The organism is Pinisolibacter sp., from assembly GCF_036782435.1.
In the GTDB taxonomy this organism is placed as follows: Bacteria; Pseudomonadota; Alphaproteobacteria; order Rhizobiales; family Ancalomicrobiaceae; genus CALBKH01.
Window position 1 is genome coordinate 1 of record NZ_DAIPZB010000010.1, and the last position, 110,440, is coordinate 110,440.

Here is a 110,440-nt window from a genome sequence, read left to right on the forward strand (position 1 = left end):
TTTGCAGCACGGTCCCGAGCGGACCAGAGCAGGAACGGATTCTGGTTATGAACGGAGACAAACCGGGGGCAAGGTCACCGGGTATAAAATTCGCAATCCTAATTGACAATGATGGTTGCGACTGCCGCGCTCTCAAGCAGGAACTAGTGGATATATGCCGAGATAACGGGCGTCCGGACACACTCGTACGCATCGTATGTCAAGAATTGGAATCTTGGTACCTAGGTGCTCCACAGGCGCTAGCCGAGGCGTTCGCGCGGAGAGAGATCTTAGCCGCTTTAACAGCCAAGAAATTTCGAAACCCCGATTCGATACCCAAACCAAGTCAGGAGTTGGTTCGGCGAATCCCTGAATTTCAGAAAGTATCCGGTGCTAGACGAATAGCCGAGCACATTCATGGTCGGGCGAATTTCTCTGCGAGTTTCGCCGCGCTTGTAGAAGGTATTCGGAGATCTATGCCCGTGGACAACTAAGCCTAATCGGCCCGATTCGGTTCCCTTTCCCCTCTCGATCCGCTAGCTTCCGGCCGACCGACCCCCGCGCCATCCCCGAGACCAGATCCATGACCGATGCCCGTCCCAAACTCGTGCTGGCCTCCGCCTCGCCGCGCCGCTTGGGACTGTTGCAGCAGGTCGGCATCGATCCCGATCACCTGCATCCGACCGACGTCGACGAGACCCCGCTCAAGGCCGAGTTGCCGCGCCAGCTGGCGCTGCGTCTGGCCAAGGACAAGGCGGAAGCGGCTCTCGCCTGGTCGAAGCGCGAACCCGAGTGGGCCGGCGCCTGGATCCTCGCCGCCGACACCGTCGTCGCCGTCGGCCGCCGCATCCTGCCCAAGGCCGAGACCGTCGACGACGCCGAGAGCTGCCTGCGCCTCCTCTCCGGCCGCTCCCATCGGGTGTGGACCGGTATCGGCCTCGTCACCCCGGCCGGCGCGATCAAGGTCCGCCTCGTCGAGACCCGCCTGCGCTTCAAGCGCCTGTCGTCGGCCGAGATCGCGGCTTACGTCGCCTCCGACGAGTGGCGCGGCAAGGCCGGCGGTTACGCCATCCAAGGCATCGCCGGCGGCTTCGTCGTCAAGCTCGTCGGCTCCTACCCGGCCGTCGTCGGCCTGCCGCTGGCCGAGACCCTCGGCATGTTGGAAGGCTCCGGCTATCCGGTGCGCGCCGGCTGGTCCGCCCCCCTCGTGCCGGTCGCCTGACATGGCGAGCCGCCAGCGCCCCGAACCGCACCCCGAGACCGAGGGCGCCGTCGCCCCGGTGAAGCCCTGTCCGATCTGCGGAAAGCCGGCGACGCTCGAGGCGCGCCCCTTCTGTTCGCCGCGCTGCCGCGAGGTCGACCTGCACCGCTGGCTGACCGGCGCCTACGCCGTCCCCGTCGTCGAAGAGGACGGCGGCGAGGAGAGCGGCGAGGCGTGAGTCTCCGCGTCCGGAGGCGTTCGCCGTGCACGCCCTCGGCACGCCGGCTCGCGTGGGAGTCGCCCGCCGACCGAAGCCCGCGTCGCCGGCGGCCTGTGGCACCGCCCCCTCCCGCCGCGCCGCGGAAATTTCACCGCCTCTCGCCCCCGATCGCACCACCGAGGCTGTCGCCGGTCCGAATCCGTGAACCCCGGCACGGGCTTGTGGGCCGAGCACGGTTTCCGTCGCCGGATCGCGAAACCCCTCTGGACAGCCCCGATCTCACCGACTATAAACCCGCCACCTTCGGGAAACGGGCTCGCGCCCGCGTCTCCCGCCCGGTCGCCTGGGTAGCTCAGTTGGTAGAGCAGCGGATTGAAAATCCGCGTGTCGGCGGTTCAAATCCGTCCCCAGGCACCACTTCCCTCCCCCGAAATCGTGGCGACGACGACCGCACACTTCCGCTTCCGCGCGGACGATTCGGCGCGAGATCCCTCCGCCATGTCGACCGGCGTTCGCACCGTCGCACCCGGCTCATGCAATTCGGTGGGTCCGAATTCCATGAGCGGCACGGCCCGGCCGGCCGACGCCCGGTCGGGCACGCCTTCACTCGTCGCCGTCGGTCAGATGCAGCACCACGTCGAGCAGGATCTCGGCGCCGAGACCGATCTCTTCGCGGTCGGTGTGTTCGCGGACGTTGTGGCTGAGCCCGTCGCGGCTCGGTACGAAGATCATGCCGGTGGGGCAATCCGGCGCGAACATCTGGGCGTCGTGACCGGCGCCGGACGGCATACGTTTCACGCTCGCGCCGTGCCGACGCGCCGTCGCTTCGACCAGATCGACGATCGCCGGATCGAACTCCACCGGCGCGAAGCGCGCCAGCCGCCGGCTGGTCACGGTCGCGCCCTCGGCCCGCGCCGCTTCCGTGATCGCCGCCGCCGCCAGCTGCTCCGCCTCGACGAGCCTCGCCTCGTCGGTGTTGCGCAGATCGACGGTGAAAACCGCCTTGCGCGGCACGACGTTGACCAACCCCGGCTCCAGCCGCAGCGCCCCGACGGTGGCCACCTGAGCGCCGCCGAGCCGTTCGGCGATCTCGCGCACCGCAGTGATCACTCGCGCCGCCACCACCCCGGCGTCGCAGCGCATCGCCATCGGCGTGGTGCCGGCGTGGTTGGAGACGCCGGAGACCGTCACTTCGGTCCAGGAGATGCCCTGCACGCCGGTCACCGCGCCGATCGCGAAGCTCTCGCGCTCCAACACCGGACCCTGTTCGATGTGCAGTTCGAGATAGGCGTGCGGCGTCAGGCTCAGCGGTGGAGCGTCCCCGGCGAAACCGATCGCCGCGAGTTCGTCGGCCACGGTCTTGCCGTCGATGCCGACGGTGGCGAGCGCCGCGTCGAGATCGAGCGCCCCCTGATGGACGGCGCTGCCCATCATGTCCGGGGCGAAGCGAGCACCCTCCTCGTTGGTGAAGAAGGCGACGGTGAGCGGCCGACGGGTGACGTGGCCGGCATCGTTCAGCGCCGCGACCACCTCGAGCCCGGCGAGCACGCCGAGATTGCCGTCGTAGAGGCCGCCGGTCGCCACCGTGTCGATGTGCGAGCCGATCATCACCGGCGCCCCGTCGACGCGGCCGGCTCGGACGCCGCGGACGTTGCCGATGCGGTCGACCGAGATCTCGAGCCCGAGCGCCTTCATCCAGTCGACGACCAGCCGCCGCCCCTCGCCGTCCGCCGGGGTGAGCGCCAGACGGCAGACACCGCCGCCGGGCAGCGCGCCGATACGGCCGAGGGCCTCGATCCGGCCCATCAGCCGGGAAAGGTCGATTCGCGGTCTCGGTCCGTTCATCCGCATCTCCCGCCGACCGAAGCCGGCGAACGGCCGACCAGTCGCTCCCACAACACCGGATCGGTCGCCCCTTCGGTGCCGAACACCAGGACGCGAGCCTCCAGCCCGAGCTTCAGCGCCGCGCGCGCCGCCGCGTCGCCGGCGACCGCCATCAGAGCCGCCAGCCCGGCCACCGCCGATTCGCCCGCCACCAGCGGCGCGTCGCCGAAGCGACCCTCGGCGAGCAGGCGCATGCCGTCGATCGCCGCGTCGTCGGCGAGACCGACGACCGCATCGGCGAGCGGCTCGAGGACCGTCCAGGCGAGGCCCGAGACCTCGCCACAGGCGAGCCCCGCCATCATCGTGTCGAGGTCGCCTTCCACCGCCACCGGATGGCCGGCGCGGATCGATTCCAGCCAGCAGGCCGACTTCAGCGGATCGGCGAGCACGATCTCCGGCCGCGCCGTACCGAAGCGGCGGACGAAATGCGCCGCGACCGCCGCCGCCATGCCGCCGACCCCGGTCTGCAGGAAGAGATGCGTCGGCAGCTCCGCCTCCGGCCACTGGTCCAGGGCTTCGGCCGCCATCAGCTCGTAGCCCTGCATGACGTCCTTGGGGATGTCGGTGTAGCCCTCGTAGGAGGTGTCGGAGACGACGATCCAGCCCTCGCGCGTCGCGGCCGCCTGGGCCTCGCGGACGCTGTCGTCGTAGTTGCCGGTCGAGCGCACGACGCGGGCGCCATAGCGCTCGATCTCGGCCTTGCGCCCCTCGCTGACACCGGCGTGGATGAAGATGACGCAAGGACAGCCGAAAGTCCGCGCCCCCCAGGCGACGGAACGACCATGGTTGCCGTCGGTGGCACAGGTGACGGTGAGGGTGCCGGCATGGGCGGCGAAGGCGGCGCGGTCGTTCGGATCGATGCCCTTCGCCGCGGCGGTGCGCAGAAGCACCTTCCACACCGCATAGGCGCCGCCGAGCGCCTTGAAACTGCCGAGACCGAAGCGCGAGGCCTCGTCCTTGTAGTGGAGCGCCGCGATGCCGGCGGCCCGCGCCACGCCGGGAAGCGCGACGAGCGGCGTCGGCCGATAGCCCGGCCAGGCGGTGATCGTCGCCCGCGCCTCGGCGAAGGCGGCGTCGGAGAGGACGGCGTCCTGCGCCGCGGTCCAGGCTCCCGGTCCGGCGGCCGGGTTCGGGGTGAGGACGAAATCGCGATCGCTCGACAAGACGGTCTCCGTGACTGACGGCGCGGCGATGCACGCCATGTCCGTCATACGGGAAGTCGAGCGAAAGGTCCTCCCCCGCGTCGCCGCCGCGCGACCCCCGTACTGCGCCTCACACCGCGTCGGGCGTCTCACAACGTCTCACAACGGCAGTTTCTTGATCGCCGAAACGGCGCACATGACACCGCGCAGTTCGGCGAGGCCCTTGAGCCGGCCGACCGCGGTGTAACCCGGGTGCGAGCCGCGCCCGACATCGTCCATCAACTCGTGGCCGTGGTCGGGACGCATCGGGATGCGCCAGTTCTCCTCGCCGCCCGCTTTGCGCCGCCCCTGCTCCTCGAGCAGAGCGGAGACCAGATCGACCATGTCGGTGTCGCCGCCGAGGTGATCGGCCTCCATGAACGACCCGTCCGGCTCCTTGGCGACGTTCCTGAGATGGGTGAAGTGGATGCGTCGGGCGAAGCGCCGGGCGATCGCCGGCACGTCGTTCTGCGCCCCCGCCCCGAGCGAGCCGGCGCACAGCGTCAGGCCGTTCGCCGGCGACGGCACGGCGTTCAGGATGAAGTCGATGTCCTCGGCCGACGAGACGATGCGCGGCAGGCCCATGAGGTTGCGCGGCGGGTCGTCCGGATGGATCGCCATGCGGATGCCGACCTCCTCCGCCGTCGGGATGATCTCCTCGAGGAAGCGGACGAGATTGGCCCTGAGTTTCGCCCGATCGATGCCGTCGTAGCGGGCGAGCTGAGCGCGCAGCTGCGGAATGTCGTAACGGTCGTAGGCGCCCGGCAGACCGGCCATGATGTTGGCGAGAAGTCCGGCGCGGTCTTCTTCGGTCGTGGTGTCGAACCAGGCGCGCGCCTTCGCCATCAGCTCCGGCCCGTGCTCTTCGGCGGCACCCGGACGCTCCAGCATGAAGACGTCGAAGGCGGCGAACTCGTGGGCGTTGAAGCGCAACGACGTGGCGCCGCCGGCTATGCGATGGTGCAGTTCCGTCCGCGTCCAGTCGAGCACCGGCATGAAGTTGTAGCAGATGGTGTGAACCCCGGCCTCGGCGAGGTTGCGCATCGAGATCCGGTAGTTCTCGAAGAGCTCGGTCAGATCGCCCTCGGCGAGCTTGATCCGCTCGTGGACGGGCAGGCTCTCCACCACGCTCCATCTGAGGCCGAGCGACGGATCGGCGGTGATCAACCGTTTGCGCTCCTCGATCGCCTCGCGGCTCCACACCACCCCGTAGGGGATCTCGTGCAGCGCCGTGACCACGCCGGTCGCGCCGGCCTGGGTGATGTGGGAAAGCGGAACGGTGTCGTTCGGACCGAACCAACGCCACGTCTGTTCCATGGGAATCTCCTGTCGGATTCGCGAGGGCGTCGCCGCCGCTCGGGGGTCTCGGCGCCGGTCGGGATCGGCGCGATCAACGGTAGAAGAGGCTCGGCAGCCACAGCGAGATCGCCGGGACGTACGAGACGAGAAACAGCACCAGGATGTTGCAGATCAGGAAGGGCACGATCGCTCGGCTGATCTTCCCCATGTCGATCTTGGCGATGTTGGCGGCGACGAACAGGCACACGCCGACCGGCGGCGTGGTCAGCCCGATCATCAGATTGAGAACGGCGAAGATGGCGAAGTGGATCGGATCGATGCCGACCTTCACCGCCACCGCCAAGAGCGGCGGGAACAGGATGATCAGCGCCGCGATCGTTTCCATGAAGGTGCCGACGATCAGCAGCAAGATGTTGATCAGGAGGATGATCAGATACTTGTTGGTCGTCACCGAAAGCATCGCCGAGGCGATGGTCTGCGGGATCTGCTCGGAGGTGAGGATCCAGCCGAAGACGTTGGCGAGCCCGACCAGCAGGACGAGCGCCCCCGAGCCGATGGCGCTCTCCACCAGGATGCGCGGCAGGTCGGCGAGGCGGAAGCCCTTGTAGATGAACAGGCCGACGACGAAGGCGTAGAGCGCCGCGACCACCGAGGCTTCCGTCGGGGTGAAGACGCCGCCGACGATGCCGTAGAGGATGATCACCGTCATCAGGATCGCCCAGACGGCGGCCTTGGAGGTGGCGAAGACGTGGGCGAGGCCCAGCCATGTGCCCTTCGGGTAGCCGCGCCGATGCGACAGGATCGCCACGGTGATCATCATGCCGACGCCGAGCAGCAGCCCCGGCAGCGCCCCGGCGAGGAACATCTTGCCGACCGACAGCCCGGTCAGCGTACCGACGATGATCATCGGCACGCTCGGCGGGATGATCGGCCCGACCGTCGAGGCCGCCGCCGTCACCGCCGCGGCGAAGGGGGCGTCGTAGCCCGACTTCTTCATCGCCGGGATCATCACCGCGCCGATCGAGGCGGTCTCGGCGACCGCGGTGCCGGAGATGCCGGCGAAGATCATCGAGCCGATGACGTTGGCGAGCGCCAATCCGCCGCGCACGTGGCCGACCACCGAATTGCCGAAGCGGACGATCTGATCGGTGATGCCGCCGCCGTTCATCAGATTGCCGGCGAGCACGAAGCCGGGGATGCACAGCAGCACGAAACTGTCCATGCCGGCGAACATGTACTGGGGAACCACCGCCAGCCCGATGTCGGCGAGCCACAGATAGACGACCGACGAGAGCCCGAGGGCGATGCCGATCGGCGCGCCGAGGATCAGGCAGAGAGCGAAGACGCCGAAGAGCGCGCCGATCAGCATCAGGCGACCTCCCCGTGCCCGGCCGGCGCGGTCTCCGGCGCGAAACCGAGGAGCCGCGCGACCGAGAAGAAGGCCAGCGACACCGGGATGGTCAGCGTCACGACGTAGACGACGACCATCGGCACATCGAGCGAGCGCGCCCGCTCGCCGATCGATCCGGCGACGTAGTCCCAGGCGCCGGGCAGGATGGCGAGACAGAAGACGAGAACCGCGACGTCGACGATCCTCGCGACGAGGTGGCGAAGCTTCTCCGGCAGCGGCGCGACGAACATGTCGACCGCGACCAGCTCACCGCGGAAGAGGGCGATGCCGCAGCAGAAGGCGACGAGATGGACGAGCGCGAACCGCGCCACCTCCTCCGTCCAGGCCGGCGAGGGAAAACCGGGCAGCCGGCCCAGAATCTGGATCGCGACAACCGTGATCAACACCAGGAAGCTCACCAGCGTGCCGACCCTACAGACGGCGAGCGCTGCCGCAACCAGGACGCCGAATGTCCGTCTCATCGATCGAACCTCGTGGAGATGGGAAGACCCGAGCGGGCGGCGACACCGCCACCGCCCGCTCACCTCGTCACTTGGTGGCGAGGATCTCCTGATAGAGCGGCTTGATCTCGGCGGCGAGTGCCGCATCGACCGCCGCCTGCGCCTTGGCCGCGAAGGCCGCCTTGTCCGCCTCGACGAAGGTCATGCCCTTGGCCTTGAGCTCGGCCTCGAGCTTGGTCTCGTCGGCGAGGAACAGGCCGCGCTCGTAGTCGTGCGCCACTTTCGCCGCCTCGCGGATCGCCTTCTGGTGTTCCGCCGGCAGCTTGGCGAGCTTCTTGGAGCCGCCGACCAGATAGATCCAGCTGATCACGTGATCGGTGCGGTTCACGTATTTCTGCACTTCGAAGAAGCTCGCCGACTTGATCAGCGCCAGCGGGTTCTCCTGACCTTCGATGGTGCCGTTCTGCAGCGAAGTGAACACCTCGGAGAAGGCCATCGGCGTCGGCTTGGCGCCGAGCGCTTCCCACACCTTGACGAACAGCGGCACGTTGGGAACGCGCAACTTCATCCCGTTCAGCTCCTCCGGCTTGGCGATCGGCCGATTGGAGGTGAGTTCGCGCGGGCCACGGGCGAAATAGGTGAGCGGTACGAGACCGGTCTTCTCGTCGATCGAGGCGGCGATCTTGGCGCCGACCGGACCGTCGACGACCTTGTCGAGATGGGCGATGTCCCGGATCGCATAGGGCACCGCGAGAAGCGCCGCCGCCGGCGCCCAGTTCTGCAGCGATTCACCGGTGATGGTGAAGTCGACGGTGCCGAGCTGGATACCCTTGATCAGGTCGGTCTCCTTGCCGAGCTGCTCGTTGGGGAACACCTTGACCTCGATCGCCCCCTTGGTGCGGGCGGCGACCTCTTCGGCGAACTTGAGCGACGCCTTGTGCCAGACGTTCTCCTCGTTGCCGAGGTGGCCGAGCTTCAGCACGGTCGCCGACTGGGCGATCGCCGGGCGCGCCAGCCCGCCGACGGTAAGCGCCGCACCGGCACCCAGGAGACCGGCGCCGAAGCCGCGCCGCGAGATCCGAGGGGTATTCGTCATCTGGTCGTCCTCCATGGATCCACCCGGTTCCGACCGCCGCCCTCCGGCGAAACGGCCCGTCCGAGTTCGGATTTGTTCATTCACCGGCGGGTCGTGTCACCCCGTGTTCCCGTCCGCGAGGCCGATCTCCATCTCGATCGCCCACTCCGAATGCTTCTCGATCGGCGCGACGTCGTCACACCCTCCCGCTCCGCGAAGGTCCGCACGATCGGCCGACCTTCGAGACCAGCATCTGTCGACTAGTCGACCAGTATATTGGTAGCATCGCGATGGCGCCCCCGCAAGGCACGGCGGCCTCGGCGAACGCGCCGGAATCGCGCTTCTGCGCGCCGTCCGGACACCGGAGCACGGTGATTCGCCCGCGGGTCGCATCCCGCCGTTTCGCCGCCGGGCGTCCGCGCGCATCGGTAGCATTCCGGAATACCGACTGCTCCCCCTTACGGTTCCGCTCCCGCGGGCCTATGTAGAACGGGTAGAGCCCGCATCTCCGCCGCTCGCCGGCCGCGAACGACGGAAACGCGGGATTGAGACGGGCCATAAGCCATGTCCACGGACCCGAACGTTCCTTCGTCGCCGGCCCGGCACGCCGAAACCGAGCGGTCGTCCGGCGCGCCGCCGGCCGCCGAGGGTCGCGTCGCCGCGATCCGCGGTGCGGTGGTCGACGTGACCTTTCCCGAGGGCGACCTCCCCGCCGTCGAAGAAGCGTTGCGCATCGCCGACGGAGACGGTCGCTCGGTGATCGCCGAAGTCCAGGCCCATCGCGACGCCGATACGGTGCGCGCCATCGCGCTCGCTGCCACCGCCGGTTTCCGCCGTGGCGACCCGGTCACCCGCCTCGGCCGACCCATCGAAGTGCCGGTCGGCGACGCCGTTCTCGGCCGCCTCGTCGACGTCACCGGCCGCATCGGCGACGGCGGCCCGCCGCTCCCCGACGACGTGCCGCGCCGCGCCATCCATCGCGCCCCGCCGCCGCTCGCCGACCAGCGCGGCATTTCCGACCTCTTCGCCACCGGCATCAAGGTCCTCGACCTCCTCACCCCGATCGCCCAGGGCGGCAAGGCGGCGATGTTCGGCGGCGCCGGCGTCGGCAAGACCGTGCTGGTGATGGAACTCATCCACGCCATGGTCGCCGGTTATCAGGGCATCTCGGTCTTCGCCGGCATCGGCGAGCGGTCCCGGGAAGGCCACGAGATGCTGCTCGACATGCGTGGTTCCGGCGTCATCGAGAACACCATCCTGGTCTACGGCCAGATGAACGAGCCGCCCGGCGCCCGCTGGCGGGTGCCGCTGACGGCGCTGACCATCGCCGAACATTTCCGCGACGAACGCCGGCGCAACGTCCTCCTCCTGATGGACAACGTCTTCCGCTTCGTCCAGGCCGGCTCGGAGGTCTCCGGCCTCCTCGGCCGCCTGCCGTCGCGCGTCGGCTACCAGCCGACACTGGCCGACGAGGTGGCGGCGCTGCAGGAGCGCATCGCCTCGGTCGGCGGCGCCTCGGTCACCGCCATCGAGGCGGTCTACGTGCCGGCCGACGACTTCACCGATCCGGCGGTGACCACCATCGCCGGCCACGTCGATTCCATGGTGGTGCTGTCGCGCGCCATGGCGGCGGAGGGCATGTATCCGGCGGTCGATCCGATCGCCTCCTCGTCGATCCTGCTCGACCCGCTGATCGTCGGCGACGAGCACGCCCGCGTCGCCACCGAGGTGCGCCGCACGATCGAGCACTATCGCGAGCTCCAGGACGTCATCGCCCTGCTCGGCCTCGAGGAACTCGGCGCCGACGACCGCCGCATCGTCGGCCGCGCCCGCCGCCTGCAACGTTTCCTCACCCAGCCCTTCGCCGTCACCGAGGCCTTCACCGGCGTCGCCGGCCGCTCGGTGCCGGTCGCCGCCACCATCGCCGGCTGCCGAGCGATCCTCGCCGGCGACTGCGACGACTGGCAGGAGAGTTCGCTCTACATGGTCGGTGACCTCGAAGAGGCCCGCGCCAAGGAAACGGCGGCACGCGGCGGTCGATCGACGGGAGGCGTACCATGACACGGGCGCTCCGCCTCGTCGTCACCACCCCTGACTGCCTGCTCGTCGAAGCGGACGGCGTCGCCGCGGTCCGCGCCGAGGACGAGAGCGGCTCCTTCGGCATCCTGCCCGGCCACACCGATCTCTTGACCGTGCTCACCGCCTCGGTGCTGCGCTGGCGCCTCGACGACGGCGCCACCCGCTACTGCGTCGTCCACGGCGGCACGATGACCGTATCCGGTGGCGACCGCGTCGCCGTCGCCTGCCGCCAGGGCGAACTCGGCGACGATCTCGCCGCGCTCGAGGCCCGCGTCCACGCCCGCCGCGGCGCCGAGACCGATGCCGACCGCCGCGCCCGGGTCGAGCAGATGCGCCTCCACACCCTCGCGGTGCGCCAGCTGCTGCGCTGGCTGCGCCCGGGCTCGGCGGTTCCCGCCGCCTTCGGCGACGGTGACGGCGAAGCGGAGATGGGAGGTGCGCCATGACGCCCGCCGATCTCGACCGCACCCCCGACCCCGCCGAAGACGACCCGCTGGCCACCGCCGCCCGGCGCGCCGCCACCCGCGACGAGGAGGGCCGCCGTGTCGCGGAGCCGTCGCTCGGGTCGCGCCTCGCCCAGATCGGCGTCCTCGGCTGGGCGATCGTCGTACCGGCGCTGATCGGCGCCTTCGCCGGCCGCTGGCTCGACCGCCGCTTCGGCACCGGCATCTTCTTCTCCGCTCCGGCGATCATGCTCGGCGCGGCGATCGGCTTCCACACCGCCTGGAAATGGATGCATCGCAGCCGGGGAGACATCCGATGACCACCGTCACCACGCTCGGCTCTCCGCTGCTGCTCGCCGCCGCCTTCGCCGCCGGCCTCGCCCTCGGGCTCCTCCACTTCGCCTCGCTGCGCCGTATCGCCGACGTCTTCGCCGCCGGCGCCGCCGGTCGCGCACTGGCGCTGCAGGCGACACGCTGGGTGGTGCTCGTCGCGGTACTGATCCTCTTCGCGCGCCAGGGCGCGCTGCCCCTGCTGCTGACCGCCCTCGGCCTCTTCGTCGCCCGCGCCGTGGTGCTGCGTCGCAAGGAGGCTTCGTCATGACCGGCTCACCGCTCGTCTCCGAACCGCTCTTCCATCTCGGCCCGGTGCCGATCACCGCCGCGGTCGCGACCACCTGGGCGATCATGGCGGCGCTGATCCTCGGCGCGGTGCTCCTCACCCGCCGGCTGACCCTCCTGCCATCGCGGGCCCAGAGCATGCTCGAACTGCTGGTCGGCGCCGTCGACGATCAGATCCGCGACACGCTCGGCGCCGATCCCGCCCCCTACCGGCCGCTGATCGGCGGCATCTTCGTCTTCGTCCTCACCGCCAACTGGTCGTCGCTCGTCCCCGGCGTCGAACCGCCGACGGCGAAGCTCGAGACCGACGCCGCCCTCGCCCTCGTCGTCTTCGCCGCGACCATCTTCTACGGCGTCCGCAGCCGCGGTCTCTTCGGCTGGATGAAGACCTTCGCCGAGCCGAGTTGGGTGATGATCCCGCTCAATCTGGTCGAACAGATCACCCGCACCTTCTCGCTCGTCGTCCGCCTCTTCGGCAACGTCATGAGCGGCGTCTTCGTCGTCGGCATCGTGTTGAGCCTCGCCGGCCTGCTGGTGCCGATCCCCTTGATGGCGCTCGATCTCCTCACCGGCGCAGTCCAAGCCTACATCTTCGCCGTGCTCGCCACCATCTTCATCGGCGCCGCCGTCGGCGAATCCGTACCGCCGACCGCCGGCCCCGACCGCAAGGAGCCCACCCCGTCATGAACATCGTCGAGATCGTGTCCATTCTCGCCGCCGCTCTCGCCGTCTCCTTCGGCGCCATCGGTCCGGCGCTCGCCGAGGGCCGGGCCGTCGCCGCGGCGATGGAGGCCATCGCCCGTCAACCCGAGGCCGCCGGGACGCTGTCGCGCACCCTGTTCGTCGGCCTCGCGATGATCGAGACCATGGCGATCTACTGTCTGGTGATCGCCCTGCTGCTGCTCTTCGCCAACCCTTTCGTGAAGTGATCGCGCCATGCGCATCGACTGGTGGACGCTCGGCCTGCAGACGATCAACGTCTTGGTCCTCGTCTGGATCCTCGGCCGCGTCTTCTTCCGTCCGGTCGCCGACATCGTCGCAGCGCGGCGCGCCGAGGCGGCGAAGATCCTCGACGAAGCGAACGCCGCCCGCGCCGCCGCCGTGACCGCCCGTGCCGAGGCCGAGGCCGAAGTCGCCCGTCGCGCGAGCGACCGTGATCGCGCCGTCGCCGCCGCCACCGCCGAGGCCGAGGCCGCCAAAGCCGCGCTCCTCGCCGCGGCCCGCGCCGAGGCCGACCGCGTCCGCGTCGCGGCGCGCGACGACATCCGCCGCCTCGTCGCCACCGAGACCGCCCGCGCCGAAGCGCGCGCCGGCGGCCTCGCGGTCGACATCGCCGCCCGCCTGATGACCCGCCTACCGAAAGAGGCGCAGGTCGCCGGCTTCGTCGCCGGTCTCGCCGAGGCGGTGGCGACGCTGCCCGAAGCGACCCGCGCCGCGCTCGGCACCGGCGCGCCGCTGGCCCTGAAGGCACCGCGCCCGCTCGACGACGACGAACGTGCCACCATCGCCGCCGCCCTCGCCGAGGTTCTCGGACGGCCGGCCGAGATCACCGTCACCGTCGATCCGGCGCTCCTCGCCGGGCTCGAACTCGAGATGCCCCACGCGGTGGTGCGCAACAGCCTCGCCGCCGACCTCGAACGCATCGAAGCGGAGCTCGCTCGTCATGACGTCTCCTGACGCGATGCCCCCCGAGGCGATGTCCCCCGACGTCGCCCGTCCCGACGACGAGGCCTGGCTGAAGCGCGGCCGCGCCGCCCTCGCCCGCGCCGATCTGGCGCCGCGCGCCGCCTCGATCGGCCGGGTCGAGACCATCGCCGACGGCATCGCCCGGGTCTCCGGCCTGCCGGAGGTGCGGCTCGACGAACTCCTCACCTTCCAGGGCGGCCGCACCGGCTTCGCCCTCGGCCTCGACGCGCATGCCATCGACGCCGTCCTCCTCGACGACCCGGTCGGCGTCGAGGCCGGCTCGCGCGTCGACGGCACCGGCGAAGTGGTGCGCGTCCCCGTCGGCTCCGGCCTCCTCGGCCGCGTCGTCGACCCGCTCGGTCGCCCCCTCGACGGTGGCCCGCCGATCGTCGCCGAGGCACATCTGCCGGTCGAACGCCCCGCCCCGGCGATCATCGATCGCGATCTCGTCGGCGAGCCCCTGGAGACCGGCCTGATGGTGGTCGACGCGCTCTTCGCCATCGGTCGCGGCCAGCGCGAACTGATCATCGGCGACCGCGCCACCGGCAAGACCGCCATCGCCGTCGACGCCATCGTCCGCCAGAAAGCGACCGACGTGATCTCCGTCTACATCGCCGTCGGCCAGCGCGCCCGCGCCGTCGAACGGGTGATCGAGGCGGTGCGCGAACACGGCGCGCCGGAGCGCTGCATCTTCGTCGTCGCCTCCGCCGCCGCCCCCGCCGGCCTGCAGTGGATCGCCCCCTTCGCCGGCTTCACCATGGCGGAGTGGTTCCGCGACCGCGGCGGCCACGCCCTGGTGGTGGTCGACGACCTCACCCGCCATGCCGCCGTCCACCGCTCGCTGGCGCTGCTCACCCGCGAGCCGCCCGGCCGCGAGGCCTATCCCGGCGACGTCTTCTACGTCCACGCCCGCCTGCTCGAACGCGCCGCCAAGCTCTCCGCGCACCTGGGCGGCGGCTCGCTCACCGCGCTGCCCATCGCCGAGACCGACGCCGGCAATCTCTCCGCCTACATTCCGACCAACCTGATCTCGATCACCGACGGCCAGATCGTCCTCGATACCCGCCTGTTCGCCGCCGACCACCGCCCGGCGGTCGACGTCGGCCTGTCTGTCTCCCGCGTCGGCGGCAAGGCCCAGGCGCCGGCGCTGCACGCCGTCTCCGGCCGTATCCGCCTCGACTACGCCCAGTTCCTCGAACTGGAGATGTTCACCCGCTTCGGCGGTCTCTCCGACACCCGGGTTCGCGCCCAGATGGCGCGCGGCGCCCGCATCCGCGCCCTTCTCGCCCAACCGCGCTTCTCGGCCCTGCGCCGCGTCGATCAGGTGGCGCTCCTCGCGGCGCTTACCGCCGGCGCGCTCGACGACCTGGCGATCGATCGCCTCACCACGTTGCGCGCCCGTCTGCCGGCCCGACTCGACGCCACCCTCCCCGCCGTCGTCGAGGCCGTCGGCCACGACGGCCGGATCGACGAGGACGATCGGGCCGCGCTGGTGCGGGCCGTCGCCGGCCTCGCCGCGACGCTCGTCCCCGAGTGTGAGCCGCCATGACCGACCGGCTCGCCGACATCGAGACGCGGATCGCCACCACTCGACAGCTGTCGCAGGTGGTCGGCGCCATCCGCTCGATCGCCGCGGCACGGGCCCGCGCCTCGCGCGCCCGTCTCGGGGCGGTGCGCGCCCATGCCGACATCCTCGGCGAGGCGATCGGACGGGCGCTGGCCGTCCTGCCGGCCGGCGAGGCGCCCACCGCGACGAACGGCGCTCGCCACGGCCACGTCGTCGTCGCCTTCTGCGCCGAACAGGGCTTCGCCGGCGGCTTCTCCGGCGCCGTCCTCGACGCCGCCGCCCACACCACCAGCCCGCCCGGCTGGCGCCGCGACCTCTTCGTCGTCGGCGACCGCGGCGTCCTCGCAGCCCAGGAGCGGGGGCTCACCGTCGCCTGGTCGACGGCGATGATCCTCCACGACGATCAGGCGACGCTGCTCGCCGAACGCATCGCCGACGCCCTCTATCGCCGGCTGAACGACGGCTCGATCGCCCGCGTCACCATCGTCCACGCGGTCCCCGACGGCGCCTCCGGTCCGGCGGTGGCGGTGCGCCGGCTGCTGCCCTTCGACTACGGCCGTTTCCCGCCGCGCACCGATGCGGTGGCGCCGCTGACCACCCTTCCACCGCCCTTGCTGCTCGCCCGCCTCGCCGAGGAACACGTCTTCGCCGAACTGTGCGAGACGGTGGTGCTGTCGCACGCCGCGGAGAACGACGCACGCGTCCGGGCGATGACCGCCGCCAAAGAGAAGGTCTCCGACACCCTCGACGAGTTGCGCGCGACCGCCCGCCGGCTGCGCCAGGAGGCGATCACCGGCGAGATCGTCGAACTCGCCACCAGCGCCCTGCGCGGCGGCTGATACCGAGCGGATGAAGTTCCGACCTGTTCGGAACGTCATCCGCGAAGGCAAGCCCGAACGGGCGTCGGCCGGTCGGGCCGCAACCCACGAAATTCGGACGAGTCCGAATTTCGTGAACTCGGTAGGAGCAGTCGTCGCGGAGGGTGCCGGTTCACCGTCGCGCCTCGGCGCGATCCCGCATCGCCGCCACCGCGGCGCGCAGCGCCGGATCGAGCGACTTGTCGCGCCGCATCACCAGACCCAGACGCCGTTCGAGCCGTGGCGCCAGCGGCCGCACCGCCACCCGGCCGGTGACGTCGCCCCCGAGCGCCAGCGCCGGCAGGATCGCCGCGCCGAGCCCGGCGGCGACCAACTCGCGAATCGTCTCGACCGAGGAGAGCTCCATCACCGGCTTGGCGACGATGCCGGCGGCGGCGAACCAGTCGTCGATGATCGCCCGGGTCCGTCCGCGCGATTCGTAGAGGATCAGCGGCAGGCGGGCGAGCGCCGCCGGCTCGATCGGCCCCGCGGGCGGCCGCTCCGCCGCCGGCAACACCGCCAGCATCTCGTCGCCCATCAGCTCTTCCACCTCGAGCGCCCGCCCAGAAGCGGGCAGCGTCACCAGCGCCACGTCGATGGTGTTGGCCTCGACCGCGGCGACGATGTCGCGGGTGTCGCCGGTGCGCACGATGATCTCGAGCCCCGGCATCGCGGCGCGCAACCGCCCGAGCGGCCCGGGCAGAAAATGGATGCAGGCGGTCGCTCCGGTGCCGATCACCACCCGCCCGGCGTCGCCGTTGCGGTGCGGCCTCACCGACGCGATCGCCGCCGCATGCGCCGCCTTCAGCCCGGCGACGTGAACGAGGAGTTCGCGCCCCGCCGCGGTCGGCCGCACCCGCCGCCCGGCGCGCTCGAGCAGCCGCACCCCGAGCTCACGCTCGAGCTGCTTCACCTTGAGGCTCATCGCCGACTGGCTGACGCCGTGCGCTTCCGCCGCCCGCGAGAAACTCGCCTGTTCGGCCACTTCGGCGAAGGCGAAGAGGCGATCGAGATCGGCTTCGATCATCTATGACTATTCCTTCTGCATCGCAGAACCTGCATGAGCTTGATCGATGGCACGAACGAGCGCAACAAGATCCACGGACGCGGTCCGCGCGTCGCCTCGCCCGGAACCCGCACCGCCGACATGTCCGATCCGACCACCGCCCTCCTCCGCTCCCCCACCCCGGCCGACATCCCCGCCATCCGCGCCATCTACGCCGACGCGGTGCTGAACGGCTGCGCCTCGTTCGAACTCGACCCGCCCGACGAGGCGGAGATGGCGGCGCGCATGGCCAAGGTCGCCGAGGCGGGGCTGCCCTGGTTCGTCGCCGGGGTCGACGGCCGCGTCCTCGGCTACGCCTATGCCGGCATCTACCGGCCGCGCCCGGCCTATCGCTTCACGGTGGAGAATTCGGTCTACGTCGATCCCGCCGCCAAGGGCCGCGGCCTCGGCCGGATGCTGCTCGCCGCGCTGATCGAGACGACGACGGCGCTCGGCTATCGGCAGATGCTCGCCGTCATCGGCGACAGCGGCAACGCCGCCTCGATCGGCCTCCACGCCGCCCTCGGCTTCGCCCACGCCGGCCTGCTGCCCTCGGTCGGTTGGAAACACGGCCGCTGGCTCGACAGCGTGCTGATGCAGCGCCCCCTCGGCGACGGCGACACGACGCCGCCGGTCGATCGGCCATGATCGCCGGCCGGGTCGTCGCCGCGCTCTCCGCCTCGCAGTTGATCGGCTGGGGCGCCACCTTCTATGTCGTCGGCGTCTTCGGCGATCGCATCGTCGCCGACACCGGGTGGTCGCGCAGCCTGGTCCACGCCGGCTTCTCCCTCGCCCTCCTGGTGATGGGCTTCGCCTCGCCGGCGATCGGCCGAGCGATCGACCGCGCCGGTGGGCGCAACGTCATGGTCGCCGGCTCGCTCGCCTCGACCCTCGGCCTCCTCGCCCTCGCCACCGCCCACCATCTCGTCCACTGGTTCGCCGCCTGGGTGGTGCTCGGCGTCGCCATGCGCATGACGCTCTACGACGCCTGTTTCGCCGCGCTCGTCCGCATCGATCCGGCGACCGCCCGCCGCGCCATCACCACCGTGACGCTCTCCGGCGGCCTCGCATCGACCGTCTTCTGGTTCATCGGCGAGGCGCTGGCCGATCGCCTCGGCTGGCGCGGCGCGACCGTCGTCTTCGCCGGCTTCACCTTCCTGACCCTGCCGCTGCATCTGGCGATCCCGAAGGTCGGCGCGCCCGACGCCGCGCCGGCGGGCGGCATCCCGCCCCGTCCGCTCGCGCCGCCGCTGGCGACGACGCCGGAAGAGGCCCGCGCCGCCGCCATCCTCTTCGGCATCGTCGCGGTCGCCACCAGCGTCCTCGCCTCGGCACTCGCCGCCCACCTCATTCCGTTGATGGTCGCCCTCGGCATGGCGGTGCCGGTGGCGGTGACCGTGTCGAGCCTGCGCGGCGTCGGCCAGTCCGCCGCGCGCCTCGCCGAATTCGCCTCCGGCGGGCGGACGCACCCGCTCGACCTGACGCTCTTCGCCTGCCTCCTGCTGCCGGCGACGCTGGCCTTCGCCCCCTTCGCCGGCATCAGCACCGCCGCCGCTCTGGTCTTCTCGATCGGCGGCGGCTGCGGCAACGGTGTCGTCACCATCGCCCGCGGCGCTGTTCCCCTGGTGCTCTTCGAACCACGCGTCTACGGCACCGTCACCGGCCGGATCGGCGCCCCCGCCTTCTGGTTCTCGGCGCTCGCCCCCTTCGCCGTCGCCCTGGTCCTCGACCACGGCGGCCCCATGGCGGCGCTCGTCGCCCTGGCCGTTCCGGCCATCGCCGCGGCCCTCGCCGCGTTCGCCCTGCGCCGCCGCTTCCGGCCCGCCGCGATCGCCTGATCATGCGCCATCCAGTGCCGATGAATGCGCCATCTGCTCGAGAAGTGAGCACAAAATTGTCCACCGATTGAGCATTTTCGCGCATACGCGAAAGACTTGGTTTCGAATGCGTAAAAGCATTGCTCGCTGATCAAGGCTTCAGCAGAATTGGCACGTGGGTTGCTGACGAACTCGCCAATTCGCTCATCTTTTCTGCATTCCCGGGGGTCCGCATGAAACTCGTCGTCGCCGTCATCAAGCCGTTCAAACTCGACGAGGTGCGCGATGCGCTGACCTCGCTCGAGATCCACGGCATGACCATCACCGAAGTGAAGGGCTACGGCCGCCAGAAGGGTCACGCCGAGATCTATCGCGGCGCCGAATACGTCGTGAGCTTCATTCCCAAGGTCCGCATCGAAGTGGTGGTCGGCGACGACCTCGTCGATGCGACCGTCGAGGCGATCCGCCGCTCCGCTCACACCGGCCAGATCGGCGACGGCAAGATCTTCGTCCTGCCGGTCGAACAGGCCATGCGAATCCGCACTTCGGAGAGCGGCGAAGCCGCGCTCTGACACCGCACCGCGAGTCGTTCGGCTCGCTCGTTCGTCGGCAACTCACACTCATCGGTATCGACCATGTCTTCCCGTTTCGCGTCCCTCGTCGGGGCGACGCTCCTCCTCTGCCTCGGCGCCGGCTCCGCCAAGGCCGCCGACGGCTCGCCGATCGACGCCGCCGACACCGGCTTCATGATCGCCGCCACCGCCCTCGTCCTGATGATGACCCTGCCGGGTCTGGCGCTGTTCTATGCCGGCATGGTGCGCAAGAAGAACCTGCTCGCCACCATGGCCCAGTCGGTCGCCGCCACCGCGGTGGTGTCGATCCTGTGGTACGTGCTCGGCTATTCGCTCGCCTTCACCGGCGACGGCGCGGTCATCGGCTCCGCCGCCCGTCTCTTCGGCGCCGGCATCGGCCTCGACACGGTGAGCCCCTTCGCCAAGACCATCCCCGAGATGCTCTTCCTCGCCTATCAGATGACCTTCGCCGTCATCACCGTGGCGCTGGTCGGCGGCTCGGTCGCCGACCGCATGAGCTTCGCCGCCTTCCTGATCTTCTCGGTGATCTGGCTGTTCCTGGTCTACGTCCCCTCCGCCCACTGGGTGTGGGGTGGCGGCTTCCTCGGGGCGATGGGCGTCATCGACTTCGCCGGCGGCACCGTCGTCCACATCAACGCCGGCGTCGCCGGTCTGGTCGCGGCGCTGGTCGTCGGCAACCGCATGGGCTTCGGCCGCGAGAACCTCGCGCCCTTCGACCTGACCATGGCGGTCACCGGCACCGGCCTCCTGTGGGTCGGCTGGTTCGGCTTCAACGGCGGCTCGGCGCTCGGCGCCGGCTCGCGCGCCGTCTACGCCATCATGGCCACCCACCTCTCGGCCTCCGCCGGCGCCATCGCCTGGACGGCGATGGAATGGTGGCAGCGTGGCAAGCCCTCGGTGCTCGGCATGATCTCCGGCGCCATCGCCGGCCTCGGCATGATCACGCCGGCGTCGGGCTACGTCGAACCCTGGTCCGGCCTCGTCATCGGCCTCGTCGGCGGCGTCGTCTGCTACTGGTGCTGCACCGAGCTCAAGCATCTCCTGAACTACGACGACAGCCTCGACGTCTTCGGCGTCCACGGCGTCGGCGGCCTGATCGGCACGCTGCTCGCCGGCGTCTTCGCCTCCTCGGCGATCACCGGCGACACCGCCGTCTCCGGCCTCATCGAGGGCAACCTGCGCCAGTTCGCCCTGCAGGCCCTCGGCGTCGCCGTGGTCACCGCGTGGTGCGTCGCCGGCACCTGGATCGCGCTCAAGGTGACGGGCCTCTTCACCGCCCTGCGCGTCGCCCCCGATCAGGAACGCGAAGGCCTCGACCTCGCCCTCCACGGCGAGACGCTGCACACCTGAGGCGAAATCCGAACGATCCGTTCGAGTTTTCGATTCCGCCCGCCGAAATCACCCCGTCCGCACGACGGTGATTTCGGCGGACGGATCCGCCGGGCCGCTCATCCGGCACGTCGGTCGGTGGTCCGCCTCCGGCCGACCGGCATCAACCCGATCTTCAGATCGATCGGTTAGACAGACCGCGTGTCCCCGCCTGCCCGGCGGGGCAGGCGGGATCTCGCGATGTTCGTGTTCTTCCACCAGAACGACGTGACCGACGCCCAGGGCGGCATCGAACGCTACGTCGACACGCTCGTCGCCGCCGCCGGCGACGACGCGCGGCTCATCTCGGAGGAACCGGCGCGCCCGGCCGCGAACCGGATCGGGCTGCGCCTGCCGAAATTGCCGGGACCGAAGTGGATCCCCTTCGCCCTCGCGGTGGTGGCGAACGTCCGCCGCATCCGCGCCGCGCTCGCGAACGAACCGAAGCGGGTGCTCGAGTTCTCGCGCCCCGAATACGTCGCCTTCGCCTGGATGTTCCCCGGCGCCAAGGTCTTCACCATCCACGGCACCGGTCCGGGCAAGGGGGAACGGGCGAAGCGCCTCGTCCACGATCTCGCCTGCTGGTTCCTGCCTCTGGTGGCCGATCGGGTGCAAGTGGTCGGCCGCGACGACTCGGGCCTCTCGGCCGGCGTCGTCGCCCGCCTCGGCCCCCGCCTCGCCCACATCGACGCCTGGTACGACGACGTCTTCACCCCGCGCCCGTTGCCGGCGATGGGAAAAACGGTCGTCTTCTATGCCGGCCGCATCGTCGAACAGAAGAACCCGAAGCTGCTCTTCGAGATCATCCGCGAGGGCAGCCGCCGTCACGGCGACGAGATCGAATTCCGCTACTTCGGCGGCGACACCGAACGCATCGCCGAGGCCGGCCTCGCCGACCTCGTCACCATGTCCGGCCTCCTCGACGCCCGCGGCCTCGCCGCGGCGATCGCCGACTGCCACATGGGACTGATGTGCTCGCACTTCGGCGAGGGCTCGCCCTTCATCGTCGTCGAGACGCTCGCCTGTGGCCGCCCCTATGTGCTCTCGAAGCTGCCGACCCTCGTCGGCGCCTATGCCGGCAATCCCGGCGTCCGCTTCGCCGAGGACCTGACCGCCGAGGCCTTCCTCGCCGCGATCGACCGGCTCGCCGCCGATCTCGCCGCGGGTCTCTCGCCCGAGGCGATCGCGTCGTCGGTCGGCACCCGCGCCAGGCCGGTCGCCACACGAGCCCTTCTCGGCGAGCTCGCGGCGCTCGCCCGCTGAACGCGCCGCCGGCTCACCCCGCCACGATGTCCTTGCGGCCGAAGCGACGCAGCGCCCGGCCGAGCCGCATCTCGTCCTCGCGCAACTTCGCCAGGGTTTCGGCGGTGAAGCGGATGTGCTCACCCGCCGCCGCCTCGGCCCGGTCGGGATCGCCGGCAAGCACCGCTTCCGCGGTGGCGACGTGCTGGGTGAGGAGAATGTCGCGCACCCCCGGGGTCACATAGAGCCGGCGGCGATTGTAGAAGACGTCGCCGCGCAGCAGTTCGGAGAAGGCGCGCATGACGTGCAGCACCACGAGATTGTGGCTCGCCTCGTAGATCAGCATGTGCAGATCCGCGTCGGCCTCCGCTTCGGCCGTCGGATCGTCGACGCCGTGGGCCGCCTTCATCCGCTCGAGACAGGCGGTGATCGCCTGTTTGTCGAGATCGGTGGCGCGCTCGGCGGCGAGCCGCGCCGCCGCGCCCTCGACCAGCTTGCGATACTCGAGATAGTCGACGATCACCTGCTCGTTCGACTGCATCAAGGTGGCGAGCGGCTCGGTCAGTGGCGCCATGAAATGAGCGACGTAGGTTCCGCCGCGGGTGGTGCGCAGCAGTTTGCGCGCCTCGAGCTTGTCGAGCGCCTCGCGCAACGACGGCCGCGACACCTCGAGCTTCTCCGAGAGCTCGCGTTCCGACGCCAGACGTTCGCCGGGCCGGAGTGTCCCCTCGAGGATGAGCTGTTCGATGTGCTCGGCGATGGCGTCCGCCAATTTCGGGTTTCGCACCGGTTCCACGGCCTGCCCTCCGACCTCCCACGTCCCTCCACGCGCCATCCGGTCCATCTTGCGCGGACATCTCGTTCGGCGATGACGTTCGGCGCCATCGTATGACCCCGCGGCCGGCTTGGTAAGATGAAAAGACCACCGATGGGCGCTTTCCCCCATCCGCTCGTGACGCAGCTCCTCACCCAACGTCATGACGCCACCGATCGGACGAAAGTCGCGACACCTCTCTACTGGTATCCTTCCGGTAGATTAGTCGAATTGTAATGATTCCGAGTCGATCATATCGAAGTTGATCCATCGGAATACGCGATCCACCGGAGTTCGACGTCGAGACCGACGATGTTTCGACGAGAATTCGGCCGCCGAACGCGGGCGACGACACGGGATCCGAGTGGGAACCGGAATGAACGACGAGCGGCGCAGGTCCTACGTGATACGGGTGGTGGCGGCCTATGCGCTGTTCGCCTCGCTGTGGATCTACGCCTCCGACACCGTCCTCGCGCAGATCGCCGACCACGAACTGCTGATGGAGATCTCGGTCTTCAAGGGGCTGCTGTTCGTCGTGACGACGGCGGCGCTGCTGGTCGTGGCGCTTCTGCGCATGCCGGAACGCGAGGAGACCAGAACCCTCGCCCGCTCCACCGGCTCGATGGCGCCGTCGCTCGCCTTGGCGGCGGCCGTCGCGGCGGTGCTGACCATCGCCCATTTCGCCTATCGGGCCCAATCCACGACGATCCAGAAGGACGCCATCCAGAAGCTCGAGGCGCTCGCCCGTCTCGAGGTCGACGCCATCAGCCGCTGGATCGAGGACCGCCGCAGCAACGCCGAGGTGACGGCTCGCGACCCGGCCCGCCGGCAGGTTCTGGAACGCTGGGTCGACACCCGCAACTCCGATGATGCCGAAGTCCTCGAGGAAGCGCTCGTGGCGCTGCGCAGCGGTCACGAACTCCACGGCGTCGCGCTGGTCGACGCCCGCGGCAGACTGCTGCTCGGCGACGAGGAGGCCCGTTCCGACACCGACGAATATCGCAGCGCCGTCGCCCGCGCCGGCACCGGCACCCGAGTGACCCTGCTCGATCTCCATCGCCGCCCCGACGGCACCGTCCACATGGCCTGGCTCGCCCCCATCTTCGACCGAGAGATGCGGCGGGGCGACCCTCTCGCCATCCTCGTCGTCGACGTCGACGCCGCAACCTGGCTCTATCCCTATCTGGCGTCGTGGCCGCTACCGAGCCGCACCGGCGAGAACGCCATGGTCCGGCGCGACGGCGACAAGGTCCTGTCGCTCGCCGACACCCGCTTCGCCCGGAGCGGACCGCTGACCCGCCGCCTGTCGCTCGATCGCCTCGACCAACCGATCGTGCGCCACATCCTTTTCGGCGAAACCTCCGCCGCCGGCGTCGACTATCGCGGCGAACGCGTCCTCGCCGCCATGGCGACCATCCCTTCGACCGGTTGGGTGCTCGTCGCCAAGATGGACGAGGCCGAAGCTCTCGCCGACCTCCAGGGGTTGGCCTTCGGCACCGGTCTGTCGATTCTCCTGGCACTCGCCGCCGGTCTCGGCATCGCCATCCTGTCGTGGCAGCGCCAGCGCCTCGACGCGGCCTACCGCGAGATCGACCAGCGCCATCGCGCTCAGGCGGCCGAGCAGCGCTTCCGCTCCACCTTCGAACAGGCCGCCGTCGGTATCGCCCACGTCACCCTCGACGGCGACTGGATCCGCCACAACAGGCGCCTCGCCGAGATCGCCGGTTACGACGACGCCGAACTCGTCGCGGTGCCGATCGTCGAGATCCTCCATCCCGACGAACGCCGGCCCGTGGCGCGCGCCTTGCGCCGTCTCGTCGCCGGTGAGAACCAGGTCGTCGCCGCCGAGCGCCGCATCCGTCACCGCGACGGCTCCGTCGTCTGGGTGGCGATCACCGCGTCGCTGGTCCGCGACACGCCCGAGTCCGACCCCTACGTGATCGCCGTGGTCGAGGACGTCTCGGCCCGCCACGCCACCGAAGACGCGCTCAGGGAGAGCGAGGAACGCTTCGACCTCGCCATGCGCGGTTCGGCCGAAGGGCTGTGGGACTGGAACATCGCCACCGGCGCGGTCTACCGCTCGCCCCGTTGCCGCGAGATCCTCGGCTACGGCGCCGAAACCTCGGGCGAAGAGCGCGAGGGTTGGTTGGCGTGGCAGCATCGCATCCATCCCGACGACGCCGCGGCCACCACGACCCACCTGCGCGACATCGTCTCGGGTGATACCGACACCATCGCCGTCGACTACCGTCTGCACATGCCACAGGGTGACTACCGCCACCTGCTGACCCGCGGCTTCGTCGTCCGCGACGCCTCCGGCCACGCCGTCCGCATGGTCGGCACCCATTCCGACATCACCGATCGCAAACGCCAGGAAGCCGACCTGCGCCGCGCCGCGGCGGTCTTCACCAACACCCAGGAAGGCGTGGTCATCACCGACGCCACCGGTCACGTGATCGACGTCAACCCGGCCTTCACCACCATCACCGGCTGGAGCCGAGACGAGATCGTCGGCGACAACCTGCGCGTCCTGCGCTCCGGTCGCCACGACAGGGCGTTCTACGCCGAGATGTGGAGGACGATCGATCGCGTCGGCCACTGGCAGGGCGAGATCTGGAACAAGCGCAAGACCGGCGAGATCTTCCCCGAGTGGCTGACGATCTCGAGCGTGCGCGACGAAGCCGGACGGATCGTCAACTACCTCGGCACCTTCGTCGACATCGGCCCGCTGAAGCAGTCCGAAGCCCGCCTCGCCCATCTCGCCCACCACGACCCGCTGACCGATCTGCCGAACCGCATCCTTCTCCTCGACGTGCTCGACCATGCCATCGAGGAAGCCCTGCACGCTTCGAAAGTCGGCGCCGTGCTGTTCCTCGACCTCGATCGGTTCAAGAACGTCAACGACAGCCTCGGTCACGCCGCCGGCGACGAGCTGCTGTGGCTGGTGTCGCGGCGTCTGCGCGAGGTGCTGCCCGATCACGCCATGCTCGCTCGCCTCGGCGGCGACGAGTTCGTCGGCATGGTGCGCGACATCGGCGGGCGCGACCCGGCCGCCGAACTCGCCCTCCGCCTGATCGAACGGCTGAACCAGCCCTTCGTGCTCGCCGACGGCCAGGAGATCTTCATCTCCACCTCGATCGGCATCTCCCTCTTCCCCACCGACGGGGTCGTCGCCACCGAGCTGATCCAGCATGCCGACACCGCCCTCTACGAAGCCAAGGGCGCCGGACGCGCCACCCACCGCTTCTACGAGGAGGTGTTGACCGCCGCCGCCGCACTGCGCCTCGAGACCGAAGCGGGTCTGCGCCGCGCGCTGGAGCGCGACGAATTCGAGCTCCACTACCAGCCGCAGGTCACCACCGCCGACGGGCGCGTGCGCGGCGTCGAGGCGCTGATTCGTTGGCGCGATCCGATCAGCGGCCTGATCCCGCCCGACAACTTCATCCCGATCGCCGAAGAAAGCGGCCTGATCATCGCCATCGGCGAATGGGTGCTGCGGACCGCCTGCCGGCAGATGCGCGAATGGCTCGACGCCGACATCGGGATCGAGACCATCGCCGTCAACCTCAGCCCGCGCGAGTTCCAACGCGCCGACGTGCCACGCCGGATCGCCGACGTCCTCGCCGAAACCGGCGTGCCGGCGCATTGCCTGGAGATCGAGATCACCGAAGGCGCGCTGATGGACCAGGGCGCCGAGGCGGAACGCCGCCTCTCCGCGCTGCGCGCCCTGGGCGTGCGCCTGTCGATCGACGATTTCGGCACCGGCTGGTCGTCACTCGCCTATCTGCGTCGCCTGCCCATCGACAAGCTCAAGATCGATCGCAGCTTCGTCGCCGACATGCCCGACGATCCGACCTCGGTGGAGATCGCCTCGGCGATCATCTCGCTCGCCCGCAACCTCAAGCTCGAGGTCCTGGCCGAGGGCGTCGAGACGCGCGCTCAGTTCGACGAGTTGGTGCGGCTCGGCTGCGATCTGGTCCAGGGCTGGTTCTTCTCCCGGCCGCTGCCCGCCGCCGACCTGCCCCTGCTCCTCGGCCGCCCCGGCGAACGCCGGGCCGAGTCCGGCCGGCCGAAGGACCTTCGCCGGCGCAGCAGCTGACCTTCGCCGCGACCCCGCCGCCGCGTCACGCCGGACAGTGGCCGACGCCGCGATTTTGGTGTTAGCTCGTCGCCGGCCGGTTCGCCGTGACCGGCCGGTGAGGGAGACCGATACAGCATGACCTTGACCAAGGTACTCGTCGCTCAGGGGGGCGGGCCGACCGCCGTCATCAACCAGTCGCTCGTCGGAGCGGTTCTCGAGGCTCGCAAGTTCCAGAACGTCGAACTGGTCTACGGCGCCTATCACGGTGTCCGCGGCATCGTCGACGAGGAGTTCCTGGACCTCACCCAGGAGACCAGCCACAACCTCGAGATGGTCGGCCATACGCCCTCATCCGGCCTCGGATCGACCCGTGACAAGCCCGATCTGAAGTACTGCCAGGAGATCTTCAAGGTCCTGCGCGCCCACCAGATCAGCCAGTTCTACTACATCGGCGGCAACGACTCGTCCGACACGGTGCGCATCGTCTCCGAGGAGGCGAAGAAGGCGGATTACGACCTGCGCTGCATCCACATCCCCAAGACCATCGACAACGATCTGATGGTCAACGACCACACCCCCGGCTTCCCCTCCGCCGCCCGCTTCGTCGCGCAGGCCTTCATGGGCGCCAACCTCGACAACGCCGCCCTGCCCGGCGTCTACGTCGCCGTGGTCATGGGCCGTCACGCCGGCTTCCTCACCGCCGCCTCGGCGTTGGGCAAGAAGTTCCCCGACGACGGACCGCACCTCATCTACATCCCCGAGCGCCCCTTCATCGTCGACAGGTTCCTCGCCGACGTGAAGGCGACCTACGAGAAGTACGGCCGCTGCATCGTCGCCGTGTCGGAGGGCATCCACGACGAGAACGGCGTGCCGATCATGACCACGCTGATGAAGCAGGTCGAACACGACGCCCACGGCAACGTCCAGCTCTCCGGCACCGGCGCGCTCGCCGACCTGCTGTGCGAGGAGGTCAAGAACAAGCTCGAGATCAAGCGCGTCCGCGGCGACACCTTCGGCTACCTGCAGCGCTCCTTCATCGGCTGCGTCTCCGACGTCGACCAGCGCGAGGCGCGCGAGGTGGGTGAGAAGGCGGTGCAGTTCGCCATGTGGGGCAAGGCCGACGGCTCGGTCACCATCCATCGCACCGGCTTCTATTCGGTCGACTACCAGCTCACCCCGCTCGAAGCGGTCGCCGGCAAGACCCGCACCATGCCGGACGAGTTCATCGCGCCGTCCGGCAACGACATCACCGACGCCTTCCGCCTCTATCTGCGCCCGCTGCTCGGCTCCGGCATGCCCGACGCCTACCGGCTGCGCCTCAACCGCGTGCCGAAGATCCTCAACGGCAGCTGACACCATCGGTCATCGACGATGACCGATGGTATTCCTGGCGTGAATTTCTCATGCCTCTGATGCGAATGAGAAATTCGCGTGTCTTCAGAGGCCGGGCGCGTCGGCGCCTTCGGCCTCCGGTATGAGCCGGCGACGCCCCCGAAAGACGAAGAGAGGCGGCGGACCACCGGTCCGCCGCCTCTCGCGCATTCGTGTCACCGTCGAGCGACGGATGGACGTCCGGTCTCACTGACCCTTGACGATCGGCCCACCGCGGCGGGTCCAGTCGATCATCGCGCCGGAATAGTCGGCGATGTCGTCGCGGCCGACAGACGGCAACGCCTGGGCGAGCCGGCCGGTGCGGTTGCCGGAGCGGCACATGATCACCACGGTCTTTTCGCCACGCTTGGGCAGGGCCGCCGGCGTCAGCTTCGACAGCGGCAGGTTGATGGCGCCGGGGACGTGGCCGGCGACGAACTCGTCGGGCTCGCGGATGTCGACCAGCACGATCGACTGCTTGGCGAGACCCTCGACGACCTGCTCGTAGGTGACGGTCTGGGCGGACCACGCCGAACCGGCGGAAACGGCGAGGGCGAACGAGGCGGCGGCGATGCTGCGAAGTCTCATCGGGCGATCTCCGGGGACGCTTCGGGGGCGTCGGAACGGGGACTACGGGCGGAAGGGTGACTTCATATCAGGCTTTCCGCATGTGTTCAGCTCCCATCGTCGCGACTCACGCGCTGTTGATGGATGCGACGCAGCATTGACATTGCGATGCAACAGAGTCACCGATGAGAACCCGTCGCGCCTCGGTTCCCCTCCGTCGCGGCGACGGAGGTCTCTCGTCGGGGTGGCGGCCCCGCTTCGTGTCGGACGTCCGCACCACCGGCGACGTTCGACGGCCCGAACCGGCGGAGGATGTCATGATCGGCGTTTCCGACATCGAATCCTGGGATGACGACGTCCGCGCCGGTGCGATCGCCGATCTGCGCCGCGCCGGATGGGATCGCGCCGCCCGCGGCGACGCCCCGACACCGCGGGCGCGCCGCCTGCTCGCCCGCTTCCGCGTCGGCGAGCCGTTGACCACGCGCGAACTCGCGGATCTGCGCGGCGTTCTCGTCGGCACCTGATCCCCTCCCCGCTCCGCATCGCGAGCGCATCTCCCCTGTCCGACCGCCGCCGCGTGGTCGGAAAGCTTGACCACGGCCTCTCCCCCGAGGAAAGTGACACCCGCTTCACGACCACGACCCGTCGCCGGACGGGCGTGACCAGACCTCGAAGACGAGGCATCGGGAGGACGGGAATGGATTCGCTCGACGCGCCGCCGGGGACCGACGACGGCGCCGTATCGACCATCCGCCTCGATGGCGTCCGCATCGCGTTCCGCCTCGAAGGCGGCTCCACCTACGAAGCCGTAGCCGAAACCTCGATCGAGGTGGCCGAGAACGAGTTCGTGGCGATCGTCGGCCCCACCGGCTGCGGCAAGTCGACCCTGCTCAACGCCGTCGCCGGCCTGCTGAAGCCGGCCGCCGGCTCGGTCACCGTCTTCGGCCGGCCACTCGTCGGCCTGTGCCGCGAGGCCGGCTACCTCTTCCAGCAGGACGCGGTGATGCCGTGGAAGACGGCGCTCGACAATGTCGCCCTCGGCCTCGAGGTCGCCGGTCGGCCGCGTGAGGCGGCGCTCGACGAGGCGCGCGCCTGGCTCGCCAAGGTCGGCCTCGCCCGTTTCGCCGATCGCTATCCCCATCAGCTCTCCGGCGGTCAGAGGAAGCGCGTCGGCCTCGCCCAGGTGCTGATCCGCCATCCCAAGATCCTGTTGATGGACGAGCCCTTCGGTCCGCTCGACGCCCAGACCCGCCAGATCATGGGCAATCTGCTGCTCGACCTGTGGGCCGCCGACCGCAAGGCCGTGCTCTTCGTCACCCACGATCTCGAGGAGGCGATCGCGCTCTCCGACCGCGTGCTGATCATGTCGGCCGGCCCGCACGCTCGCATCATCGGCGATCACCGCATCGATCTCGCCCGTCCCCGCGACACCTCCGACATCCGCCTCGACCCGCGCTTCCACGAGCTGCACCGGGCGATCTGGGGCCAGTTGAAGGCCGAGGTGATCAAGACCTACGGGGAGACGACCCCATGAGCCGCACCAAGCTCCTCTTCCTCCAGGTCATGGTCGGCGTCGTCCTCGTCGCCCTGTGGTGGATCGGTTCCAACGTGAAGATCTTCGGCGTGCTGCTGTTGCCGCCGTTCTTCTTCTCGACGCCCGGCGAGGTCTTCGCCCGAGTGGTGCGCCTCTTCGCCACCGGCGTGATCTGGAAGCATCTGTGGGTGACGCTGCTCGAGACGGCGCTGGCCTTCGCCATCGGCGCTCTCGGCGGCATCCTCTTCGGCTTCTGGTTCGCCCGCAAACCCAACGTCGCCGCGGTCTTCGACCCCTACCTGAAGATGATCAACGCCCTGCCGCGCGTCGTCCTGGCGCCGATCTTCATGCTGTGGCTCGGCCTCGGCATCTGGTCGAAGGTGGCGCTCGGGGTGACGCTGGTGTTCTTCATCGTCTTCTTCAACGTCTATCAGGGCGTGAAGGAGGTGAGCCCGGTGGTGCTGGCCAACGCGCGGCTGATGGGCCTCAACGAGCGGCAGCTGTTCCGCCACGTCTATTGGCCCTCGGCGCTCTCCTGGATGTTCTCCTCGCTCCACACCTCGGTCGGCTTCGCGCTGGTCGGTGCGGTGGTCGGCGAATATCTCGGCTCCTCCGCCGGCCTCGGCTACCTCATCCACCAGGCCGAAGGCGTCTTCGACATCGCCGGGGTCTTCGCCGGCATGTTCGTCCTCGCCGCCTTCGTCCTGATCATCGACTGGGGGGTGAGCCACATCGAGGATCGCCTGCTGGTGTGGCGACCCCGGAACTCGTTGAACGACGCCTGACGCCTTCGAAGGGCATCGGCGAGAAATCCATGAAACCGGTCCATCGATGCGACCGGACGACCACAGGGAGAATGCGCGATGAAGCGTCTGATCGGACTGGTTGCGGCGGGCCTCGCCGTCCTCGGCGTGGCGGGAACGGCCGTGGCCGCGCCCCCGGAGAAGCCCAAGCTGGAGATCGGTGTCGGCGGCAAGCCGCTGCTCTACTATCTGCCGCTGACGCTCGCCGAACGCCTCGGCTACTTCAAAGACGAAGGCCTCGACGTCACCGTCAACGACTTCGGTGGCGGCTCCAAGGCGCTCCAGGCGCTGATCGGCGGCTCGGTCGATGCCGTCACCGGCGCCTACGAACACACCATCCGCATGCAGCAGAAGGGCCAGGACATCGCCGCGGTGATCGAACTCGGCCGCTTCCCCGGCATCGTACTCGCCGTCGCCACCGCCAAGGCCGACAAGGTCGCGTCGGTCGCCGACCTGAAGGGCATGAAGATCGGCGTCACCGCGCCGGGCTCCTCGACCCACCTGACCGTCACCTATCAGATGATCAAGGCCGGCCTCGCGGCCGACGACGCCTCCTTCATCGGCGTCGGCGGCGGCGCTTCCGCCGTGGCGGCGCTGGAGAACGGCAACGTCGACGCCATCTCCCACCTCGATCCGGTGATCTCCAAGCTCGAGGCCGACGGCGCCGCCAAGGTGCTGGTCGACACCCGCACCGAAGCCGGCACCCGCGCCGTCTTCGGCGGCACCAACCCGGCCGCCGTGCTCTACCTGAAGCGCGACTTCATCAAGGCCAACCCGAGCACCGTCCAGGCGCTCACCAACGCCTTCTACCGGACGCTGAAGTGGATCGAGAAGGCTTCGCCCGAAGAGATCGCCGCCAAGGTGCCGGAAGAGTACATGCTCGGCGACAAGGCCCTCTACCTGAAGGCGCTCAAGGCCTCGATCCCGACCTATTCGCAGAACGGCCTGATCCCGCCGGAAGGCATGGACTCGACCATGAAGTTCCTGCAGACGACCGAGCCGAGCTTCAAGGACGCCAAGATCGACGTCTCCGCCTCCTTCGACCCGACCTTCGTCAAGAAGTCGGCCGCGACGGTGAAGTGATACCGAACGGATGAAGTTCCGACCTGTTCGGTACTTCATCCGCGAAGGCGAGCCCGAACGGGCGTCGGCCGGCCGGGCCGTGACGCTCATGAAATTCGGACTCACCGAATTTCATGAGCCCGGTATGACATCGGCCGGGCGGCGGGATGGGAACGGTCGCAGCCGCTCCACCTCGCCGCCCGCGCCTTGCCGACGCGCGAATGTGGAGAGGACGGCATTCCCACTTTGCGTTCGCCGCGATCCGCGTTATACGCAGCTTCGTCCACCGGCGCTCCGCGCCGATCGACCCGGCACCCGTAGCTCAGCTGGATAGAGTGCTGCCCTCCGAAGGCGGATGTCAAGTCCGGCAATGTGAACGAGTGAGTAAAAAAGTAGAAGTAAAACAGTAACTTGCGGGCTTCGATTTTTGGGGTTAACACTCGCTCGAAAACCGCGTAAGCACTGCGTAAGCAGTAGGCACCCATAGCTCAGCTGGATAGAGCGCCACCCTCCGAAGGTGGAGGCCTCAGGTTCGAATCCTGATGGGTGCGCCATTCTCCCCTAATCGTTGATTGCTGGTTCTTCGAAACGGGCAGAGAATCTCCCGTGCTGCGGCGGATGGCGAGAATGTCAGCGGGAAATTCACCAGCGAACGATAATCCCTTTCTCGCAAGCTAGTCTCTACGGTGAAGGTGACATCGGCCAAGGTGCCTAGGTCAAGCACCTGCTCCATAGTTTTATCGGGGCGGAGCCGCAGACTTCCTGAGCGAACAGGACCAATCGACTAGCTGTGTGCGAACATGCTCGGGACGAAAGCCAAGTCCGATGAGGCGGCCGGTCAGCCGGGGCAACAGTGGCGACCGGGCAATCAGGCGCATGAAGAGAGGAGGCTTCGGACTTCGTGCGCTGTCTGCCTCACCCGCACGCTTTCGGCTGCGCATCATCAGTTGTAGTTTTTGGGTCGCTCTGGTTGGAAAGGCGCGTCGGCGCTGCACGGCCTCCAGCAAGCGCGTTTTCATTCGTCCTTCGCGCAAGGCTTCAGCCAGTAGGTTGGCCGTCGCTATAGCGTCCTGAATAGCGAGGTTCACACCAACGCCGCCAATCAGCGACATGGCGTGTGCGGCATCCCCGATAAACAACAGGCCGGGTTTCCACCACGTCTTCAGGCGGTCGATCCGAACGCTCAGCAGATGCACGTCATCCCAAGAGCGGATCTCCTTGAAGCGGTCCGCAGGCAAAGGTGCGACCTCAGCGATCCTTGCGCGAAGCGCACCAATTCCGCCGTCCTTCAGCGCGTCGACGGTCCCCTTGGTGATGACGTAGCCGCACTGCCAGTAGTCGCCTCGGTCGATCAGAACCAGCCCCTGTCGCGGGCCGGCATGGCTCATCGCTTGCTGGGGATCGCCGGCCTTTTTCGAGACCTTCATCCATAGAATATCTGTGGCCGTGCCAAAGCTCTGAAACTCAAGTCCCGCAGCCTTGCGGGTGGCGGAATTGCGTCCGTCGGCACCGATTACGAGATCGGCATCAAGAACCAGATTGCGGTCGCTCTGGCGAGCATTCACGCCGACAACTCGACCTGCTTCCCAACGGAGCGACGTTATCTCGGTCGACATCAGCAAGCGGAAGCGCGGAAATCCCGCTGCCTTCCGTGCCAGAAAATTCAGGAAATCCCATTGGGGCATGAACGCGATGAACTTGGCGCGCGTCGGCAGTTTGGAGAAGTCTGCGATCGTGACCTTGCGTCCTTCGATCTCAGCGTGGAGCTGATAGGCTTTCTGATGGGGAAGCGTGAGAAGTTCGTCGAGATAGCCAAGCTCGTGCATTGCTTCGAGTGTCGAAGGATGGATGGTATCTCCACGAAAATCGCGCAGGAAGTCCTGGTGCTTCTCGATGACCGTTACGTCGACCCCGGATCGGGCCAGAAGGAGTCCGAGCATCAGGCCGGCCGGTCCCGCCCCCACGACGACGCAGCTCTGGCTCCTTTCCAGATTGGAATAAAGGTATCTCAACTCCATACCTCCTGTCGTTTCGAGGCTAGTGGAGGGGCTTATCCGCATGATCTGTCGCCGTGCTGCAGCAATAGGGCGCGTCGTCCCCATCGCTCTCGCCTTCGGCGACCCGCTTGATCACCTTTTCAAGGTCTTCCAGTTGAGCGATCTTCTCCTCGACGGAAGCGAGCTGCTGTTTTGCGATACGGAGTGCCTCGGGCGAACGCGAGGCCGAGACGTCGGCTAGATGAAGCAGATCCCTGATCGCATCGATGTCAAACCCGAGATCCCGCGCCCGGCGAATGAACAGTAATCGTTTGACCGCATCATGATCGTAGCGTCTCTGATTGCCCTTGTTTCGCAAGCCCTCGGGCAAGAGACCGATCTGCTCGTAATAGCGGATCGTTGGAATCTTGACCCCCGTGATCTGGGAGAGTTTGCCGATGCCCAGGTCCATGGCTGTTGTCCTTTCTGAAGGGTGGTGCCAGTTCATGAATGGGTTTTCCGAGCGCGATGTTCGCCGTTGCTACGATTGGTTCCGGCCGGGCAAAGCCGCCCGTCAAGTTTGACGGACGGCTTCTTCGACGGGAGGGATCAGTAGCTCTCGGCTGGTATCAGGGGGCGTGAAGACGTGCCGTCGTCACGTTCGTCGTCGTTCGACTTCGCCCCCTTGAAGCGCAAGAGCCGGAGCGCATTCAGCGTCACGATCGCGGTGGCGCCGGTATCGGCGAGGACTGCGATCCAGAGGCCGGTGATCCCTAGGACGCTGGTAACGAGAAACAGGCCCTTCAGCGCCAAAGCGAAGACGACGTTCTGATGGATGTTGGCCATTGTCGCACGGGACAGCGCCACAAGATGGGCAACATCCGTCACTCGGCTCTTCAGCAGGGCGGCGTCCGCCGTCTCGATTGCCACGTCGGTTCCGCCGCCCATGGCGATCCCGACATCGGCGGTTGCGAGCGCAGGGGCATCGTTGATTCCATCACCGACCATAGCCACCTTGGTCGTTCGTTTCATCTCGTTCACGAGATCGAGCTTGTCCTGCGGCAGAAGCTCGGCGCTCCATTCGATACCAAGACCCTTGGCGATCGCCTGAGCGGTGCGCCGATTGTCGCCGGTCAGCATCACGGAACGAACGCCCATCGCTTTGAGCCGGGCAATCCCCTCGGGCGCGTCTCGCCGCGGTTCGTCGCGCAAGGCGATCAGGCCGATTGCTTCCCGCGTCCCCTCATCAAAGAGGACGGCAACGGTGTTGCCGCGATCTTCGAGCCCTTCGATTGCGCTCTGCTCGTGCTTACCGATCACTACCACGTTCGCGGCATGGCTCGGGGAGCCGACGGCAAGGCGGCGCCCGACGACCGTGGCATGGACTGCCTTCCCGGCCGTCGCAGAGGCGTCCTGCGCCGGAGGGACCGCTATGCCGGAAGCCTCTGCTCGGTTGATGATCGCCTTGGCAAGCGGATGGCTGGAACCCGTCTCGACCGCTGCCGCCAATGCGATGACGTCCTTCTCCTCGTTCTTGCCGAAGGCCACCGTTTCGGTGACGCGCGGCTTGCCCTCAGTAAGCGTCCCTGTCTTGTCGAAGGCGATAGCATTCACCTTGCCGATGGTTTCGAGGGCGTTGCCGCCCTTGATCAGCAGGCCGCGGCGGGTGCCGACGGCAAGGCCCGAGGCGATCGCCGCAGGCGTCGAGAGAACGAGCGCGCAGGGACATGCGATCAGCAAGAGCGCGAGGCCGCGATAGATCCAGGTGTCCCAATCGCCGCCCATCGCCAGTGGCGGCACGATGACGATCAGCGCAGCGATCAGCATCACGGCCGGGGTATAGTAGCGGCTGAAATTCTCGATGAAACGTGCGGTAGGAGCCTTGGCGGACTGAGCCTGCTCGACGAGCTGGATGATGCGCGAGATCGTGTTGTCGGCAGCGGCCTTTTCGACGCGAACCTTGAGAACGCCATCGACATTGATGGACCCAGCATAAATGCTCTCGCCCTTGGCTTTGGCGCGCGGGACCGATTCTCCGGTGATGGGCGATTCGTCGAGGCTGGAAGTGCCTTGGACGATCTGTCCGTCGGCCGGCACTCGGTCGCCGGGCCGCACAAGAACAAGGTCGTTCACGCGCAAGGAAGTCGCCGGGACGCTGCGCTGAGCGCCGCTGGGATCAAGCAGAATTGCGGTCTTTGGCACCAGCGACGCAAGGGCCTTTATGCCAGCGCGAGCGCGTCCGGCTGCAACGCTTTCAAGCAACTCGCCGACCGCGAACAGGAACACCACCGCAGCCGCCTCTTCGGCCTCGCCGATCACCAAGGCGCCGATCGCGGCCACGCTCATCAGTGTCTCAATCGAGAATGGCGACCCTGACGTCGCGAGAGCAAACGCCTTGCGGGCGAACGGCAGGACGCCTGCGACGACGGCGAGTGCAAAGATCCACTCTGCATAGAGGGGGATAAACTGGGCGATGAGGTAGGCCGAGCCCATCAGCAGACCGAGGCCGATGACGTGCTTGCCCTTGCGAGTCTGCCACCAGCGTTGATTGCGCATGGCTGGCGCGGGCGCAACGTCCACGGCGACGTCGGACGAAGACGAAAGTTCGCGTGTGTTGGATACCCCGAAGCCGAGGCTCTTGATGGTCCTTTCGATGTCGGCAACCTTGGTGCCCGAGCCGGGAACCAAGTTGAGTTCAAGCATTTCGGTCGTGAAGTTCACGCGAATGTCGGAAACATCGGGCATTCTTGCAAGTGCGACTTCGATCTTGCCGACGCAACTCGCGCAATCCATGCCCTCGACCCGCATCGAGACATTGGGCGGAGATGTCGGATCTGTGCGCGAGACCGGCGTTTGCGCGAGCTGACCATGATCGTGGCCACCGCAGTCGCTGTGATCATGATGATGCGCATGGTGGTGATCGTGCCCATGATCATGCTCACCGGAGCAGCCGCTGTGGTCATGCCCGCTGTGCGCTTCGGAATGCCGGGCGGGCGTCGATGGAATGACGGCGGGCGGTAGCTCGGTCACATCGAAGCCGAGCGCGCGGATCTTCCTGGCGATGTCGTTCGACGTCGTTGTGCTGGCCGTATCGCGGGAAAGCTGCAGCGTCTCGGTGGCAAAATTGACGGTAACGTCAGTGATGCCTCCCAGACGGTTCAGTGCAGTCTCGATCTTGCCGACGCAACTTGCGCAATCCATGCCCTCGACGCGAAAGCCCAAGCGCTCACCGCCGCTAGGTGCTGAAAGTCCCGTTGTCATTCCGATCTCCTTTCTCACCACGCGGTGGGCGCGTGCGCAGGCCCCGCATGGCCACGAAAGGAGTCAATACCACGATTGAACAACTATTCAAGCGTATGTTGATAGTATCGGCTTTCGCGGTTTCAGATCACTCCTCGGCGTGATCCTCGGAGATGTGCGTCGCCATGTCGTGGAGAACCTGACGGACATGCTCGTCGGCGATCTCGTAAAAGATCTGCTTGGCCTGGCGCTCGCCCTTGACGAGACGGGCACCGCGCAGCAGGCGCAGATGATGGCTGACCAGGGATAGGGACAGGTCGATTTTCTCCGCGATCTCGCCGACCGAAATCGGACCGGGCATGCAGCTCAGGAGGATTTTCAGCCGTGAAGGATCGCCGAGAAGCCGGAAGGTTTCCGCCAGGATCGTCACCTCGTTCTGCGAGAGCGAGGAATGGTCGAGGTGGCTGCGTGTCTCTGTTGCGCTCGGGGTTGCGGCCTCGGCCTGCTTTTCGACCCGTAGTTTCGGTTTACCGGCAGTCATCAGCGATTTTCACCTGTGTCTTGAGGCGGTTCACGCCCGTTTGATGGCAACGTGTCGGCCACGTCGATTTGTCTCGTCCAATCTACCGGAAGGCTGCGCGATCTCAATGCGCAACAGGCCCGATACTTCCCGATCAGCGAGTCGGAGCGATCGTAGCCGGCACCACGTCAGTCTTCATCTGCTGATGTCGTCCTGCGCTTCGGAAATTTCGACCCCGGAGCAAGAACAGCCTTGACTTTACAAGCGCTGGAAGCCGCACGCTGACGGCAATCCACTCTTCCGGGAGGCCGTTTGACGGTCTGCCGGAAGCCAATCCACGTCTAAAGCAAGAAGGGCAAGGACATGCCAGAAGCCAACACGCCACACATCCTCATCTATACGACGCCGACCTGCCCGGACTGCCATGCACTCAAGCGTTGGCTGGCCCAGCAGGGTCTCGCCTATGAGGAGCGTGACCTGACCGACCCCAAGATCGCCGAGGAGGCAAAGGCACGCACGGGTGTCAGGGTCGCTCCTATTACAATCGTAGGGTCGGAAGTTTTCTACGGAACCTTCCCAAGCCAGAAGCCGGGACTCGTCAAGGCTCTAGGTTTGACCGGGAGTGCATGATGACGACCAGGTTCGTTGATATTCGGCAGGCACGGGTCAGTCTGGAGGTCCAGGAGGGACAAACCATCCTCGACGCAGCACTTGCCGCAGGCATACCTTATCCCCACGGCTGCCGTTCCGGCCGCTGCGGCTCGTGCAAGTCACGTCTGATCGAGGGCGAGGTGGAACTGCTCCAGCATTCTCGCTTCGCCCTCAGCGAGGAAGAGAAGGCCGACGGCCTGATCCTGGCATGCCGCGCGGTGCCGCAGACCGATGCGGCTGTCGCCTGGCTTGGCAGCGATGACGATGATGCGGTTGAGGCTCCTCGACGGGTGGAGGCCATCGTGTCCGGCCTCGATGACCTTACCCACGACATCAAACTGGTGCGAATCTCGCCTGTGGATGGCTCCCCGTTGCTCTTCACGGCCGGACAGTATGCCCAGGTCGGATTCGATGGTGTGCCCGCGCGCAGCTACTCCATGGCCAATCGTCACGGCGACGACAGCCTCGAATTTCACATTCGCAAGGTTCCGGGCGGCGTCACCTCGCAGCACGTCCATGAGGCACTGAAGGCCGGTGACAAGCTGACGCTCGAATTTCCACTAGGCTCCTCCTATCTGCGCCAGCATCATTCCGGCCCGATCCTGTGCATCGCCGGCGGTTCCGGTCTGGCGCCGATCAAGTCGATCGTGGAAACAGCCCTTGCGCACGGCATGAAGCAGCCGATCCATGTCTACTTCGGCGCACGCGGCGCGCGTGATCTCTATCTCGTCGAGCATTTCGAGACCCTGGCGGACCGCCACAACAATCTCAGCTTTACGGCTGTCTTGTCCGATACACAGGTAGCCCCCCATCGGCACGGGTTCGTGACCGACGCGGTGGCCGAGGATCTCGCGGACTTCGACGGGTGGAAAGCCTATGTCGCAGGCCCGCCCCCGATGGTTGATGCGGCGATGGCAATGGCATTTGCGCGCGGGCTGCGACCCGAGGACATGCACGCCGACGTTTTCTTCACGCCCGAAGGGCAGGAAGGCTAGTCGCCTCGTTCAATGAAATCAGGCGAGAGCCTGCGCTGCGAGGAATCGCGGCGCAGGCTTTTTTCATTCATTTCAGGCGGATATGCTGAGCTCGGTCATCATGCCGGTCTGGAGATGCGGCATATGATGGCAGTGCAGCATCCAGCGCGCCGCCTCTCCGGCGTCGAGCGCGACGGTCACCATGGCCATCGGAGGAACATAAACGGTGTCGCGCCGTGCCCCATCGAAGCGCTTGCCGTTGATGTCCACGACCTGGAAGACATGGCCGTGCAGATGCATCGGATGCCCCATCATCGACATATTGTGAAACATGATCTCGACCCGCTCGCCCGTCTTTGCAAGGAGGGGCTTGTGATCTCCCCAGACCTTGCCGTCGATGGTCCAGACATAGGGCTGCATCGAGCCGCCCAGCATAACCATGTGGCTGCGCTGTGGCGCACGCGAGGGAAGGCCGTCCGAGGCGCGCAGCTTCAGCTCTTGCGACAGGTCGATGTCGAACGCAGGCGCATCCGCTTCGCCAAGCGCCGGGATCTTCTCAATGGTCGCGCCGGGCGTGGCGAGGATCAACCCCGTGCGCTCCTTCGACCCCTCGCGCGACGCAAGCACGGGCCACGCCCCTTCACCGGCAAGCTCCAGATCCAGATCGAGGCGTTGGCCCATGGCGATACCGAAACGACTGCCTTCGAGGCCCGCGATGGCATGGCCGTCGACTGCCACGAGTCTCGCAGACAGCCCACCCGTATCGATCCAGAAAACAGTGGCCGAGGCGCCGTTGATCACCCGCAGCTTTACCCGTCCGCCCTTCTCGACCATGATGATCTCCGGGTCGGACAAGGTGCGGTCGTTGGTCAGGTAGGCGTCCCAATTGTAGTCATTCAGATCCATGGCCATGCCCTGCATCGAGGACATATCCATCTGCATGCCTGAATGGTCCATCGAGGCGCCGGGGGCGGCGTGGCCTCCCATGGCGCTCATATCGTGGCCGCCGCCGTGCCCGCCGGTGATCTCCTGCATGACCTCTTCGGGCGCCTTGAACGAGAAGTCATGGAGAAACATCACGACTTCCTGGCGGTCGGCCGCCACGTCTTCGGCGCTGCGCACGATCAGCGGCGCGGCGAGCAGGTTCATCTCCTGGAGCGGGATGTGCGCGTGCATCCAGTATGTGCCGGGGAGCGGCTCGTAGTCATAGGAGCGCGTTTCGTCGGGTTGCAGCATCGGCTGTGGCAGATCCGGGACGCCATCCTGCTCGTTGGGCGGGATCTGGCCATGCCAATGGATGAGGGTCGGAACATCCAGGCGATTGGTAAGACTGGCGCGAAAGCGTTGGCCTGGATTGAGAACCAATCCCTGTCCACTCGGGCCTTCCAAGCCGAAGACTGTGGCGGCGCGTCCATTGACGTCCAGCACCCGTGTCGCGGCGCTGAGCGATATGGCGTTTTGCGCCATGGCAAAGCGCGGTAGAGCTGCTGTGGACAACGTGGCAGCGCTTGCGGCAAGAAAGCCGCGTCGTGAAATAAGTGTCATTTTCGGTCTCCTGGGAGAACTATGCTCCCTCTGAGTTCAGATCGGCGTGCGCTTATGCAGCCACTGGTTTTCAGCGAGACTGGGATTGGGAGGGCGTTCATTCCGTTCGGGGCTGAGACCGGCGAGGTTCGTCGTCTCCGGTAGTGCCCAACGCGCCGAGGTAGGCTGAATCGCATTTCCGGGCTGGTCAGACACGAACCAAGAGCCCATGCCAGAGCATACGAAGTAGCAGAAGCCATCGCTTCCGGAACAGATTCGATCTTCCTGACATGCCTCGGGAGAGGAGTATGCGGTGCGATGCGGCGCTTCGTGTTTTGAGGCGATCGTTTGGGAGACGGTGGCCATGCGGGCGCCGTGCGCCGGCACAGCCAACGCCACCGTGACGAAGGAGAAGATCATCAGCACTGCGATGAACAGACGACGCATCGGCGTCAAAACTCCTTGTCAGACAACATTCCGCGCATCCTTGGCTGGATGAATCTTATATGTCGCAACCGCCGCCGCGCATCATTGCTGACGCACCGCGGCGGTTCCTACATATCAAAATCACTGGCCGCGCGCGGCGAGCCATTCCCGCATCATAGCGATCTCACCTTCTTGGGCCGAGATCACCTCCTCGGCGAGTTTGCGGACCTCGGGGTCAGTGCCGTATTGCAGCACGATCCGCGCCATGTCGATCGCGCCCTGGTGGTGCGGGATCATGCCGCGCATGAAGTCGATGTCGGCGTCGCCGGTGAAGTCGACTGTCATGTCGGCGTGCATACGGTTATTGGCTTCGATGTAAGCCTGCGTGGATGGGTTGTCGGAGGCCGGCATCGAATGCCCCGGCATGTCGTGGCCTTGCATGGTGGTATCCGTGTTCAGTTGGCTTTGTGCGATGGCGAGGCCGGCGCTGATGGCGAGTGCGCCGCCAATGAAAATCGGGGTCAGCTTGTGCATGATCTTGCTCCTGTTCACTTCACGGTCGCCGGATAGCCAGCCTCTTCGAGAACCTGCCGAAGGGCTGCCGGGGTTGCGGTCGTCTCGACCTTGACCATCCGCTGGGCGGGGTTGGTATCGATCTTGGCGGTCGGATCGACCGACTGGATCGCCTTGGTGACGGACTTGGCGCAACCGCCGCAGGTCATGCCTTCGATCTTGAGTTCCATGAGCTTTCTCCTTTGGGTTCGGTTCTCATGGTCCTCAAGTTGGGGTTTCCAACGATGGTAAGGTCAAGAGGAAACGAAAAGGAATTTTTACCCTTGACCTTCCCATCGTTGGAAGGAGCATATCAGTGTCCGAACTCGAATTCTGACTTAGAAAGGAGGCGGCAATGGATGCCCCTGTTCGAGCTGCGGACAAGATGAATGCAGCAATTTCCCTGCCTATCGAGGGCATGACCTGCGCATCCTGCGTCGGCCGTGTCGAGAGAGCCCTGAAGGCCGTCCCCGGCGTCGCCAACGCGGTCGTCAATCTGGCGACCGAGAAGGCCAGCATCACGACGAACGACACGGTTGATCGCATAGCGCTCGTCAAGGCGGTCGAAAATGCTGGCTATGAAGTGCCGGCCAGCTTCAGTGCGCCGAAAGCTGCCCTCCTTGAAGTGCCGATCGAAGGCATGACCTGCGCTTCTTGTGTGGGGCGGGTGGAAAAGGCCCTCAAGGCCATCCCCGGCGTTGCCAATGCCGTGGTCAACCTCGCTACCGAGAAAGCCAGCATCACGACGAGCGGCCCGGTGGACCGAGCGGTCGTCGTGAAGGCCGTGGAGGACGCAGGCTACGCGGTTTCGGCAAGTTTCACCGCGCCGGCGGCGGCTTCGCTTGAGGTCGCGATCGAGGGCATGACCTGCGCCTCCTGCGTGGGACGTGTCGAAAAGGCGCTCAAGGCCGTGCCGGGCGTCACCAACGCCGTCGTCAACCTCGCCACCGAGAAGGCCACCGTCCAGGGAACCGCCGATGCTGCGGCCATCGTCGCGGCAATCGCGAACGCGGGCTACGAGGCCAAGGTGATCGCGGCGGCGACCGGGGCGGGCCAGGCCGAGGTCGATGACCGCGCCGAGAAGAAGGAAGCCGAACGCCGTGAGCTGACCCGCGATTTCACCATCGCGGCGGTTCTGACCGCGCCGGTCTTCATCCTGGAGATGGGGTCGCACCTCATTCCGGGCGCGCACGACATGATCGCCGCGACCATCGGCATGCAGAACAGTTGGTATCTTCAGTTCGTGCTGACGACGCTGGTGCTGTTCGTGCCCGGCATCCGCTTCTACGACAAGGGCCTCCCGGCGCTCTGGCGGCTGGCTCCCGACATGAACTCGCTGGTCGCCGTCGGCTCGCTGGCCGCCTACCTCTATTCGCTGGTGGCGACCTTCGCGCCGGGCTTCCTGCCCGCTGGGACGGTGAACGTCTATTATGAAGCCGCCGCGGTTATCGTCACCCTGATCCTGCTCGGCCGGTTGCTCGAGGCCCGCGCCAAGGGGCGCACTTCGGAAGCGATCAAGCGGCTGGTCGGACTTCAGGCCAAGACCGCGCGTGTCCGCCGCGACGGCAAGACGGTCGATCTGCCGATCGATTCGGTGCTGTCCGGCGACATCGTGGAGGTCCGCCCCGGCGACCGTATCCCGGTCGATGGTGAAGTCATCGAGGGCGAAAGCTATGTCGACGAGTCGATGATCACCGGCGAACCGATCCCGGTGTCCAAGACGAGCGGCAGCGAGGTCGTGGCCGGAACCGTGAACCAGAAGGGCGCCTTCGCGATCCGGGCCACGGCGGTCGGCGGCAACACGGTGCTGTCGCAGATCATCCGCATGGTCGAGGAAGCACAAGGGTCGAAGCTGCCGATCCAGGCGCTGGTCGACAAGGTGACGATGTATTTCGTGCCGGCGGTCTTCGCCGTCGCCGCCCTCACCTTCGCTGCATGGCTCTATTTCGGCCCGTCGCCTGCGTTGACCTTCGCGCTGGTCAATGCCGTCGCCGTGCTGATCATCGCCTGCCCCTGCGCCATGGGTCTGGCAACGCCGACCTCGATCATGGTCGGCACCGGCCGGGGCGCGGAGCTGGGCGTGCTGTTCCGCAAGGGTGAAGCGTTGCAACTGCTGAAGGATGCCAAGGTGGTGGCCGTCGACAAGACCGGCACGCTGACCGAAGGCAAGCCGGCGCTGACCGACCTCGAACTGGCCGCCGGCTTCGACCGGACGACGGTGCTGGGCCTGGTCGCAGCCGTCGAAGCCAAGTCGGAACACCCGATTGCCCGCGCCATCGTGGATGCGGCCGAGGCGGAAGGCATTGCACTGCCCGCCGTGTCGGACTTCGAGTCGGTGACCGGCTTCGGCGTGAAGGCCGTGGTCGACGGCAAGCGCATCGAGATCGGCGCGGATCGCTACATGGTCGAGCTTGGCCATGACGTGGCGGGCTTCGCCCAGGTTGCCGAACGTCTGGGCAACGAGGGCAAGTCGCCGCTCTATGCGGCGATCGACGGCAAGCTGGCGACGATCATCGCCGTGGCCGACCCGATCAAGGAGACGACGCCGGCGGCGATCAAGGCGCTGCACGACCTCGGCCTGAAGGTCGCGATGATCACCGGCGACAACAAGCGCACGGCCAAGGCCATCGCGGCTCGCCTGGGCATCGACGAGGTGGTGGCGGAGGTGCTGCCGGACGGCAAGGTCGACTCGATCCGCCGGCTCAAGGCCGAGCATGGCAAGGTCGCCTTCGTCGGCGACGGCATCAACGACGCTCCGGCGCTGGCCGAGGCGGATGTGGGTCTCGCCATCGGCACGGGCACGGACATCGCCATCGAGGCGGCGGACGTGGTGCTGATGTCGGGCAGCCTGACCGGGGTGCCGAACGCCATCGCGCTGTCCAAGGCGACGATCGGCAATATCCGGCAGAACCTGTTCTGGGCCTTCGCCTACAACACGGCCCTGATCCCGGTCGCCGCGGGTGCGCTCTATCCGGCCTACGGCATCCTCTTGTCGCCGGTCTTTGCCGCCGGCGCCATGGCCCTGTCGAGCGTCTTCGTCCTCGGCAATGCGCTCCGGCTCAAGACCTTCAAGGTCCAGGGCTGATGAAACCAGACAGCCGATCCTATATTTAGGGTCGGCTGTCCTTACATATGGGAGATTGTTCATGAACATCGGACAGGCAGCAAAGGCATCGGGCGTTTCGGCCAAGATGATCCGCTACTACGAGCAGACAGGTCTCATCCCGGCTGCTGATCGGAAGGACTCCGGCTACCGCGATTATTCGGCTACCGATGTCCACATGCTGCGCTTCATCCGCCGCGCGCGCGACCTCGGTTTTTCGGTGGCCGAGATCGGCGACCTGCTCAACCTCTGGCGCGACGAGACGCGACAGAGCGCAGAAGTGAAGCGCTTGGCGCAGGGCCATATCGACGCGCTGGAGAGGAAGATCGCGGATATGCAGGACATGGCCCACACGCTCACCATGCTGGTGAACGCCTGCCAAGGGGATCATCGGCCGCATTGCCCGATCCTACAGCGCCTTGAGACCGATCAGGACGATGAAGATCTTTCGATCCGGCCTCGGTCCGGCGCGGTCAATCGCTCGCTGCAATAACCGCATGCCCAAGCAGCCTTTCGGCTGCGAGGGCGCAGAGCGAGGACCTGACCCGGTGCGTCCCCGCCAAAATGGCGGGGACATTGCGTTTCAGGCTTGCGGTTTGCGTGCCGCTTGCCAGAGCAACGGCACGAGGATCAAGGCGACCGGCGGAAACAATAGCCAGTTGATTGCCGCCCAGCCCGAGTTGTGCAGGACGCTGCCTGCCAGAAACGAGACGGCGGCGGTCGTGCCGAAGACCATGAAGTCGTTTGCGCCCTGCGCCTTGGCGCGCTCGCCCGGCGTATGGCAGTCTGTGACCATCGCCGTCGCTCCGATGAAGCTGAAATTCCAGCCGATGCCCATGATGGCCAGAGACCCCCAGAAATTGATTAGCTCAAGCCCGGCCAGCGCGACGATGGCCGAGACGGCGATGAGCAGCATCCCCGCCGCCGTCACACGCTCCTTGCCGAAGCGTGTCATGAGGCGGCCGGTGACGAAGCTCGGCGCGAACATCGCCAGTAGATGCCACTGGATTCCGAGTGCTGCGCTGTCGACCGAATGGCCGGTATTGACCATCGCGATCGGTGCGGCCGTCATGACGAAAGCCATGAGGCCGTAGGAGACGACGCCGGCCGCGACGGCAAGCATGTAGCGGGGCATCATCAGGATCTGGATCAGGGAACGGCCGGAGCTTTCCGACGCGGATTGCGAAGCGGATTGCGGCGTGCGCAGCATCAACAGAATCGGGATCGACAACAACGGAAGCGCCGCCTGGCTGAGGAAGCTGCCGACATAGGGGGTGCCGGGGAAGGAATCGCGTGTCCAGATGACGAGCTGCGGACCGATTACAGCCGCGATCAGCCCACCGACCATCACCCAGGAGATTGCTCGTGCCTTCAAAGCGCCTTCGGCAGCATCGGCGGCAGCGAAGCGATAGCTTTGGACGTAGGAACCGTAGAGACCGGCGGTAAAGCAGCCGACGCAGAACAGTAGGAACGACGATACGAAGATGCCAAACGCCGCGATGAGTCCCGCTGCGAGGCCGAACAACGCGCCGAACAGATAACCGCCACGGCGCCCCCAGGCGCGCATGACGAAGGCGGCGGGCAGCGTGCCGATTGCGAGGCCGAGACCGAAGAGACTGACCGGCAGCGTCACCCATGCGGGGTTGTCGGCAAGCTGCTGGCCGACCAGGCCGCCGAGCGACATGACGATCGGCGCGCTCGATCCTCCGAGCGCCTGCGCGGCAGTAAGGACGGTGATGTTGCGCCGGACAGTTACCGTATCGTCCATTGGACCTCCCACGATTATTTGCTTCGACGTTGACATGCCGGCAAAACTCTTGGGTTTTGCGGGAACCAAACTTTTGCTCTAACGTATATATACCCATACCGGGTAGGGGTAGCTGGATGTGCAACAAAAATTCCAAGCAGATCATCGCGTCGCTCAACCGGATCGCCGGGCAGGTTCGCGGTGTCGGCCAGATGGTCGAGGACGAGCGATACTGCATCGACATTCTCAACCAGATCCACGCGGTTAAAGCCGCGCTCTCCAAGGTGGAGAACCAGGTGTTGCGATCGCATGCCGCCTGCTGCGTCGAGGAGGCGATCGCATCGGGCGATGCAGACCTTCAGCGCGCCAAGTTCAATGAACTGGTGGAGGTGTTCGCGAAAGCGAAACTTTAGATCGAAGGGATCAGACTATGGCGACCCATGCAGCCAAACGCGCCGAACTTCATAGAATGGTGATGGAAAACCATACCTGCCCCTACGGGTTGAAAGCGCTCGATCTGCTCAAGCGGGAAGGCTACGAGGTCGACGATCACCATCTGACGACCCGCGCGGAGACGGACGCCTTCAAGGCAAAGCATGATGTTCAATCGACGCCGCAGACCTTCATAGGCGGCAAGCGGATCGGCGGTTACGATGATCTCGTCCGGTTCTTCGGCGGCAAGGTCGAGGACAAGGATGCCGTTACCTACAAGCCGGTGATCGCGCTGTTCGCGATGGCTGCCCTAATGGCTTTGGCCGCGAGTTGGGCGGCGTTCGGGAACCTCGCGACGGTCCAAGCCGCCGAATGGCTCATCGCCATCGCGATGTGCCTTCTTGCCCTTCAGAAACTGAAGGACGTGGAAGGCTTCGCGACCATGTTCCTGAACTACGACCTTCTGGCGCAGCGATGGGTCCGATATGCCTACATCTATCCCTTCGCGGAGGCGCTCGCCGGCGTCCTGATGATCTCCGGTGCCCTGATGTGGGTGTCGATCCCCGTCGCGCTGTTCATCGGCGGCATCGGCGCGGTCTCGGTGTTCAAGGCGGTCTATATCGACAGGCGCGAGCTGAAATGCGCCTGCGTCGGTGGCGACAGCAACGTGCCGCTCGGCTTCGTGTCGCTCACCGAGAACCTCATGATGATCGGCATGGCGGTCTGGATGATCTTCAAGCCGATGGGCATTGGACACTGACAACCGCGAAAGGACGATCAAATGGCGAGCGACCACACGGCTCATGGCGGGCATTCGGGGAATAGCCACGGCTCCCATGGCCGTCCCTATCTGATGTTCTGGATCAACATGATCCTCGGCCTCATCGTGATGTATGTCGTGATGTTTTCGATGATCGACGGCTGGGGCGACTTCCGGAACAATCTGAACATGCTTTACATGGCGATAACCATGTGGGCGCCGATGGGCATCTTCATGCTGGCGACGATGCCGGGCATGTTTCCGAACCGCAGCGTGAATATTGTCCTCTATGTGCTTTTTGTCGTCCTTACCCTGGGATCATTTTGGGCGACTCGATCCCAAGCCATGATCGATGACCGCCAGTTTATCGACTCGATGATTCCGCATCACTCGGGAGCCATCTTGATGTGCAGAGAGGCCAACCTGTCGGACGCCGAGCTTCTGGCGTTGTGTGAAGAGATTGAGGTCGCCCAGCGTCGCGAGATCGAGCAAATGCAGGCGATTGCTGGCCGGCTGAACGATTAGTCGGGGCTTGGTTCGCATGCGGTGGCAACCTGCATGCGGGGAGATAAGGGAAGCGGAGGCTTACTATGGTTCACGACCATAACCATCATCAAGGCGCCGCCCATGCCCATAACAAGGGGCACGGTGGCGGATCGGGCCATCACACCGCGACTGCGGAGGCAAGCGATACTGTGAAGGACCCCGTTTGTGGGATGTCCGTGGACCCCACAACGGCTAAGCACCGAGCCCAATACCAGGGCGCGACGTATTATTTCTGCTCCGAGAACTGCCAGACCAAGTTCATGGCCGATCCGGGCAAATATGTTGGACCATCGGAACCGACCCAGGCAGCGGTAGTGCCGGAGGGCACGATCTTTACCTGTCCGATGCACCCCCAGATCCGTCAGGTCGGTCCAGGATCATGCCCGATCTGCGGGATGGCGCTGGAACCCGAAATGCCGACGGCCGAAACCGGACCCAGTGCGGAACTGGTCAACATGACTCGACGGTTCTGGGTGGGTGCCGCCCTTTCTGTTCCGGTGGTCTTCCTTGGGATGGGCAGCGAACTTTTCGGCCTGCATCGTTACATTCCTGGCCAGATCAACAACTGGCTGCAACTCATACTGGCGACGCCGGTGGTGCTGTGGGCAGGCTGGCCGTTCTTTCAGCGCGGCTGGGCGTCCGTGGTGAACCGATCGCTCAATATGTTCACGCTCATCGCGATGGGCGTAGGCGTTGCCTGGATTTACTCCGTGGTGGCAACGCTCGCCCCCGACCTGTTCCCGGAAACGGCGCGGATGATGGGAGACACCGTTGCGGTTTACTTCGAGGCGGCCGCGGTGATCACGGTGCTGGCGCTGCTCGGCCAAGTGCTGGAGCTACGCGCGCGCGAACAGACCTCGGGCGCGATACGCGCGCTTCTTGACCTGGCTCCGAAGACAGCCCGACGTATCCGGCCAGATGGCACCGACGAGGAGGTGGCGGTCGAGCATATTGCCGTCGGCGACAAGCTTCGTGTTCGCATGGGCGAGAAAGTTCCGGTGGACGGGACGGTGCTGGAGGGGCGTTCGGCCGTCGATGAATCGATGATTACCGGCGAATCGATGCCGGTCACGAAAGAGCCGGGTGCAAAGCTCATCGCAGGGACCATCAATCAATCTGGCGCTCTGGTCATGGATGCGGCTCGCATTGGTCGCGATACCATGCTTTCGCAGATCGTCCAGATGGTGGCGCAGGCGCAGCGGTCCCGCGCCCCGATCCAGCGCTTAGCAGACCAGGTGTCCGGCTGGTTCGTTCCACTGGTCATCGTTATCGCCTTGATCGCTTTTGTGGCCTGGACCCTTTTTGGCCCGGAACCCCGGTTGAGTTACGGCCTGATTGCGGCTGTTTCTGTTCTCATCATCGCCTGCCCATGCGCCCTTGGCCTTGCAACGCCGATGTCGATCATGGTTGGCGTCGGCAAAGGCGCCAATCTCGGATTGCTGATCAAGAACGCCGAGGCGCTCGAAAGGCTGGAGAAGATCGATACCCTCGTGGTCGACAAGACCGGCACGCTTACGGAGGGGAAACCGGCCGTCACGGCCATCGTTCCGGTCGATGGGCGGAGCGAGACGGAACTTCTTCAAGCCGCGGCGAGCCTTGAACGTGCGAGCGAACATCCGATTGCACAGGCTATTGTCCGTGCCGCGGTGGAGAAGCAGCTCGCACTGTCGGAACCCTCGGACGTCGACTCTCCTGTCGGTCGGGGAGTCTTGGGAACCGTCGCCGGTCAGCGCGTGCTGATCGGTAGCGCCAAGTTTTTGGAGCTGGAAGGCGTTCAGCCGGGCGCAGCGGCGATCGAGGCGGACGTCATTCGCTCACGCGGGGCCACCGCCGTCTTGGTCGCCATCGACGGCCGGCCCGTCGGCGCCATCGGCGTGGCCGATCCCATACGATCCACTACGCCGGCAGCGCTGGAAGCCCTCCGAAAGGACGGCATCCGCGTGGTCATGATGACTGGTGACAATAAGCTCACGGCTCAGGCGGTGGCAAAAGAGCTGGGCATCGCCGATGTGGAGGCCGAGGTGCTTCCAGAACGCAAGAGCGAGGTTGTTACACGTCTTCGCAAGGAAGGCCGTATCGTCGCCATGGCGGGCGATGGGGTGAATGACGCCCCAGCGCTTGCGGCTGCCGATGTCGGCATAGCGATGGGCGGAGGAACGGATGTCGCCATGGAATCCGCGGGAGTCACGCTGCTAGGCGGTGACCTATTGGGGATCGTGAAGGCGCGTCGCCTGTCGGGAGCGACAATGCGCAATATCCGGCAGAACCTGTTCTTCGCATTCTTCTACAACTCGGCAGGCGTGCCGGTGGCGGCCGGGTTACTGTATCCCGTGATGGGGCTGCTGTTGTCACCGGCGCTTGCCGCACTGGCCATGGCGCTCTCTTCGGTCAGCGTCATTGCCAACGCTTTGCGATTGAGAACTACCAAGATCGACATTTAGTGTCACAGGCCAGCGAAGGGCTGCTCAAGAACGAGGACCGATGATGTCGCGTTTTGGGTCGCCTTCCCTTTCCTCACGCGCATGCGAGAGCATGTCGAGCAGAACGTCACCGACATGCCTGTCGGTGACCTCGTAGAACATTTGCTTCGAGTGGCGAACACGGGTCACCAGGCGCGCGCCACGAAGAAGACGCAGGTGATGGCTGACGAGCGACTGCGAAAGCTCCAGCGCCTCGGAAATATCGGTCACGGATTTCGGACCGTCTTCGCAGTGCAGGAGAATCTTCAGCCTGCTGGGATCACCCAGCAGGCGGAAGGTTTCAGCGAGAAAGTTCAACTCTTGGGACGAAGGGGCTTCTGCGATATTCATGTCGAACCTTCCCGATCAACTGAGTGAACCATCAGGCGCGACCGATCAGTGCGAATGACCCGCATGGGATAGCGCCGCGGTGTTCGGCTCCTCCAAGGTGCAACTGGCTACTCCGTCCCAGTCGATGCCGATCGTCGGGTGTTCGATTTTGAACTTCGTTTTCAGTTCGGCCTCGACCTGTTTCATGACGCTGCGAACATCGACGCCTTCCATCGGCTGCACCTGAAGCGTCGCCAGCACACGACCGGAGGTCAGCGACCAGACATGGATATGGTTGACGCTCTGGATACCAGGAACAGTCTTGAGAAGATGCTCGGAGATCTTGTCGGCGCCGGCGTTGTCAGGTGCGCCTTCGAGCAGGATATGCAGAGTGTTCTTGAGCAGGCTCCATGCACTGCGCAGGATCAGCAGAGACACGAATACCGACAGGATGGGGTCGATAGGAGTCCAACCCGTATACCAGATGACGACAGCGGCGACGATCGCACCCACCGAGCCGAGCAGGTCGCCCATGACGTGCAGGACAGCGCCCTTGACGTTGACGTGTTCGGAATCTCCGCGCGTCAGATACCAAAGCACGAAGAGGTTCACGAGCATGCCGATGATGGCTACGACGAACATCGAACCAGCGAGGACCGGCTGGGGCTCCTGGAACCGTTCGATAGCCTCATAGACGATAAAGCCGACGATGCCGAACAACGTAAGAGCGTTGACCAGGCCGGCGATCACCTCGAAGCGGGCATAGCCGAAGGTGCGCTGGCCGTCCGCGGCCCGCCGACCGAGGCGGAAGGCGACATAGGCGAGGCCGAGCGCGATTGCGTCGGTCAGCATGTGGCCGGCATCGGCAAGCAGCGCGAGCGAGCCCGAGATCACGCCGCCGACGGCCTCCACGATCATGAAGGTGAAGATGATGAAAAAGGAAATGAGGATTTTGCGCTCGTTGTCCTTCGTGACTGTCGGGACATGCGAGTGGTCATGATCGTGATCGTGACCATGATCGTGGCCGCCGCCGTGGTTATGGTCGTGCTTGGAGTGGTCGTGACCGTCATGGTCGCTGTGGGAGTGTGATGAGTTTGCCATTGCTCGTTTCCGGTTGCATCAAGTCAACACTTGAATAGTTGTTCACGTGTATGCTTGTCAACCAGCCGTGCGAATTTTTTTGCCATCTGCCCGAAGCCTCTAGGACCGACGGGTCGTGACGGCGCACAGGGCAATGCCGACGCCTTCGACGTTGAAGATCTGGCTGATCCTAGAAATCAAAATGGGCAGCCCGAGGACTGCCCATTTTGACACTGCAATGAACCGGGGGACACCTACGGGAGCAGCTTGACGCTCATGATCAGTGGGCAGGAGGTAGCATCAGGCGGCTGCCGGGGCGCCTTCGGCCGGATAGCCCGCCTCGGTGAGAACGGCACGCAGGTCCGCCTCGGTCGCGGATGATTCAACACGGACCTCACGCTTGGGCGGATCAGTCTCGATCTTCGCGGCGGCATCGACGATTTGCAGCGCCTTGGTTACCGACTTGGCGCAACCGCCGCATGTCATGTTGGGAACGGTGAAGAGATACATGGAGGGCTCCTTGATTTGAGTCCTCTGGAAAATGGGGCTTTCCACCGTTGGAAGGTCAAGGGGCAAAATTCAGAAAACTTTCTGCTTGACCTTGCCACCGTTGTAAGCCGCAAGCATCCGTCATGCCACGACCGCAATCCTCAAGCGCCACGGGCTCGTTTTGAGACTTCGGCATCTTGACCTGGCGGTGGCATCGCCTCTCTCGATTATCTTCCTCTTTCATACAAATATTGAACAGTTGTTTATGTGTTCAAATGTTGTATGATCTGGCTATGACCCGCTACGCGCGATACGTCTCGTCATCGCGTGAATGCTCGACAATCGGAGAGGGACAGTTGGCTTGCCTATGGTCCGAGAGCATATGATCCGGACGGCGGCCCTCGGATGAAGGAGACCGCCAAGTTCCCTGACTCCATCGAGCTTCGTCACCTTCGCTACTTCATAGCCGCTGCCGAACATGGCAGCTTCCGAAAGGCAGGGAGTTCGTTAGGACTATCGCAATCGGCAATCAGCCGTTGCATCGCCGATCTCGAAGACAGGATGGGCGCGTCCCTTTTTCACCGGCACGCATGGGGCGTGTCGCAGACCTTTGCGGGGCAGCGTTTCCTTCATCGCGCGCGTCGGGCTATCAAGACGATAGACGAAGGCGCTCACGAAGTTGCCGCCGCAGGACGATCCGAGCAGGGACGAGTGCGGATCGGCATCTATTCGTCCATCGCTTCGGGCTTTTTGACAAAGCTGCTGGCAAGCTATGGTCGGTCTCATAAAGACGTCAGGATCGAACTGATCGACGGCGATCCTGCCGAACACGTCGCGGCCATCCGCCAGTTCCGCCTCGACGTCGCCTTCCTGACCGGCGACCGGGAATGGCCTGGATGCGACCGGGCGCCTCTGTGGTCCGAGCGGGTTTTCGTTGTGCTGCCCGATCTCCACCCCCTGGCGGCTTTGGACGAGGTGATGTGGGGAGATCTCGCCGATGAGCCCTTCATCGTCAGCGAAGCCGCGCCGGGCCAGGAGATCCATGACCATCTGGTGCGGGAGTTGGCGGACCTCGGCCGGCATCCCGAGATCCAGGTTCAATCGGTCGGTCGGGATAACCTGCTGCCGCTGGTGGCGATCGGCCAGGGTCTGACGCTAGTGAGCGAGGCCATGACGGTGGCCGCGCTTCCAGGCATCACATACCGACCCATCGCCGCCGAGGTGCTTCCATTTTCGGCGGTCTGGTCCCCGGCGAACGACAATCCCGCGTTCCGCAGGTTGCTCTCCATGGCAAAGGCGGCGTCTGCCAAGGCTATGAGGCTCAAGCAAGCGGCTTCGCAGATTGGGGCGAGCGACGTGCTTTTGCGAAGCCGCGATCTGTCGCAATAAATCGCTCCAGCATCGGCACAATGAGCCTGACGGGATCGGCGACGGGCTGGCCGCTCTCGCGGGCCAGCACCTCGGCATAGGCGACCAGATCGCGGTGAAGCGGCGCGGGCAGCTCCACCGTCACCTTGACGGGCTTGTCGTCGGGCAGCGGGCCGAGTCTCAGCTTGGTCATGATCAACCTCCTGCCGGCTCGAATACAAGGTCGCGGGTCACGATGATCCTGACCGGGAAGCCCGGCCGGATGGTCAGCGTGGGGGCAACCTGCAACTGACGTTGCACGATCTGTTGGCCCGCCTGATTGACGGTATCCTGTGCGCCGTCGCGGATGGCCCGGATAAGCCGGTCCTCGTCGCTGGTCGCCAGCTCCGCGCCGACCGCGAGCAGCGTGGAGAGGCCAGCCGCTTTCATCAGATCCCACCAGTGGTAGTCGATCCCGTCCTCAAGGCCGGCATAGCCGCTGGCGTCCGCGCCCGGCAGGCGCTCAAGCACGATGGAGCGTCCGCCCGGCAGGATCAGGCGATTCCACACCAAGAGCACCCTGCGCTGGCCGAAGGTCACGCCATCATCATATTGGCCGATGATGCGCGTTCCCTGCGGGATCAGGAGCAGCGAGCCGGTGGGGCTGTCATAGACGTTCTCCGTCACCTGTGCGGTGATCTGGCCCGGAAGGTCGGAACGGATGCCGGTGATGAGCGCGGCCGGGATCACGGCTCCGGCTTGAAGGATGTAGGGCGAGGCCGGCGGTGCGACGCGATCCGGAGCGACGGTCTGCCGGTCCACCGGCCCGTTGAGGAAAGCGGTATGGCGATTCTGGCCCGCCGTTCCGTCCGGTTGTCCTGTGAGCCCAGCCAGTCCGGGCATGGCTGTTCCGGCCGGACCTCCCGTGCGTGGGCCTGACTGGAAAAATACGTTGCTCAACCGTGCGGCTTCTTCTTCCGCGAGGCGGCGTTGCTCCTCGGGATCGACGGCAGGGGTTGTGATGGCAGGCGGAACGATCGGCTGTCCCCGATTTTGTGCATCGAGGATTGGCCGGCCAAGGTCGCCCGGCAATGCCGGCCCCAGGATCGGGCCAGTATAATCGCGCGGGAGACCGGCGAGGCCATCCGCAGTGGGACGGTTCTCGGTTGAGTAGAGTTCGCCTCCTCCCGGCCCCGCCTCGCGGGTCTGGAGCGCATAGATCAGCGCTCCCCCGACGCCGAGAAGCGCGGCGGCGCCGACGCCTGCCAGCACCTTGCGGGACAAGCGGGTGACGCGGGGCGGCTCGGCGCGCAACCGCATGGGCGCGGCGGTGTTGGTATCGCTCATGAAGGCGATCCTCCCGTGGTCGCGTCGGCCGACTGGGTAGCGGCCTGTCTCTGCTCGATACGGACGATTCTGACCACCTGCTGGCGGTCACCGCTGCCAAGGCGCAGTTCCGCCGCGCCGAACAGCCTGTCGACGATCAGGACATTTTGGTGGATGCGCGAATTGACGATCTGCGGTTCGCCGTCGGAACCGAGAACGAACAGGGGCGGCATCTCGCCCTGCACGATGCCGCGTGGGAAGACGACATAGACGCGCCTGCCGTCATCGAAGACGGAGACTGGACGCCATGGCGGGCTGTCGCCTTGCAGCTGCAAGGCGTAGCGATAGTTCCGCGCGGCCTCGGCCGGGATGACGGGGACCGACGGCGCGGTCGCTCGGCTGCCCGGCGGCGGTGCCGGATACGCCCATGCCACGGCAGGCATATAGAGCGCTTCGCGGGCGCGAAGTTCGATCATGTAGATGCGCCGGTCGGTGGTGATGACGAGGTTGGTCGAGATGTCCGGCCGGGTTGGCTTCACCAGCACATGCACTCGGCGCGTCGGACCGCTTCCGCTCTCTGTGTCGCCGATCACCCACCTGGCCGTGTCGCCGGCGGCGATCGGTCCCGCGCCGGTCAGGTTCTCGCCCGGCTCCAGCGCGATGGTGGTGATCTGTCCGACGGCGGCATAGACTTGGTAGAGCGCACCTTCCGACCAGGGATAGATCTGTATGGCATTGTAATAGCCTTCGCGACGCGGCTCGACACGGGCGGCGGCATTGGCGTTCTCAACGCGGCCGGTGGCCGTGCCGGCAGCCTCGCCGCCCCGCGCCACATTCCAGGTGGGCGGCACATGCAGCGGCCTTGGGCGTGCATCGGTGATGGGAGCCTGCGCGGACGGAAGAGGCGGGACATCGGCGTCGTAGCTGAATTGCGGTGTCCGGTTGGTGGCGCAGCCAGCGAGCATGGTCGCGGCAAGCAACAAAGCCGGAAAACCGAGTTTACGGAAAACCGGAAAAGCGGGTTCACTCAAAGACGTGCGGATCATTGACTCATCTCCCGCGACCAGTTGATTGCGTTGACATAGATTCCCAAGGGATTGGCGCGCAGGCGCTCGGCGTCACGCGGCGGCTGGATGACGATGGTGAGGATCGCGGTCCATCGCTCGGTGGTGGAGAGCTGGCCGTTTTCGTAGTGGCGTTCGGTCCAGGCTACGCGGAAACTGTCCGGGGACGCCCGGATGATGCTCGACACCTCGACGGCGACCTGCTGGCGGCCGACGCGCGTGAACGGGTCGTTGGCGCGGGCGTAGTCGTTGAGCGCCACGGCGCCGCGATCCGTGGTCCAGTCATAGGCCCTGAGCCAGTTCTGACGGACAATGATCGGGTCAGCCGGAAGCGAGCGGACCTGTTCGATGAAGCGGCCGAGATGGAATGCGATCTGCGGATCGGTCGGCCGATAATCGGCGGTAGCGGGGGCAACGGTCTGCGCCTGGCCGAGATTGTCGACTTGAACGACCCAGGGCACGACGGTTCCGCGCGCAGATTGCCAGACAAGAGCGCCGGCGAACCCGACCGAGAGGATCAGCGAACCGAACGCCATGTAGCGCCAGTTCCTCGCCTGCACGCGGGCCGAGCCGATGCGGTCGTCCCAGACTTGCGCGGCGCGCTGATAGGGCGTTTCGGGTTCCGGCACCTTGCCGTAATGGGTCGTCGGTCGTTTGAAGGTGTTCATGTGCGGTCACTTTCGGAAAGGCTGACTGAGGAGCCGCCACCGTGGCTGTCGCCGGACCGGACGGCATGGGCGGCAGCGGTGACGCCGTGGCTCATCGCCCGGCTGCGGCGCATCTGCTGCGCCCAGGCCGGTGGACCATCAGCGGCTGAAGGAGGTGATTGCTCGGGCGACGGGGCGCCCCCGACCGTGCCCATGGACGAACTGCCGCCGGACGCCGCAAATCCGGCCCTTGCGCCATCGGAATAGCTGGACTTCATGCTGTCGGCGGCATGGGAGGCTGCGCGCTTCAAAGGCGAGATGGCAGCCGAGCCTGCGGCGCGCGCCACACCGCCAAGGCCGGAAGCGACCCCCGCCGCGCCTGACCCACCCATGGAGCCGAGGGAATAGGCAGACGATGCTGCGCCGGCGGCTGAGGCCCCGCCGCGTGCAAGTGCAGCACCGCCCGAGAGTGTGGCACCGCCCCCCCGCGCGGCGAGCATGGTCGCACCACCGGCAGCGATCGCGGCACCGCCGACAGCGAGGCCAGTCCCGACGGCAGCGCCAGCACTGAGTTGCGGGCCGCCGGAGACGAGGCCGGTGGCGATGCCGGGGCCGAAGATGCCGAGGCCGAGAAGGGAAAGGGCTGCCAGCACGATCGCCATGGCGTCGTCGATGGTCGGGGTCGCGCCGCCGAAGCCGGCGGTGAACTGGCCGAAGAGTGTCGAGCCGATGCCGATGATGACGGCGAGGACCAACACCTTGATGCCGGAAGAGATGACGTTCCCCAGAACCCGTTCCGCCATGAAGGCGGTCTTGCCGAACAGGCCGAAGGGGATCAGCACGAAGCCCGCAAGCGTGGTCAGCTTGAACTCGATCAGGGTGACGAAGAGCTGGATTGCCAAAATAAAGAAGGCGAGGATAACCAGTGCCCAGGCGAAGAACAGGCAGAGGATCTGCACCAGGTTTTCAAAGACGGCGATCCAGCCCATGAGACTGGAGATGGATTCGAGCAGCGGCCGCCCGGCGTCGAGACCGATCTGGGCAACGCGGCCGGGGCGCAGGAGATCTGCGGCCGAAAAGCCTGTGCCGGAAGCCATGAGGCCCAGCCCGGCGAAGCTCTCGAAGACGATGCGTGCGAGGCTGTTCCAATTGCCAATGATATAGGCGAAGACACCGACAAAGATCGTCTTCTTCACCAGGCGCGCGAGAATGTCGTCGTCGGCGCCCCAGGCCCAAAACAGGGCGGCGAGCGTGACGTCTATGACGATCAGCGTCGTCGCGATGAAGGCAACTTCACCGCCGAGCAGGCCAAAGCCCGAGTCGATGTAGCTGGTGAAGATACCGAGAAAATTGTCGATGACCCCCGTTCCGCCCATGATTATCGCTCCCCATCCGGGCCAGGCGTCGACTGCGCGGGCGACCGTCCGAGGAAGCGGTCGCGGGTTTCGGCCCAGATCGCCAAGCATTCGGCGTCATTGGCCGCCGCCTCGCCCATTTCCTGACAGAGACGCTGCCCCTCGCGCAGGAGATCGACCTGTCGCGTCTGCAAAGGAACGGAAGGGGCCGGACCGGCTACATCCTCGCGGTTCATCTCGATGATCGCCGCCGTGATGGCGACGGCTACGAATACGATGGCTGCGATCCGGGCCAGCACCTTCCCCTCCATGATGGGCCTCCCCGGCGTCAGTTGAACATCTGGGCGTTGCCGGGCTGGTAGCCCGAGCCCGGTGTCAGGAAGCGTTCGCGCTGGATGCGGCCCTGTTCGGCGGCGGTCGCGCGTTCGGCTTCCATCAGGGCGTCGGCCCGGCCGTTGGCCGAGATGACCGCGATCAGGTCGGAAAGCTGCTGCGACTGGAGGGCGAGAAGCTGATTGCCGGCTTGGGTGGCCTGAAGCGCGCCGGTCGCCCCTTGGCTTTCGCCGACGAGCGCGGACATCTCCGCGCGGTTGCTGTCGATATTGCCGACGACACCCGCCTGCACCCGCATCGCGTCCTGAAGACCCCCGACGGTATTTTCCCAGCGGGTTCGGGCATCCGCAATGAGCTGCTGGTCGGTGGCCGTGAGGGAAAGGTTGCCATAATCCTGCTGGAACATCTGGTCGATGTTCTGCACATCGAAGGCGATGTTCTGGGCCTGCCCGAGAAGCTGCTGGGTGCGTTGGACGTTCTGCTGAAGCGCCTGAAGCGAACTGTAGGGCAGGCTCGCGAGGTTGCGGGCCTGGTTGATCAGCATCTGCGCCTCGTTCTGGAGCGAGGTGATCTGGTTGTTGATCTGTTCCAGAGTGCGGGCGGCGGTCAGCAGGTTCTCCGCGTGGTTGGTCGGGTCATAGACGATCCGCCCAATGCCGAAGAAGGCGTGGGCCGGTGTCGTGAACATCGGGGTCAGCGCCAGCGGTGCGGTGAGCGCAAGGGCGAGCGCCGAAGCGCTGGCGATGCGGGTGAGCCGGGGAATTGTGCGCGTCATGGGGTAATCTCCTCTTCTTCCAGGATGAGTTCGATTTCGCCGAGGTCAGCGACCGTCGGCGGCAGGGTCTCGCTTTCGGTCGCGAGATTGGTGAGGTCCGGGATGAGATCGGCGGCCCAATCGACGTCGCGTGCCCGGAGCCAGGCCGAGAGGAACCCGTCGCCACCGTGTTCAGCGAGGATTTCGGTGATCAGGGCCTGATCGGATTTGGCCGAGGCGGCGCAGAGCGCCAGACCGACCTCCGACAATCCAAGATCGAACAGGCGGTTGCCACGCCGCGACTGGCAGTAGTAGTCCCGCTTCGGAGTCGCCCTGGCCAGGATTTCGATCTGGCGATCATTGAGGCCAAAGCGGCGATAGATCGCGGTGATCTGGGGTTCGATGGCGCGCTCGTTCGGCAAGAGGAGTCGCGTCGGGCAGCTTTCAATGATGGCCGGAGCAATGGCGGAATTGTCGATGTCGGACAGCGACTGCGTGGCGAAGATGACGCTGGCGTTCTTCTTGCGCAGGGTCTTGAGCCATTCTCTGAGTTGGTCCGCGAACCCTTCGTCGTCCAGCGCAAGCCAGCCCTCGTCGATGATCAGCAGCGTAGGTTGCCCACCCAACCGATCGCCGATGCGGTGGAAGAGATAGGAGAGGACGGCGGGCGCTGCGCCGGTGCCGACGAGGCCCTCGATTTCAAATGCCTGGACATCGGCCGAACCGAGATGTTCGCTCTCGGCGTCGAGCAGCCGACCATACGGGCCGCCGACGCAATAAGGCCGTAGCGCCTGTTTCAGGTCGTTGGACTGGAGCAGCACGGCAAGGCCGGTGATGGTGCGTTCGCCGACCGGGGCGGAAGCAAGCGAAGTCAGCGCCGTCCAAATATGTTCCTTGACGTCCGGGGTGATCTGGATGTTCTCGCGCATCAGGATCGCGACGATCCAGTCCGCAGCCCAGGCGCGCTCGGAGGTCTGGTGAATACGAGCCAGCGGTTGCAGCGAGACGGAAGCATCGGCCGCATCGGTCAGCTCGCCGCCAAGATCGTGCCAGTCCCCTTGCATGGCGAGGGCGCAGGCGCGGATGGACCCCCCGAAATCGAAGGCAAAGACCTGAGCGCGCGGATAGCGGCGAAACTGCAAGGCCATCAGCGCCAGCAGCACGGATTTGCCCGCGCCGGTCGGTCCGACGACGAGGGTATGGCCCACGTCGCCCACATGCAGGGAAAGCCGGAACGGCGTCGATCCCTCGGTCCTGCCGTAAAGCAGTGGGGGTGCGCCGAGATGATCGTCGCGTTCCGGCCCCGCCCACACGGCGGACGAAGGGACCATGTGGGCAAGGTTGAGCGTCGAGACCGGCGGCTGCCGGACATTGGCATAGGCATGTCCGGGCAGGCTGCCGAGCCAGGCGTCGACGGCATTGACCGTCTCGACCATGACGCTGAAATCGCGGGACTGGATGATCTTTTCGACCAGCCGCAGCTTTTCGTCGGCGCGGCGGGCGTCCTCGTCCCAGACGGTGACGGTCGCCGTGACATAGGCCATCCCGGCCATGTCGGCGCCGAGTTCCTGCAAGGCCATGTCCGCGTCGGCGGCCTTGTTCGCCGCATCGGTATCCACGAGCGCAGATTGCTCGTTGGTCATCACCTCCTTGATGATCGCCGCGATGCTCTTGCGCTTGGCGAACCATTGCCGCCTGATCTTCGTCAGCAGCCGGGTCGCGTCGGTCTTGTCCATAAGGATGGCGCGGGTGGACCATCGGTAGGGAAAGGCCAGCCGGTTCATCTCGTCGAGCAGGCCGGGTGTGGTGGTGCCCGGAAAGCCGGTGATCGTCAGAAGCCGGAGATGTTGATTGCCCAGTCGGGGTTCCAGGCCGCCGGTCAGCGGCTGATCGGCCAGCAGCGCATCGAGATAGACCGGAGTTTCGGGCACGCGGACGCGATGCCGGTTGGTCGAAATCGTCGAGTGGAGGTAGGTCAGCGTGCCGGCGTCATCGAGCCATCGGCACTCGGGCATGAAGCCGTCGAGCAGCGCCAGCACGCGGTCGGTGCGGTCGATGAAGCCGCGCACCAGTTCCCAGGGGTTCACGCCCGAGGTCTCGCGCCCTTCATACAGCCAGGACTCGGAACGTGCGGCATCTTCGGCGGGCGGGAGCCACAGGAAGGTCAGGAAGTAGCCAGAGACGAAATGGCTGCCCTCCTCCTCGAAATCGGCCTTCCGCTCGGCATCGACCAGCGCCGAGGCCGGATCGGGGAAGCGGCTTGCGGGATAGCTTGCGGCTTCCGACCGCTGTGCTTCGACAAAGATGGCCCAGCCGGAGCCGAGACGGCGGAAGGCGTTGTTCAGCCGCCCGGCCACCGCGACCAGCTCGGCCGCGACGGCGGAATCCAGATCGGGACCACGGAACTTCGCCGTGCGCTGGAACGAGCCGTCCTTGTTCAGCACGACGCCGGAGCCGACCAGCGCCACCCAGGGAAGGTAGTCGGCAAGGCGTGAGGCGGTGCGACGGTATTCTGCGAGATTCATCATGGCTCGTGCCTCACACCGAAAGATGGCCGGGGATGCGAAGATGGCGGCGCGCGACCTCGACGAAGAGCGGATCGCGTTTGGCGGCCCAGACGGCGGCGATGTGACCGACGGCCCAGATCAGGATGCCTGCAAGCCATAGCTGAAGGCCGAGGCCGACGGCGCCAGCCAGCGTGCCGTTGAGGATCGCGACGGATCGGGGCGCCCCGCCGAGCAGGATCGGCTCGGTCAGGGCGCGGTGAACCGGCACCGCGAAGCCCGGCACGGTATCGAGGGCCTCGAAGCTCACGGCCATCAGACCAGCGCCCCCCCGCCGAAGCTGAAGAACGACAGGAAGAAGCTCGATGCCGCGAAGGCGATGGAGATGCCGAAGACGATCTGGATCAGCCGCCGGAAACCGCCGCCGGTATCGCCGAAGGCCAGTGTCAGGCCCGTGACGATGATGATGATCACCGCCACGATTTTCGCCACTGGACCTTCGACGGATTCGAGGATGGATTGCAGCGGCGCCTCCCAGGGCATGGAGGAGCCGGAGGCCCAGGCCGGGGACGTCATCAGGCTCACCCAGGCGAAGGCCGATGCGGTTGCGATATGGTGGCGGATACGGAAGGCACGACGGATCATGCAGGTTCTCCAGTGTTGTGAGTGGTGTCGGGTTCTGAAAAGGCTGAGGAAATTCGGTAGTCTCCGTCCGGCCCGAGCCCCTCGACGCGGGCAAGCTCGGCAAGGCGGCGGGCGGAACCGCGCCCGGAGAGGACGGCAACAAGGTCGATGGTTTCCGCGATCATCGCGCGCGGCACGGTGACGACCGCTTCCTGGATGAGTTGTTCGAGGCGGCGCAGCGCGCCGATGCCGGAACCGGCATGGATCGTTCCGATCCCTCCGGGGTGGCCGGTGCCCCAGGCTTTGAGCAGGTCCAGAGCTTCGGCCCCACGGACCTCACCGATCGGGATACGGTCGGGGCGCAGGCGCAAGGACGAGCGCACCAGATCGGACAGAGTGGCGACACCATCCTTGGTCCGCATGGCGACCAGATTGGGCGCCGCGCATTGCAACTCGCGGGTATCCTCGATGATTACGACCCGATCCTGCGTATTCGCCACCTCGGCGAGCAGCGCATTGGTCAGCGTGGTCTTGCCGGTGGACGTGCCGCCCGCGACCAGGATGTTCGCGCGCGACTGGACGGCGGCGCGGAGTGCTTCTGCCTGATCCTCGGACATGATGCCGGCCGCCACATAGTCATCGAGGGTGAACACCGCGACGGCGGGTTTGCGGATGGCGAAGGCAGGCGAGGACACCACCGGGGGCAGCAACCCCTCGAAGCGCTCTCCCGATTCCGGCAGCTCCGCCGAGACCCGTGGGCTGCGCGCATGCACTTCGACGCCGACATGGTGGGCCACCAGCCGCACGATGCGCTCGCCATCGGCGGCGGACAGGATCTCGCCGGTATCGGCCAGCCCTTCGGACAGCCGGTCGACCCAGATGCGCCCGTCGGGATTCAGCATGACCTCGACGACAGACGGGTCTTGCAGCAAGGTTGAGATGGCAGGCCCGAGCGCCGTCCGGAGCATACGCGCGCCGCGGTCCACCGTTGCCTGTTTGTGGTTGATGCCTGCCATCTCGTCCCCGTTCCACCGGGGAGGCGAGAGACGATCCCCGGATGGGGATGACTAAAAGAGACCCAAATCGGGTCGTTTCAACAAGTTTCGACCGTCGTAGTAGCGTAGCGCGCAAATACAGGAGAACGGCGGTGACCCCATCTAGGACCAAGCCTGAAAGCAGCGCCTTGGTCCTTGTCAGGTGATTCGGTTCATCGCGCGGCGGTCAGGAGCCAGCTCCGCACATCCGCTGTCGGTTCAGGGTGGCGCGGCTTGCGCGGCGAAACCAGGTAGAAGTCCGAACCGACGCGCAATTCCGTCGCGAAGGGGCGCGCGAGGCGGCCTGCATCAATATCGTCCTGCACGAAGAACAGGCTCGCTAACGCCAGACCCTGACCGGCGACAGCCGCGTCAACGGCGAGCGATGTCTGGTTGAAGCGAATGTTCTTGGCTGAGGCGGTCACGCCACCCGGATAGGCTCGTTCGAGGAACTGTGGCCAGAAATTATGTGCGTCGTGTAGGAGCGCATAGCGCGTGAGATTGTCGTCCTCGTCGGGCGGACCGAGCTTTTCGAGGAGAAGCGGGCTGGCAACTGCGACGATCACCTGCTCGAACAGGAGTTCGGTGTTGAGGCCCGCCCCGAAGGGTGGCCGCCCATAGCGCACGGCGATGTCGACCGCATCCGTCTGGAAGCTGGAAAGCCGATCCGTGGCAAGGATACGAAGGTCTATATCCGGGTGTGTGGCGGTAAAATCTGGCAGGCGCGGGATCAGCCAGCGTGATGCGAAGGTCGGCGTGACGCTGATGGTCAGGTGCCTGGGTTCCGGCTTCAGCATTTCGGTCGCCTCGGCGATCAACTCGAACGCCCGGCGGATATTGGCAACGTAGCTGCGGCCCGCCTCCGTCAAGGCCAGCGTGCGTGGCTGGCGCTCAAACAGCTTCAGCCCGAGTTCGGCTTCCAGCCCGCGAATCTGCTGCGCGACCGCCCCTTGCGTGACGCCCAGCTCCTCGGCCGCGAGCCGGAAGTTGAGATGCCGCGTCACGACCTCGAATACGCGCAGGCCGTTGAGCGAGGGGAGTCGAGGGAAACCTTCCGGCATAGGATAGATTTTCTACAGAGTGATGGGAGTGGAACTGGTTCGTATCCCGTTTCAAAGGATGATACCAATCCATAGTGCCTCCGTATAGGCGGCTTCCACGATCAATTCTCTTTCAGAGGCCACGGATATGACAGTAGAAAAAATCGCAATCATCACGGCTGGCGGTAGTGGAATGGGCGCGGCTGCTGCGCGCCGGCTGGCGGCAGATGGGTTCAAGGTCGCGGTTCTCTCGTCCTCTGGCAAGGGTGAGGCACTGGCACAGGAACTCGGGGGCTTCGGCGTCACGGGCTCGAACCAGTCGAATGACGACTTGAAGCGCCTCGTCGACGGCACCCTTGAGCGTTGGGGACGTATCGACGTGCTGGTCAACAGCGCCGGCCACGGCCCGCGCAAGCAGATCCTCGAAATCACCGACGAGGACTGGCACGCAGGGTTCGACACCTATTTCCTGAACGTCGTGCGGCCGGCTCGGCTCGTCGCTCCGACCATGCAGAAGCAGAAGGGCGGCGTCATTATCAACATCTCGACGGCCTGGGCCTTCGAGCCGAGTGCGATGTTCCCGACCTCGGCCGTTGCTCGTGCCGGGCTCGCATCTTTCACCAAGATCTTCGCCGATACCTATGCGGCCGACAACATCCGCATGAACAACGTGCTGCCCGGCTGGATCGACAGTCTCCCCGCGACCGAGGAGCGCCGCGACGGCGTGCCTTTGAAGCGTTACGGCACCTCCGAGGAAATCGCGGCGACGGTTGCCTTCCTCGCTTCCGATGGCGCGGCCTATATCACTGGCCAGAATATCCGGGTCGACGGCGGCGTCACCCGCGCCGTGTAAGCCCATGAAGAAAACCGCCTGGCTTGCCTTCTGCTTCCTCGGATTCATCTGGGGAAGCAATTTCATCTTCGTCAAATGGGCAGCGGAATACATCACGCCGGCTCAGATCACGCTGCTGCGCGTGGTCTTCGGCTTCCTCCCTGTTTTTCTGTTCGCGCTGTCTCGGGGCGAACTGCGATGGAGCCATGCCCGTCATGTGCATCATTTCGCGGTCATGGCGCTGGTGGCGACCGCGCTTTACTATTTCGCCTTCGCCAAGGGCACGGCCTTGCTGCCGTCGAGCATCGCCGGAATGCTGAGCGGGGCGATCCCGCTCTTCACCTTCGTCTGCGCTTTCCTTTTCCTGCGCGAGGAACGCATCACGGCGACAAAGGCGGTCGGCGTCGCCCTCGGCTTTCTCGGCGTGTTGCTGATCGCGCAGCCGTGGTCGGTCGGTGGCGACATCGAGATGGCAGGGGTCGCCTGGATGATCGCGGGCACCTTCAGCGTCGGTTGCTCCTTCGTCTATGCCAGAAAATTCGTCAGCCCGCTGAAGCTGCCAGCCGCCGCCTTGACGACCTACCAGATCGGCATCGCAATGCTTCTGCTGTTCATGGTGATCCCGGTCGAGGGGATTGGCGCGGTCTTCGCCGACGACCGGGCCTGGATCGGCCTTGTCATCGGTCTTGGCCTCTGCGGAACCGGCCTTGCCTATGTCGCCTATTATCACATCGTCGAAAACCTCGGTGCGCTGGCGGCTTCGAGCGTTACCTACATTCCTCCGGTCGTGGCCCTGGTGATCGGCGTCGTGTTCGTCGGCGAGGCGATCCAGCTGATCGGCTACCTGGCGATGTGCCTCATCCTCGCGGGGGTCGCTCTGCTTCAGTTCGGGTCGCGGAAGGTGGCACCGGAGGTCGAGCCAGATGCCGGTGTCGGCCTTGCTCCTGCCGGAAAAGCACCATGAAGCAGGCATTGCTCCATGATGTCTGGCTGGTGCTGGCCGATGCGGTCAAACAGCGAACGCCCTTTACGCTGATGCAACTCGCGACCGTCGGCGAGGACGGTGCGCCGAAGATCCGAACCATCGTGCTGCGCAGCTTCAACGAGGCATCTACGAGTCTGTCCTTCATCACCGACCTGCGTTCGCCCAAGGTTCGGGAGATCACGGCCAATCCGTGCGTATCGCTTGCCGGCTTCGACAATGAGAGGGTCGTTCAACTGCGCATCGACGGTCGGGCGGAGATCATCGAAGACGAGACGAGGCGGCGGGACTTCTGGAACGCGCTGCGCCCGCATACACATATCCTCTTTCGGTCGGCACTGCCGCCGGGGACAGTGCTGGCCTCGCCGAATGAAATGGAAACCGACGATAGCGATCCGGCGACCGCCTATGCGCGGTTCTGCCTGGTCGAGATCGTCATAAGCCATGTGGAACGATTGGATCTTTCCTCGGAGCCGCACAGGCGATGCAGCTTTAGGCAAGGGCTCCACGGCTGGGAAGGACGCTGGATCGTGCCCTAAGAACGGTTTTGCGATAGTTGTAGCGTTCGCCTCCGTCGCGCCATCGCCGCGAAAAAGCAGTTTACGGGATCGGCATTAATGCAAGCACTCCGCCTGACGATCTATTCGTCCGCTGCCGCTACATCCTCGGTAATCTCCTGCCGCAGCTTCGGTCCCTGTGCGAGGCGTCGGCCGAGCGCAGTGATGAACGCCTCGTATCGCTCGGCCGATTTGGCCTTTGCCGCCTTTGCCGCCGGCTCGGGCAAGGCTGGCGTCGTCATCAGCCAGAAACGAATGAATACCGCCAGGCTCTCGACGGCGATGCCGACATCACGCTCTACCCGCGTCATGCGGCGGTCGATCTGGTCGAGTCGCTTGGCGACGATCGCCTCGCGGCGCTCAGCATCATCCGGCGACACGAAGGATGCGATGGCAGCCTCGGCGATCATGGATTGCGACCGATCCCGGCGTGCGGCGAAGTCGGCCAGCGCCGCAGTGAGGTCTGGATCGAGATAGATCGTGACCTTTGATTTCTTCTTGCGTTGCATCATGGTCCTATAGGTCCATGCCGTCGTTCGGGTCCATGGCAACCTGCCGGGCAATCCCCTGGACCTGCCGGATCATCCGCCGGTTCTGGACAGCCTCCTCGTCGACATCATCGGGCGGGGCGAACTCAAACTCGTTCTCGATGGGCTTTTTCTTCTCCACCGGCTTCACCCGGCTGAGTTCTGGCTGCAAGCGGCGTTCGGATTCGGTCGTATCCTCGTCATCCGTCGTGGGGTTGTCCTCATCCACGGCGGCTTCCGGCCGCGCCGGGAGCGGAAGCGTGGTCCAGTCGTCGGGCCGGGCTCCCTCAGGGCGCTGCAATTCAGGTGGTGACAGAACACGCTCGCGAAACCGGGCGTCCTCGTAGTAGCGCGCCTTCGTCGCCCGGATCGGGGGGATGCCCGCCACCATGACGATCTCCTCATGCGGGGGAAGCTGCATGATCTCGCCCGGCGTCAGCAACTGGCGGGCGGTTTCCGAGCGCGAAACCATGAGGTGCCCGAGCCAGGGCGACAGCCGGTGCCCGGCGTAGTTCTTCATCGCCTTCATCTCGGTAGCAGTGCCGAGCGCGTCCGAGACTCGCTTGGCGGTGCGTTCGTCATTCGTCGCAAAGCTCACCCGCACATGGCAGTTGTCGAGGATAGAGTTGTTCGGGCCATAGGCTTTCTCGATCTGGTTCAGCGACTGCGCGATCAGGAAGCTCTTGAGACCATAGCCCGCCATGAAGGCCAGGGCCGTCTCGAAGAAGTCGAGCCTGCCCAACGCCGGAAACTCGTCGAGCATCAAGAGCAGCCGATGCCGCCCCGTGTTCGCCTGCAGATCCTCGGTCAGGCGGCGGCCGACCTGATTCAGCAGCAGTCGCATCAAGGGCTTGGTGCGGTTGATGTCGGAGGGCGGCACGACGAGGTAGAGCGTGGTCGGCTGATCGCCTCCCACAATGTCGCTGATGCGCCAGTCTGAGCGGCGCGTGACCTCGGCCACGACCGGATCTCGATAGAGGCCGAGAAACGACATCGCCGTCGACAACACGCCGGACCGCTCGTTCTCGGATTTGTTGCGCAGCTCCCGCGCGGCGCTGGCGATGACGGGGTGCGGTCCTGCGTCACCGAGATGCGCGGTTTCCATCATGGCGCGCAGGGTGGAATCCACCGGGCGCTTCGGATCGGAGAGGAATCGTGCCACGCCGGCGAGGGTCTTGTCGGGCTCCGCATAGAGGACATGAAGGATGGCGCCGACGAGGAGCGAATGGCTGGTTTTTTCCCAGTGATTCCTTTTGTCCAACGAGCCTTCGGGGTCGACGAGGATGTCGGCAATGTTCTGGACGTCGCGCACCTCCCACTCGCCGCGGCGCACCTCGAGCAGCGGATTGTAGGCCGAGGACTTTGGGTTGGTTGGGTCGAAGAGCAGCACGCGGCCATGGCGTGCCCGGAAACCCGAGGTAAGCTGCCAGTTCTCGCCCTTGATGTCGTGGACGATGGCCGAGCCGGGCCAGGTCAACAGCGTCGGCACCACCAGGCCGACGCCCTTGCCCGAACGTGTCGGGGCAAAGCACAGCACATGCTCCGGTCCATCATGGCGCAGATACTCGCGATCATACCGGCCAAGGACGACACCATCGGGATCGAGCAGGCCGGCCGCCTTCACCTCGGGTTTCTCCGCCCATCGCGCCGAGCCATAGGTGGCGACGTTCTTCGCCTCGCGCGCGCGCCAGACTGACATGCCGATGGCGACCGCGATGGCGATGAAGCCGCCCGAGGCCGCGATGATCCCGCCCTTGGCGAAGATCGGCGGCGCATAGGCTTCATAGAAATACCACCACCAGAAGAGTGCGGGCGGATAGTAGATCGGGGTGCCGAACAGCTCGAACCAGGGCGGCCCGAGTTGCGCCTGATAGGCAAGGCTCCAGGCGACATATTGGGTGGCGCCCCAGGTGGTGGCGAGGATGATGAGGAAGACGACGCTGATCTGTCCCCAGAGGATCTTGGTGGCGGACATGGGGTTGGTTCCTTTCCGATTGAGGTCAGAGGCCGAGGCCGCGCTTGCGCCCGAAGTCCCAATCGACACCGCCGTCGTCGCGGGCGATGCCGGAGACGTGACGGCCGATCTGCTTCTCAATGGAGGGCGACCAGGGCACGAGCTGGAAGCCGAGGCCATCGTCGATCATGGCGAAGCGGCCTGAGGCGAGCGCGAAGCGCTGGCGATAGGAGCCGGCGACATATTCGCCGCTGGCGGCGCGCTCGAAGGACATGCCGGTCTCGGCCGCGAGCTTCTCGCCGAGACTGTCGAGTTCGCGCCTGCGCAGCGTGTTCAATAGCCGGCGAGCGAAGACGACGCGCCCGCCTTGCCGCTCCGCGAGATCCTCGCCGATCAGATGCTCCGCCCGCTCGTCCAGTGCCTGACGGACCTCGGCGCCGAAGCCGCTATCCGAGAGAGGAACCGGCTCGCGGGCGATGGCCTGGCGGTCGAGCCAGGTCGCGCCCGAGGCCCCCACCTGCGCACCGAGATCAAGATCGGAGCGGACAGCGAGCGCGACGCGGCGCGCACCTTGCGCATCTTCATAGGCGCGCAACTCGACGATTGAGCCGGGCGGGCTGTCACCGGCGGCATCGAGATGAGGGAGCTTGATGTGGTGGGTGCGTCCGTCGACGCCATCGACGACGGCATAGGCCGTGCCCTTCAACTCGTCGTCAAGGCCGCGCTCGACCAGGCGGCCGATGACGGGAACGTCGAGGCTTTCGCCGGCGAGGACATAGCTGGCCGAGCCGCGTTCGATGCCGCGCGCGATCAGGGCACGGTGCATGCGCTTGATGATGTCGCCGCGCTCGCCGAGTTCGCGCAAGACCGTCTCGGCCTCGGGCTTGATGAACCATTGCGAATGGCCGATCTGCCCGGCGACGCCGAGGATTTCGAGGGTGCGCAGCCGCCCGACCTTCAGCGTATGGAACTCGTCCTGCGGTCGGCTGGCGAGCGGGGCAAGATCGACGATGCCGGATTTTCCCGCATCACGGACAAGCTGCCGGTCGAGCTGGGTCCAGCGTTCCGCCTCGATCTGGGCCTCTAGCGCACGGTGAATGTCGAGATCGGTGCGCGGCCCCAGCTCCTGGGTGATGAGATCGCGCGCCCGGTCCCGCATCCCCTCCTTGATGTAGTCGCGGGAGATCACGAGGTCCTGCCCATCGTCGCGAACACCGCGCACGATCAGATGGACATGCGGATGCGCGGTGTTCCAGTGATCGACCGCCACCCAGTCGAGGCGCGTCCCGAGATCCTTTTCCATCTGGCCGACAAGATCGCGCGTGAATGATCGGAGGTCGGAAATATCCGGCGCGTCGTCGGGCGAGACGATGAACCGGAAATGATGCCGGTCATCGCCGCACCGCTCCGCGAAGGCGCGACCATCGGCATCCTCCGTTCCCGGCCCGAACAGCCGTGCCTTCTCGCCATCTCGGGTCACGCCGTCACGGCGGAGATAATCGAGATGCGTTCCGAGCGGCGCGGACCATGCCATGTTGCGCACCACGCGCGCCTTGACGACGGCGCCGCGTGTGCGGGTGGTGATGAGACGATTGGCCTGGACGCTGGCGCGCTGGCCGCGCCCGAAGCGGGAGCGATTGCCGGAAGTCACGCGGCCGGATCGAGAGACGCCACCGCCGGCCTTCTTCGCGGCGGCGAGCGCCTGCGCGATGAAGGGCCGGGTCTGCTGAGCGCGGGTCGAGCGGATGCGCCCCGGCCTTATGCGGAACTCGTGTTCATCGGACATGACACAGCCCCGCACGGTGCAAGACAGTAAGGAAATTCAGGAGGATGGGCGCGAGGCGCACGGTGCGCGAATGCGCGGCACGGTGCGGAACGCGCCGAAAACATGAACAAAAACAACCGACCGACCGAGCCGCACCGTGCGCGCTTTTATCCTGCCATCTTCCGGTCGTGGTGCCTGCCGCCACCCCCCGCGCCCTCCATGACACGCCAGCGGTCGACAGGATGCGAAACCGCACGGAGCCGCTCATGGCTGGTCCTCACCGGCACTGCGAGCGACGAACAGCCCCTCCGGCTGCAAGGCCGTGAGCGTTTCCGGTGCTGCCGGGACGAATGAAGGGGCGTCGCGAGGCGTGGGGTCGGGTGAAGCCGGATCGGAAGCGGTAGCGCCGATTTCTCCCGCCACGAAGATCGCCGCCTCGCGCCAATCGAGCGGTGGAACAACCGACGAGCTGCCCCCCGACGGTCGCTCGCCGAGCAGGATCGGTGTCAGCGCGGCGACGTAGGCGCGTGTCTCGGCCGGAAGCGGACGAGCCGTCGCGCGGTATTCGTCGTAACGGCCGGGACCGGCATTGTAGGCCGCGAGCATCGCGGCCACATTGCCGTAGCGATCCCACATCTCGCGGAGATAGGCCGTGCCCGCGAGGATGTTGTCGCGCGGCTCGAAGGGGTCGCGGCCGAGAGCATGGCGGATGCGCAGATCCGCCCAGGTGTCGGGCATGACCTGCATCAGTCCCATCGCACCGGCGGACGAAATTGCGCGCACGTCGCCCGCGCTCTCAGTGCGCATCACGGCGATGATCCATGTCGTCGGGATGCCGAAGCGTTGCGAGGCTTCCGCAATGTGGGCGTCGTGCGGATGCGCGGCAACCACATGACCGGGCATCGCAGCTTGGGCTAGGACGGGCGGCGTGGTGATGGCTGAAACGAACAGGCCGGAAAGAAGAGAGAGGATGATGCGGCGGCGGACGCCGTATCTCCCGGAGGCGAGACGAATGCAGGAGATGAGCATGGTCATTCCTGCTCGTCGCGCTTCTTTTGGCGGGTCCAGTGCAAGCCCCAGTCGCGTCCGTCCTCGTCCGCCTGGAACAGGCGGGCGCGGATCGGCTGCTGGAAGACGGGATCGTCGAGCAGGACCGAAACGAACGGCCCGGCGCGTTCCCCGGAATGTTTCCAGCCCGCGCCGACTTCCGGTCCGTCCTCGTCGCCGAGGTGGATGCGGTAGGCGGGCGCATTCTCCGCCTCGGCGTTCTCTGCTGGAACGAAGGTCAACTCCGCGTCGAGCGTGAGGGTGCGGACATGCCCGGAATAGCCGGACGGGGTGCGGGTAAATTGGCCGATCTGTGCCATGGGAGGTTTCCTTTGCTATGCGGTGGAGAAGACGCGGGCCGTTCGCACGCCCCGCAGCGGACGCGCCGTCACCGCATCGGCGCGCGCCAGACAAAGCGGCCATCGCCGTCTTCGTCGGTGAAAAGCGGGATCGCGCGGCCGATCACCGCCGAGGCGGGGAACGGGCCGAAATAGCGGCCGTCGAGGCTGTCGCCGACGTCCGGGTTCATCAGGAAGACTTCGCCCTCGGCGATGACGCGGCAGCCCTGCCAGACCGGCAGGTCTCGGCCGAGGCTGTCGCGGTCGCGTGCTTCGCCGAGCGGAACACCATCGACGGCGATGGCGCGGCCGGCGCGGCAGACGCGCTGTCCGGGCAGGCCGATCACGCGCTTCAGAAGCGGCACGTCGCGCGCGACGTAGCCGCGGTCCACCATGTAGGACGCGAACGGCTCAGGTGGCATGACGGCGACCAGATCGGGCATCTCGATCCGATCAGCGGGCGCGACGGTGTAGAACCCGATCGGCACGCTGGCCGATGCGTTCCAGAGCAGCCTTGGCGCGGTCGGAACGAATCCGGCGATGGCGATCCCCAGCGTGGCCGCCGCCGTCACCATGACATAGCGAAAGCGCGTCATGGGGCGATCTCCCGGCGCCGGAGCCATGCCTGATGGCGCTCGGCGGTGTAAGGACGCGGCGCTTCGCCTGCGTTCATCCAGTGGGCGACATGCCGCCAGTGATCGGGATCGACCTGGGCGGGATCGACGCCAATGGCCTCGATCCCGTCGACATGGCGAAGGACGGCCTCAACCTTCGGCCAGCCTTCGATCTTCAGCAGGATTTCGCCGCCCGGACGGACGAAGGGCAGCGTCTGATAGGATTCGCCCGGCGCAACCGCGCGCAGGATGTCGAGGCGCGAAATGATCGTGCCGTGGTCGTTCGCCGCCCAGCGGACGAACGCGAACACCGAACCAGGACCGAAAGAAACGACGCGCCGGTTGCGGTCGAGGATCTGCGTTCCCGCCTCATGGCCGAACCTGATCCAGTATTCGGTCCTGCCCTCCACCCAGGTCAGTTCCACGCGGGTCAGATCGCCATCATGGGCATCGATACCGATCATGGGCGGTCTCCCGCTGTGTCGGGAAACTCGCGCGCAAGCAGGTCACGCAGCATGTCCGCGACGGTGGTGCCGCGCCCGAACGCGGCGATCTTGATCCGCCCGCGAAGCTCGGGCGTGATGTCGATCGTCAGCCGGGCGGAATGGGCGGCTGCGGCGCCATCGCGCGCTGGCCGTCCATCGCCAGCCTTGATCCAGCCATCGGGATCGGCTGGGCGCGTAGCGAAGCCGCGCTTGTCCGTGCCGGCCGTCATGACGGGGCTCCGTCATGGAACGGCAGCACGGTGGCGATGCGGGCGCGGGCGAGATCGGCCATGTCGGCGTCGATCTCGCAGCCGAGATAGCTCCGGCCGGAAAGCCGACAGGCTTCCCCGGCTGCGCCGGAACCGGCGAACCAGTCACCGACAAGTCCGCCTTCCGGGCAGCTCGTGCGGATCAGGATTTCCAGGAGCGCCGACGGTTTCTCGGTCGGATGGATGGCGCGGCCGTGGCAGTTGCGCAGGTAGATGACCGAGCGCATGAGGCGCGGTCCGCCGTCATGGCTAATGTAATGGCCGGCGTCGATCTGGCCGGTATGGGGTGGACGCTGCTTGCGCCGCACCGTGCGGGCCGTTGCGTCGGGCGTGGTCTGGACGTCGTTGTAGATGTCGCGCCAGGCGGTCTCTGCCGGATAGAACTGGACGGCCAGCTCATGCACCCGCTTGAAGCGATCATTGTGAAAGCCGGTGCCGTTCTGCTTCTCCCAGATCACCTCCTGCGCGATGCGCAGACCCGCATTGGCGAAGTGGTCGGCGGTCGCCATGAAGGAACGAAGTGAACCGAAAACCCAGAGCGAGCCGGTCGGCTTGAGGGCGGCGCGCGCCAGCGCGACCCAGCCCTCGACGCGCCGGTCCCAGGCGAGCGAGGTGTCGCCATAGGGCGGATCGGCGAGGATCATGTCGTAGGGAGCGTGCCAGGGCATTTCTTCGCGGCAGTCGCCGGTCAGGATGGTCATTGGCCGACCCTCCCGATGCCCAGCCGCGCAATCTCATCGGTGAGCGCTGCGACTTCACGCGCGGCAGGAGATTGGCGGTCGATCTCGCCTGCGAGACGACCTGACTGTGCAGCGTCGGCGAAGACGACGCGCTGCCCGACAGTGGTGGCAAGGACGGGCGGGTCGTGATCTGCAAGGCTTTCGGCCGTTTCGCGGGCGATGACGGTGCGCGCGCCGCAGCGGTTGAGCGCGAAGCGGGCGACGAGTTGGGGCCGATAGATGCGGGCCTCTGCGAGGAGGGCCAGCATTTCGGCCGAGGCCCAGCCATCGAGGGGCGACGGCTGCACCGGGATCAGCACCAGGTCGGCGGCGAGGAGCGCGGAGCGCATGAGGCTGGCGACACGCGGCGGTCCGTCGATGACGACGTGATCGACATCGCGGGCGATCTCCGGTGCCTCGCGGTGCAGTGTGTCCCGTGCGAGGCCGACGGTGCCGAACAGTCGAGGCAGGCCCTCGCGTGCGCGTTGCTGTGACCAGTCGAGCGCCGAACCCTGCGGGTCGGCATCGAGAAGTGTGACGCGCTTTCCGCCCTGCGCCAGTTCTCCGGCGAGATGCAGCGCCAGCGTGGTCTTGCCGACACCGCCCTTCTGGTTGAGGAGTGCGATGATCATTGGCCGCCTCCCGGCAAGTCGAGAGGAAGGCGGGGTGTGTCGGAACCTTCGGAAGCCTCGGTTCCGCCGGGCTGAGGGGCCGGCTGGGAAGCGCGTGGCGTGGCAGATGCGCCGTTCCTAGCGGCTCTGCTGAGGCTTCTGGCGGTGTCGCGGATGAGGTTTTCCACATCGCGCACGCGCTCTTCAAGGTTAGAGTCTTTGTTAGACTCTAAGTTAAGGGCGCGATTTTGCGAGTGGTCTTCGGGCGTTAAGCCCGATTTCGGTTCCCGATAGCACGAGCCTTGGGTTCCCGATAGCACGATAGTCCGGGTTCCCGATAGCACGAGGCCATTCACAGGTTTTCCACAGGCCGGTGTCGGCTCGAAGGCGAGCAGCATGCGCCCGCCGATCTCGGCTTCCAGAAAGAGCCGGTAGCCCGGCAAGGGCTGGCGTCGGATGATGTCGCGCAACTCAAAAGCGAAGCGTTTGAATGGCGACATGCTGCCGGACTTCTGATGGAGGTGGCGGAAGTCGAAGCGCCAACCCTCACGCTGGCGGCCGCCGTGCTTACGCACTAGGCGGTAGAGCCATCGGTCGAGTCCGCCGGTCAGGTCGAAATAGGTCCGGTCGATGGTCAGCACGAGCGCGTCGTCGAGGACGGCCTGATAGAACCAGTCCGGCACGATCATCTCGATACCATCGGGGCGGCCGTTGCGGTCGGTGCGCTCCTGCCATTCGTTGATCCAGGAGAAGCGATGCCGGCGGCCTTCAGCTGGTTGCCGGATCGAGGTGGAAATGGTGGTCGATTGCAGCCGGTCGAGTGCGGCCTTCAGGCGCTGGTAGTCGCGCAGCGACGTGCCGCGCCCGACATAGGTGAGGATTTCGTAAGGCGTGGCGGCCATCAGCCGGGACGTCCGAAGCCCGGTATCACGGGCTTCGACGATCTGGCTGGCGGCCCAGATCAGGATGTCCGCATCCCAGATCGTCGCCATGCCATGATCGGGGACCGCCTCGACCCGGATCGTCACATTGCCGGCGGCGAAGTCGATGGGCGCGACACGTTTTGACTTGCCGAGGGAGAAGAAGGGATAGGCCATGAGATCCTGCGCGTCTCGTGGCGCGAAGTCGCCGGGGAGCGCCCTGAACAGGTCGAGCTGCCCGCGCTCGGAAAGGGATCGACGTCGCGCCACCATGAAGGGAACTGGGTGCGATCAGCGGGCGGAGCGCCCGACCTGCGGGCCGGTCGGAAGGGCGTGGCGCTTGGCGGGCAGCACGGAGCCACGGGGATCGGAGGTGGAGGTTACCGCACCGCGCTCGGTCCAGGCTTCGAGATCGTCGATGGCATAGACAACCCGGCCGCCGAGCTTGCGATAGGCAGGGCCGGTCCCGTAGGTGCGGTGTTTTTCGAGCGTCCGGGCCGAAAGGCTGAGAAAATCCGCAGCCTCCTTGGTGCGCAGGAAGCGCGGCGGCAAAACGACGGGTTCATGTGGCATGATCGGGCCTCCGGGCTGTTGGGAACGGCCACTGCGAGTCAGCGGCGGGACAACGACCACGGTGGCGGAGGGAGGCCGGCGAGTTGCAGGGCGAAGTTGATGGGTATCGAAATCGCCCACCAGCCCAGGCGTCGAACTACGCTAGCGTTGGCGACGATGACGCAGGAGTTTTCGATAGCCGCCCGCGACCATGGAATGGGCGTCGCGCAGAAGCGCCTTGATCGTGTGGCGGGCCGAAGACGCCTGCCATTCATCGCGGTCGAGCGGCCCGATCTTCAGGATGACTTGCGCGATTTCCTGCTGTGTGGCGCCCGCCCTGTGTCCGTCAAAGGCGCGAAGCATCCGTCGCAGGCGTATGCGCTGCTGCCGGGTCAGCCGCGTATCGGGAGGAATGGCGCGGCCATGTAGGGCGGAGAGGAAGCGGCGGACGGCTTCGATCCGGTCGAAGCCGTCCAGGCCGAGCGGAACGATGGCGACGGCGATCCTGTCGTCGCCGGCCGTGCAGTCGAGGATCTGCAGATGCTGTCCGTTGCCAATATCGAGCCGGTAGTCCTCATCCGTAGGTTGCGAGCGAGGATGGGCGCGCCAGATCACGGTAGCTGCGAGACCGATTTGCTCGTCAAATTCCGATGGCGCGTTCGCCAGTATGACGACGCTCGTGTCCTCCTGCGGAAGCCATAATACCTTGGCGTCAGGTGGCGCAGCCAGCGGATCGACGGGGAAATCGGAGTCCCCACCGCTGCCGGATTCGTTCGGTCAGCGGTTCGGGATCTCCCTGGCCAGAGGCCGATGCCTCAAAATCAGCGTCATAGGCATCGTTGCGGCGGAGCCACTCCCAAGCCAGATCGGATGGCGTCAGCACATCCAGATGCTCGTAGTCTGCCGAAGAACGCCAGGTAGATGCGTTGGGTGTCATCGGAGCCTCCCACGTCACAGCTCAGGAAGTTGGAGAGACTCTACGATTCCCGTTCGGGTTGAATTGAGGAAGCTGGGTCGGGATCAACAGGTGATGCGTCCCGCGCATCGCTATGATGTTCGGTGCTGACTTTCGCGGACCAGTTCGCGATAGCCGCGCTCGGTCATCCAACGCGCTCGTGCGAGATGCGCGTCATGAACGCGGCGGCTACGCTCGGGATCACGCTCTGGATCGAGATTGAAGAGGATTCGAACCGCTTCGCGCCAGTCGGCGCCATCGCGCGCTGCGTCGAGCAGGCGCATATAGAGCTTCATGTGTTCTCGATCATATGGTGTCAGCGTTTGGCTGGACGGTGGTTCGTCAAGAAATGTCTGTGTCGCTTGTCCCATCAGTCGCTCACGATCGGATAACGTATTTGTTAACCATCTCCGGCGGGAGATAGCCATTCTTTTTATGGGCAACGGGTCAATGCGCAGGCCACGACGCTAACCCGGCGTCGGGCTCCGCTCGTGCAGGAGCAAGACGCCTTCGCCCTTATCCGTTGACAGGAAAACGATGCCGGCCGCTTCGAGAGCGCGGCGAACCTGATCGCGAGTCGTCTCGAACACCTCAAGCCCATTTTGGGATTCGAGGCGTTTGAGTGCGGTCAATGCGACCTGGGCCTTGTCAGCGAGCGTCTCCTGTGTCCAACCCAGCAACGCGCGTGCGGCCCGTGATTGGCGAGCGGTGATCATACATGATCACCTCCCACCGAGACCTGCACGCACTCCAGAACTACGACTATAATAGTCGCTCTGCCTTCAAATTCCACTCGAAATTCGGCTGGAATCGTCGTGATCAACCTCGCAGTGGCGGGATAGGCAGCCATCTGATTCGGTCGGACATACGACAGCGTATCGGCGCGGCCAGAATGGCCTGGCCCAGGGAGAGGAGGATGGGTTTGGGAAGGAGGGCGAGGGAACCGTCGCCTCCTTCCCATGGGAGGGTTCAAGGGAGGGGCTTCAGCCCTTCCCTTGGGGAGGATGTTTGAAGGAGGGGGCTTGCCCCTTCCTTCATGGGAGAGCGTTGAGAGGGGCGTGCCCCTTTCATCAGCCCTGCGGGCCGGTCGATCCGGCCGGCAGGGCTTTGACGACGAAGCAAAGACGAGAGGCGGCTTTCGCCGCCTCTCGTCGAAGGGTCAGTCGGTATCCGGTCCCCAGAGCGGATTGCTCTCCGGGTCCTCGATGTGCCCGTAGTCCGGTTCGAAACCGCGAACCACAGCCCCGATCTCGTGACCGCCGATGCTCGTGCGCCCCTGCGCAACGAGGATGCTCACCGCAGTCGGATCGGCCTCGATGGCCCAGATCGCGTCCTCCATATCGTCGTGGGGACCGAGGTTTTCGATGGGGATAACGTCGCCATCCTCGTCGTAGCCGCCGTGCAGATACATCGGCGCCTCGGCCAGACGCTTTGCGGCAAGCTCGGCATCGCGGATAAGCCCGAAAGCCTGCTTGCGATCGCGCCAGTATTCGGCGCTGCCCCCGTCGATACGGATGATCTTTTGTTCGGTCATGTCATGCTCCTTTCTCTCGCTGACGGGAGGGTCGGGCACCGTAGCCGCGAGGGGTCAGGGATCGCGCAGCGACCGCCAGCGGCGGCGAGCGGGGGAGCCGATTTTCTGACGATGCCCTTGGGTATCGGCTGAAAATTGGGGGGACCGTGAAGTCCTTGACGCCGGAGTGGCTGGTGCATGATCCGAAGTCAGAGAGAGAAGAGCCCGCGGCCCCGACTAGGGGCCGCGACAATATTCGGTGGAACCGAAGGGGAGGTTTGGAGGGGTTTCCCCTCCATGGGTGGGGGAGTTTGAGGGGGCGGGGCTTTGCCCTGCACCTTCATGGGGTGAGTTTGAGAGGGGCGGCTTGCCCCCCTTTCATAAGCCCTGCCGAGCGGTCGATCCGGTCGGTATGGCTATTACGACAGGGGAAAAGGTGGCGAGCGGCTTCCGCCGCCCGCCACCTCGCTATCGGTATCGGTATCGGAAGTTGCTGACCGGGCGCTCGTAGATCTCGGGGTCGAGTTGCCCCGCGCCATCGGGGCCAATGCTGGCATCGCAGAGATAGGTGGTGAAGCGGATACCTGTCTGGGCAGCGATCTGCCGGAGGATGGGACCAAGGCCGGACAGATGCTTGTCCTCGACGGTCATCCATTCCGGGATCGGGCCATTGCACCACATGGCCGCAACGGGGTGGTGGTATCCGCCGAAGTCCGGGTCACCATCGACGGCATCCAGCAGATGCCAAGGATAGAACCCCCGGCCGCCGGATTCGAGATCGCCCATGCAGTCGCCGAGGGTCTGTTCAAGGGACTCGCGCACCGTCGGATCGCTTTCGTTCCGTAGCCGCCGCTGGACCTTTGCGCCCTCGCGGCAAGTCTTGAGATGGCCGTTGAGGGCAAGAAGCAGCTTTTCATGGAGGGACTGCGAAAAGCGAGTGTCGCACCTGAAGTAGTTCTTGCGCACCCTGGTTCTGATGCGGCCAAGCTTTCTTGAGAGATTGAGGAAATCGAGATCAGACATTTGTTTCTCCTTTCGTTCTGACGGGAGGAGCCTGCACTGTTGCCGCGAGGGGTCAGGGATCGCGTAAGCCGACCGCCAGCGGCGGCGAGTGGTGGAGCCGATTTTCTGACGATGTTCTTGGGCGTCGGCTGAAAATTGGGGGACCGCGAAGTCCTTGACGCCGGAGTGGCTGGTGCATGATCCGAAGTCAGAGAGAGAGGAGCCCGCGGCCCCGACCAGGGGTCGCGACATTATTCAGCGCAACGCCAAAGGGGAGGTTTGGAGGGGTCTCCCCTCCATGGGTAGGGAGTTGGAGGGGGCGGGGCGTAGCCCTGCACCTTCATGGGGCGAGTTTGAGAGGGGCGGCTTGCCCCCTACTCATTCGGGGAGCATCGGACCAAAAAGTGGTTTCCTGTTTTTGGAAATGATCCGATTCTCCGGCAAGGAAATCGGAGCGCCGGGCGCGAAGGCGCATGGCGTTCCGGTGGGGAATCTTGCGCTGAGCCGGCGGGCGCGACCCACCGTAAACATGGAAGGCCCGGCGGCTTGCGCCGCCGGGCCTCTGGCTTCCCGCTCAGAACGGGATGTCATCGTCGTCGATGAACTTGCCGTCGTCGTTCTCGGTCTGCTTCGCCCGGCTCAGGAAATCGACGGTCTCGGCGATGATCTCGCAGCCGTAGCGGTCGTTGCCCTCCGCATCCTTCCACTTCGTGTAGTGGATGCGGCCGCGAACCAGAACCTTCATGCCCGTGTCGCAATACTGCTGGACCGTCTTGCCGAGGCCGTTGAAGCAGGTGATGCGGTGCCATTCGGTGTCCTGGACCCGATAGCCGTTCTCGTCGCGGAGGACGCGGCCTTCCGAGTAGCGGGGGCGCGAGGTGGCCAGGGTGAAATGGGTGATGCCGGTGCCGCCCTGGGTGGTGCGGGTTTCGGGGGCCTGACCGATGTTGCCGGCGAGGATGACGATGTTCTGCATTGTAAGTCTCCGTTGCTCCTCGGAGGGACCATCCCTCCGACGAGACCCGGCCAAGGCCGTCGGGAGACTCCCGCAACTGCCGCCCTTGCGGCAGCTCGCCCCTAAGGCCCGGAGTGGGGCGGGCAGCCGCGCTCGCGCGGCAACACGGTCCGGAGCCGCCGGGGTTGCTGGTGGAAACCGAACGGACTTAGGGGATCAGTCAGTCGGAGGGATTGGTGCCTTCGAGAGCCAATCGGGGACGCGCAGCAGAACTGGCATCCCTGCCGGTAGCAGCAGCGTGCTGGCCCTTGGAACCCGTATCCATGCCACCGGGCATCCCGATCTAACCCACTTCCCCGTCATGTTCACGCCCCGCTGGAAGGCTGTGTGGCCCGTGACGAGAAGGGCTATCGGGTCTGGAGCGCGGAACCGGCATCGCATCACCTGCATCAATGGCACGAGGTCAGGTCCGGCAGTATTGCGGCAAGGGTTTGAAGGTGATTGCGGCTGTGTTCACGAAATGAAGTGGAAGGATGCGGCTGGCCATCGACTGCACGGCGTCAGCGGGATTCACGCCGATGACCGGCTTCCAGAGCCGGGCAAAGCAGGTCGAGAAAGACGGCAGCGTGACCGCGATGACATGATTTCCTATTCTGAGCAGGAAGCCCGGAGCCCGGTGGTCCAGCCGTCGGGTTTCCATGAGACTGCGGGATCGCGCGCGCCGGCTCAGCGCGAGAACACCGACTCGCCGAGCGCGTTCAGATTGATGATGGCCGAGACGCCGATGACCAGGCCGCCCACGCCGCCCAGAAGGTTGAGCGCGAGGGTCGAGTCTATGGCGTTCTTCGTGACGCCATAGACGAGCGCGTAGCCAGCTATGACGGCGGGCACCGCGAAGAGGGCAAGCGCGATGAGGCGAAGAACAGGGTTCTTGGCAAAGCCCAGGACCGCGATCACCAAGACGATGGACAGCAGGGCCGCACCGAGCGCAGCGAAACCGGACATCAGGACGCCGGCTCCCGCGCCCCACGCGTATTGCGCGGCAGTAATGGCCGACATGACGGGCAAAGCGTAGATCGCGAGATTGTAGGCGATCACGCAGGCCGTGATGGTCAAAGAGATGGCGAGCAGGATCAACGTCATGGAAACCTCCAGCGAACGGTTGAGGATCACGACAGGCTGCCGGGAGATGCGCTCCGCCTGCGACTATTCTGCTTCGCCGGTTCTACAAGGATGCTCCAATAGAGGCTCGACCTCGCTTCCTGTCAAGGTTTGGCGGCTGAAAGCCGCCGAACGGCGGCGCTTACGCGCCGCCGTCGAACTTCATGACCGGGATGCCGAGCTTGCGGGCCTTGTCGGCGAGATTCTCCTGAATCCCGGTGCCGGGGAAGACGAGGATGCCGACCGGCAGCACATCCAGCATCGCGTCGTTGCGCTTGAAGGGTGCGGCCTTGCCGTGCTTCGTCCAGTCGGGCCGGAAGGCGACCTGCGGCACCTTGCGGTGGTCTGCCCAGCGGGAGGCGATCAGTTCCGCGCCTTTCGGGGTGCCGCCGTGCAGCAAGACCATCTCCGGGTGCTTGGCATGGACCTGATCGAGCCGCCCCCAGATCAGCCGGTGATCGTTGAAACCGGCGCCGCCGGTCACGGCCACCTTGGGACCGGCAGGCAGCATCACCTCGGTCTCGGCGCGGCGTTTCGCGGCAAGGAAGTCGCGGCTGTCGATCATCGCGGCGGTCAGGTTGCGATGGTTGACCATCGAGCCGCTGCGCGGCCGCCAGGCGCTGCCGGTGTGGTGTTCGAAAGCCTCGGCGGCGAGATCGCGGAAGAGTTCCATGCTGTTGCGCCGTTCGATGAGGGTCTGTCCCTCTGCCGTGAGGCGTTCGAGTTCGACCGACTTCACCTCGCTGCCGTCCTGTTCCCGCTGCATCCGGCGCTGCGCCTGCTCGTTGTCGTCGAGATCGCGTTCCACCCGGCTGGCGGCGCGGTGAAAGAGATTGACCGTCCCCCAGAGCAGCTCTTCGAGATCGGGTTCGAGACGGGTGTCACTGAGCGTCGCCACAAGGGCGTCGAAGATGTCTGTGACGGCTACAGCGACGGTATTGCCCTCGGGGAGCGGCCGGGGATCAGGTTCGTCCTGGAACGGGCGCCAGCCGTAGAGCTGGAGTTCGGTGAGGGCGTGATCGGTCTGGGAGGAGGTGTGGACCGGCTCGGCCCCTGCATATTCGGGATCAAACGTCATCGGTTGCGTCCTTCGTCTGGAGACCGCGCCCATCGCGGCCTTCGCAGGCGTCGAAGCGCACGGGCGGGACGGGTTGACAGCCCTCGCCCGCTCGGCGAGGGCCTTGATGGCCGGGTGCGGCTAATTTGCCTTTCGCGATGCAAAGGCGGGGCCAGAGACGGGGTCCCCACGCGACCTGTCGCGTGGGGTGGCTCCCCGCCGGCGGAAATTAGTCGCTCCCGGCCATTGCCTGCCCGTCCCGTTTGTGCGCCGATCGCCCTCTCCGAAGGCCGTGGGTGCGGGCCTCTCCGACGAAGGATGCGCCTGCCGATGGCCAGCGAACGAAACCGGCAGGCGACGAGTTGGGCCGCGCCTCCGAGAACGATTACATCCTCACCGCTCCATGAAACGGCGGATGTCCTCGGGATGAAGCTGATCCTTCAGGGCCGCCCTGAGGGCATCGGCGCCACGGCGTCGCAGATCATCGTTGAAGTCGCCCTCGACCGGCGTGAGCGTGACCGCCTCGATCCCGAAGCTCGCTGCTCTGGAGGCGAGGCTGTCTCTTGCGCCGTCCCCGGCCGGGTCGCGATCGCGCAGGACATAGAGCCGGCGCAGGGACGGCGGGAACAGGATGGCAGCGAGGTGAGCGGCTGAAAGCGCCGCCAGCATCGGCATGTGGGGCAGAACCTGACGGGGCGACAGCACGGTCTCGATGCCCTCGCCGGCTACGAGAACCTCAGCGGCAGTGTCGAAGCGGACTGCGTGGCCGAGAAGGTCGCCCATCGCCCGCCGCGGTGTTTCGACAGGTGCCTTGCCGGAACCGTCCGGGGCGAGCCAGGTGCGATGCGCGCCGGTCTGGTGGCCGGAGAGATCGGTGACGGCGGCGACGAGTGCCGGCCTGATCTCGGTGGGCGAATGCTCATCGGGCCTGTAATAGCACCGGGGATGGTAGCGCAGCGCGGCGGTGCCCGAGAGGCGGGTGATCGCCCGCCCGCGCAGGTAGATCTCCGCAAGCGTGCCGCCGATCGGCTGCGCCATGGCGAAGAGGCGGCGAGACGCTTCAGGCGAACCGGACGCCACGCTGGACGTGCTGCCGGTCGGCGTCTTCGTCTTCTCCGGTTCGGGATGCGGGAGAGCGAGGAAACGGCGCGCTTCCTCGGCCACGTCCTTGAAGTCGACGAGGCCAAGCGATTGCCGGATGATGTCGAGCAGATCGCCATGCTCCCCAGTGGCCATGTCGGTCCACTTCCCCGCCGCGCCCTTGCCGGATTCAGGCCCGGTGAGGCGGACAAACATGGATCGCCCAGGCGTGTTTTGCACATCGCCGACCAGCCAGTATCGTCCGGCGCGCTGGCCGGACGACAGATAATGGCGGCAGACCGCCTCGGCCTCCCGACCGAGACGGATCGCCAGTTCCGAGACATCGTGACGGGGCATCATGCTGCCTCCCGCTCGCCGATGCGCTCGACCGGCCAGCGGTCGAGAACCTTGCCGAGAACGGCAGGGCCAGTCCCATCGACCGGAACGAACATGCGCAGCTTCCATGAGATGATTTCGTGGAAGAGGCCATAGGCCGAGAGGCGCTGACGCATCATGTCGGTAAAGCCGGAGAGTTCGATCCGGTTCGCGCCCATGACGCGGACCCGCCGAAGCTGAAGGCCCTCGGCGAGATCGAGGATCGTCCGACCTTCCATCAGCGCCGCAAAGGCATCATCCGGCGTGACCGATGCGGTTCCGGTCTTGGTCGCGTTCGCGGCCCAGGCTGGAGAGACCTTCCGGCCGATGATGCGCTCGCCGGCGTCAGACTGGAGCCGATAGACGCGGGTGGAGTCATTGGGCAACCGCTTCCAGATCGGCAGCAACAAGCCCGTGACCATATGCAGGGTGCTGTCGGCAAACTCCGGCACTTCTGCAACCTCGGCCTCCCAAGCCGATGCGAAGACGTCCCGGTCGGCCTCGACCCAATGGGTTTCGCCCATCATTCTGACCGGGACGTTATGGGCCTCCATCGGCCGGATCAGGCGGACGCGGCGCTCGATCTCGCCATCATCCAGCATGACGCTCGTGCTGGGGATCTGCACCGCCGCGCGACCCGAGCGCTCGTTGATCAGCAGCTTCGCACGCGGATCATCGAGTTCGGCCAAGGCGGCGTCGAGCGTCACCGGCCGGTTGCGCTTGCGTTCGGTGATAGTCAGCAGGCTGGTCTCGGCCCCGGTGCGCGGATGGGTGTAGATCACCTGCCGGTCCGCCACCACGAAGCTTTCGGCGCGCAGCGTCTCCAGTCCGGCATCATAGGTGCCCGAGGCGATGGCGCCCTCAATCCGCGCGGTCAGAAGCTGCTCGAAGGCGGTGAACAGCACGCCCTGAAGCTCAATGGTCAGGGCGAGCAAACGGTTGAGAAACGTGGTGATCGCCGGCAAATCATCCTTGATGCCGTTCGAGTCCATCAGCTTCAGCCCCGTTGCGGCCTCGAACCGCTCCAAGCTGCATCCCTCGACCTTGCCCCGCACCAGCAGGAGATAGAGCTGGCGCAGCGCGTCGCGGGCGTAGTGGCTCTCCAGATTGTCTTCCGGGCGGAACAGGCCCTGACCGCCGGTCTGGCGCTGGCCGCGCGTGATCGCACCCAAGGTGTCGAGGCGGCGGGCGATGGTCGAGAGAAATCGCTTCTCGGCTTTCACATTGGTCGAGATCGGCCGGAACAGCGGCGGTTGCGCCTGATTGGTGCGGTGCGTGCGGCCAAGCCCTTGGATGGCGGCATCGGCCTTCCAGCCCGCTTCGAGGAGATAGTGGACGCGCAGCCGGGTGTTCTTCGCCGAGAGTTCGGCGTGGTAGCTGCGCCCGGTGCCGCCGGCGTCGCTGAACACCAGCACACGCTTGCCATCATCCATGAACGCCTGGGTCTCGGCGAGATTGGCCGAACCGGCGCGATTCTCCACGACCAGCCGGTCGATGGTCACGCTGCGCTTGCGAACGATCCGGCGCGAGCGGCCAGTGACCTCGGCCACGGTGTCAGTGCCGAAATGCTGGATGATCTGGTCGAGCGCGCCGGGGACCGGCGGCAGGCTGGCGAGGCTTGCGATCATCTCGTCGCGCCGCGCCACGGCCTCCCGGCTTTCGACTGGCTGGCCGTCGCGATAGACCGGGCGAGACGACAGGTTGCCCTCCGAATCCGTGAACGGCTCGTAGAGCTGGACCGGGAAGGAATGGGCGAGGTAGTCGAGGACATATTCGCGCGGCGACAGGTCCATTTTCAGGTCGCCCCATTCCTCGGTGGGGATCTCGGCGAGCCTCCGTTCCATCAGCGCCTCGCCGGTCGAAACGATCTGGATGACGGAGGAATGGCCCGCCTCCAGATCGCTGGTGATCGAGCGGATCAGCGTCGGGGTTTTCATCGACGTGAGCAGGTGCCCGAAAAAGCGCTGCTTGGCGCTCTCGAAGGCCGAGCGGGCGGCGGATTTGGCCTGCCGGTTCAGCGTGCCGGAGCCGCCGTCGCCGCCGGTGATGTTGGCGGCCTGCATCGCGGCATCCAGGTTGTTGTGGATGATGGCGAAGGCATCGGCGTAGCTGTCGTAGATGCGGATCTGCTCCGGGGTCAGCTCATGGTCGAGCAGCTCGTATTCCACGCCTTTGAATGACAGCGAACGGGCGGTGTAGAGGCCGAGGGCGCGCAGGTCGCGGGCCAGCACCTCCATTGCCGCGACGCCACCGGCCTCGATCGCCTCGACGAATTCCGCCCTGGTCGAGAACGGGAAATCCTCGCCGCCCCAGAGGCCCAGGCGCTGCGCATAGGCGAGGTTGTGGACGGTGGTGGCGCCGGTGGCCGAGACATAGACGACGCGGGCCTGCGGCAGGGCATGCTGGAGGCGCAGCCCGGCGCGACCCTGCTGGCTGGCGGCGACATCACCGCGTTCTCCCTTGCCGCCGGCGGCGTTGGCCATGGCATGCGCCTCGTCGAAGATGATGACCCCATCGAAGTCGGAGCCCAACCATTCGACGATCTGTTTGACGCGCGAAACCCTTTCGCCGCGGTCGTCGGAGCGCAGCGTGGCATAGGTTAAAAATAGGACGCCTTCGCCCAGAGTGATCGGCTTGCCTTGTAGGAAGCGCGACAGCGGCGTGACCAGCAGCCGCTCCATGCCGAGGGCGCTCCAGTCCCTTTGTGCGTCCTCCAGCAGCTTGTCCGACTTCGATATCCAGACCGCCTTACGCCGCCCTTGCATCCAGTTGTCGAGGATGATGGCAGCGGATTCCCGGCCCTTGCCGACACCAGTGCCGTCGCCGACCATGAACCCTTGGCGGAAACGGATGGCACCCTCGGCCTCCTCCGGCGCGGCGGACAGGCTGTCGAGCGTGTCATCGACCGTCCAGGCCCCGGCGAGGAAGCCCGTATGGGCCTCGCCGGCATAGATCACGGTTTCCAGTTGCGCCTCGGACAGCTTGCCGAGAATGTCGGCTGGCAGCATCGGCCGGTAGCTCGGCTTCGGCGGCGCGATGCTCGCCATCGACGCCGATTGCACGAGCTGGGTCGGATGCGCCTGCGCGCCGGCGATGCGGATGGTCTGGAGACCGTATTCCTCATAGATCGCATCGGAGAGGCGGCCGTCTTCGGCCGGTGCCCAATCGACGGTCTCATAGGCGAGCGGCACCCCCTCCGGCTCGGCCAGCGGCGCGGCGGGCGCAGCCCTCGCCGTTCGGTTGACATAGCCGCGCACGGTGCGGGGGACGGCAGGCCGCGCGATCGGCACGGCAACGCCGGGATCGACCGGCAGCCGCGCGGGCAACTGATCCGCCAGCCAGCCCATCAGCGTCGCCACGTCCGGCGCGACTCCGATTGCTGTCGGAAACACCGCAGGGTCGTCGGCGGGCAGCTTGTCGATGACGGTCAGCCGGGTTGGGATCGTGGTGCCATGCTTGGCATAGACCGACCCATCGACTGCGGCGGAAAAGGTGACGCGGCCGCGCTCCTGCAGCCGGGTCCAGGAGGCGGTCCATGCCGGATTGTCGGCGGCGAAGCTCGCCCCGGTGATGGTCACAAGCCGCCCGCCGGGCGCAAGGCGCGCCAGCGCCGAGGCGACATGGCGGAAGGCGGCATCGGCCATGCGGCCCTCGACATTCACCATGACCGAGAACGGCGGGTTCATCAGCACGACGGTCGGGACCAGGCCGGGATCGAGGTGATCGTCGATCTGGGCGGCGTCGAAGCGGGTCACGGAGAGGGCCGGAAAGAGAGAGGAAAGCAGGCCGGCGCGCATCTCGGCGAGTTCGTTGAGGAGCAGCGTGCCGCCGGCGATCTCGGCCAGAATGGCGAGGAGCCCGGTGCCGGCCGAGGGCTCCAGCACCCGGTCGGCAGGAGTGATCGCCGCCGCCGTCACCGCCGCAAAGCCAAGCGGGATCGGGGTGGAGAACTGCTGGAAGGTCTGGGCTTCCTCCGACCGGCGTGTATGCGTCGGCAGGAGCCCGGCGATCTTGCCGAGCTGCGGCAGGATAGCCGCCGATGACCCGGCTCTGCGGAAAAGCGCAGCGCCGTATTTGCGCAGGAAGAGGACGGTCGCCGCCTCGCAGGCATCATAGGCGGTCTTCCAGTTCCAGGCGCCGGTGGCATCGGAAGCGCCGAAGGCCGCTTCCATGGCGCCGCGCAGGGTTGCGGCATCGACACGCTGACCGCGTTCGAGATGCGGCAGCAGGAAACCGGCAGCGGTGAAGGTGGAAGCAGCCGTCTCGGCGTCATGGTCGAGTGGAAGCGGCGCGGCGGCGGAGGCCGCCGCGGAAGCAGAGATCATGTTCATCGGAGATTCCTTGGGAGAGCGGAATAGGACCGAGCCGCACGGCGCTCTCTCTCGACCGCACCGGCTCAAATCCCTTCCGGTCGCTCTCTCCCTCTCAAGCCGTGGCGTAAGCAGGCATGAAACAAGCGCCCGGCCGAGAGGCGGAGCGCTTGTCGGGGTCAGCCAAAACGGCGTCCGGCTTTGGTGAAGGTATATTCGTTGGCGGTGATGGTCTCATCCACCGCCTCACCCGAGGAGAGGTAGTCGTATTCGCGCTCAAGCTGGCGGTAGAGCCAACGGGCCAGATCGCGCAGCGCCTCAATCACGATCTCCTCGGCATCGGCGGTCATGTCCTGATATGTCTGGCTGTCGCGTTCGACGGAAATCGCCATGCAATACTCATGGTAGTAGCGACCACGATGGCTGGCCTCGGCGCGAAGCTGGTAGAAATTGCGTTGCTGGATTGCCTGAAGGGCATCGGCGATACCGTGCAGGGCCGTATCCTGCGGTGCATGGGATCGAATCTCGGCCGAGGCGTTCTTCCCATAGGAGTAGAACCCTTCCCAACAAGCGCCATCGCCTTGTGACCAGAAGCCTGAGAAGAAGATGCGCGGCTCCCGCCGCGAGCCGCCGCCATACAGGCGCACGGTGCGGGTCTTGAAGCGGATGCCGAGGATTTCCGCGATCCGCTGGAAATCCTCATAGACCGCATCATACCAGTCGTAGTCGAACCCGCCTTCGCGATACCAGGCGCGGGCCTTGTCCTTCGCCGTGTCGGAAAGCTCGTCGAGCCGATAGACAGTGGTTTCGATGATCTCAGATGCCGTAATGGGGCGGCCGCCCGACGCTGAAGCGGATCCCAAACTTTTTCCGCTGGGAAATTCGGGCGCTTCGTTGCTTGATTCAGGCCGCCTGTCATTAGGGTCAAGAGGGGAGTGATCTATGGGTGTTTTCGTTGGCATTGACGTATCTCTCGAGAATTCTGCGGTTTGCGCCGTGGACGAACACGGCAAGCTTTTGAAGGAAACGAAAGTTGCGAGTGACCCCGGGGCGTTGAACGCCTGCATCAGGAGCATGCCGGGAGTGGTAGAAGCGATTGGTATCGAAGCCGGACCCTTGTCCCAGTGGCTTCATAAATCTTTGACCGACCTTGGACTGCCGGTGGTGCTGATGGAGACCCGGCAAGTAAAAGCCGCCTTGAAAGCTGCGCCGGTAAAGACCGATCGCCGCGATGCTGCTGGCCTGGCCCGCTTGCTGCAGATGGGCTGGTTCCGGCCAGTCCATTGCAAGTCACTTTCCGCGCAGGAGCTTAGGGTGCTTCTCGGTGCACGCCGATCCGTGCAAGACGCCGCTATCAACATCGAGATGTCTATTCGGGGCATGCTGCGCAATTTCGGACTTCGACTTGGTCGGATTGGCAAAGTCAGCTTTGAAGACCGAGTTCGCGAATTGACCGATGGCAACAAGCTCATCCAGCTTTCAATCGAACCGATGCTCAGGGCTCGAGCTGCGTTGCGCAGCGAGCTTGTGCGCCTTGAACGCATGGCACGAGACATCACGCGCGAGGATCCAGTTTGTCGCTTGATGATGACGATGCCCGGTATTGGTCCGGTCGTCGCATTGACTGTCCGCTCAACCATCGATGACCCCGGCAGGTTTCGGCGGTCGAAAGATGTTGGCCCATCAATTGGATTGACACCTCGTCGCTACCAATCCGGAGAGACGGATATCATCGGCGGTGTCACCAAAGCTGGCGATATGGATATGCGGACCGCACTGTATCAAGCTGCCACCGTGGTGATCCATCGCTCGAAAAAGCCGAATTGGTTGCGCGCATGGGCGGAGCAGGTTGTTCGTAGGCGTGGCGTTAAGCGGGCCGCGGTCGCTCTGGCCCGCAGGATGGGTGTAATTCTGCATCGCATGTGGGTCGACAACACCGAATTCCAAGCTGCCAAGATGGCTTAAAGCCAGCCAAGTTGCCGCGACTGAAAACAACGAACTGGCCGACCTGAAAACCGGCCATCGAGGTCCTCACCAGGACGCGGTTTCCGATGACGCCGTTCGATGCCTTGTCGCCGGAGCATCCGCTTCGAGCACGTATCTCAGATAGGCGCGCGGAGACCGCTTTGAACCAGCATCAAGTTGGCGACCACTGCGTCGACCACGGACAGAAGCGCGAACCGGTGTAGGATCACATCGATGGAACGGGATCGAAAGCGCCAGAGGGGGTGACCGCCAAGACTTATCCGTTCCGCTTAGCCATGCCCTCGAAGCGCTCAGCCTCGAGGGGGCCTTTTGTTGAATATTACCCATTGACTGCACTGGCCCCATTACAGAAGGCATAGGGATCACCTCCGTCCAGGACGATCTCCAGCCAGCTGCCGCTATAGATCCAGTCCACGGTCTCGCCGGTGGCGAGATCGAGGGCATGCGCGCCACCACCGAAGGCGTTGACCCTGGCTTGCGAGCAGGCGGTCGCATACTGGAAGCCCCAGAGGCCCGACAGGCCGAACGCGGCCGCGCAGCGTTTTACGAACTGGATCACATGCTCGGGATCGCCGGTCTCATCGTCGCGCATCCAGAGCTGGGTGCCGCCATGCTCAGGCTGGATCGACAGAATGAATCCTTCCGAGGGAGGGTCTTCGGCAGCGTTTTCCTCTGAAAGTGCGTTGTAGAGGTCGAGCGCGCGGGCGGCGTTTTCCGGGGTGCCTACGTCGAGCAGGCAGGAGAAATGGGTGAAATAGTTAGCCATGTCGGACTCCTGAAACGAGAAAGCCCGGCGCGCGGCCGGGCGAAGATGTGGAAGAAGGTGTCAGGCGGCCTGGGGCAGATGGAGAAGCTCCGCCGCGGTCTCGCGCCAGTAGGGATCGACCAGTCGGGCCTCGAGCAGGCTGGCGCGATAACGATGATCGCGGGCTGCGCTGTGATCGACCCGACCGGAGGCGGCGAAGGCCAGCCCGCGCAAGCGGCTGGCTTCGGTGATGATGCGGCGGGCCTCCACGTCGGAGACGACGGGCTGCTGCCAGAGGACGATTCCTGCCCGGATCTCGCCACCGAGAACCAGGCCGAGATCGCCGTCCTGAATGACGACGATACGCGGGTGAAAGCGCAGCGTGTCGTCCGCGCTGACACGAATGTCGCCGCGCGCGACGCGCTGGCTGGCAAGGATCATGGCTTCTTCGGCGGATGCGGATTGACCGATGACGACCGTGCGGTCGAATTCATCGGCCTCGTCGAGGCCCTCGTAACCGGCCGTGCCCATGCAGGAGAGGCGCAACGGCAGCTTTTGGGCGTAGCGCAGCCGGGGCAACACCTCGCGCGTGATGACGTCGCCGACCAGGGTAAAACCGGGGTGGTGGGAAAGGGTCATGGGGTTTGCTCCACGACGGGCGGCGGAAGCCTCTCTTCCACCTGCAACCCGTCACGGCCAACCGACCCACCCTCTCACTCTCCTGTTGTCGGGGTGGATCAGCACCACGGTTCGCGGCGTCCCGCCCAGGTTCGGGCCAGTCCCTCGCTGACGAGAATGTCTCCGACGTCTCGTCCCTCGACGCGGATCGCCGCCAGGGTCCGGCCATAGCGGTCGGTTCCCTGGTGCAGGATTTCGATCCGCTGGCCTTTCAGAAGCTCGGCCAGCCTGATCTTCGATTGCAGCGCGAGGTCGGTTTCATACGCGCATTGCCCCTCGATCTCGGGGGCGTCGATGTTGAAGATCCGGACGGCCTCAGATTGCCGCGTCGTGCCCAAGCGAATGGAATCGCCGTCCCAGACGCGGATTTCGGCCGGTTCGCATGACGCCGTGCAGAGCAGAATGGAAACGACAATATGGCTGAGCATGGCGAATGGCTTTCATCTTGATGGAGCGAAATCGGCGTGATCGCCGACGGTTCTTTCCGATGCGGGTCGAGATCGCAATGCCGTCCGGCACGCAAGCGGCAATCGGCGGCGATTGTCGGGAGAAGGCCCGACTGCGCTTGGGCACCGGGCCTTGGGAGTGAGGCGCTTTCGCGCCTCAGCTCCACGGATCGAGTTCCAGCTTCACCATCTCCTCGTCGCCGTCGAACTCGTCGGCCGGCATGGCGGAGTGGGTTCCATCTCCGGCCTGAAACACGACGATGGAAACCATCAGCGTGGTGGCGAGGCTGGCGGCGAAGGCGGTGGCATCTGCATAGGACATGGGTTCCGGCTCCTGTCTTGGGAGGCGGGGGACCATCCCCCGCGCGACAGGCGCCCGAAGTGTCCGACCGGATCTGCAATCACCCTCGCGCGTTCGGCTCGTCCGAATCCGCGAGGGCGGCACGCTCGCGTAAGCCGACCCCTCGTGGGTTGATTGACAAAGAGACGGTCGGACCAAGGTTCGCGAATGGAAGCGGGGGTGGTGCTTCGCCTCTGACAGGATGCCGGGAATCCCGTCATAGATGCCCCGCCGCGCCAGCCTCGTTGCCGGGCTGATCTTCAGGATGTGTTTCAGGCTGGAGATGGAATCCGCTGTCCCGCTGCGAGAAGCTGACGGCGCAATGGTGACGCTGGACCTCGATCCGTCGCTGGCTGCGCGGCGATACCCCGATGGCCCGGTCTGCGCCAGGCACAGGCGTAAGGGCTGCTCAGTCCCATAGCCCATCGGCGATCTCGCGGGCGATAATTGCCCGAGCCTCCATCATCACGTCGTCGCCGGACGTGTCGATATGACCGTAGAACCGTGTCCGGGCGCCGTGCGCGCTCCAGTCCGCATAGCGGCAATATTCGCACCTATCGAGCCGGAAGGCGCGCATGTCCTCGGCCCAATGAGGCTTCGGCTCCACGAAGACGGTGACGCCGCCGCGCGTTTCCTCCCACGGAAGCGATCGCTCCATGGGAGGGTTGCGGCGGTCGTCAGCGAAGATTTCATCAACCGTCATGATCATGCGCCACCACCATCGGCGCTTGGAACGGGGCTGTCCGGATCGGTGGAATCAGGAGGATCGCGTTTGATTTCACACGCCTTCGTCCAAAAGAACTCGTCGCGCTCCAACATGCGCTCGAAATACACGTCGCCGATCTGGTCGTCGGGCGGCAGATCGTCATCGAAGGCGTCAGTCCACCATTCTTTGGCGATCTCTGTGCGCCAGTGCATCGCCTCTTCGCTGTCGAGAAAAGCGCGCACATCGGTTCCATAGCGATGTTCATAAAGGGCGACATGAACAGTCTGAGGAATGGGCTGGCCGGGGTTGGGATGGTTGTCGGATGGCATGATCCTGTCTCCTGAAAAAAAAGGCCCGGCCGGGGCCGAGCCTATATGGGGTGGGGAGTAAGCGGGGCGACCGAGACCGCCCCGCTGGTGCGCGTCACTCGGCGGCGACCAAGGCCACCGGATCGTCGGCGGCATCGGCCGCGTTCTCATCGTCACCGGCGAGGAAATCGGGCAACGCCATGCCATTCTCGTCCTGATCGGCTGAGCCATCCACGGCCTGCGCGTCCACGGTGGGGCGCAGCGGCTCCGGCAGCCAGCCGGTATCGGCCAGAAGCCGCTCGGCCTCCTTCGCCATGTCGCCCTTCTTGAGATGCGCGATGAGATCGGCCGCGCGATCGCCGGCGCCTTCACGCACCGCTTCGAGGATGCGAGTCTTGGTCACGCGGCCGAGGTAGTTCTCGACCGTGGGTTTCCAGCCGGCTTCGACAAGATCGAGGCCGGTGGCCTGCGCCAGCCGTTCGGCCTCGGCCATGCGGCGGTCGAGACCGTGCTGCGAGATGCCATTCCCCGAATAGGGGTTCGGCCGCTCATAGAGCGCGTTGACGCCGAAGCTGACGCAATGGGCGAGCAGCGCCAGGCGGCTGGCATCGTCGAGGCCGTCGATCCAGCCCCAGAGCCTGTCGTCATCACCGGAGGGAATGTCGCCCCGCCAGGCGTCCGCGCGTTCGTCGATCATCTTCGCGGCGGCACTGTCCGCGAGCCCGGTCGCATCGGCCGGGAGATAGATGTGACGCACGGCGGCATAAAGGCTCGTTCCCGAGGTGGACGTGCGCTCGAAGGTATCGAGAACCAGCTTGTGCAGCAGGGCCGTCATGGCGACGTGCGGATTCTCGGCGAGCGCATTGCGCAGCGCCAGCGTCCGCCATGCGGTCAGGTCCGTCACCAGCCGCTCGGGCAGCGGTTTGACAGCATCGTCCTCTTCCTCGTCGGCGTCCGGGACCGGCTCGCCGCCGACAGTGATGACGGCGCGCTGCACGGCATCAGGGTCGGACGGGTCCGCGCCCTCTCCGGCATCCTCGCCATCGACCGTCTCGGGTTGCTCATCCTCGCGGCGGACGTAGCCGCTGCTGACGATCAACTCGCCCTCGCGGCCGATACTGACGAAAACACCGGCACGGGCGATGTCTTCCGGCGCGAAGGTGACGGGCCGGTTCTCGAAGGCTTCCAGCTCGGCCTCGATCTCCCCGAGACGCTGATCGGCCTCATCGGGGAGGTCGTCGGCTTCGGCATACTTGGCTTCGAGTTCGTCATACTCGTCGCGCAGCGCCTCGCGCGTGGCGCGCTCCTCTTCGGTCAGTTCCTGGGTCACACCGGCCAGCTTGCGCAGGCCGTTGGTGTGGCCGTAGGGCAGCTCGACCGCCGCGTCGATCCACTTCCAGCCTTGACCGGCGATCTCGTCGGCAATGGCGCGCAGCTTCTCGTCGACCAGGCGGTCGAGGAGCGTGACGTCCTGCAACCAGCCGCCGTTTTCCTCGGAGAAGAGGTCGCGCAGCACCGGGCCGCCCGCTGTCTCATAGGCTTCGACGCCGATAAAGCGGGCGCGCTTATCGGCGGCCGGAACCGTGGTCTCGGTCAGCATATTGCGGATCTGCCAGGGCTCCTTCTGCCACGACGTGCTGATGCGCTCCCAGACCTGATGCTGGCGCTCGTGGTCGGGGTTGACGGTGAAGGCTTCCAGCATCGCCAGCGTCATCTCGTTGCGCGCATAGGCATCGTGTAGTGTCGGCGCGACGGTGGCGAGGCGCAGACGCTGCATGATGTAGCGCGGCGTGGTCCGCCAGGCGTCGGCGATCTCCTCCTTCGACATGCCCATGTCGAACATCCGCTTGAACGCCTTGAACTGGTCGAGCGGATGCAGGGCGAGGCGCAGCAGGTTCTCGGCCAGCGAGTCGTCGACGGCCGAGGTCTTGGCGTCGGCCTTCTTGACGATGCAAGGCACAAGCCCTTCGGCCGGGAAGCGACCGGCTTCCACAAGGCGCGCGATGGACCTGTAGCGGCGGCCGCCTGCGGGTGTCTCGAAATCGCCGGTCTCATTGCCGTCCTCGTCGAATACGGCGCGGACATTGAGACCTTGCACGAGATCTTCCCGCCGGTCGATGTCATGGGTCAGGTCGTCCAGGCCGGCCTCCACGTCGATCTCGCGGACGTTGCTATCCGACAGTCGGATGCGGTTGAACGGAATATCGCGCGCCCGCGAGAACTCGATCATCTGAAGGGCGGGCTTCTTTTTCTTGGCAGCTCGGGCCATGGTGGTCATCTCCGCGACGGGCGGTCGTGAGCCTCTCTCTCGACCTCCAACCCGTCACGAAGCGAAGCGCCGCCCTCTTACTCTAAGAGGGCAGCGCTGTCGCAAGGACACGGGCTATTCAGCTTTGGAACAGCTCGTCAGTCGGCCTCGGCAACATTCGCGTTCGGGTATTCCCGCCGGTCGAAGACCGTGGCGGGGCCATGATCAGCGTGTTGAAGGGCGCCCTCTATGAAGAAGTGCTGCGGATCGAACCCTTGGTAGAAGGCATCGACCGCGGCATCCTCATCCTCTGCTTCGACCTCCTGGACGAAGCAGACCCACATCGCCCGCCGCTGGCGGACGAAGTAGCGGTTCATGGCGGGGACGCACTCGAATACCTCGTTGATGTCGCCGTCCGTCGCGGCGGCTTCAAACTGCTCGACGGCATGATTCCGGTCCGCGGCCTTGCACAGCCAGAACTCGTTCTCGGCGCCATGGCAGATGAGGAAGGTTTTCAGGGGCGTGGGTGACTGAATAGCAGGCATCTGCGTTCTCCGTGGCGGGCCGCCGGGAGCCTCTCTCCCGGCACCCAACCCGCCACGACCCAAAGCGCCGCCCTCTGTCTCCAGAAGGGCGGCGCTGCGAGCCGGAAAATCGCAAAGCCGGAAATCCGGCTATGTGCATCGGCGAGTTTCAGCAGTCACACCCCGCACATGCCCTCGCATTCGTTCGGCCAGAGGTCGAGCTGGCCATGATCGGCGGCTGTCGAAAGATCGGCCAGATCGAGCGGGACGGCGGAACGGTGAAGATAGACCTCGCCGCGAATGCCCCGGAAGCCCGTGCGGATGGCGGCATCGACCGACACGGCATCGGTCCACCCTTCGGGATCGTGGTCACGCATATGCCGCCAATAGGCATTGGAATGGAACGGGCAGCCGATGCAGGCGCTCTTGGGCGGGAGAGGATAGCCATGCCGCTCCAGCCAGCGCAGGCAGTCCTGGCGGGTCATGCCCCGTTCGATCAGGGGCCAGCGGTTGACCTGCCAGTCCTCAAACGAGGGCTTCATGCGCAACGCCTCGTCGAGAGAAATCCCGATCCATTGCTCGGCGACTGGCGATCCGGGCGAGCGGCGCCCCGCAATGCCAAGGAGTTCGCGCACCTTCCGCCGGATTGGGGTGATCTTGTAGTCCTTGGTGCATTGGCGGCGGATCATGCCAATGCTGATCCGCTCACCTGCCAGGACGCGGGAACCGACAATGACGGGTTCGCCGTTCTCGTCTTCATCATAGACGGGTAGTTCAGTCCCAGCGGGCGCGACCGTGCGTGTGAAGGCGGGGATCGAGGCCCACCGCTCGCCGCGTGCGCCGGTGAGCAGATCGGCGCGGATATCCCCGGCCGAGACGATATGGATGGGGAATGGCAGGACATTCGGCGATCCCAGCCAGGCAAGATGCTCATAGACCGCGTTCGGCTCCCAGCCGGTGTCCGCGAAGATCGCGCAATCCGGCATCGGGCCGATCTCGCCATGGGCAGCCATGAGGGCGAGCGTGGTCGACTGGACGCCGGCGCCGAGGCTGAGGACACGCAGGCGGATCTCGGCCGCCTGCGCAGGATCGGGGATCGAGCCGGGAAAGGCGAGCGCGTTCATCATGCTGCCTCCCGCTCATCGTCGGCCGCACCGAGCCCGTCCGCATCTGGCAGGAAGGACAAAATCCAGTCGGCCGCTTTGCTCGCCTGCGAGGCAGCGCGGACGACGGCCCGGTTGTCCTCGCGCAGCACTTCGAGCCAGGAGGCGATGTAATCCGCATGGCGGACGGTCGGCACAATGCCGAGGGAGGCACAGCAGAAGGCGGCCGAGATTTCCGCCACCAGCTCCTCGAAAGCGTATTTCCTGGTGCCGAAGGAACCGGAAAAATCGCGGTTCAGCCGGGACGCATGGCCTGTCGCATGACCCAGCTCATGCAGGGCCGTCCGGTGCCAGTTGATCGGCTCGAAATAGGCTTGCGGCGGCGGAACGACCACATGGTCGAGGGCCGGGACGTAGTAGGCGCGGTCGCCGCCGATGCGGAAGTCGATGCCGGTCGCCTTGATGAGCGCCTCGACCCTCGGCTCGACCAGTCCGGATGGCGGAGGCGGCATGGCCACGGCAATGTCCTCGGGCAGGCCCTCGCACTGCGCGGTGTTGAACACCGTGAACCGCTTCAGGAACGGGATCTTCCCCGGTTCCTCGCCGGTCTCTCGCGCCCGCCGCTTCTCGTCCTCGGGCGTGAAGCGATCGGCATAGACGACGGTTGTGCCGCACTCGCCCTTGCGGACATTGCCGCCGAGCGAAAGCGCCTGGCGGAAGGTGAGCCAGCCCTGTCCGGGGAAGCCGTGCTGGACGACGGCGCCCCACAGGATGAGGATATTGATGCCGCTATAGGCGCGGCCGGTGCTGGCGTTCTGCGGCAGGCCGAGCGGGGCCTGGGCCGTGGCCTTGCCCCAGGGCTGGACCCAAGGAAAGCGCCCGGCCTCAAGCTCGGCGATGATCTTGTCGGTGATCTCGTCGTAAAGGTTCGCCCGATCCGCGCCGGAACGGGGGGTATGGTCGTATCTGGACATCGCGGTTCTCCGCGACGGGCGCCGGAGACCTCTTCTCCAGCCCTCAACCCGTCACGGCAAACCCCGTCTGCACTCTCACTCTAAAGCGGCGCTGCCGCCGATCACGGCGGCGCGGTGCCGTGCCCAACCGCAAGTTCGTCCGTGGTCGGCGGTTCGAACATCTTCGACCAAGCGAGAAGATCGTTCGGATCGACAGCCGCATCGGCAGGCGCATCGCGGTTGCGGGCGATGATCCGACGCTGCAACTCCTCGACGGGGACGTCGAGATAGTGAAGCCGGGTCTCGCAGCCGAGCGACTGCGCAACCGCCCGGTAGGAATCGCGCTCCTCTCTTGACCAGAAGCCGTTCTCCAGAATGACGTCGTTTCCGGCGGCCAGAAGGCGTTGGGCCAGACGCCATTGCAACTGCTCGACACGCGCGCGGCCGCCCTCGTCGTAGAGCTGGAATCCGAGCGTGGACATCCATTCATCGGGAGAGAGGCGAAGCCCCTTTCCCTGATTCTCAAGCTGCCGTGCCAATGTGGTCTTGCCCGAGCCGGGAAGCCCACAGATGAGATGAAGTATAGGCATTGGGACAGTGTATCGCGAGGCGAGCGCGTCCACCACATCACTGAGTCCGGCTGAGACCTACCCAGGGGGCGTTGCGGGGTCTCCCCGCAGAAGGGGGTGTGCCGGCAACGCAGTGCCGGCCAGGGGGAAGGCTTTCCCCCGCAAGAACCGACAACCGCAAAAGCGTAGAAGTGCAAGTAAGCAATACCTGACTTCACCTGCCGCTATAGCCAAACGAGCAACCTGCTTTCGACGTTCGACCATCTTGGTATATCCCCTACAGGGGGATAGGATATGACGATGACCAAGCCATCCCAAACTCACCAATCCCACCCGGAGATCGTCAAGCGGCTGAAGCGCGCCGATGGTCATCTTCGCGGCGTCATCGAGATGATCGAGGGCGGGCGGCCGTGCCTCGACATCGCCCAGCAGCTCCATGCCGTCGAGAAGGCTATCGCCCAGGCCAAGAAGACACTGATTCAGGATCACCTCGACCATTGCCTCGAAGAAGTGGTCGGGCCGCTCGGGCGTGATCGGCGGCAGTCGATCGACGAGTTCAAGGAAATAGCGAAGTATCTGTGATGTTGGCGATCCTCGAAAACCGGACCTATCGCCACCTCTTTCTGGCACAGGTCATCGCACTGGTGGGAACCGGCCTTGCGACGGTGGCGCTGGGCCTGCTGGCTTTCGAACTGGCGGGGGCGGAGGCCGGCGCGGTGCTGGGGACCGCGCTCGCCATCAAGATGATCGCCTATGTCGGTGTCGCGCCGGTCGCATCGGCATTCGCCGAGCGTGTGCCGCGGCGCGCCATGCTGGTGGCGCTCGATCTCGTCCGCGCCGCCGTTGCCGTTTTCCTGCCTTTCGTCACCGAGATTTGGCAGGTCTATGTTCTGATCTTCGTGCTGCAATCGGCCTCGGCCGCCTTCACGCCGACCTTCCAGGCGACGATCCCCGACATCCTGCCGGACGAGAAGGAATACACGCGCGCGCTGTCGCTCTCCCGGCTGGCCTACGATCTGGAAAGCGTCGTCAGTCCGATGCTGGCGGCGGCACTTCTCGCCTTCATCTCGTTCCATAGCCTATTCGCCGGCACGGTGATCGGCTTCCTCGTCTCGGCGGCTCTGGTGATCTCGGTCGTCCTGCCGAGTCCGAAACCGTCGAAACCTCGTGGTATCTACGACCGCACGACGCGCGGCATCCGCATCTATCTGGCGACGCCGCGCCTGCGCGGGCTGCTGGCGATCAACCTCGCAGTCGCCTCGGCGGGCGCGCTGGTGATCGTGAATACGGTCGTTTACGTGCAGGCTGTCTATGGCCTCGACAACCAGGCGATGGCCCTGGCCCTCGCGGCGTTCGGTGGCGGCTCGATGGTCGCGGCGCTTGCGCTGCCGAAGCTGCTGGACTCGATTCCAGATCGAACGGCGATGCTCGGTGGCGCATCGCTGCTGGCGGTGGGAACACTGGCGGCGGCGGCGCTGCCGGGCTACGGCTGGCTGTTGCCGCTGTGGTTCCTGCTCGGTGTCGGCTATTCCACGGCACAGACGCCATCCGGCCGGCTGCTCCGGCGCTCGGCCAATCCCGAAGACCGGCCGGCGCTGTTCGCCGCGCAGTTCGCGCTTTCCCATGCCTGCTGGCTGATCGCCTATCCGCTTGCCGGGTGGGCCGGCGCGACGCTCGGCCTGCCGATGACGGCGATCATTCTGGCCGCGCTGGCCGCTGTCGCGATCGGCATCGGCTTCGCCGTCTGGCCTGCCGACGATCCAGAGGTGCTTGAACACGGTCATGCCGATCTGTCGGCCGACCATCCGCATCTCGCAGAAGCTGGGCATGGTCGACGCCATGCCCATGCCTATGTGATCGACGACATGCACGCGGCTTGGCCGCGTGAGCGCTGATCGCGCTCCCGTCAGGTTCTCTGGTCCGGCTCCGAGGGGAGCGCATATCGGATAACACGCAGATGGTCATCGTCCTCCAGCGTGACTTCAAGCACCTGGTTCACAAGGTCTGGATCGGCGTCAAGTTCGAGCAGGGCTTGCTCGAACAACTCCAACTGGAGGGCTCGCGTCATACCCTCGGGGCCATTGAGGCAGACCAGGCCGGCATGCAGATCGACACGGGCATATTGCCCTTTCTCGCCGGGGCGCGAGGCTGCGCCCCGGAAATCGACGGAATTGCGGGTCACGAAGGTCCAGTCGTCCTCGATGATGAGGGGTAACCGTCCGGTCTAACCGCTCTGCCGCGGTGTGAGAGTGCGGGATAGTGTCCACCATTGATAGTGGACACTGTGGTGATGACGTGGCGCGTCGGACGAAGCGGCTTTGGACGGATGAGGAGAAGCGGTCGATCTGCTTCCAGACGGCGGCGCCGGGGGTATCGGTCGCCCAGGTGGCGCGGCGCTACGCGGTGAATGCGAACTTGATCTTCAAGTGGCTGCGCGATCGCCGTTACGCGCCGGACCCCGCCTCGGCTCTTCCCCCGTCAGAGGAGGCGCGCTTTCTGCCTGTGGAGATTGTCGCGGAGACCAGGTCTGCCCGGGCAACACCTGCCGCCCACAACCACATCGAGATCGAATTGGCGGGCGGGCACCGGATGCGCATCAGCGGGAGCTATGATCCCGAGGCTCTGGCGCGGCTGATCCGGGGCGTGACGGCGTGATCCCGGTTCCGGCGAACACGCGGGTCTGGCTGGCGGCGGGCGCCACCGACATGCGCAAGGGGTTCACGGCACTGGCGGCGCAGGCCGAGGCGGTGCTGAAGCAGGACCCGTTCGCCGGGCATCTGTTCGTCTTCCGTGGCCGTCGGGGCGATCTGGTGAAGGTGATCTGGTGGGATGGCCAAGGCGCGTGCATGTTCATGAAGCGGCTGGAGAAGGGTCGGTTCGTCTGGCCCTCGGCCAAGGAGGGCAAGGTGGCTTTGTCGCCTGCGCAACTGTCGATGCTGCTGGAAGGCATCGACTGGCGGGCACCGGAACGGACGTGGCGGCCTCTGGCGGCGGGATAGTCCACGGCGCCTGCAATCAGTGATTCCCACAAGTAATACAGTGGGATAAACTTTCCGCATGCTCACCCAGGCCCTGACATTGCCGGAAGACCCCGAGGAGCTGCGCAGCTTCACCGCGCGGCTTCTGGCCGAGGTGAAGGCCCAGGCGATCCTGATCGAGAAGCTCCGGCATCAGCTGGCCGGGCACCGGGCGCACCGGTTTGGTGCGTCGTCCGAGACGGCGGAACAGTTGCAGCTGGCCCTTGAGACCAGCGAGATCGCCGCCGCCGCGATGACCGCGCGGATGAAGCTGCCGGACATCGAGGAGAAGGACAAACCCAAGCGTCGTCCGATCCCGGACCACATCCCGCGAATGGAGGTGGAGCTGACACCGAGCACAGATGCCTGTGCCGATTGCGGCGGGCGCCTGCGCCGGATCGGGGAAGATGTGACGGAAGAGCTGGAATACGTTCCCGGGCGGTTCATCGTGAACCGGCTTGTCCGCCCTCGGCTGACCTGCTCGTGCTGTGAACGCTTCGTGCAGTCCCCACTGCCCTCGCGCCCGATCGAGCGCGGTCGCCCGGGGCCGGGCCTCCTCGCCCATGTCTTGGTGAGCAAGTATGCCGACCACCTTCCGCTCTACCGCCAGAGCCAGATCTTCGAGCGCGAAGGTCTCGACCTGGACCGGTCCACCCTGGCCGACTGGGTGGGCAAGAGCACGGCCCTGTTGGAGCCGCTGGCCGACGCCATCGGGCGCCATGTCTTCTCAGCCGAGGCGATCTTCGCCGACGACACGCCGATCAGCATGCTGGCGCCCGGCACCGGCAAGACCCAGACCGCCCGGCTCTGGACCTATGCGCGCGACGAACGCCCTTGGGGCGGGCAGGCCCCACCGGCGGCATGGTATCGCTTCTCCGGTGACCGCAAGGGCCAGCATCCCAAGGACCACCTCGCCCGCTTCCGCGGCTGGATGCACGCCGACGGTTATGCCGGGTTCGAGGATCTCTACCGCTCCGGCACCATCCGCGAGGTCGCCTGCATGGCCCATGTCCGGCGAAAGTTCGTCGATATCCATCGGTCGCAGGGCTCCCCGATCGCCGGAGAGGCCATCGGCCGGATCGCACAGCTCTACGCCGTCGAGAAAGAAGCCCGAGGGTCGCCGCCAGACCGCCGCACGGAACTCCGCAAAGCTCACGCCGCCCCGGTCTTCGACGATCTGCAGCGATGGCTGGCCATGAGACTGACGGAAATCTCGGGCAAATCCCCGCTCGCGGCCGCCATCCGCTATGCCCTGACCCGAATGGACCGCCTGCGCCCCTACCTCGACCACGGCATCCTGGAGTTGGACAACAACACCGCCGAACGCGGCATGCGCGCCATCGCCCTCGGGCGGAAGAACTACCTCTTCGTCGGCTCCGAGGCGGGCGGCAACGCCGCTGCCATCGCCTACACCCTGATCGAAACGGCCAAGCTCAACGCCGTCGATCCCCACGCCTGGCTCGCTGACACTCTCGCCCGCATTCCCGACTACAAGATCACCAAGGTCGATGACCTGATGCCGTGGCGCTGGAACGGATAGCGGTCACGCCGGACGGTTACGATGAGGGGGATGAGATCCCAGTCCTTCGCGCCCGAGCGGCCCAGCCAGACGACATGGGACGATTCCCCATGCCCCCTCTGGTGAGCCAGCTCGGTCAGCTTCGGGCTGAGGCATTCGTCGATCAGGAACTTCATCCGGCTCGCCTGCGCGGCACGCGATGATCCGAGAGGATGCGCGCACCTTCGGGCAGTCTGGCGATGAGCGGCTTCGGCCGTCCGCGAAGGGGGTTGGCCTCCGCATAGAGCGCGGCCAATTCCAGCCTGTCCTCGGTCAGAGACGGATAATCCTCAAGGATCTCCTTGGCGGGGACGCCCGCCGCCAATGCGGCCGCGACGTCGTGAACCGGAACGCGCGTGCCGCTGATGACCGGGGTGCCGCCCATGATGTCATCGGAGATGGTGACCACCTCGCGCGCGGCGTCCAGCCGTTCCAGCCGTGCGACGGAACGCTCGAAGAAGGGCAGAAGGTCGATGGTCAGGAAGTCGTGGCGAACGGTCCAGTCGGCTTTCAGCATGGCCTCGGTGGCTGCGCGGTTCCAGCGCCGCAACCGTGGCTCGGCGGAGCGGATGGCGAACAGGCGTTCCTCCGAGGTCAGCCGTTTGGCGCTCTCGAAATAGAAGGCGATCAGGGTGCAGGCGGCCCCTAGCACGAAACGTCCGTTTTCGACCGAGACCAGCGTTTCGGGCAGGATGCGCTCGTCGATGACGCGATTGACATCGCGCAGGCTGACGCGGGCGACCACGGCCGCCTCCGTGGCCTTCAGCATTTCAGTCGCGGGCATGGACGCCTCCAACCAATAAATCTTCCGATGTGTCGGAATATATATTGGAGGCGCCCCAATTTCAAGGCTGACCCACGATCCGCCAGCCGTTTCCGCCATCCTCAAGCCGCCAGAGGCTGCGCCACGTCGGCGGTTCTGTCGTCGTTGCCTGCTGCCTTCTGAAGGAAGCGCGCGAGCGACGTCTTCCGGGAGTCCCGATCCAGCGCGTAGGCGGTCTGCTTGAACTCGATGCCATCGAGCAGGCCCTGAATGTAGCCAGCAATCGTGTCGGCCGCCATGATGAGGGCCGTGTCGACGGTGTGGATGTAATTGCTCGTGACAGACCCCTTGGCGTGACCGACGAGAGCGGCGATGGTGATCTCCGTGAACCCGAGATCATTCGCTATGCTCGCGAAGCTATGGCGAAGAACGTGGGGAGTGACATCGGCAAGCGGGGAGTCCGTGAAGATCTTCTTCCAGTGATTGGGGAAGCTGCCGAACGCTCTGTCCTCATCACGGCCGGGAAACACATAAGTGCCGATACGCGACTTGGCGCGCTCTTCCAGATACTCCACGACAGGCAGCCCGATGGGCCGAATGGAATAGCCTTCCTTGCTGTCTTCAAGGCGCAGGCAACTGGCTTGGGCGTCAACTTCGCTCCAGCTTAGCCCGATCATTTCCGATCGGCGGCAACCCGTCATGGTGATCTGGCGGATGATCTCGACGGTCATGGCATAATTCTCGTTCTGCGCTGCTTTGCGCAGCAAGACACCAAGTAGGCGATACTCCGCCTCGGACAGCCGACGCTTGCGGACGTTATCCTTCGGTTTCTTGATGCCATGCGCCGGGTTCCGCTCGATGATCCCAGCATCGACGGCATAGGTAAGAATACCGCCGAGAAGGCTGACGGTTCGAGCGGCAGTCCCAGGACCGCCGCGGACAATGGCCCTGCCTCTAAGCTTATCGGTCTTGACCGAAATCCGAGTTTTACCCGCCATGACGTCTTTGAGGAGCTTGTTGACGTCGGATTTGGTCAAGTCACGCACCCGCCGACTGCCCAAGAGCGGGATGATGTGCCGGTTGATCCGCCCGGTATCGGTCACAATCGTGCTGTGCTTCTTTGGACGGCCGCCTTTCCCCATGATGAGACCGGCGTTCATGTCATTCAGATAAAGAGTGCAGAGTTCCTTGACCGACATGGACTTGCGATCGAGCTGCTTTTCCTCGGCCGGGTCTTCGCCGCGCGCGATCCTGCCAAGTTGGACCTTGGCCTCCTGGCGGGCCAGTTCTGGCGTCCAGATACCATGCAGGCCGATGGTGTAGCGCCGCGACCGTCCTCCCTGGCGATACTGGATCACATAGCTGCGCTTGCCTGATGTGAAGACACGAAGCCCGAAACCGGGTAGCTCATCGTCCCAGATCACGTAATCACTGCGACGGCTTTCCGCCGCATCGACGACGCGTTTTGTAAGTTTAGCCATGGACTTCCTCCGTCACATGCCCGAAAACCCGCGTAAGCACCACGTAAGCAGCAGGGCGAAAACCGTGGCGAACAGAAGGATAGGCTTGTCGGCGAAGGAAATCAAATTCCTTTTTATTTACAGTAACATAGCGCATCATGGCGTGCCCCTTTCGGTAATCGACGGAGCTAGTCGTAATCCCTCCGAAGGCAGAGGTCACAGGTTCGAATCCTGTCGGGTGCGCCATTCGCCTCACACCGCACGACACCGATCGCCGCCGCGCCGCGGCTCTCCCGTCCCGTTCGCCGTCACATCGGCGGTTCGAGGCCGTGTCGTCGCGTTGCCCGCGGTTCGGGGCGCGTTTCGTCGGCGATGCGGAACAGGTCCTGCGGGGGGAGTCCGCTCCCGGCCCCCGTGACCTCGTCGAAGGCGATGGCGACGCCGCGATCGAACCGCCGCGCCACCCGCCCCACCGTCGAACCCAGCCGGACCCGGCTGCCGAGCGGCGGCGGCGGACCGCGGAAGGTCACCGCCGCTCCCGCAACCGAGAGATCGACCACCCGGCAATCGATGGCGCCACCGTCGGCCGTCACCAGCCGCGACACGAAGTCGCCGAGCAGCCGGCGCTCGTGCCGGCGATGGCCCGCCGCCGCCGCGCCCCCGAGCCGCGCCAGGAATTGGGCGAGCTTGTCACGCCCGTGCAGCGTCAGATCGAGCGCCATGGCGAAGCCGCCCTCGACCAGCCGCGCCACCCGTCCCTCGAACCGGCCGATCCGGTCGAGATAGGCGACCACTCGTTCGCCGATCCGCGCCACCGCCGGAATGGTCACGGCGATGCCACCGAGCGACAGGTCGATCACCCGACAGGCGAACTCGCGCCGGTCCTGCAACATGCAGCGTCCGGCGAGCCCGACACTCAGACGCCGGTGTCGCCGCCGTTCGATCCCTTCGAAGACCTCGCCGAAATCCGCAAGCGCTCCGACTGCCATCCGTCGCTCCACGTCGCTCGAATTGTACGGAAGCCGTATGTAGCGCCGCAACCCTAACGGATTCTATCGCAGATCCCGAGTGGAGAGAAAATCACGAGCGAATACGCTGGTTCGGCGCCGGCAATCATTGCCGATCAAAAGATATTTGGTGTATCCACCATATAAACGACGACCAAGACTCGGCGCGATCACTCGGAGTTCCCGGTCCGGAGACACCTCGTGGCACCGCCCGCTCGCGCCGACCGCGGCGAGGATGGCGGAAACGCTGGCGATCGGGCTTGCAGCGGAGCCGCCGACCGAGGTAGAAGGCGGCGACGCTTTCCCTCTCGGCCGACGACCGGTCCGGCGAAGCGACCATCTCTTCGTCTCCGGCTACTGCCGACCACGGCGGCTCTCATCCACGGCGATCGGCGCCGTCGGGGAATCCGCCTCTTTGGACATCCGACCTCGTGACTTTCTCCAAGACCCATCCGACCCTGGCGCGGGCGCTGACCGAACGCGACTATACCCAGGCGACCCCGGTGCAGGCCGCCGTCCTCGCCGACGACACCGTCGGACGCGACCTGCTCGTCTCCGCCCAGACCGGCTCCGGCAAGACCGTCGCCTTCGGCCTCGCCTTCGCCGACGACATCCTCGGCGCCGCCGAGAGCCTCGGCCCGGCCGGCGATCCGCTCGCCCTGGTCATCGCCCCGACCCGCGAACTCGCCCTCCAGGTCGAGCGCGAACTCGCCTGGCTCTACGAGCACACCGGCGCCCGCATCACCGCCTGCGTCGGCGGCATGGATCCGCGTGCCGAACGCCGCCGTCTCGACGCCGGCGCCCACATCGTCGTCGGCACCCCCGGTCGCCTGCGCGATCATCTCGAGCGCCACGGTCTGCGCCTCGAGGATCTGCGCGCCGTCGTGCTCGACGAGGCCGACGAGATGCTCGACATGGGCTTCCGCGACGATCTCGAGTTCATCCTCCAGGCGACGCCGGTCGAGCGTCGCACCCTGATGTTCTCGGCGACCCTGCCCAAGGGCATCGTCCAGCTCGCCCAGAACTACCAGCGCGACGCCCGGCGCATCGCGGTCGCCGGCGCCAGCCGCGGCCACGCCGACATCGAACACCGCGCCATCCGCGTCTCGCCGAAGGAGATCGAGGCGGCGGTGGTCAACCTGCTGCGCTTCCACGATGCCCCCGCCGCGATCGTCTTCGCCAACACCCGCGAGGCGGTGCGCCACCTCCAGGCGACGCTGCAGGAGCGCGGCTTCTCCGCCGTGGCGCTCTCCGGCGAACTCGGCCAGCACGAACGCAACCTCGCCCTCCAGGCGCTGCGTGACGGCCGCGCCCGCGTCTGCGTCGCGACCGACGTCGCCGCCCGAGGCATCGACCTGCCCAACCTCGATCTCGTCGTCCATGCCGAGCTGCCGCACGACCGCGAGGTCTTCCAGCATCGCTCCGGCCGTACCGGCCGCGCCGGGCGCAAGGGCGTCAGCTGCCTGCTCGTTCCCGCGCCGCGCCGCCGTCGCGCCGAGCGGCTGCTGATGGACGCCGGCATCCGTCCGATCTGGGGCGGCCCGCCCTCGGCCGACGAGATCCGCGCCCTCGATCGCGATCGCATGACCGCCGATCCGGCGCTCGCCGGCGGCATCGCCGAGGACGACGCCGATTTCGCCGCGCTCCTGATGGAGACGCGCACGGCCGAGGAAATCGCCGGCGCCCTCGTCCGCCTGTGGCGTGCACGCCTGCCGGCGGCCGAGGAAGTGGTCGACCCGATCGAAGGCGAACGCCGCGGCGACCGGCGCGAACGCCGCGACCGGCGCGACGACGAGACCGCCACCGGCGTCTGGTTCCGCTGCGACGTCGGCCGCAATCGCAACGCCGATCCGCGCTGGCTGCTGCCGATGCTGTGCCGCCGCGGCGACATCGAGCGCGGCGACATCGGCACCATCCGCATCTTCGATCGCGAGACCCTGTTCGAGGTGCGCGACACCGTCGCCGCGCGCTTCGCCGCCGCCGTCCGCCGGCCCGACGAGGAGAATATCCTCATCCTCCCGGCCGAGAACCAGCCGGACACGGCGCGGCGTGATCGCGGCCCCGCAGGCCCGCGCGCCGACCGCCCGCGCGACGGCGCCCCGCGCCCGCATCGCGGCCGTCCCGACGGCAAGCCCAAGAAGGGCCCGCGCAAGCGCGACCACGCCTGAGGCGAACCGGGCCGGCCCCGTCTCGGAGCGGAAACCGCTCCGAGGCCGCTGCACCGTGCCGGTTCGGAGGGGACGCCCCGCACGCGCATCGATCACGAGGCGCGCGGGGCCGGAGTCGGGCACGGAGTGACGGCACCCTCGGCCGCGTGGAGCTCATACCGAGTTCACGAAATTCGGACTCGTCCGAATTTCGTGAGTTGCGGCCCG

Annotated in this window: 114 protein-coding genes and 2 tRNA genes; 45 read left to right on the plus strand and 71 right to left on the minus strand. The window is 65.8% G+C overall.

What is annotated here, in order from left to right:
- Positions 1–47: 47 nt before the first annotated feature.
- The 4 genes from V7Q42_RS21435 (at position 48) to V7Q42_RS05935 (ending at position 1,817) form a co-directional block, all read left to right on the plus strand.
- Complete coding sequence (locus tag V7Q42_RS21435; RefSeq protein WP_442958167.1) at positions 48–473, plus strand: DUF4276 family protein; 426 nt, start codon at positions 48–50, stop codon at positions 471–473.
- An 89-nt stretch (positions 474–562) separates the two neighbouring features.
- Complete coding sequence (locus tag V7Q42_RS05925) at positions 563–1,201, plus strand: Maf-like protein (RefSeq protein ID WP_333823033.1); 639 nt, start codon at positions 563–565, stop codon at positions 1,199–1,201.
- 1 nt (position 1,202) lies between these two features.
- Positions 1,203–1,418: a DNA gyrase inhibitor YacG gene (gene yacG / locus V7Q42_RS05930; RefSeq protein ID WP_333823034.1), complete on the plus strand. Its 216-nt coding sequence runs from the start codon at positions 1,203–1,205 to the stop codon at positions 1,416–1,418.
- Between the two features lie 323 nt (positions 1,419–1,741).
- Positions 1,742–1,817, plus strand: a tRNA-Phe gene (locus tag V7Q42_RS05935).
- A 186-nt stretch (positions 1,818–2,003) separates the two neighbouring features.
- Here the strand turns inward: V7Q42_RS05935 and V7Q42_RS05940 are convergent.
- The 6 genes from V7Q42_RS05940 to V7Q42_RS05965 form a co-directional block, all read right to left on the minus strand.
- Positions 2,004–3,245 (minus strand): M20 family metallo-hydrolase, encoded by a 1,242-nt coding sequence (locus V7Q42_RS05940; protein ID WP_333823035.1) that lies wholly within the window; start codon positions 3,243–3,245, stop codon positions 2,004–2,006.
- Positions 3,242–4,447, minus strand: a complete 1,206-nt coding sequence (locus V7Q42_RS05945; RefSeq protein WP_333823036.1) for a diaminopropionate ammonia-lyase — start codon at positions 4,445–4,447, stop codon at positions 3,242–3,244. The genes V7Q42_RS05940 and V7Q42_RS05945 overlap by 4 nt, the downstream gene beginning before the upstream one ends.
- 138 nt (positions 4,448–4,585) lie before the next feature.
- On the minus strand, positions 4,586–5,782 hold the full coding sequence (gene uxuA / locus V7Q42_RS05950; protein ID WP_333823037.1) for a mannonate dehydratase: 1,197 nt from the start codon (positions 5,780–5,782) through the stop codon (positions 4,586–4,588).
- 73 nt (positions 5,783–5,855) lie between these two features.
- Entirely contained in the window at positions 5,856–7,133 is a 1,278-nt protein-coding gene (locus V7Q42_RS05955; RefSeq protein ID WP_333823038.1) for a TRAP transporter large permease, read from the minus strand.
- A complete protein-coding gene (locus V7Q42_RS05960; protein ID WP_333823039.1) occupies positions 7,133–7,636 on the minus strand; it encodes a TRAP transporter small permease in 504 nt (167 codons plus the stop codon). The genes V7Q42_RS05955 and V7Q42_RS05960 overlap by 1 nt, the downstream gene beginning before the upstream one ends.
- A 67-nt stretch (positions 7,637–7,703) precedes the next feature.
- Positions 7,704–8,711 (minus strand): TRAP transporter substrate-binding protein, encoded by a 1,008-nt coding sequence (locus V7Q42_RS05965; RefSeq protein WP_333823040.1) that lies wholly within the window; start codon positions 8,709–8,711, stop codon positions 7,704–7,706.
- Between the two features lie 543 nt (positions 8,712–9,254).
- On the opposite strand from V7Q42_RS05965, the gene atpD reads away from it, so the two are divergent.
- From atpD to V7Q42_RS06010, 9 genes are read left to right on the plus strand one after another with little or no spacing between them, the layout of a single operon-like run.
- On the plus strand, positions 9,255–10,751 hold the full coding sequence (gene atpD, locus V7Q42_RS05970; protein ID WP_333823041.1) for a F0F1 ATP synthase subunit beta: 1,497 nt from the start codon (positions 9,255–9,257) through the stop codon (positions 10,749–10,751).
- Positions 10,748–11,215 (plus strand): F0F1 ATP synthase subunit epsilon, encoded by a 468-nt coding sequence (locus tag V7Q42_RS05975; RefSeq protein WP_333823042.1) that lies wholly within the window; start codon positions 10,748–10,750, stop codon positions 11,213–11,215. The genes atpD and V7Q42_RS05975 overlap by 4 nt, the downstream gene beginning before the upstream one ends.
- Entirely contained in the window at positions 11,212–11,532 is a 321-nt protein-coding gene (locus V7Q42_RS05980) for an AtpZ/AtpI family protein (protein WP_333823043.1), read from the plus strand. Before V7Q42_RS05975 ends, V7Q42_RS05980 begins: the two co-directional genes overlap by 4 nt.
- Positions 11,529–11,813 carry an N-ATPase subunit AtpR gene (locus V7Q42_RS05985; protein ID WP_333823044.1) on the plus strand — a complete coding sequence of 95 codons (285 nt, stop codon included), beginning with the start codon at positions 11,529–11,531 and terminating at the stop codon, positions 11,811–11,813. Before V7Q42_RS05980 ends, V7Q42_RS05985 begins: the two co-directional genes overlap by 4 nt.
- Positions 11,810–12,517, plus strand: a complete 708-nt coding sequence (locus tag V7Q42_RS05990; protein ID WP_333823045.1) for a F0F1 ATP synthase subunit A — start codon at positions 11,810–11,812, stop codon at positions 12,515–12,517. Before V7Q42_RS05985 ends, V7Q42_RS05990 begins: the two co-directional genes overlap by 4 nt.
- Positions 12,514–12,759, plus strand: a complete 246-nt coding sequence (locus V7Q42_RS05995; protein WP_333823046.1) for a F0F1 ATP synthase subunit C — start codon at positions 12,514–12,516, stop codon at positions 12,757–12,759. Before V7Q42_RS05990 ends, V7Q42_RS05995 begins: the two co-directional genes overlap by 4 nt.
- A 7-nt stretch (positions 12,760–12,766) precedes the next feature.
- On the plus strand, positions 12,767–13,507 hold the full coding sequence (locus V7Q42_RS06000) for a F0F1 ATP synthase subunit delta (RefSeq protein WP_333823047.1): 741 nt from the start codon (positions 12,767–12,769) through the stop codon (positions 13,505–13,507).
- A gap of 19 nt (positions 13,508–13,526) precedes the next feature.
- On the plus strand, positions 13,527–15,065 hold the full coding sequence (locus V7Q42_RS06005) for a F0F1 ATP synthase subunit alpha (protein WP_333823079.1): 1,539 nt from the start codon (positions 13,527–13,529) through the stop codon (positions 15,063–15,065).
- Positions 15,062–15,922 carry a F0F1 ATP synthase subunit gamma gene (locus V7Q42_RS06010; protein ID WP_333823048.1) on the plus strand — a complete coding sequence of 287 codons (861 nt, stop codon included), beginning with the start codon at positions 15,062–15,064 and terminating at the stop codon, positions 15,920–15,922. Before V7Q42_RS06005 ends, V7Q42_RS06010 begins: the two co-directional genes overlap by 4 nt.
- Positions 15,923–16,073: 151 nt before the next feature.
- Here the strand turns inward: V7Q42_RS06010 and V7Q42_RS06015 are convergent, their stop codons facing one another.
- Positions 16,074–16,967: a LysR family transcriptional regulator gene (locus V7Q42_RS06015; RefSeq protein WP_333823050.1), complete on the minus strand. Its 894-nt coding sequence runs from the start codon at positions 16,965–16,967 to the stop codon at positions 16,074–16,076.
- A 120-nt stretch (positions 16,968–17,087) separates the two neighbouring features.
- Between V7Q42_RS06015 and V7Q42_RS06020 the strand changes: the two genes are divergently transcribed.
- The 5 genes from V7Q42_RS06020 (at position 17,088) to V7Q42_RS06040 (ending at position 22,026) form a co-directional block, all read left to right on the plus strand.
- On the plus strand, positions 17,088–17,633 hold the full coding sequence (locus tag V7Q42_RS06020; RefSeq protein ID WP_333823081.1) for a GNAT family N-acetyltransferase: 546 nt from the start codon (positions 17,088–17,090) through the stop codon (positions 17,631–17,633).
- The gene (locus tag V7Q42_RS06025) at positions 17,630–18,823 is read left to right on the plus strand and encodes an MFS transporter (protein ID WP_333823051.1); all 1,194 of its coding nucleotides are present in this window, start codon (positions 17,630–17,632) and stop codon (positions 18,821–18,823) included. The genes V7Q42_RS06020 and V7Q42_RS06025 overlap by 4 nt, the downstream gene beginning before the upstream one ends.
- Before the next feature lie 212 nt (positions 18,824–19,035).
- A complete protein-coding gene (locus V7Q42_RS06030) occupies positions 19,036–19,374 on the plus strand; it encodes a P-II family nitrogen regulator (protein WP_333823052.1) in 339 nt (112 codons plus the stop codon).
- Between the two features lie 63 nt (positions 19,375–19,437).
- Positions 19,438–20,745 (plus strand): ammonium transporter, encoded by a 1,308-nt coding sequence (locus tag V7Q42_RS06035; protein WP_333823054.1) that lies wholly within the window; start codon positions 19,438–19,440, stop codon positions 20,743–20,745.
- A 219-nt stretch (positions 20,746–20,964) separates the two neighbouring features.
- The gene (locus V7Q42_RS06040; RefSeq protein WP_333823055.1) at positions 20,965–22,026 is read left to right on the plus strand and encodes a glycosyltransferase; all 1,062 of its coding nucleotides are present in this window, start codon (positions 20,965–20,967) and stop codon (positions 22,024–22,026) included.
- Positions 22,027–22,039: 13 nt separating this feature from the next.
- On the opposite strand, the gene V7Q42_RS06045 is transcribed toward V7Q42_RS06040, so the two are convergent.
- Positions 22,040–22,801, minus strand: a complete 762-nt coding sequence (locus V7Q42_RS06045) for an FCD domain-containing protein (RefSeq protein ID WP_333823056.1) — start codon at positions 22,799–22,801, stop codon at positions 22,040–22,042.
- Positions 22,802–23,195: 394 nt separating this feature from the next.
- On the opposite strand from V7Q42_RS06045, the gene V7Q42_RS06050 reads away from it, so the two are divergent.
- Positions 23,196–26,918 carry a bifunctional diguanylate cyclase/phosphodiesterase gene (locus V7Q42_RS06050; protein ID WP_333823057.1) on the plus strand — a complete coding sequence of 1,241 codons (3,723 nt, stop codon included), beginning with the start codon at positions 23,196–23,198 and terminating at the stop codon, positions 26,916–26,918.
- 117 nt (positions 26,919–27,035) lie between these two features.
- Positions 27,036–28,253, plus strand: a complete 1,218-nt coding sequence (locus V7Q42_RS06055; RefSeq protein ID WP_333823058.1) for a 6-phosphofructokinase — start codon at positions 27,036–27,038, stop codon at positions 28,251–28,253.
- Positions 28,254–28,478: 225 nt separating this feature from the next.
- Here V7Q42_RS06055 and V7Q42_RS06060 read toward each other — a convergent pair whose 3' ends face one another.
- A complete protein-coding gene (locus tag V7Q42_RS06060) occupies positions 28,479–28,859 on the minus strand; it encodes a rhodanese-like domain-containing protein (protein ID WP_333823059.1) in 381 nt (126 codons plus the stop codon).
- A gap of 296 nt (positions 28,860–29,155) precedes the next feature.
- Here V7Q42_RS06060 and V7Q42_RS06065 point away from each other — a divergent pair, with 296 nt between their 5' ends.
- The 5 genes from V7Q42_RS06065 (at position 29,156) to V7Q42_RS06085 (ending at position 32,791) form a co-directional block, all read left to right on the plus strand.
- Positions 29,156–29,362, plus strand: coding sequence for a hypothetical protein (locus V7Q42_RS06065; protein ID WP_333823060.1), 207 nt, complete (start codon positions 29,156–29,158; stop codon positions 29,360–29,362).
- Positions 29,363–29,535: 173 nt separating this feature from the next.
- Complete coding sequence (locus V7Q42_RS06070; RefSeq protein WP_333823061.1) at positions 29,536–30,372, plus strand: ABC transporter ATP-binding protein; 837 nt, start codon at positions 29,536–29,538, stop codon at positions 30,370–30,372.
- Positions 30,369–31,157 (plus strand): ABC transporter permease, encoded by a 789-nt coding sequence (locus V7Q42_RS06075; RefSeq protein WP_333823062.1) that lies wholly within the window; start codon positions 30,369–30,371, stop codon positions 31,155–31,157. The genes V7Q42_RS06070 and V7Q42_RS06075 overlap by 4 nt, the downstream gene beginning before the upstream one ends.
- Positions 31,158–31,235: 78 nt before the next feature.
- Entirely contained in the window at positions 31,236–32,258 is a 1,023-nt protein-coding gene (locus V7Q42_RS06080) for an ABC transporter substrate-binding protein (protein ID WP_333823063.1), read from the plus strand.
- A gap of 456 nt (positions 32,259–32,714) precedes the next feature.
- Positions 32,715–32,791: transfer RNA gene (locus V7Q42_RS06085), tRNA-Arg, on the plus strand.
- A gap of 183 nt (positions 32,792–32,974) precedes the next feature.
- Here the strand turns inward: V7Q42_RS06085 and V7Q42_RS06090 are convergent.
- From V7Q42_RS06090 to V7Q42_RS06105, 4 genes are all read right to left on the minus strand, one after another.
- Entirely contained in the window at positions 32,975–34,249 is a 1,275-nt protein-coding gene (locus tag V7Q42_RS06090; protein WP_240542510.1) for an FAD-dependent oxidoreductase, read from the minus strand.
- A gap of 25 nt (positions 34,250–34,274) precedes the next feature.
- The gene (locus V7Q42_RS06095) at positions 34,275–34,685 is read right to left on the minus strand and encodes a MerR family transcriptional regulator (protein WP_080620529.1); all 411 of its coding nucleotides are present in this window, start codon (positions 34,683–34,685) and stop codon (positions 34,275–34,277) included.
- A gap of 137 nt (positions 34,686–34,822) precedes the next feature.
- A complete protein-coding gene (locus V7Q42_RS06100; RefSeq protein WP_080620528.1) occupies positions 34,823–37,474 on the minus strand; it encodes a heavy metal translocating P-type ATPase in 2,652 nt (883 codons plus the stop codon).
- A gap of 127 nt (positions 37,475–37,601) precedes the next feature.
- Entirely contained in the window at positions 37,602–37,994 is a 393-nt protein-coding gene (locus V7Q42_RS06105) for an ArsR/SmtB family transcription factor (protein ID WP_080620527.1), read from the minus strand.
- Positions 37,995–38,336: 342 nt separating this feature from the next.
- On the opposite strand from V7Q42_RS06105, the gene V7Q42_RS06110 reads away from it, so the two are divergent.
- Together V7Q42_RS06110 and V7Q42_RS06115 are read left to right on the plus strand one after the other, a co-directional pair.
- Positions 38,337–38,603 (plus strand): glutaredoxin family protein, encoded by a 267-nt coding sequence (locus V7Q42_RS06110; RefSeq protein ID WP_080620526.1) that lies wholly within the window; start codon positions 38,337–38,339, stop codon positions 38,601–38,603.
- Entirely contained in the window at positions 38,603–39,619 is a 1,017-nt protein-coding gene (locus tag V7Q42_RS06115) for a 2Fe-2S iron-sulfur cluster-binding protein (RefSeq protein WP_080622751.1), read from the plus strand. Before V7Q42_RS06110 ends, V7Q42_RS06115 begins: the two co-directional genes overlap by 1 nt.
- A 72-nt stretch (positions 39,620–39,691) precedes the next feature.
- Here the strand turns inward: V7Q42_RS06115 and V7Q42_RS06120 are convergent, their stop codons facing one another.
- From V7Q42_RS06120 to V7Q42_RS06135, 4 genes are all read right to left on the minus strand, one after another.
- Positions 39,692–41,143 (minus strand): multicopper oxidase family protein, encoded by a 1,452-nt coding sequence (locus V7Q42_RS06120; protein ID WP_080620525.1) that lies wholly within the window; start codon positions 41,141–41,143, stop codon positions 39,692–39,694.
- Between the two features lie 36 nt (positions 41,144–41,179).
- A complete protein-coding gene (locus tag V7Q42_RS06125; protein ID WP_127898013.1) occupies positions 41,180–41,569 on the minus strand; it encodes a hypothetical protein in 390 nt (129 codons plus the stop codon).
- A gap of 120 nt (positions 41,570–41,689) precedes the next feature.
- Positions 41,690–42,082, minus strand: a complete 393-nt coding sequence (gene copM / locus V7Q42_RS06130; protein WP_080620524.1) for a CopM family metallochaperone — start codon at positions 42,080–42,082, stop codon at positions 41,690–41,692.
- A 14-nt stretch (positions 42,083–42,096) separates the two neighbouring features.
- Positions 42,097–42,291: a heavy-metal-associated domain-containing protein gene (locus V7Q42_RS06135; protein ID WP_080620523.1), complete on the minus strand. Its 195-nt coding sequence runs from the start codon at positions 42,289–42,291 to the stop codon at positions 42,097–42,099.
- Between the two features lie 164 nt (positions 42,292–42,455).
- Between V7Q42_RS06135 and V7Q42_RS06140 the strand changes: the two genes are divergently transcribed.
- Both V7Q42_RS06140 and cueR read left to right on the plus strand, forming a co-directional pair.
- Positions 42,456–45,185 (plus strand): heavy metal translocating P-type ATPase, encoded by a 2,730-nt coding sequence (locus tag V7Q42_RS06140; protein ID WP_226341156.1) that lies wholly within the window; start codon positions 42,456–42,458, stop codon positions 45,183–45,185.
- 61 nt (positions 45,186–45,246) lie between these two features.
- Positions 45,247–45,696: a Cu(I)-responsive transcriptional regulator gene (gene cueR, locus V7Q42_RS06145; protein WP_080620522.1), complete on the plus strand. Its 450-nt coding sequence runs from the start codon at positions 45,247–45,249 to the stop codon at positions 45,694–45,696.
- A gap of 90 nt (positions 45,697–45,786) precedes the next feature.
- Here the strand turns inward: cueR and V7Q42_RS06150 are convergent, their stop codons facing one another.
- Complete coding sequence (locus V7Q42_RS06150; protein WP_080622749.1) at positions 45,787–46,971, minus strand: MFS transporter; 1,185 nt, start codon at positions 46,969–46,971, stop codon at positions 45,787–45,789.
- A 116-nt stretch (positions 46,972–47,087) separates the two neighbouring features.
- Here V7Q42_RS06150 and V7Q42_RS06155 point away from each other — a divergent pair, with 116 nt between their 5' ends.
- From V7Q42_RS06155 to V7Q42_RS06170, 4 genes are all read left to right on the plus strand, one after another.
- Entirely contained in the window at positions 47,088–47,363 is a 276-nt protein-coding gene (locus tag V7Q42_RS06155) for a metal-sensitive transcriptional regulator (RefSeq protein ID WP_064790834.1), read from the plus strand.
- A 56-nt stretch (positions 47,364–47,419) separates the two neighbouring features.
- Positions 47,420–48,142, plus strand: coding sequence for a glutaredoxin family protein (locus tag V7Q42_RS06160; protein WP_230382932.1), 723 nt, complete (start codon positions 47,420–47,422; stop codon positions 48,140–48,142).
- A gap of 21 nt (positions 48,143–48,163) precedes the next feature.
- Positions 48,164–48,667 (plus strand): DUF305 domain-containing protein, encoded by a 504-nt coding sequence (locus V7Q42_RS06165; protein WP_080620520.1) that lies wholly within the window; start codon positions 48,164–48,166, stop codon positions 48,665–48,667.
- Between the two features lie 65 nt (positions 48,668–48,732).
- Positions 48,733–51,129, plus strand: coding sequence for a heavy metal translocating P-type ATPase (locus V7Q42_RS06170; protein ID WP_089389385.1), 2,397 nt, complete (start codon positions 48,733–48,735; stop codon positions 51,127–51,129).
- A 24-nt stretch (positions 51,130–51,153) separates the two neighbouring features.
- Here V7Q42_RS06170 and V7Q42_RS06175 read toward each other — a convergent pair whose 3' ends face one another.
- The 3 genes from V7Q42_RS06175 to V7Q42_RS06185 form a co-directional block, all read right to left on the minus strand.
- A complete protein-coding gene (locus V7Q42_RS06175) occupies positions 51,154–51,498 on the minus strand; it encodes an ArsR/SmtB family transcription factor (RefSeq protein ID WP_080620518.1) in 345 nt (114 codons plus the stop codon).
- A 45-nt stretch (positions 51,499–51,543) separates the two neighbouring features.
- Positions 51,544–52,578, minus strand: coding sequence for a cation diffusion facilitator family transporter (locus V7Q42_RS06180; RefSeq protein WP_080620517.1), 1,035 nt, complete (start codon positions 52,576–52,578; stop codon positions 51,544–51,546).
- Positions 52,579–52,857: 279 nt separating this feature from the next.
- On the minus strand, positions 52,858–53,067 hold the full coding sequence (locus tag V7Q42_RS06185; protein WP_080620516.1) for a heavy-metal-associated domain-containing protein: 210 nt from the start codon (positions 53,065–53,067) through the stop codon (positions 52,858–52,860).
- Positions 53,068–53,451: 384 nt separating this feature from the next.
- Between V7Q42_RS06185 and V7Q42_RS06190 the strand changes: the two genes are divergently transcribed.
- Positions 53,452–54,435, plus strand: a complete 984-nt coding sequence (locus tag V7Q42_RS06190) for a LysR family transcriptional regulator (protein WP_080620515.1) — start codon at positions 53,452–53,454, stop codon at positions 54,433–54,435.
- Here the strand turns inward: V7Q42_RS06190 and V7Q42_RS06195 are convergent.
- The 12 genes from V7Q42_RS06195 to gcvA all read right to left on the minus strand — a co-directional run bounded on the left by V7Q42_RS06195 (position 54,368) and on the right by gcvA (position 65,095).
- Entirely contained in the window at positions 54,368–54,607 is a 240-nt protein-coding gene (locus V7Q42_RS06195; protein ID WP_080620514.1) for a DUF2274 domain-containing protein, read from the minus strand. The genes V7Q42_RS06190 and V7Q42_RS06195 overlap by 68 nt on opposite strands.
- A gap of 2 nt (positions 54,608–54,609) precedes the next feature.
- A complete protein-coding gene (locus tag V7Q42_RS06200; RefSeq protein WP_080620513.1) occupies positions 54,610–55,740 on the minus strand; it encodes a TrbI/VirB10 family protein in 1,131 nt (376 codons plus the stop codon).
- A complete protein-coding gene (gene trbG / locus V7Q42_RS06205; RefSeq protein ID WP_080620512.1) occupies positions 55,737–56,765 on the minus strand; it encodes a P-type conjugative transfer protein TrbG in 1,029 nt (342 codons plus the stop codon). The genes V7Q42_RS06200 and trbG overlap by 4 nt, the downstream gene beginning before the upstream one ends.
- Positions 56,762–57,451, minus strand: a complete 690-nt coding sequence (trbF, locus tag V7Q42_RS06210) for a conjugal transfer protein TrbF (RefSeq protein ID WP_080620511.1) — start codon at positions 57,449–57,451, stop codon at positions 56,762–56,764. Before trbF ends, trbG begins: the two co-directional genes overlap by 4 nt.
- Positions 57,448–58,806, minus strand: coding sequence for a P-type conjugative transfer protein TrbL (gene trbL / locus V7Q42_RS06215; protein WP_080620510.1), 1,359 nt, complete (start codon positions 58,804–58,806; stop codon positions 57,448–57,450). The genes trbF and trbL overlap by 4 nt, the downstream gene beginning before the upstream one ends.
- Positions 58,807–58,808: 2 nt before the next feature.
- On the minus strand, positions 58,809–59,096 hold the full coding sequence (trbK-alt, locus tag V7Q42_RS06220; protein WP_080620509.1) for a putative entry exclusion protein TrbK-alt: 288 nt from the start codon (positions 59,094–59,096) through the stop codon (positions 58,809–58,811).
- Between the two features lie 17 nt (positions 59,097–59,113).
- Positions 59,114–59,893, minus strand: a complete 780-nt coding sequence (gene trbJ, locus V7Q42_RS06225) for a P-type conjugative transfer protein TrbJ (RefSeq protein WP_080620508.1) — start codon at positions 59,891–59,893, stop codon at positions 59,114–59,116.
- A complete protein-coding gene (gene trbE / locus V7Q42_RS06230; RefSeq protein ID WP_080620507.1) occupies positions 59,890–62,400 on the minus strand; it encodes a conjugal transfer protein TrbE in 2,511 nt (836 codons plus the stop codon). Before trbE ends, trbJ begins: the two co-directional genes overlap by 4 nt.
- A 10-nt stretch (positions 62,401–62,410) precedes the next feature.
- Positions 62,411–62,692 carry a VirB3 family type IV secretion system protein gene (locus V7Q42_RS06235; RefSeq protein ID WP_080620506.1) on the minus strand — a complete coding sequence of 94 codons (282 nt, stop codon included), beginning with the start codon at positions 62,690–62,692 and terminating at the stop codon, positions 62,411–62,413.
- A complete protein-coding gene (locus V7Q42_RS06240) occupies positions 62,692–63,021 on the minus strand; it encodes a TrbC/VirB2 family protein (RefSeq protein ID WP_028710779.1) in 330 nt (109 codons plus the stop codon). Before V7Q42_RS06240 ends, V7Q42_RS06235 begins: the two co-directional genes overlap by 1 nt.
- Positions 63,018–64,016, minus strand: a complete 999-nt coding sequence (trbB, locus tag V7Q42_RS06245) for a P-type conjugative transfer ATPase TrbB (RefSeq protein ID WP_080620505.1) — start codon at positions 64,014–64,016, stop codon at positions 63,018–63,020. The genes V7Q42_RS06240 and trbB overlap by 4 nt, the downstream gene beginning before the upstream one ends.
- A gap of 191 nt (positions 64,017–64,207) precedes the next feature.
- Positions 64,208–65,095: a transcriptional regulator GcvA gene (gene gcvA / locus V7Q42_RS06250; protein WP_080620504.1), complete on the minus strand. Its 888-nt coding sequence runs from the start codon at positions 65,093–65,095 to the stop codon at positions 64,208–64,210.
- A 127-nt stretch (positions 65,096–65,222) separates the two neighbouring features.
- On the opposite strand from gcvA, the gene V7Q42_RS06255 reads away from it, so the two are divergent.
- From V7Q42_RS06255 to V7Q42_RS06265, 3 genes are read left to right on the plus strand one after another with little or no spacing between them, the layout of a single operon-like run.
- Positions 65,223–65,927 carry an SDR family oxidoreductase gene (locus V7Q42_RS06255; RefSeq protein ID WP_080620503.1) on the plus strand — a complete coding sequence of 235 codons (705 nt, stop codon included), beginning with the start codon at positions 65,223–65,225 and terminating at the stop codon, positions 65,925–65,927.
- Positions 65,928–65,931: 4 nt separating this feature from the next.
- Positions 65,932–66,870: a DMT family transporter gene (locus V7Q42_RS06260; protein WP_080620502.1), complete on the plus strand. Its 939-nt coding sequence runs from the start codon at positions 65,932–65,934 to the stop codon at positions 66,868–66,870.
- On the plus strand, positions 66,867–67,427 hold the full coding sequence (locus V7Q42_RS06265; protein ID WP_080620501.1) for a pyridoxamine 5'-phosphate oxidase family protein: 561 nt from the start codon (positions 66,867–66,869) through the stop codon (positions 67,425–67,427). Before V7Q42_RS06260 ends, V7Q42_RS06265 begins: the two co-directional genes overlap by 4 nt.
- 101 nt (positions 67,428–67,528) lie before the next feature.
- On the opposite strand, the gene V7Q42_RS06270 is transcribed toward V7Q42_RS06265, so the two are convergent.
- The 24 genes from V7Q42_RS06270 to V7Q42_RS06385 all read right to left on the minus strand — a co-directional run bounded on the left by V7Q42_RS06270 (position 67,529) and on the right by V7Q42_RS06385 (position 90,517).
- On the minus strand, positions 67,529–67,957 hold the full coding sequence (locus V7Q42_RS06270) for a ribbon-helix-helix protein, CopG family (RefSeq protein ID WP_080620500.1): 429 nt from the start codon (positions 67,955–67,957) through the stop codon (positions 67,529–67,531).
- 4 nt (positions 67,958–67,961) lie between these two features.
- On the minus strand, positions 67,962–69,947 hold the full coding sequence (locus tag V7Q42_RS06275; RefSeq protein ID WP_089389005.1) for a conjugal transfer protein TraG: 1,986 nt from the start codon (positions 69,945–69,947) through the stop codon (positions 67,962–67,964).
- Between the two features lie 25 nt (positions 69,948–69,972).
- On the minus strand, positions 69,973–71,712 hold the full coding sequence (locus V7Q42_RS06280) for a relaxase/mobilization nuclease domain-containing protein (RefSeq protein ID WP_080620499.1): 1,740 nt from the start codon (positions 71,710–71,712) through the stop codon (positions 69,973–69,975).
- 243 nt (positions 71,713–71,955) lie between these two features.
- Positions 71,956–72,720: a lytic transglycosylase domain-containing protein gene (locus V7Q42_RS06285; RefSeq protein ID WP_080622748.1), complete on the minus strand. Its 765-nt coding sequence runs from the start codon at positions 72,718–72,720 to the stop codon at positions 71,956–71,958.
- A gap of 2 nt (positions 72,721–72,722) precedes the next feature.
- A complete protein-coding gene (locus V7Q42_RS06290) occupies positions 72,723–73,058 on the minus strand; it encodes a DUF736 domain-containing protein (RefSeq protein WP_080620498.1) in 336 nt (111 codons plus the stop codon).
- Positions 73,059–73,126: 68 nt separating this feature from the next.
- Entirely contained in the window at positions 73,127–73,672 is a 546-nt protein-coding gene (locus V7Q42_RS06295) for a S26 family signal peptidase (protein WP_080620497.1), read from the minus strand.
- A complete protein-coding gene (locus V7Q42_RS06300) occupies positions 73,669–74,154 on the minus strand; it encodes a DUF2840 domain-containing protein (protein WP_080620496.1) in 486 nt (161 codons plus the stop codon). The genes V7Q42_RS06295 and V7Q42_RS06300 overlap by 4 nt, the downstream gene beginning before the upstream one ends.
- Positions 74,151–74,405, minus strand: coding sequence for a ribbon-helix-helix protein (locus V7Q42_RS06305; protein ID WP_080620495.1), 255 nt, complete (start codon positions 74,403–74,405; stop codon positions 74,151–74,153). Before V7Q42_RS06305 ends, V7Q42_RS06300 begins: the two co-directional genes overlap by 4 nt.
- A complete protein-coding gene (locus V7Q42_RS06310; protein WP_080620494.1) occupies positions 74,402–75,145 on the minus strand; it encodes a DNA-methyltransferase in 744 nt (247 codons plus the stop codon). The genes V7Q42_RS06305 and V7Q42_RS06310 overlap by 4 nt, the downstream gene beginning before the upstream one ends.
- The gene (gene parA, locus V7Q42_RS06315; protein ID WP_080620493.1) at positions 75,142–75,795 is read right to left on the minus strand and encodes a ParA family partition ATPase; all 654 of its coding nucleotides are present in this window, start codon (positions 75,793–75,795) and stop codon (positions 75,142–75,144) included. Before parA ends, V7Q42_RS06310 begins: the two co-directional genes overlap by 4 nt.
- Positions 75,792–76,967, minus strand: a complete 1,176-nt coding sequence (locus V7Q42_RS06320; RefSeq protein ID WP_080620492.1) for a replication initiator protein A — start codon at positions 76,965–76,967, stop codon at positions 75,792–75,794. Before V7Q42_RS06320 ends, parA begins: the two co-directional genes overlap by 4 nt.
- Before the next feature lie 18 nt (positions 76,968–76,985).
- A complete protein-coding gene (locus V7Q42_RS06325) occupies positions 76,986–77,267 on the minus strand; it encodes a helix-turn-helix transcriptional regulator (RefSeq protein WP_080620491.1) in 282 nt (93 codons plus the stop codon).
- A 141-nt stretch (positions 77,268–77,408) separates the two neighbouring features.
- Positions 77,409–77,861, minus strand: a complete 453-nt coding sequence (locus V7Q42_RS06330; protein ID WP_226341155.1) for a DUF2285 domain-containing protein — start codon at positions 77,859–77,861, stop codon at positions 77,409–77,411.
- Between the two features lie 97 nt (positions 77,862–77,958).
- Positions 77,959–78,183, minus strand: coding sequence for a transcriptional regulator domain-containing protein (locus tag V7Q42_RS06335; protein WP_080620489.1), 225 nt, complete (start codon positions 78,181–78,183; stop codon positions 77,959–77,961).
- 110 nt (positions 78,184–78,293) lie between these two features.
- Positions 78,294–78,572: a DNA -binding domain-containing protein gene (locus V7Q42_RS06340; protein ID WP_080620488.1), complete on the minus strand. Its 279-nt coding sequence runs from the start codon at positions 78,570–78,572 to the stop codon at positions 78,294–78,296.
- Between the two features lie 96 nt (positions 78,573–78,668).
- Positions 78,669–78,917, minus strand: a complete 249-nt coding sequence (locus tag V7Q42_RS06345) for a helix-turn-helix domain-containing protein (protein ID WP_080620487.1) — start codon at positions 78,915–78,917, stop codon at positions 78,669–78,671.
- A 443-nt stretch (positions 78,918–79,360) separates the two neighbouring features.
- A complete protein-coding gene (locus V7Q42_RS06350) occupies positions 79,361–79,735 on the minus strand; it encodes a hypothetical protein (protein WP_080620486.1) in 375 nt (124 codons plus the stop codon).
- A 447-nt stretch (positions 79,736–80,182) separates the two neighbouring features.
- Positions 80,183–80,737: a hypothetical protein gene (locus V7Q42_RS06355; RefSeq protein WP_080620485.1), complete on the minus strand. Its 555-nt coding sequence runs from the start codon at positions 80,735–80,737 to the stop codon at positions 80,183–80,185.
- Between the two features lie 553 nt (positions 80,738–81,290).
- Positions 81,291–81,692 carry a single-stranded DNA-binding protein gene (locus tag V7Q42_RS06360; protein WP_333823067.1) on the minus strand — a complete coding sequence of 134 codons (402 nt, stop codon included), beginning with the start codon at positions 81,690–81,692 and terminating at the stop codon, positions 81,291–81,293.
- A gap of 705 nt (positions 81,693–82,397) precedes the next feature.
- Positions 82,398–82,814, minus strand: coding sequence for a hypothetical protein (locus tag V7Q42_RS06365; RefSeq protein WP_080622747.1), 417 nt, complete (start codon positions 82,812–82,814; stop codon positions 82,398–82,400).
- Positions 82,815–82,974: 160 nt separating this feature from the next.
- Positions 82,975–83,910: a DUF2493 domain-containing protein gene (locus tag V7Q42_RS06370; protein ID WP_333823082.1), complete on the minus strand. Its 936-nt coding sequence runs from the start codon at positions 83,908–83,910 to the stop codon at positions 82,975–82,977.
- A gap of 372 nt (positions 83,911–84,282) precedes the next feature.
- Complete coding sequence (locus tag V7Q42_RS06375; protein WP_080620482.1) at positions 84,283–85,326, minus strand: DUF7146 domain-containing protein; 1,044 nt, start codon at positions 85,324–85,326, stop codon at positions 84,283–84,285.
- Positions 85,326–89,675 (minus strand): strawberry notch family protein, encoded by a 4,350-nt coding sequence (locus V7Q42_RS06380; protein ID WP_080620481.1) that lies wholly within the window; start codon positions 89,673–89,675, stop codon positions 85,326–85,328. The genes V7Q42_RS06375 and V7Q42_RS06380 overlap by 1 nt, the downstream gene beginning before the upstream one ends.
- Positions 89,676–89,833: 158 nt before the next feature.
- Complete coding sequence (locus V7Q42_RS06385) at positions 89,834–90,517, minus strand: antitoxin of toxin-antitoxin stability system (RefSeq protein WP_333823069.1); 684 nt, start codon at positions 90,515–90,517, stop codon at positions 89,834–89,836.
- A 79-nt stretch (positions 90,518–90,596) separates the two neighbouring features.
- On the opposite strand from V7Q42_RS06385, the gene V7Q42_RS06390 reads away from it, so the two are divergent.
- On the plus strand, positions 90,597–91,619 hold the full coding sequence (locus tag V7Q42_RS06390; RefSeq protein ID WP_333823070.1) for an IS110 family transposase: 1,023 nt from the start codon (positions 90,597–90,599) through the stop codon (positions 91,617–91,619).
- Positions 91,620–91,959: 340 nt separating this feature from the next.
- On the opposite strand, the gene V7Q42_RS06395 is transcribed toward V7Q42_RS06390, so the two are convergent.
- From V7Q42_RS06395 to V7Q42_RS06445, 11 genes are all read right to left on the minus strand, one after another.
- The gene (locus V7Q42_RS06395; RefSeq protein ID WP_151719607.1) at positions 91,960–92,406 is read right to left on the minus strand and encodes a hypothetical protein; all 447 of its coding nucleotides are present in this window, start codon (positions 92,404–92,406) and stop codon (positions 91,960–91,962) included.
- A 60-nt stretch (positions 92,407–92,466) separates the two neighbouring features.
- On the minus strand, positions 92,467–93,024 hold the full coding sequence (locus V7Q42_RS06400; protein WP_080620478.1) for a hypothetical protein: 558 nt from the start codon (positions 93,022–93,024) through the stop codon (positions 92,467–92,469).
- A 98-nt stretch (positions 93,025–93,122) separates the two neighbouring features.
- Complete coding sequence (locus V7Q42_RS06405) at positions 93,123–93,491, minus strand: thermonuclease family protein (protein WP_080620477.1); 369 nt, start codon at positions 93,489–93,491, stop codon at positions 93,123–93,125.
- Positions 93,492–93,666: 175 nt separating this feature from the next.
- Positions 93,667–93,831, minus strand: coding sequence for a hypothetical protein (locus V7Q42_RS06410; RefSeq protein WP_164871400.1), 165 nt, complete (start codon positions 93,829–93,831; stop codon positions 93,667–93,669).
- Positions 93,832–94,258: 427 nt separating this feature from the next.
- Positions 94,259–94,558 carry a hypothetical protein gene (locus V7Q42_RS06415; protein WP_080620475.1) on the minus strand — a complete coding sequence of 100 codons (300 nt, stop codon included), beginning with the start codon at positions 94,556–94,558 and terminating at the stop codon, positions 94,259–94,261.
- On the minus strand, positions 94,555–94,884 hold the full coding sequence (locus V7Q42_RS06420) for a hypothetical protein (RefSeq protein ID WP_080620474.1): 330 nt from the start codon (positions 94,882–94,884) through the stop codon (positions 94,555–94,557). Before V7Q42_RS06420 ends, V7Q42_RS06415 begins: the two co-directional genes overlap by 4 nt.
- A gap of 94 nt (positions 94,885–94,978) precedes the next feature.
- Positions 94,979–97,132: a ParB/RepB/Spo0J family partition protein gene (locus V7Q42_RS06425; RefSeq protein ID WP_080622746.1), complete on the minus strand. Its 2,154-nt coding sequence runs from the start codon at positions 97,130–97,132 to the stop codon at positions 94,979–94,981.
- Between the two features lie 137 nt (positions 97,133–97,269).
- Positions 97,270–97,656 (minus strand): hypothetical protein, encoded by a 387-nt coding sequence (locus V7Q42_RS06430; protein WP_080620473.1) that lies wholly within the window; start codon positions 97,654–97,656, stop codon positions 97,270–97,272.
- 155 nt (positions 97,657–97,811) lie between these two features.
- A complete protein-coding gene (locus tag V7Q42_RS06435) occupies positions 97,812–98,759 on the minus strand; it encodes a hypothetical protein (RefSeq protein ID WP_080622745.1) in 948 nt (315 codons plus the stop codon).
- Complete coding sequence (locus tag V7Q42_RS06440) at positions 98,759–99,712, minus strand: ArdC family protein (RefSeq protein ID WP_080620472.1); 954 nt, start codon at positions 99,710–99,712, stop codon at positions 98,759–98,761. The genes V7Q42_RS06435 and V7Q42_RS06440 overlap by 1 nt, the downstream gene beginning before the upstream one ends.
- A gap of 101 nt (positions 99,713–99,813) precedes the next feature.
- Positions 99,814–100,281: an AAA family ATPase gene (locus tag V7Q42_RS06445; protein WP_080622744.1), complete on the minus strand. Its 468-nt coding sequence runs from the start codon at positions 100,279–100,281 to the stop codon at positions 99,814–99,816.
- A 273-nt stretch (positions 100,282–100,554) separates the two neighbouring features.
- Between V7Q42_RS06445 and V7Q42_RS06450 the strand changes: the two genes are divergently transcribed.
- From V7Q42_RS06450 to tnpC, 6 genes are all read left to right on the plus strand, one after another.
- Complete coding sequence (locus V7Q42_RS06450; RefSeq protein ID WP_291882697.1) at positions 100,555–100,842, plus strand: metal-sensing transcriptional repressor; 288 nt, start codon at positions 100,555–100,557, stop codon at positions 100,840–100,842.
- The gene (locus V7Q42_RS06455) at positions 100,842–102,155 is read left to right on the plus strand and encodes an MFS transporter (RefSeq protein WP_080620471.1); all 1,314 of its coding nucleotides are present in this window, start codon (positions 100,842–100,844) and stop codon (positions 102,153–102,155) included. Before V7Q42_RS06450 ends, V7Q42_RS06455 begins: the two co-directional genes overlap by 1 nt.
- Positions 102,156–102,217: 62 nt before the next feature.
- Entirely contained in the window at positions 102,218–102,475 is a 258-nt protein-coding gene (locus V7Q42_RS06460; protein WP_333823075.1) for a hypothetical protein, read from the plus strand.
- A gap of 44 nt (positions 102,476–102,519) precedes the next feature.
- The gene (tnpA, locus tag V7Q42_RS06465) at positions 102,520–102,915 is read left to right on the plus strand and encodes an IS66-like element accessory protein TnpA (RefSeq protein WP_080620470.1); all 396 of its coding nucleotides are present in this window, start codon (positions 102,520–102,522) and stop codon (positions 102,913–102,915) included.
- Positions 102,912–103,259, plus strand: a complete 348-nt coding sequence (tnpB, locus tag V7Q42_RS06470) for an IS66 family insertion sequence element accessory protein TnpB (RefSeq protein ID WP_035746778.1) — start codon at positions 102,912–102,914, stop codon at positions 103,257–103,259. Before tnpA ends, tnpB begins: the two co-directional genes overlap by 4 nt.
- Before the next feature lie 58 nt (positions 103,260–103,317).
- Positions 103,318–104,817 carry an IS66 family transposase gene (gene tnpC, locus V7Q42_RS06475; RefSeq protein ID WP_035746780.1) on the plus strand — a complete coding sequence of 500 codons (1,500 nt, stop codon included), beginning with the start codon at positions 103,318–103,320 and terminating at the stop codon, positions 104,815–104,817.
- Positions 104,818–104,968: 151 nt separating this feature from the next.
- Here tnpC and V7Q42_RS06485 read toward each other — a convergent pair whose 3' ends face one another.
- From V7Q42_RS06485 to V7Q42_RS06495, 3 genes are all read right to left on the minus strand, one after another.
- Positions 104,969–105,619 (minus strand): DUF433 domain-containing protein, encoded by a 651-nt coding sequence (locus V7Q42_RS06485; RefSeq protein WP_080620467.1) that lies wholly within the window; start codon positions 105,617–105,619, stop codon positions 104,969–104,971.
- 101 nt (positions 105,620–105,720) lie between these two features.
- Entirely contained in the window at positions 105,721–107,079 is a 1,359-nt protein-coding gene (locus V7Q42_RS06490; protein ID WP_080620466.1) for a tyrosine-type recombinase/integrase, read from the minus strand.
- A gap of 287 nt (positions 107,080–107,366) precedes the next feature.
- Entirely contained in the window at positions 107,367–108,047 is a 681-nt protein-coding gene (locus V7Q42_RS06495; protein ID WP_333823077.1) for a PilZ domain-containing protein, read from the minus strand.
- A 449-nt stretch (positions 108,048–108,496) separates the two neighbouring features.
- Between V7Q42_RS06495 and V7Q42_RS06500 the strand changes: the two genes are divergently transcribed.
- On the plus strand, positions 108,497–110,233 hold the full coding sequence (locus V7Q42_RS06500; RefSeq protein ID WP_333823078.1) for a DEAD/DEAH box helicase: 1,737 nt from the start codon (positions 108,497–108,499) through the stop codon (positions 110,231–110,233).
- The last annotated feature ends 207 nt before the right edge of the window (positions 110,234–110,440 follow it).

Bases quoted from the DNA above. Each gene is read 5' to 3' on its own strand.
- V7Q42_RS06295 (WP_080620497.1), bottom strand. From the start codon at position 73,672: ATGACGCGCTTTCGCTATGTCATGGTGACGGCGGCGGCCACGCTGGGG.
- V7Q42_RS06495 (WP_333823077.1), bottom strand. From the start codon at position 108,047: ATGGCAGTCGGAGCGCTTGCGGATTTCGGCGAGGTCTTCGAAGGGATC.
- V7Q42_RS06140 (WP_226341156.1), top strand. From the start codon at position 42,456: ATGGATGCCCCTGTTCGAGCTGCGGACAAGATGAATGCAGCAATTTCC.
- atpD (WP_333823041.1), top strand. From the start codon at position 9,255: ATGTCCACGGACCCGAACGTTCCTTCGTCGCCGGCCCGGCACGCCGAA.
- V7Q42_RS06390 (WP_333823070.1), top strand. From the start codon at position 90,597: ATGGGTGTTTTCGTTGGCATTGACGTATCTCTCGAGAATTCTGCGGTT.
- trbG (WP_080620512.1), bottom strand. From the start codon at position 56,765: ATGATCCGCACGTCTTTGAGTGAACCCGCTTTTCCGGTTTTCCGTAAA.
- V7Q42_RS06415 (WP_080620475.1), bottom strand. From the start codon at position 94,558: ATGATCATGACGGTTGATGAAATCTTCGCTGACGACCGCCGCAACCCT.
- V7Q42_RS05960 (WP_333823039.1), bottom strand. From the start codon at position 7,636: ATGAGACGGACATTCGGCGTCCTGGTTGCGGCAGCGCTCGCCGTCTGT.
- V7Q42_RS06025 (WP_333823051.1), top strand. From the start codon at position 17,630: ATGATCGCCGGCCGGGTCGTCGCCGCGCTCTCCGCCTCGCAGTTGATC.
- V7Q42_RS06060 (WP_333823059.1), bottom strand. From the start codon at position 28,859: ATGAGACTTCGCAGCATCGCCGCCGCCTCGTTCGCCCTCGCCGTTTCC.
- V7Q42_RS06200 (WP_080620513.1), bottom strand. From the start codon at position 55,740: ATGAGCGATACCAACACCGCCGCGCCCATGCGGTTGCGCGCCGAGCCG.
- V7Q42_RS06450 (WP_291882697.1), top strand. From the start codon at position 100,555: ATGACGATGACCAAGCCATCCCAAACTCACCAATCCCACCCGGAGATC.
- V7Q42_RS06120 (WP_080620525.1), bottom strand. From the start codon at position 41,143: ATGACACTTATTTCACGACGCGGCTTTCTTGCCGCAAGCGCTGCCACG.
- V7Q42_RS06035 (WP_333823054.1), top strand. From the start codon at position 19,438: ATGTCTTCCCGTTTCGCGTCCCTCGTCGGGGCGACGCTCCTCCTCTGC.
- V7Q42_RS06165 (WP_080620520.1), top strand. From the start codon at position 48,164: ATGGCGAGCGACCACACGGCTCATGGCGGGCATTCGGGGAATAGCCAC.
- V7Q42_RS06125 (WP_127898013.1), bottom strand. From the start codon at position 41,569: ATGCGTCGTCTGTTCATCGCAGTGCTGATGATCTTCTCCTTCGTCACG.
- V7Q42_RS06265 (WP_080620501.1), top strand. From the start codon at position 66,867: ATGAAGCAGGCATTGCTCCATGATGTCTGGCTGGTGCTGGCCGATGCG.
- V7Q42_RS06095 (WP_080620529.1), bottom strand. From the start codon at position 34,685: ATGGACCTGGGCATCGGCAAACTCTCCCAGATCACGGGGGTCAAGATT.
- V7Q42_RS06405 (WP_080620477.1), bottom strand. From the start codon at position 93,491: ATGCTCAGCCATATTGTCGTTTCCATTCTGCTCTGCACGGCGTCATGC.
- V7Q42_RS06275 (WP_089389005.1), bottom strand. From the start codon at position 69,947: ATGTCCGCCACCAAGATCCTCTGGGGACAGATCAGCGTCGTCTTCCTC.
- V7Q42_RS05925 (WP_333823033.1), top strand. From the start codon at position 563: ATGACCGATGCCCGTCCCAAACTCGTGCTGGCCTCCGCCTCGCCGCGC.
- V7Q42_RS06370 (WP_333823082.1), bottom strand. From the start codon at position 83,910: ATGACGTTTGATCCCGAATATGCAGGGGCCGAGCCGGTCCACACCTCC.
- V7Q42_RS06055 (WP_333823058.1), top strand. From the start codon at position 27,036: ATGACCTTGACCAAGGTACTCGTCGCTCAGGGGGGCGGGCCGACCGCC.
- V7Q42_RS06300 (WP_080620496.1), bottom strand. From the start codon at position 74,154: ATGATCGGTATCGATGCCCATGATGGCGATCTGACCCGCGTGGAACTG.
- V7Q42_RS06460 (WP_333823075.1), top strand. From the start codon at position 102,218: ATGGTCATCGTCCTCCAGCGTGACTTCAAGCACCTGGTTCACAAGGTC.
- V7Q42_RS06400 (WP_080620478.1), bottom strand. From the start codon at position 93,024: ATGACCCTTTCCCACCACCCCGGTTTTACCCTGGTCGGCGACGTCATC.
- V7Q42_RS06100 (WP_080620528.1), bottom strand. From the start codon at position 37,474: ATGACAACGGGACTTTCAGCACCTAGCGGCGGTGAGCGCTTGGGCTTT.
- V7Q42_RS06485 (WP_080620467.1), bottom strand. From the start codon at position 105,619: ATGCCCGCGACTGAAATGCTGAAGGCCACGGAGGCGGCCGTGGTCGCC.
- V7Q42_RS06365 (WP_080622747.1), bottom strand. From the start codon at position 82,814: ATGACGTTGATCCTGCTCGCCATCTCTTTGACCATCACGGCCTGCGTG.
- V7Q42_RS06190 (WP_080620515.1), top strand. From the start codon at position 53,452: ATGAAGGAGACCGCCAAGTTCCCTGACTCCATCGAGCTTCGTCACCTT.
- V7Q42_RS06115 (WP_080622751.1), top strand. From the start codon at position 38,603: ATGACGACCAGGTTCGTTGATATTCGGCAGGCACGGGTCAGTCTGGAG.
- V7Q42_RS06240 (WP_028710779.1), bottom strand. From the start codon at position 63,021: ATGATCCGTCGTGCCTTCCGTATCCGCCACCATATCGCAACCGCATCG.
- V7Q42_RS06280 (WP_080620499.1), bottom strand. From the start codon at position 71,712: ATGTCCGATGAACACGAGTTCCGCATAAGGCCGGGGCGCATCCGCTCG.
- V7Q42_RS06490 (WP_080620466.1), bottom strand. From the start codon at position 107,079: ATGGCTAAACTTACAAAACGCGTCGTCGATGCGGCGGAAAGCCGTCGC.
- V7Q42_RS06235 (WP_080620506.1), bottom strand. From the start codon at position 62,692: ATGGCCGTGAGCTTCGAGGCCCTCGATACCGTGCCGGGCTTCGCGGTG.
- V7Q42_RS06160 (WP_230382932.1), top strand. From the start codon at position 47,420: ATGGTGATGGAAAACCATACCTGCCCCTACGGGTTGAAAGCGCTCGAT.
- V7Q42_RS06310 (WP_080620494.1), bottom strand. From the start codon at position 75,145: ATGACCATCCTGACCGGCGACTGCCGCGAAGAAATGCCCTGGCACGCT.
- V7Q42_RS05940 (WP_333823035.1), bottom strand. From the start codon at position 3,245: ATGAACGGACCGAGACCGCGAATCGACCTTTCCCGGCTGATGGGCCGG.
- V7Q42_RS06010 (WP_333823048.1), top strand. From the start codon at position 15,062: ATGACCGACCGGCTCGCCGACATCGAGACGCGGATCGCCACCACTCGA.
- V7Q42_RS06255 (WP_080620503.1), top strand. From the start codon at position 65,223: ATGACAGTAGAAAAAATCGCAATCATCACGGCTGGCGGTAGTGGAATG.
- V7Q42_RS06110 (WP_080620526.1), top strand. From the start codon at position 38,337: ATGCCAGAAGCCAACACGCCACACATCCTCATCTATACGACGCCGACC.
- V7Q42_RS06355 (WP_080620485.1), bottom strand. From the start codon at position 80,737: ATGTCTGATCTCGATTTCCTCAATCTCTCAAGAAAGCTTGGCCGCATC.
- copM (WP_080620524.1), bottom strand. From the start codon at position 42,082: ATGCACAAGCTGACCCCGATTTTCATTGGCGGCGCACTCGCCATCAGC.
- V7Q42_RS06320 (WP_080620492.1), bottom strand. From the start codon at position 76,967: ATGGTGGCGCGACGTCGATCCCTTTCCGAGCGCGGGCAGCTCGACCTG.
- V7Q42_RS06325 (WP_080620491.1), bottom strand. From the start codon at position 77,267: ATGCCACATGAACCCGTCGTTTTGCCGCCGCGCTTCCTGCGCACCAAG.
- V7Q42_RS06030 (WP_333823052.1), top strand. From the start codon at position 19,036: ATGAAACTCGTCGTCGCCGTCATCAAGCCGTTCAAACTCGACGAGGTG.
- V7Q42_RS06435 (WP_080622745.1), bottom strand. From the start codon at position 98,759: ATGAACGCGCTCGCCTTTCCCGGCTCGATCCCCGATCCTGCGCAGGCG.
- V7Q42_RS06430 (WP_080620473.1), bottom strand. From the start codon at position 97,656: ATGCCTGCTATTCAGTCACCCACGCCCCTGAAAACCTTCCTCATCTGC.
- V7Q42_RS06350 (WP_080620486.1), bottom strand. From the start codon at position 79,735: ATGACCGAACAAAAGATCATCCGTATCGACGGGGGCAGCGCCGAATAC.
- V7Q42_RS06420 (WP_080620474.1), bottom strand. From the start codon at position 94,884: ATGCCATCCGACAACCATCCCAACCCCGGCCAGCCCATTCCTCAGACT.
- V7Q42_RS06135 (WP_080620523.1), bottom strand. From the start codon at position 42,291: ATGGAACTCAAGATCGAAGGCATGACCTGCGGCGGTTGCGCCAAGTCC.
- V7Q42_RS06000 (WP_333823047.1), top strand. From the start codon at position 12,767: ATGCGCATCGACTGGTGGACGCTCGGCCTGCAGACGATCAACGTCTTG.
- trbL (WP_080620510.1), bottom strand. From the start codon at position 58,806: ATGGGCGGAACGGGGGTCATCGACAATTTTCTCGGTATCTTCACCAGC.
- V7Q42_RS06185 (WP_080620516.1), bottom strand. From the start codon at position 53,067: ATGTATCTCTTCACCGTTCCCAACATGACATGCGGCGGTTGCGCCAAG.
- parA (WP_080620493.1), bottom strand. From the start codon at position 75,795: ATGATCATCGCACTCCTCAACCAGAAGGGCGGTGTCGGCAAGACCACG.
- V7Q42_RS05995 (WP_333823046.1), top strand. From the start codon at position 12,514: ATGAACATCGTCGAGATCGTGTCCATTCTCGCCGCCGCTCTCGCCGTC.
- V7Q42_RS06360 (WP_333823067.1), bottom strand. From the start codon at position 81,692: ATGCAGAACATCGTCATCCTCGCCGGCAACATCGGTCAGGCCCCCGAA.
- gcvA (WP_080620504.1), bottom strand. From the start codon at position 65,095: ATGCCGGAAGGTTTCCCTCGACTCCCCTCGCTCAACGGCCTGCGCGTA.
- V7Q42_RS05975 (WP_333823042.1), top strand. From the start codon at position 10,748: ATGACACGGGCGCTCCGCCTCGTCGTCACCACCCCTGACTGCCTGCTC.
- V7Q42_RS06285 (WP_080622748.1), bottom strand. From the start codon at position 72,720: ATGCTCATCTCCTGCATTCGTCTCGCCTCCGGGAGATACGGCGTCCGC.
- V7Q42_RS06005 (WP_333823079.1), top strand. From the start codon at position 13,527: ATGTCCCCCGACGTCGCCCGTCCCGACGACGAGGCCTGGCTGAAGCGC.
- V7Q42_RS06040 (WP_333823055.1), top strand. From the start codon at position 20,965: ATGTTCGTGTTCTTCCACCAGAACGACGTGACCGACGCCCAGGGCGGC.
- V7Q42_RS06075 (WP_333823062.1), top strand. From the start codon at position 30,369: ATGAGCCGCACCAAGCTCCTCTTCCTCCAGGTCATGGTCGGCGTCGTC.
- V7Q42_RS06290 (WP_080620498.1), bottom strand. From the start codon at position 73,058: ATGGCACAGATCGGCCAATTTACCCGCACCCCGTCCGGCTATTCCGGG.
- V7Q42_RS06270 (WP_080620500.1), bottom strand. From the start codon at position 67,957: ATGATGCAACGCAAGAAGAAATCAAAGGTCACGATCTATCTCGATCCA.
- trbB (WP_080620505.1), bottom strand. From the start codon at position 64,016: ATGGCAGGCATCAACCACAAACAGGCAACGGTGGACCGCGGCGCGCGT.
- V7Q42_RS06440 (WP_080620472.1), bottom strand. From the start codon at position 99,712: ATGTCCAGATACGACCATACCCCCCGTTCCGGCGCGGATCGGGCGAAC.
- V7Q42_RS06335 (WP_080620489.1), bottom strand. From the start codon at position 78,183: ATGACACCCAACGCATCTACCTGGCGTTCTTCGGCAGACTACGAGCAT.
- V7Q42_RS06080 (WP_333823063.1), top strand. From the start codon at position 31,236: ATGAAGCGTCTGATCGGACTGGTTGCGGCGGGCCTCGCCGTCCTCGGC.
- V7Q42_RS05965 (WP_333823040.1), bottom strand. From the start codon at position 8,711: ATGACGAATACCCCTCGGATCTCGCGGCGCGGCTTCGGCGCCGGTCTC.
- V7Q42_RS21435 (WP_442958167.1), top strand. From the start codon at position 48: ATGAACGGAGACAAACCGGGGGCAAGGTCACCGGGTATAAAATTCGCA.
- V7Q42_RS06375 (WP_080620482.1), bottom strand. From the start codon at position 85,326: ATGCCCCGTCACGATGTCTCGGAACTGGCGATCCGTCTCGGTCGGGAG.
- V7Q42_RS06105 (WP_080620527.1), bottom strand. From the start codon at position 37,994: ATGACTGCCGGTAAACCGAAACTACGGGTCGAAAAGCAGGCCGAGGCC.
- V7Q42_RS06345 (WP_080620487.1), bottom strand. From the start codon at position 78,917: ATGATCACCGCTCGCCAATCACGGGCCGCACGCGCGTTGCTGGGTTGG.
- V7Q42_RS06340 (WP_080620488.1), bottom strand. From the start codon at position 78,572: ATGGGACAAGCGACACAGACATTTCTTGACGAACCACCGTCCAGCCAA.
- V7Q42_RS06065 (WP_333823060.1), top strand. From the start codon at position 29,156: ATGATCGGCGTTTCCGACATCGAATCCTGGGATGACGACGTCCGCGCC.
- V7Q42_RS06445 (WP_080622744.1), bottom strand. From the start codon at position 100,281: ATGCCTATACTTCATCTCATCTGTGGGCTTCCCGGCTCGGGCAAGACC.
- V7Q42_RS06175 (WP_080620518.1), bottom strand. From the start codon at position 51,498: ATGAATATCGCAGAAGCCCCTTCGTCCCAAGAGTTGAACTTTCTCGCT.
- yacG (WP_333823034.1), top strand. From the start codon at position 1,203: ATGGCGAGCCGCCAGCGCCCCGAACCGCACCCCGAGACCGAGGGCGCC.
- V7Q42_RS06380 (WP_080620481.1), bottom strand. From the start codon at position 89,675: ATGAACATGATCTCTGCTTCCGCGGCGGCCTCCGCCGCCGCGCCGCTT.
- trbE (WP_080620507.1), bottom strand. From the start codon at position 62,400: ATGATGAATCTCGCAGAATACCGTCGCACCGCCTCACGCCTTGCCGAC.
- V7Q42_RS06455 (WP_080620471.1), top strand. From the start codon at position 100,842: ATGTTGGCGATCCTCGAAAACCGGACCTATCGCCACCTCTTTCTGGCA.
- V7Q42_RS06170 (WP_089389385.1), top strand. From the start codon at position 48,733: ATGGTTCACGACCATAACCATCATCAAGGCGCCGCCCATGCCCATAAC.
- V7Q42_RS06395 (WP_151719607.1), bottom strand. From the start codon at position 92,406: ATGGCTAACTATTTCACCCATTTCTCCTGCCTGCTCGACGTAGGCACC.
- V7Q42_RS06410 (WP_164871400.1), bottom strand. From the start codon at position 93,831: ATGTCCTATGCAGATGCCACCGCCTTCGCCGCCAGCCTCGCCACCACG.
- V7Q42_RS06020 (WP_333823081.1), top strand. From the start codon at position 17,088: ATGTCCGATCCGACCACCGCCCTCCTCCGCTCCCCCACCCCGGCCGAC.
- uxuA (WP_333823037.1), bottom strand. From the start codon at position 5,782: ATGGAACAGACGTGGCGTTGGTTCGGTCCGAACGACACCGTTCCGCTT.
- trbK-alt (WP_080620509.1), bottom strand. From the start codon at position 59,096: ATGGAGGGGAAGGTGCTGGCCCGGATCGCAGCCATCGTATTCGTAGCC.
- tnpC (WP_035746780.1), top strand. From the start codon at position 103,318: ATGCTCACCCAGGCCCTGACATTGCCGGAAGACCCCGAGGAGCTGCGC.
- V7Q42_RS06260 (WP_080620502.1), top strand. From the start codon at position 65,932: ATGAAGAAAACCGCCTGGCTTGCCTTCTGCTTCCTCGGATTCATCTGG.
- trbJ (WP_080620508.1), bottom strand. From the start codon at position 59,893: ATGACGCGCACAATTCCCCGGCTCACCCGCATCGCCAGCGCTTCGGCG.
- V7Q42_RS05990 (WP_333823045.1), top strand. From the start codon at position 11,810: ATGACCGGCTCACCGCTCGTCTCCGAACCGCTCTTCCATCTCGGCCCG.
- V7Q42_RS05980 (WP_333823043.1), top strand. From the start codon at position 11,212: ATGACGCCCGCCGATCTCGACCGCACCCCCGACCCCGCCGAAGACGAC.
- V7Q42_RS06070 (WP_333823061.1), top strand. From the start codon at position 29,536: ATGGATTCGCTCGACGCGCCGCCGGGGACCGACGACGGCGCCGTATCG.
- V7Q42_RS06150 (WP_080622749.1), bottom strand. From the start codon at position 46,971: ATGGACGATACGGTAACTGTCCGGCGCAACATCACCGTCCTTACTGCC.
- V7Q42_RS06155 (WP_064790834.1), top strand. From the start codon at position 47,088: ATGTGCAACAAAAATTCCAAGCAGATCATCGCGTCGCTCAACCGGATC.
- cueR (WP_080620522.1), top strand. From the start codon at position 45,247: ATGAACATCGGACAGGCAGCAAAGGCATCGGGCGTTTCGGCCAAGATG.
- V7Q42_RS06425 (WP_080622746.1), bottom strand. From the start codon at position 97,132: ATGGCCCGAGCTGCCAAGAAAAAGAAGCCCGCCCTTCAGATGATCGAG.
- V7Q42_RS06305 (WP_080620495.1), bottom strand. From the start codon at position 74,405: ATGACGGCCGGCACGGACAAGCGCGGCTTCGCTACGCGCCCAGCCGAT.
- V7Q42_RS05985 (WP_333823044.1), top strand. From the start codon at position 11,529: ATGACCACCGTCACCACGCTCGGCTCTCCGCTGCTGCTCGCCGCCGCC.
- V7Q42_RS05955 (WP_333823038.1), bottom strand. From the start codon at position 7,133: ATGCTGATCGGCGCGCTCTTCGGCGTCTTCGCTCTCTGCCTGATCCTC.
- V7Q42_RS06195 (WP_080620514.1), bottom strand. From the start codon at position 54,607: ATGACCAAGCTGAGACTCGGCCCGCTGCCCGACGACAAGCCCGTCAAG.
- V7Q42_RS06050 (WP_333823057.1), top strand. From the start codon at position 23,196: ATGAACGACGAGCGGCGCAGGTCCTACGTGATACGGGTGGTGGCGGCC.
- V7Q42_RS06015 (WP_333823050.1), bottom strand. From the start codon at position 16,967: ATGATCGAAGCCGATCTCGATCGCCTCTTCGCCTTCGCCGAAGTGGCC.
- trbF (WP_080620511.1), bottom strand. From the start codon at position 57,451: ATGAACACCTTCAAACGACCGACGACCCATTACGGCAAGGTGCCGGAA.
- V7Q42_RS06180 (WP_080620517.1), bottom strand. From the start codon at position 52,578: ATGGCAAACTCATCACACTCCCACAGCGACCATGACGGTCACGACCAC.